The sequence below is a fragment of the Flavilitoribacter nigricans DSM 23189 = NBRC 102662 genome (assembly GCF_002646595.1).
In the GTDB taxonomy this organism is placed as follows: domain Bacteria; phylum Bacteroidota; class Bacteroidia; order Chitinophagales; family Saprospiraceae; genus Flavilitoribacter; species Flavilitoribacter nigricans.
On sequence record NZ_PDUD01000047.1, the window covers coordinates 1 to 101,212 of the forward strand.

General features: G+C 52.1%; 65 protein-coding genes. 36 read left to right on the plus strand and 29 right to left on the minus strand.

All coding sequences use genetic code 11. From position 1 onward, the window contains the following. Positions 1 to 448: 448 nt before the first annotated feature. Together CRP01_RS34455 and CRP01_RS34460 are read right to left on the minus strand one after the other, a co-directional pair. Positions 449 to 1,381, minus strand: coding sequence for a mechanosensitive ion channel family protein (locus tag CRP01_RS34455; RefSeq protein WP_099154637.1), 933 nt, complete (start codon positions 1,379 to 1,381; stop codon positions 449 to 451). Between the two features lie 354 nt (positions 1,382 to 1,735). Then, the gene (locus tag CRP01_RS34460) at positions 1,736 to 2,263 is read right to left on the minus strand and encodes an RNA polymerase sigma factor (RefSeq protein ID WP_099154638.1); all 528 of its coding nucleotides are present in this window, start codon (positions 2,261 to 2,263) and stop codon (positions 1,736 to 1,738) included. 496 nt (positions 2,264 to 2,759) lie between these two features. On the opposite strand from CRP01_RS34460, the gene pdxH reads away from it, so the two are divergent. The 3 genes from pdxH to CRP01_RS34480 all read left to right on the plus strand — a co-directional run bounded on the left by pdxH (position 2,760) and on the right by CRP01_RS34480 (position 5,874). Further along, complete coding sequence (gene pdxH, locus CRP01_RS34470) at positions 2,760 to 3,407, plus strand: pyridoxamine 5'-phosphate oxidase (RefSeq protein ID WP_099154640.1); 648 nt, start codon at positions 2,760 to 2,762, stop codon at positions 3,405 to 3,407. 76 nt (positions 3,408 to 3,483) lie between these two features. Further along, positions 3,484 to 4,032, plus strand: a complete 549-nt coding sequence (locus tag CRP01_RS34475; RefSeq protein WP_099154641.1) for a hypothetical protein — start codon at positions 3,484 to 3,486, stop codon at positions 4,030 to 4,032. Positions 4,033 to 4,104: 72 nt separating this feature from the next. Then, positions 4,105 to 5,874 carry an acyl-CoA dehydrogenase gene (locus tag CRP01_RS34480; protein ID WP_099154642.1) on the plus strand — a complete coding sequence of 590 codons (1,770 nt, stop codon included), beginning with the start codon at positions 4,105 to 4,107 and terminating at the stop codon, positions 5,872 to 5,874. Between the two features lie 49 nt (positions 5,875 to 5,923). Here the strand turns inward: CRP01_RS34480 and CRP01_RS34485 are convergent, their stop codons facing one another. The 7 genes from CRP01_RS34485 to CRP01_RS34515 form a co-directional block, all read right to left on the minus strand. Then, positions 5,924 to 7,222, minus strand: coding sequence for an MFS transporter (locus CRP01_RS34485; protein ID WP_099154643.1), 1,299 nt, complete (start codon positions 7,220 to 7,222; stop codon positions 5,924 to 5,926). Between the two features lie 80 nt (positions 7,223 to 7,302). Then, positions 7,303 to 8,169, minus strand: coding sequence for an amidohydrolase family protein (locus CRP01_RS34490; protein ID WP_099154699.1), 867 nt, complete (start codon positions 8,167 to 8,169; stop codon positions 7,303 to 7,305). A gap of 284 nt (positions 8,170 to 8,453) precedes the next feature. Continuing rightward, positions 8,454 to 9,560 (minus strand): 5-methyltetrahydropteroyltriglutamate--homocysteine S-methyltransferase, encoded by a 1,107-nt coding sequence (locus tag CRP01_RS34495; protein ID WP_099154644.1) that lies wholly within the window; start codon positions 9,558 to 9,560, stop codon positions 8,454 to 8,456. Positions 9,561 to 9,647: 87 nt separating this feature from the next. Further along, on the minus strand, positions 9,648 to 10,415 hold the full coding sequence (locus CRP01_RS34500) for an SDR family NAD(P)-dependent oxidoreductase (protein ID WP_099154645.1): 768 nt from the start codon (positions 10,413 to 10,415) through the stop codon (positions 9,648 to 9,650). After that, positions 10,399 to 12,288 carry a feruloyl-CoA synthase gene (locus CRP01_RS34505; protein ID WP_222845883.1) on the minus strand — a complete coding sequence of 630 codons (1,890 nt, stop codon included), beginning with the start codon at positions 12,286 to 12,288 and terminating at the stop codon, positions 10,399 to 10,401. The genes CRP01_RS34500 and CRP01_RS34505 overlap by 17 nt, the downstream gene beginning before the upstream one ends. After that, positions 12,285 to 13,079: a crotonase/enoyl-CoA hydratase family protein gene (locus tag CRP01_RS34510; protein WP_099154646.1), complete on the minus strand. Its 795-nt coding sequence runs from the start codon at positions 13,077 to 13,079 to the stop codon at positions 12,285 to 12,287. Before CRP01_RS34510 ends, CRP01_RS34505 begins: the two co-directional genes overlap by 4 nt. A 2-nt stretch (positions 13,080 to 13,081) precedes the next feature. Continuing rightward, positions 13,082 to 13,987, minus strand: a complete 906-nt coding sequence (locus CRP01_RS34515; protein WP_099154647.1) for a helix-turn-helix domain-containing protein — start codon at positions 13,985 to 13,987, stop codon at positions 13,082 to 13,084. A 222-nt stretch (positions 13,988 to 14,209) separates the two neighbouring features. Here CRP01_RS34515 and pcaH point away from each other — a divergent pair, with 222 nt between their 5' ends. From pcaH to CRP01_RS34540, 5 genes are all read left to right on the plus strand, one after another. Continuing rightward, a complete protein-coding gene (gene pcaH, locus CRP01_RS34520; protein WP_099154648.1) occupies positions 14,210 to 14,896 on the plus strand; it encodes a protocatechuate 3,4-dioxygenase subunit beta in 687 nt (228 codons plus the stop codon). 130 nt (positions 14,897 to 15,026) lie between these two features. Next, on the plus strand, positions 15,027 to 15,611 hold the full coding sequence (pcaG, locus tag CRP01_RS34525; protein ID WP_099154649.1) for a protocatechuate 3,4-dioxygenase subunit alpha: 585 nt from the start codon (positions 15,027 to 15,029) through the stop codon (positions 15,609 to 15,611). Positions 15,612 to 15,655: 44 nt separating this feature from the next. Then, positions 15,656 to 16,918 (plus strand): 3-carboxy-cis,cis-muconate cycloisomerase, encoded by a 1,263-nt coding sequence (pcaB, locus tag CRP01_RS34530; RefSeq protein WP_099154650.1) that lies wholly within the window; start codon positions 15,656 to 15,658, stop codon positions 16,916 to 16,918. Positions 16,919 to 17,088: 170 nt separating this feature from the next. Next, complete coding sequence (locus CRP01_RS34535; RefSeq protein ID WP_099154651.1) at positions 17,089 to 17,538, plus strand: hypothetical protein; 450 nt, start codon at positions 17,089 to 17,091, stop codon at positions 17,536 to 17,538. A 1-nt stretch (position 17,539) separates the two neighbouring features. Continuing rightward, positions 17,540 to 21,169 carry a DUF4132 domain-containing protein gene (locus CRP01_RS34540; RefSeq protein WP_099154652.1) on the plus strand — a complete coding sequence of 1,210 codons (3,630 nt, stop codon included), beginning with the start codon at positions 17,540 to 17,542 and terminating at the stop codon, positions 21,167 to 21,169. 125 nt (positions 21,170 to 21,294) lie between these two features. Here the strand turns inward: CRP01_RS34540 and CRP01_RS34545 are convergent, their stop codons facing one another. After that, complete coding sequence (locus tag CRP01_RS34545; RefSeq protein WP_099154653.1) at positions 21,295 to 21,708, minus strand: BrxA/BrxB family bacilliredoxin; 414 nt, start codon at positions 21,706 to 21,708, stop codon at positions 21,295 to 21,297. A gap of 177 nt (positions 21,709 to 21,885) precedes the next feature. Here CRP01_RS34545 and CRP01_RS34550 point away from each other — a divergent pair, with 177 nt between their 5' ends. The 5 genes from CRP01_RS34550 to CRP01_RS34570 all read left to right on the plus strand — a co-directional run bounded on the left by CRP01_RS34550 (position 21,886) and on the right by CRP01_RS34570 (position 25,441). Continuing rightward, positions 21,886 to 22,281, plus strand: coding sequence for a hypothetical protein (locus CRP01_RS34550; RefSeq protein ID WP_099154654.1), 396 nt, complete (start codon positions 21,886 to 21,888; stop codon positions 22,279 to 22,281). 105 nt (positions 22,282 to 22,386) lie between these two features. Further along, a complete protein-coding gene (locus CRP01_RS34555; protein ID WP_099154701.1) occupies positions 22,387 to 23,280 on the plus strand; it encodes a DUF5777 family beta-barrel protein in 894 nt (297 codons plus the stop codon). A gap of 63 nt (positions 23,281 to 23,343) precedes the next feature. Then, on the plus strand, positions 23,344 to 24,402 hold the full coding sequence (locus CRP01_RS34560) for a c-type cytochrome (protein WP_099154655.1): 1,059 nt from the start codon (positions 23,344 to 23,346) through the stop codon (positions 24,400 to 24,402). A gap of 41 nt (positions 24,403 to 24,443) precedes the next feature. Next, positions 24,444 to 24,668: a hypothetical protein gene (locus CRP01_RS34565; RefSeq protein ID WP_099154656.1), complete on the plus strand. Its 225-nt coding sequence runs from the start codon at positions 24,444 to 24,446 to the stop codon at positions 24,666 to 24,668. 320 nt (positions 24,669 to 24,988) lie between these two features. Further along, positions 24,989 to 25,441 carry a hypothetical protein gene (locus tag CRP01_RS34570; RefSeq protein WP_099154657.1) on the plus strand — a complete coding sequence of 151 codons (453 nt, stop codon included), beginning with the start codon at positions 24,989 to 24,991 and terminating at the stop codon, positions 25,439 to 25,441. A 39-nt stretch (positions 25,442 to 25,480) separates the two neighbouring features. Here CRP01_RS34570 and CRP01_RS34575 read toward each other — a convergent pair whose 3' ends face one another. Then, positions 25,481 to 26,083 (minus strand): TIGR04282 family arsenosugar biosynthesis glycosyltransferase, encoded by a 603-nt coding sequence (locus tag CRP01_RS34575; RefSeq protein ID WP_099154658.1) that lies wholly within the window; start codon positions 26,081 to 26,083, stop codon positions 25,481 to 25,483. A 21-nt stretch (positions 26,084 to 26,104) separates the two neighbouring features. Next, positions 26,105 to 27,244 (minus strand): Pycsar system effector family protein, encoded by a 1,140-nt coding sequence (locus tag CRP01_RS34580; protein ID WP_099154659.1) that lies wholly within the window; start codon positions 27,242 to 27,244, stop codon positions 26,105 to 26,107. Positions 27,245 to 27,437: 193 nt separating this feature from the next. On the opposite strand from CRP01_RS34580, the gene CRP01_RS34585 reads away from it, so the two are divergent. Continuing rightward, positions 27,438 to 28,292, plus strand: coding sequence for a phosphatase PAP2 family protein (locus CRP01_RS34585; protein ID WP_099154660.1), 855 nt, complete (start codon positions 27,438 to 27,440; stop codon positions 28,290 to 28,292). A 65-nt stretch (positions 28,293 to 28,357) separates the two neighbouring features. Here the strand turns inward: CRP01_RS34585 and CRP01_RS34590 are convergent, their stop codons facing one another. From CRP01_RS34590 to CRP01_RS34600, 3 genes are all read right to left on the minus strand, one after another. Continuing rightward, entirely contained in the window at positions 28,358 to 28,747 is a 390-nt protein-coding gene (locus CRP01_RS34590; RefSeq protein WP_099154661.1) for a 2TM domain-containing protein, read from the minus strand. Between the two features lie 347 nt (positions 28,748 to 29,094). After that, positions 29,095 to 30,345, minus strand: a complete 1,251-nt coding sequence (locus CRP01_RS34595; protein WP_099154662.1) for a 3-phosphoshikimate 1-carboxyvinyltransferase — start codon at positions 30,343 to 30,345, stop codon at positions 29,095 to 29,097. Positions 30,346 to 30,468: 123 nt separating this feature from the next. Continuing rightward, a complete protein-coding gene (locus tag CRP01_RS34600) occupies positions 30,469 to 31,473 on the minus strand; it encodes a PhoH family protein (protein WP_099154663.1) in 1,005 nt (334 codons plus the stop codon). A gap of 579 nt (positions 31,474 to 32,052) precedes the next feature. Here CRP01_RS34600 and CRP01_RS34610 point away from each other — a divergent pair. After that, the gene (locus tag CRP01_RS34610) at positions 32,053 to 32,832 is read left to right on the plus strand and encodes an SAM hydrolase/SAM-dependent halogenase family protein (RefSeq protein WP_099154665.1); all 780 of its coding nucleotides are present in this window, start codon (positions 32,053 to 32,055) and stop codon (positions 32,830 to 32,832) included. Between the two features lie 19 nt (positions 32,833 to 32,851). Here CRP01_RS34610 and CRP01_RS34615 read toward each other — a convergent pair whose 3' ends face one another. Beyond that, a complete protein-coding gene (locus tag CRP01_RS34615) occupies positions 32,852 to 34,033 on the minus strand; it encodes a hypothetical protein (protein ID WP_099154666.1) in 1,182 nt (393 codons plus the stop codon). Between the two features lie 163 nt (positions 34,034 to 34,196). On the opposite strand from CRP01_RS34615, the gene CRP01_RS34620 reads away from it, so the two are divergent. Further along, a complete protein-coding gene (locus CRP01_RS34620; RefSeq protein WP_099154667.1) occupies positions 34,197 to 34,580 on the plus strand; it encodes a GxxExxY protein in 384 nt (127 codons plus the stop codon). Between the two features lie 110 nt (positions 34,581 to 34,690). Here CRP01_RS34620 and CRP01_RS34625 read toward each other — a convergent pair whose 3' ends face one another. Continuing rightward, positions 34,691 to 36,064, minus strand: coding sequence for a sigma-54-dependent transcriptional regulator (locus CRP01_RS34625; protein ID WP_099154668.1), 1,374 nt, complete (start codon positions 36,062 to 36,064; stop codon positions 34,691 to 34,693). A 357-nt stretch (positions 36,065 to 36,421) separates the two neighbouring features. On the opposite strand from CRP01_RS34625, the gene CRP01_RS34630 reads away from it, so the two are divergent. The 12 genes from CRP01_RS34630 to CRP01_RS34685 all read left to right on the plus strand — a co-directional run bounded on the left by CRP01_RS34630 (position 36,422) and on the right by CRP01_RS34685 (position 62,711). Continuing rightward, on the plus strand, positions 36,422 to 37,672 hold the full coding sequence (locus CRP01_RS34630) for an efflux RND transporter periplasmic adaptor subunit (RefSeq protein ID WP_099154669.1): 1,251 nt from the start codon (positions 36,422 to 36,424) through the stop codon (positions 37,670 to 37,672). A 273-nt stretch (positions 37,673 to 37,945) separates the two neighbouring features. Further along, the gene (locus CRP01_RS34635; RefSeq protein ID WP_099154670.1) at positions 37,946 to 38,632 is read left to right on the plus strand and encodes an ABC transporter ATP-binding protein; all 687 of its coding nucleotides are present in this window, start codon (positions 37,946 to 37,948) and stop codon (positions 38,630 to 38,632) included. Between the two features lie 214 nt (positions 38,633 to 38,846). Beyond that, the gene (locus tag CRP01_RS34640; protein WP_099154671.1) at positions 38,847 to 41,270 is read left to right on the plus strand and encodes an ABC transporter permease; all 2,424 of its coding nucleotides are present in this window, start codon (positions 38,847 to 38,849) and stop codon (positions 41,268 to 41,270) included. An 89-nt stretch (positions 41,271 to 41,359) separates the two neighbouring features. After that, positions 41,360 to 43,807, plus strand: coding sequence for an ABC transporter permease (locus tag CRP01_RS34645; RefSeq protein WP_099154672.1), 2,448 nt, complete (start codon positions 41,360 to 41,362; stop codon positions 43,805 to 43,807). Positions 43,808 to 43,867: 60 nt separating this feature from the next. After that, positions 43,868 to 46,264, plus strand: a complete 2,397-nt coding sequence (locus CRP01_RS34650) for an ABC transporter permease (RefSeq protein WP_099154673.1) — start codon at positions 43,868 to 43,870, stop codon at positions 46,262 to 46,264. A gap of 53 nt (positions 46,265 to 46,317) precedes the next feature. Then, positions 46,318 to 48,750 carry an ABC transporter permease gene (locus CRP01_RS34655; RefSeq protein WP_170110667.1) on the plus strand — a complete coding sequence of 811 codons (2,433 nt, stop codon included), beginning with the start codon at positions 46,318 to 46,320 and terminating at the stop codon, positions 48,748 to 48,750. 50 nt (positions 48,751 to 48,800) lie between these two features. Further along, positions 48,801 to 51,215 (plus strand): ABC transporter permease, encoded by a 2,415-nt coding sequence (locus CRP01_RS34660; protein WP_099154675.1) that lies wholly within the window; start codon positions 48,801 to 48,803, stop codon positions 51,213 to 51,215. Between the two features lie 270 nt (positions 51,216 to 51,485). Beyond that, positions 51,486 to 53,942: an ABC transporter permease gene (locus tag CRP01_RS34665; RefSeq protein WP_099154676.1), complete on the plus strand. Its 2,457-nt coding sequence runs from the start codon at positions 51,486 to 51,488 to the stop codon at positions 53,940 to 53,942. 54 nt (positions 53,943 to 53,996) lie between these two features. Further along, the gene (locus CRP01_RS34670; RefSeq protein ID WP_099154677.1) at positions 53,997 to 56,432 is read left to right on the plus strand and encodes an ABC transporter permease; all 2,436 of its coding nucleotides are present in this window, start codon (positions 53,997 to 53,999) and stop codon (positions 56,430 to 56,432) included. Positions 56,433 to 56,543: 111 nt separating this feature from the next. Further along, positions 56,544 to 58,964 carry an ABC transporter permease gene (locus CRP01_RS34675; protein ID WP_099154678.1) on the plus strand — a complete coding sequence of 807 codons (2,421 nt, stop codon included), beginning with the start codon at positions 56,544 to 56,546 and terminating at the stop codon, positions 58,962 to 58,964. 70 nt (positions 58,965 to 59,034) lie between these two features. Continuing rightward, positions 59,035 to 61,443: an ABC transporter permease gene (locus CRP01_RS34680; protein WP_099154679.1), complete on the plus strand. Its 2,409-nt coding sequence runs from the start codon at positions 59,035 to 59,037 to the stop codon at positions 61,441 to 61,443. 434 nt (positions 61,444 to 61,877) lie between these two features. After that, complete coding sequence (locus tag CRP01_RS34685; protein WP_099154680.1) at positions 61,878 to 62,711, plus strand: M57 family metalloprotease; 834 nt, start codon at positions 61,878 to 61,880, stop codon at positions 62,709 to 62,711. Between the two features lie 63 nt (positions 62,712 to 62,774). Here the strand turns inward: CRP01_RS34685 and CRP01_RS34690 are convergent, their stop codons facing one another. Next, positions 62,775 to 63,107: a TfoX/Sxy family protein gene (locus tag CRP01_RS34690; RefSeq protein WP_099154681.1), complete on the minus strand. Its 333-nt coding sequence runs from the start codon at positions 63,105 to 63,107 to the stop codon at positions 62,775 to 62,777. Positions 63,108 to 63,348: 241 nt separating this feature from the next. Between CRP01_RS34690 and CRP01_RS34695 the strand changes: the two genes are divergently transcribed. The 8 genes from CRP01_RS34695 (at position 63,349) to CRP01_RS34730 (ending at position 85,042) form a co-directional block, all read left to right on the plus strand. Continuing rightward, on the plus strand, positions 63,349 to 66,336 hold the full coding sequence (locus tag CRP01_RS34695; protein ID WP_099154682.1) for a PAS domain S-box protein: 2,988 nt from the start codon (positions 63,349 to 63,351) through the stop codon (positions 66,334 to 66,336). 505 nt (positions 66,337 to 66,841) lie between these two features. Then, entirely contained in the window at positions 66,842 to 69,220 is a 2,379-nt protein-coding gene (locus CRP01_RS34700) for an ABC transporter permease (RefSeq protein WP_099154683.1), read from the plus strand. A gap of 66 nt (positions 69,221 to 69,286) precedes the next feature. After that, positions 69,287 to 71,731: an FtsX-like permease family protein gene (locus tag CRP01_RS34705; protein WP_170110668.1), complete on the plus strand. Its 2,445-nt coding sequence runs from the start codon at positions 69,287 to 69,289 to the stop codon at positions 71,729 to 71,731. Positions 71,732 to 71,869: 138 nt separating this feature from the next. Beyond that, complete coding sequence (locus CRP01_RS34710) at positions 71,870 to 74,323, plus strand: ABC transporter permease (RefSeq protein WP_170110669.1); 2,454 nt, start codon at positions 71,870 to 71,872, stop codon at positions 74,321 to 74,323. A gap of 71 nt (positions 74,324 to 74,394) precedes the next feature. Continuing rightward, a complete protein-coding gene (locus CRP01_RS34715) occupies positions 74,395 to 76,764 on the plus strand; it encodes an ABC transporter permease (protein WP_143473670.1) in 2,370 nt (789 codons plus the stop codon). A 71-nt stretch (positions 76,765 to 76,835) separates the two neighbouring features. Continuing rightward, complete coding sequence (locus tag CRP01_RS34720; RefSeq protein WP_099154687.1) at positions 76,836 to 79,280, plus strand: ABC transporter permease; 2,445 nt, start codon at positions 76,836 to 76,838, stop codon at positions 79,278 to 79,280. A gap of 92 nt (positions 79,281 to 79,372) precedes the next feature. After that, the gene (locus tag CRP01_RS34725) at positions 79,373 to 81,814 is read left to right on the plus strand and encodes an ABC transporter permease (protein ID WP_099154688.1); all 2,442 of its coding nucleotides are present in this window, start codon (positions 79,373 to 79,375) and stop codon (positions 81,812 to 81,814) included. Positions 81,815 to 82,273: 459 nt separating this feature from the next. After that, positions 82,274 to 85,042 carry a TonB-dependent receptor gene (locus CRP01_RS34730; RefSeq protein WP_099154689.1) on the plus strand — a complete coding sequence of 923 codons (2,769 nt, stop codon included), beginning with the start codon at positions 82,274 to 82,276 and terminating at the stop codon, positions 85,040 to 85,042. A gap of 98 nt (positions 85,043 to 85,140) precedes the next feature. On the opposite strand, the gene CRP01_RS34735 is transcribed toward CRP01_RS34730, so the two are convergent. The 11 genes from CRP01_RS34735 to CRP01_RS34785 form a co-directional block, all read right to left on the minus strand. Then, positions 85,141 to 87,522, minus strand: coding sequence for an ABC transporter permease (locus tag CRP01_RS34735; RefSeq protein WP_099154690.1), 2,382 nt, complete (start codon positions 87,520 to 87,522; stop codon positions 85,141 to 85,143). Between the two features lie 153 nt (positions 87,523 to 87,675). After that, positions 87,676 to 88,377: an ABC transporter ATP-binding protein gene (locus CRP01_RS34740; protein ID WP_099154691.1), complete on the minus strand. Its 702-nt coding sequence runs from the start codon at positions 88,375 to 88,377 to the stop codon at positions 87,676 to 87,678. Between the two features lie 243 nt (positions 88,378 to 88,620). After that, positions 88,621 to 90,990, minus strand: a complete 2,370-nt coding sequence (locus CRP01_RS34745; protein WP_143473671.1) for an ABC transporter permease — start codon at positions 90,988 to 90,990, stop codon at positions 88,621 to 88,623. A 158-nt stretch (positions 90,991 to 91,148) separates the two neighbouring features. Further along, the gene (locus tag CRP01_RS34750; RefSeq protein WP_099154693.1) at positions 91,149 to 91,523 is read right to left on the minus strand and encodes a transmembrane 220 family protein; all 375 of its coding nucleotides are present in this window, start codon (positions 91,521 to 91,523) and stop codon (positions 91,149 to 91,151) included. 77 nt (positions 91,524 to 91,600) lie between these two features. Next, positions 91,601 to 93,898: a TonB-dependent receptor gene (locus tag CRP01_RS34755; protein ID WP_170110670.1), complete on the minus strand. Its 2,298-nt coding sequence runs from the start codon at positions 93,896 to 93,898 to the stop codon at positions 91,601 to 91,603. Positions 93,899 to 94,137: 239 nt separating this feature from the next. Further along, positions 94,138 to 95,190 carry a sugar phosphate isomerase/epimerase family protein gene (locus tag CRP01_RS34760; protein ID WP_099154695.1) on the minus strand — a complete coding sequence of 351 codons (1,053 nt, stop codon included), beginning with the start codon at positions 95,188 to 95,190 and terminating at the stop codon, positions 94,138 to 94,140. Between the two features lie 54 nt (positions 95,191 to 95,244). Next, positions 95,245 to 96,897: a M1 family metallopeptidase gene (locus tag CRP01_RS34765; protein ID WP_233752814.1), complete on the minus strand. Its 1,653-nt coding sequence runs from the start codon at positions 96,895 to 96,897 to the stop codon at positions 95,245 to 95,247. A gap of 82 nt (positions 96,898 to 96,979) precedes the next feature. Then, positions 96,980 to 98,134 (minus strand): Gfo/Idh/MocA family protein, encoded by a 1,155-nt coding sequence (locus CRP01_RS34770; protein ID WP_099154696.1) that lies wholly within the window; start codon positions 98,132 to 98,134, stop codon positions 96,980 to 96,982. Positions 98,135 to 98,322: 188 nt separating this feature from the next. Continuing rightward, a complete protein-coding gene (locus tag CRP01_RS34775) occupies positions 98,323 to 98,868 on the minus strand; it encodes a 3-keto-disaccharide hydrolase (protein WP_099154703.1) in 546 nt (181 codons plus the stop codon). 68 nt (positions 98,869 to 98,936) lie between these two features. Beyond that, positions 98,937 to 99,698: a 3-keto-disaccharide hydrolase gene (locus CRP01_RS34780; protein WP_099154697.1), complete on the minus strand. Its 762-nt coding sequence runs from the start codon at positions 99,696 to 99,698 to the stop codon at positions 98,937 to 98,939. Positions 99,699 to 100,225: 527 nt separating this feature from the next. Beyond that, entirely contained in the window at positions 100,226 to 100,924 is a 699-nt protein-coding gene (locus CRP01_RS34785; protein ID WP_099154698.1) for a 3-keto-disaccharide hydrolase, read from the minus strand. Positions 100,925 to 101,212 lie beyond the last annotated feature (288 nt).

Below are 101,212 nucleotides of genomic sequence, written 5' to 3' on the forward strand. Positions count from 1 at the left end.
AGTGTTTTGATTTGAGTTGCAAAATCCGCTAAAATCCACGCAAGTGTATGAATAACAGCTACTTAAACAAAAAATCGCAGTTTTTTGAAGGTGAGCCTTTTGTTTTTAGCCCCTTACATTATTGCTTACCAAAGGATTATCATCCGATGGAAATAAACTATACGGATTTCCCCCCCCCTTGCCGAGATAAGTATTTCCATTACAACAAGCGTATAATTTCGTTTTCGAAATATAAAGATAATAATTGGGTGAGTGTTTGTTCATAGTTTATTACACCCCCGTATTTGGCGGGGGTTTTTTAAAACTTTGTCAACAGTCCATACCAATATAAGCTGGAGAAAATAATTTCTCCGGATTTTAAAGATCTAAGTGTTGTTCATAGTGTTTGTTTATTCCAGTCCCAACTTCAGGTTGGGACTTTTTTTATTTCAGGGCAGCACAGTATCATCTAATCGGTCCCATTCCCATTACCTTTTTCCAGCCAACCGGCAGAGATCACTTCATTTAATTTTTCACCTCCCTTAATCCCGAAATCCAGCGTGCGGATCGGGAACGGAATAGTAATATCGTTGGCATCAAACGCTTTCTTGATGGCGATGATCGCGTTACTCTGGAGTTCCATATAATTTTTCTGATTGCCCGAATTGGTCCAGAACCGAAGCGTGAAATTGATGGAGCTGTTCCCGAATTCGGTAAAAAATAACTCCACCGGCCGGTTGTTGTTGTAATCCAGATTATCCTCGATCGCCGAGATAGCGATCTGTTTTACATTTTCCAGATTATCTCCGTAGGATACTCCGCAACTCAGATCGATGCGCCGTTCCCCGGAAGTGGAGTAGTTTTTGAGCGGATTTTGGTAGACATTTTTATTGGGCAGAACGACCTCCTGGCCCTGCAGGGTCTTCAGTATGGTAGATCGCAAGGATATTTTTTCCACAACGCCGAAAAAATCATTGGTTTCCACCAGGTCTCCGATCTTGAAGAAGGTACGCATCGACATCATGATGCCGGCAAAGAGGTTAACGATCGGATCCTGCAGCGCCAGACCAACCGCCAGACCGGCAACCCCGGCGGTACCGAGCAGGGTAGTGAGCGCCGTATCCAGACCGAGAATACTCAGGACAATGAATAGAACGATCAGGAAAAAAAGTGCGGTTGCAATATTGGACAGCAGCCGGTTAACGGTTTCCTTATCGGAAAAGCGGCTGATCAGGCGATAGAAGTAATTTTGCATGCGCTTGGTCAGGTAAATACCGACAACAAGCACGAGAATAGCGAGGAGCAGATCGGGTAAATTGACGATCAGACTGTTGAGCCATCCCTGCAGCTTGGTGCCCAGATTGCCCAGGGATTGATTGAATTGGTCGAGGATACTATCCATTCTTATTTTGATTTACGTTGAGTGTGTTTGGGAATTATTAATCGGGCTGCAAACTTCACTTTTCCTTTTATACTTCAGCTATTTTTCAGTCCGTACCTTCCAGGTATGCACTTCAAAATGAGCTTCGTCTAAACAAAAAATTGAATGTTTTCGCCACAAAGAAAAAATCCCAAGCACACTCTTAATCCTATTTCTATTTCCAACAGTCATTTTGGAACGATGTTCAGCAAAAAAAAATGGGGCGAACCTCGCTTTGAGGCCGCCCCGCTTCATCTACCAATAAGAAACTTGGGACTATGATACGTGTATGTATATAGTTATGTAGGACATTATCCTTCCTGGATAATGGAATAGTTATTTGTTTTGGGAATTTTCGGTTTCCGGCATTCTCAGTGTGAGAATGGGATTATTCTGGATCAGCGTCAGCAGTTTCATACGTGCGTAGGCGATCCGCATCAGAACGCTGACGAAGGAAATCTCGAGGATATCGGCGATCTCCCGCATTTTGTAACCTTCAATGTAAAGCGCCATCGGGTGGCTGTATTTTTCCTGCAGCGTATAAATGGTCTTCTTGAGGTCCCGCATGATCCGCTTACCTTCGAAAGGCGTAAACAGGACACTCTGCCGGGTAGGAGCATCGAGTAGACTTTCGGTAAAGATCCGACCCTGGATCCGGGTGGCTACGAAGGCGCGAAGAAAACGGTCTAACCAACTGTTCTTCAACGTTCTTTCGTTGAGTTTTCGCCAGTAGGTACAAGCCGAGAAATGAGTGCATTGAAAATTTTCGCCTTTTTTTCGACAGGCGCAGAAGGGTCGCAGTTCTTCACTTAATACCGGCTCGTTCACCTTCTTCTCGTCAGCAGTCATTTGAAAGTTCTTCATGCTTTCGAATTTTTAGATGTTAAAAATCTAATACATTAAAGGTGTACAAGTTTTATCCGATAGATCTGTCCTTTTAGTTAGTTAATGAACTGGTGTCGTGTTAACGTGTTGGAATAAGGATGGCAAACGAAATCGTTGAAGCCCACAATCGATCGATTCGATCAGGGAAGAAAAATTAAGTGTATTTCGTTTTACCGTAAGCCGTGCTACAGCGTGATGGCAGGCACCTGTTTCAACAAGAAACTGTCCATAGAACAACCTGGTTTGGGGGCAGGTTCGTTCGTGAACAAAAAAAAATTAATTTTTCAAAGCGTGTCCTATTTCCTATAAAAAACAGATATATAACTGAAAATTTAGTCAATTTATTTTACTGGAATCGGAACAAAATCTACTTTGCAGATGCTAACCTGAGCCGTGTGGTCGCCGTCACCGGCGGATCATATCCCCCTCAGTTTAATGAGTGCGAAGATTGTAATATGAAGATAAACAGATAGTTATGTTGCTCAATCTAGGAGACTTTCGGGAGGATTATAATCGTGATGAATTATTGGAATCCCAGGCGGAAAAAGATCCCTTTCAGCAGTTCGCGAGATGGTTCAAAACCGCTGTTCAGGCGGAAATTCCCGAGCCGAACGCCATGGTTTTGGCTACCTCCACAACCAGCGGACGGCCTTCCGCCCGGGTGGTTTTGTTGAAGGAAGTCGAGTCGGAAAGTTTTGTATTCTATACCAATTACGAAAGCCGGAAGGGGCAGGAAATGGCCGAAAACCCCCACGCAGCCCTGGTCTTCAACTGGCTGGAACTGCACCGGCAGATCCGGGTGGAAGGACTGATTGAAAAAGTGCCGGCCACTATGTCAACCGAGTATTTTCAATCGCGGCCCAAAGGAAGTCAGATCGGTGCCTGGGCATCCCCGCAAAGCCAGGTGATCCCCCGGCGGGAAATTTTGGAAGAACAGGTCCGGGAACTAAACGCCGAGTACAGCGACGCGGAAAAATTGCCCCGTCCCGAACACTGGGGCGGTTACCGTCTTCGGCCGCATACGGTAGAGTTCTGGCAGGGACGTACCAGCCGTCTGCACGATCGGCTGCTGTATACCCTTGCCGGTCCCGGCGCCTGGGTAATATCCCGACTGGCCCCCTGATCCCGGTGCGAGAATAAAGGTACCAATGACCTGCCGGCGACCCGCCGGCTTTGTATAATCCAGCAATGATCTGCTTATGAAGATGCGCTCGTTCTTTTATCTGGGCGGTTGTTTATTACTAATCCTGACCGGATGTCGGGAAAATAGCCGGCTTATCGAATTACCCATTCCCTGTACTCTAACGGAAGGGAATGGACCCACCCAGCGGATCGTACTACCGGAATCCGAATGGGGCGTGGAAGTGCCGCAGGCCTGGGCGGTACAGGAGGTAACCAGAGATTCGGTGCGGAGTGTCGGCGCGGTGGATACCAGCTTACTGTATGGCGAAAACCAGATCCGATCGATCACTCTCACTACCTTACTGGAGCAGGTCCCGAACCCCGGAGCGTATATTGCTTCCGAGATCCAGGCCGTTTCGGCCCAGTACGAATTGGTGAATAACGGGTTTCAGGAGATCAACAGAATTTCTACCTACTGGTTGCTGATGCAGGAGCAGGAGGTGTACACGCTGATCTACTATATTTTTGGAAAAAACACGTATCTTATCAATGCTTCCTGTTCCCGTACCGAGGCGTACGAGGAGGAGCTTTGTGCGTTAATAGGATATATTTTTACCCTGCGCTGATTCCGGAAGATGGTCCTTTCCCGGGCTATGATCTGAGATCGCCATCGCAACCGTAGTGCCAATACCCAAAATATGGAACATCCTCTTTTCTCCCGCCAATTACTCAACTTCCTGTTGTACGATGTATATCGCGTAGAGGAGTTGTGCCGTCATGACTACTACGGGCAACACGATCGCGATACCTTCGAGTTCACCATCGACGCTGCTACGGAGATCGCGGATCAGCAGCTTCGCCCTTTCTTTCGGGATATTGAACAGCCCGAACCGGAGTTGTGCGACGGTCAGGTGCAGGTACCGCCCCCGGTGGCGGATTTTGTACGGACTTTCGCAGAGTCGGGACTGATGGCGTCCACTTTCCCTTTGGAGCTGGACGGGCAACAATTACCCAAGATCATCTATGCAGCCGTTAAGTACATTTCGATGAGTGCCAATAATAGTTTCGTCATGTATACCGACCTGTCGATCGGCTGCGCGAACCTTATCCTGGCTTACGGTACAACGGAACAGCAACAACGCTTTATCCCTAATCTGCTGAACGGACGCTGGCTGGGTACCATGTGCCTGACGGAACCCCAGGCAGGCAGTTCGCTGTCCGATATCAAAGCTACGGCCCGCCCGAACCCGGATGGTACTTATTCGTTGCGCGGGCAGAAGATTTTCATTTCGGCCGGAGACCACGATGCTTCCGAAAACATTATCCATCTGTTGCTGGCGAGGATAGAAGGTGCACCTGAAGGCACCAAGGGCATTTCCCTGTTTATCGTACCCAAGTACAAGCTGAGCGACCAGGAAACGCCCAATGATGTGCAATCGGTCAGCATTTATCACAAAATGGGGCAGAAAGCCACTCCGGCAATGCACCTGGCATTCGGAGAAACGGGCGATTGCACCGCCTATCTGCTCGGGGCACCCCATAAGGGCCTGCCGCAGATGTTCCAGATGATGAACAGTTCCCGGCTGGGCGTCGGCCTCAACGGGATCTCTATTGCCTCGGCTGCTTACCAGACCGCGCTGCAGTACGCCCGCGAGCGACCACAGGGGCGAAGCCTGAAAACCGGAGCGCCCGTGCGGATCATTGAGCATCCGGACGTTCGCCGGATGTTGCTTACCCAGAAAGTCATTGTCGAGGGAGGACTGGCGTTCCATCTGCAGTGCTATTACTATCTGGATCAGTTGAAGGTGAGCCGGGATCCGGACGAAAAGAAGCGCTACCACGCCCTGCTGGAGTTGCTGACCCCGGTGGCCAAAACCTATGGCGCCGAAGAGGGGAACCGATCGGTCAATCTGGGGATGCAGGTGCTGGGCGGCTACGGTTATACGGAAGATTTTACCCTGGAGCAGATGGCCCGCGATGTCCGCATCAGCAGCATCTACGAAGGTACCACGGGTATCCAGTCGCTGGCCTTACTCGGCCGGGAGGTAGTTAGAAATAACGGAGCCGCTCTGGCCTACTGGAAGGAAGAGGTGAACGCAACCCGCAAGCAGGCCTCTACGATACCGGAAATAAGCGGACTGGCAGGGCGTTTGCAGGAAGAGATGGACCGGTTTGAACGCACCACCGGAGGACTCCTTAAGCTGGCCGCAACCGGTAAAACGGAAGCCTTTTTGGCCGATGCCACCCTGTATATGGAATATTTCGGACTGGTAAACGTAGCCTGGCAATGGCTGAAAATGGCCGCTGCTGCCTTGGAAAAGCCGGCCGACGACTGGAATGCTTCCATGGTGCACGCTGCCCGCTTCTTCTATCGCTATGAACTGGGCCGCTGCCTGCATCTGGCTCAGATACTCGATAACCGTGATCCACTGACCATGGCTGATCAGCAGCCGGACCCATTTGTCTAATTATCCCGTTCAGTCTGCATCAATATTTTACCATACATCGGTAGGTTCCTCAACTGATCTTTTTCGAAGAGATCCGCATGGTCATAATGCCGGCCAGCACGGTGGGTATGGCGTATACCAGAAAATTAGTGGACATACTCAGTCCCATGCCGATCAATATCCCTCCGACCGCCGGCCCGATGATACCACCCAGTCGGCCGATGCCGATGGACCATCCGACACCGGTGGTGCGAAATTCGGTAGGATACATCCTGGCCGCCACCGCGTACAGACCCACAAAACCACCCTGGATACCGAAACCCAATAATCCGAAAACGAGCAACAAAACATCCGATCCGACAAAAAAGCGGAAGATCGCCATCAGGACCGCCGTGAGGATCAGGAAAATACCAATGGTGCGTTTCAGTCCGTAACGGCTGGAGAAATAGCCCTGCAGGACGATCCCGAATACGGCCCCGACGTTGAAAACGGTACCGGCGTAAATGGCCAATTCCAAAGAAAGACCGGCATTGGTGGCCAGTTTCGGTATCCAGCTCGTCAGAAAATAAAGGGTAGCAAAGGCCAGGAACAGGGCGAACCAAAGCTGGAAGGTCGGTAAGCGATAATCACTGTGCAAGAGGGATCGTACTGGAATGGCCGCCTGTTTTGCGGCCTGGGGCGGTAGAGCACTCAGCGGTTCAACGCCCATCTGGATCAGTATCTTATTGGCTTTGGCAAGTGCATCCTTAGGGTGCCGTCGCAGATAAAAATCCAGTGATTCGGACAGAAAGAAATAGATCATCGGGATGGTAACAAAGGATGCGATCCCGGCGATCTGATACATGACCGGCCAGCCGTAGGCGGGTACCACCCGCGCCGCAACTATCCCCGAGAGTACCGCTCCCACCGGATAACCCGAGATCACGAAACTCACCCAGAAATCACGGGTCTTATTGGGCGTATACTCCGCCGCTAAGGCCGCTGTACTGGCCAACATACTGCCGATGCCCAGACCGCTGATAAAACGGTAGACCATCAACTGTCCGACCGACTGGGCAAAGGAGGTGAGGAAGATACTAATACCCATCAGCAGCGCACTGATCAGGATCATATTTTTCCGTCCGATCTTATCGGCGTAGGGCGCCAGCAGGAGCGCTCCGAAGGTCATCCCGAACAGGCCCATGCTGAAAACGATGCCCAGCGCTTCCGGGCTTACCGCCCAGGTATCGGCAATTGCGGGCGCGGTATAGGAAATGACCAGTACGTCCATGCCGTCGAGCATATTCATCAGAAAGCAGACGAATATCGTGGCGTACTGGAGCCCGGTCAGGGGGCGATCGTCGATTACTGTTTTGGCGTTGAATTCCATGGTTGTTTTTTGGTGAGAGGTGTCAGGATTTGGGTGTCAGGAATCAGGTGTCAGGAGAGAGGTGTCAGGGGTCAGGGGTTTTAGGTCAGGCCCAGCATTTTGATGGCGTTCTCTTTCATGATCAGGGGTTTGACCTCTTCCCGGAAATCGGCGTCTTCGAAATCCCGTATCCAGCGATCCGGGGTGATGAGTGGGAAATCGGTTCCGAATAGCATGCGGTCTTTCAGTAGCGTATTGGCGTACTGTACGAGTTGTTTGGGAAAGTATTTGGGCGACCAGCCGCTCAGGTCGATATAGATGTTGGGTTTGTGCATGGCAACGGAGAGGGCTTCGTCCTGCCAGGGCCAGCTCGGATGGGCGATAATGATCGGCGAATCGGGAAAATCGATCGCTACGTCATCCAGGTGAATGGGGTTGGAGTATTCCAGCCGCAGGCCACCACCACCGCGCACACCGCTCCCGAAGCCGGAATGCCCGGAATGAAACAGCATGGGCAGGCCGTATTCGGCGATCACTTCGTACAGGTGGTACGCCATGCGGTCGTTCGGACGAAAACCCTGTACGGTAGGATGAAATTTAAACCCTTTTACTCCGTAGTTCTCGATCAGGTTGCGAGCCTCACGGGCACCCATTCTTCCCTTGTGGGGATCGATACTGGCGAAGGGGATCATGATATCCGCATTCTTCTGAGCCATCTCCGCCACTTCCTCGTTGGGAATACGTCTTTTACCTACCGCAAATTCCGAATCTACGGTGAACATGATAAAAGCGATATTCCGCTCCCGGTAGTAGTCCGCCGTCTCCTGGATAGTGGGCCGCTTGTCGGATTTAAAATATTTGGCGAAAGCCTCATCCAGTTCCGGACGGAAATCATCGTGCGGTTGCCGGCAGGAGACTTCCGCGTGCGTATGTACATCAATAGCGACGATCTTATCCAGGTCGATCATTTTTCGGTTATTTTGCTTTTCTAGAAATCCGGTCCGGACCGTTTCCACTTATATAGCTTTACCGGTTTGCAGGTATCGTTTAGATTATGCTCCGGCAGAAGATCAAAAGTGAAAACTGGTTTAAGTGAAAAAAAGAAACAAATCCACGGATACCTAATCTTTCCACGTTTCCACGTTTTAACATTTCCACGTTTCCACGTTTCCACATTCATACAGTAAAAAAATCACAATCAGTCCATTCCTGATCAGTAGTTTCTAAAAACCAATATGCGGCCTTTAACCAATCAAGGAGTACCCCAGACTTTCAGCGCCGTATTCACCACCAATTCCATTTTCCGCCACTGGTCATCGTGGGTCAGATCATTGCCGTGGTGCGTGGAGGAAAAGCCGCACTGCGGACTGATACACATATTTTCCAGAGGCATATACCGGGCGGCCTCATCGATCCGGCGACGCAGGTCATCTATATCTTCCAGCTCGCGGACCTTGGACGAGATGATCCCCAGTACCACCATTTTATTTTCGGGAACAAAGCGCAGGGGCGTAAAATCACCGGAACGTTCGTCGTCGTATTCCAGGAAGTAGGCATCCACATTGATGTTGTTGAAAAGTACCTCCGCTACGGGTTCGTAGCCTCCTTCGGCAAACCAGGTGCTGCGGTAATTGCCCCGGCACAGGTGGATCCCCACCGTGAGATCGTCCGGTCGGCCGTCGATTACGGAATTGATCAGGGCGGCGTAAGTGCGCGGTAGGTCATTGGGATCTTCCCCCCGTTCGGTAGCCGCTGCCCGCATTTTTGGATCACAGAGATAGGCCAGATTGGTATCGTCCAGCTGCAAATAGCGCAGCCCGGCGCGGTAGAGATGGTCGATCTCCTCCCGGTAAGCCCGGGCCAGATCTTCGAAAAACTGATCCAGATCGGGATAAGAATCAATGTCGATGGATTTGCGGCCGCCCCGAAAGTGGACCATAGTAGGGGAGGGGATGGAAACCTTTGGCGTTTCGGTCGCTACCGATTGCAGATAGCGATAGTCATCCACCTGTATATCCCGCACGTGCTCCAGTTTGCCGGTCACACTCAATTTCGGCGGTTTGAAGCCATCTTCCGCGACTTTGGCGTTCGGGTTGGCCTCGATGCCTCCGGTTACGGAAACGCCGGCCAGTTCTTTGAGGAAATCCAGGTGGAAATAATCGCGGCGGAATTCTCCATCCGTAATGGACCGCATCCCCGTGGATTCCAGTTTTTTGACCGTTTCGGCGATGGCGGCATCTTCGATGGTTCGCAATGCCTCGTCCGATAACTCGCCTCTTTTCCAGCGCAGACGATTTTCTTTCACTTCCTCCGTGCGGAGCAGACTACCGACGTGGTCGGCTCTGAATGGTGGGTTCATAAGTTATATTTTTCGATTGTGGTTGATCTATTTTAGAAAGTTCATGAATTAGATTTTGGACAATTGAAATTTCCAATCATCCGATAATCACTTTGGCCCCATCCGGATCCCTCCATCCAGACGGATCACGGTGCCGTTCAGCATCCGGTTTTCAATAATATGCCGGGCCAGGGCCGCAAATTCTTCGGCCTGCCCCAGTCTGGACGGAAACGGCACCTGTGCCCCCAGGGAGGCGCGGGCTTCATCCGGCAAATTGGCCAGCAGCGGGGTTTCAAAAATTCCCGGAGCGATCGTATTGACCCGGATTCCGATCCGGGCCAACTCCCGCGCCAGCGGCAGGGTCATCGACACCAGTCCGCCTTTGGAAGCCGCGTAAGCCGCCTGTCCGATCTGTCCCTCGTAGGCCGCTACGGAGGCCGTCATAATGATGGTACCCCTTTCACCGTCGGCCTCCGGGGCATTTTCCTGCATCCGGTTAGCGGTGAGCCGGATAAGGTTAAAGGTACCGACCAGATTGGTATCGATCACTTTTTGGAAGAGTTCCAGTGAATGCACCCCTTCCCGCCCGAGGGTACGGGCGGCCGGGCCGATACCCGCACAACTGATCAGTCCGTGGATAGGACCGAAAGTTGCAACGGTTTTATCCAGGGCCGCCTCGATCTGCTCCTCCCGGCGGACGTCGGCCTGCAACGGCAGTACCATTGACTCTTGTCCTGCGTTTAGCTCGCTATCAGCGGGTAGGCGAATATCCAGTACGGCCACCCGGGCGCCGTATTGGGCCAGCATTTGGGCAGTAGCCAGTCCCAGTCCCGAACCGCCGCCGCTGATCAGGAAAGTTTTATTTTTTATTTCCACGGGCTTGATCTTTTATGGTGAGGACCGGGATCTCTGCGTCTGCTCCGTACAAGAGCTCCACAAAGGCCGCCCGGTTCCTTAGCACCGCATTTTGGTTGATCGAGCCTTTATCCGTAAGTTCTCCCAGCGCCGGCGAAAGGGCAAAAGGAGCAACGATCAGTTTGCGGATCAGCCGGGAACTGCCCGTACTTTGCCGGGCAAAATCCTGCAGTACCTTGCCGAGCGCTTCCAGCAGTCGGGGATTATCCGCCATATCTTCCGGAGATCCTGCCGTTATACCCAGCTCTGATCTTAGATAGGCCGGTTCGGGAAAGACGATCGCGCCTATGTAATCGCGGTTATGGCCGGTAATGACCACATCCTGGATCAGCCCCCGGGCGGCCTGGACAAAACTACTGCGCAGACTGCCCACGCTCACCCAGGTACCGGTACTGAGTTTAAAGTCCTCGGCGATCCGGCCGTCGAAGATCATGCCCGCATTCGGATCATCCGGGTCGACAAACTCCAGCGCATCCCCGGTTTTGTAAAAGCCTTCTTCGTCGAAAGCGGCCGCCGTGGCTTCTGCATTTCGCCAGTATCCGGGCATAATATTGTTGCCCCGGTAGCGGGCTTCCAGTTTGCCGGCCACCGGTACCAACTTGAGTTCCAGACCCGGCACCGGAACCCCGAGCATGCCGGCGAAACTGCCGAATTGCGTATTGAACATGGCCGAGGGGCTGGATTCAGTGCAGCCCAGCCCGGTAGCGATCAGTAATCTTTTGCCGGTAGTCTGGAACGACAGCTCTTCCAGCGTATCCCATACGTGCTGGGCCATTCCCGCTCCGGCGTAGAACAGTAGTTTCAGTTCCGAAAAGAACCTTTCCCGCAGTGTCCGGTCGGTTTTCAGGTAAGGGATCAATTCCTCAAAACCCTTGGGTACGTTGAAATAGATGGTCGGCCTCCGTTCCCGAAGGTTGGCGATCGTCGTTTTGATGCCTTCCGGGGTCGGATTGCCATTATCGATATAAAGGGAGCCACTATTGTACAGAGTAAGGCCCAAATTGTGATTGCCGCCGAAAGTGTGGTTCCAGGGAAGCCAGTCGATCAATTCAAAGCCTTCCGTCATAAATGGGAATACCTGAACGATCTGCTGCCAGTTGGTCGTGATATTACCGTGGGTATTGATCACCCCCTTGGGTTTACCGGTAGAGCCGGATGTAAATAACACCTTGGCGATGGTATTCGGAGTAATATTTTCGTAGGCGCGCCCGACGGCCTCACTCACCTTAGTGGTTGCGATCGCCGCAAAGGCATCGGTTCCCATTGCCAAGGCCGGAGGATTTGTGATATAAGCCACCCTGGCCCGGTGGGGGATTGCATTAAGCGCCCGCTCAAAGACGCTGCCGTTGGACACAAAGATCACTCCCGGAGTCAGTGCCTCGATGGCGTGTTTCAGTTTGGTAAAATCGCTGGACTTGGTGGCGTAAGCCGGACTGATGGTCGAATGCGGTACGCCGATATGGAGCGCCGCCAGGGCGAATAACGCGTGCTCAATGCAATTTTCGGCCAGGATAGCCACCGGCCTTTCCGGAGAAACTCCCTGATCCAGCAACCACTGGGCGATTGAAAGTACCCGTTCCAGCGTTTCCCGGTAGCTGATGGTACGCCACTGTCCGGCTTCATCTCTTTCTCCGAGGAACACCCGGTCGGGCCGATGTTCGGCCCAGTGCAGTAAACGCGCCGTCATCCGGTGGGGATGGGGCTCCAGGCGGAGCGACGACTGCAGGTAGCTGATACCCGCCGGTGTCGTCCGTTTGCGAATGTCGATCTTCTGGGTAGGGATCTCCAGGAATGGAGCCTCTTTAAAGGCAGCGGTCTTGGTCGTTTTCATCATTCCCCTACTTTTTTGGCCCGGCCTTCCAGGAAATCCCGCAGCCGTTGTTTGGCTTCCGGGGCATCCTGGGCGATGGCAGCCATCAGGCTTTCCATGACCAGCGCCTGGTCCTGTCCGGCATCAACGATCCGGGGTAATACGTGGGTCAGGGCGTAATTGGTCATCGGTGCGTTACCGGCGATCTTGCCGGCCAGTTCCCGGGCAGTATCCATGGAAGCACCTTCCTCCGCCAGATATTGTACCAGCCCGATGCGTTCGGCTTCTTCGGCCCGGTAGACCCGACCCGTGAGCATCATATCCGTCATGCGGGCCAGTCCGATGAGTTTGGGAACCCGGACGGCGGCGCCGCCACCGACAAAAATGCCCCGCTGCCCTTCGGGAAGGGCGAAAAAGGTATCGGGAGCCGCTACCCGGATATGGCAGGCGGCAGCCAGTTCCAGTCCCCCGCCGACCACCGCGCCGTGCAGTACGGCGATGACGGGAGCGGGACCAAACTGGATCTTATCGACTACCCGGTGCCACATGCGGGAATGTTGGATACCCGCCACGGCATTGCGTTCCTGTAATTCGGCCAGATCCAGGCCGGCGGAGAAATGTTTCCCCTGACCGTAGAGAATGATCACGCGAATATCGCCGGGGATAAGGTCAAAGATCCGTTCTATCCCCAGCAGCAGTTCGTCGTTGATGGCGTTGCGTTTGGCTGGTCGGTTCAGACCGATCAGGAGTATGTCCTGTTCGACCTTTATTTCGAGGCTATCCGGGAGATTGAGATGCTGCCAATGGTCCGGCATGGTTATTTTTTATTTTTCTTTTTTCGAAAATCCTTGGGGCTCATGCCCGTTGCTTTTTTGAAAAACCTGCTGAAATAGTTGGGCTCTTTAAAGTCCAGTAAGTGGGCGATCTCCGCGATGCTGTAGGAACTGTAGGACAAGTGCCGTTTCGCTTCCAGAATGAGGTGATCCCGTACGACCTGGAGAGCTGATTTGCCCGCCACCGACTGACAGATCCGGTTCAGGTGAATGGGCGTCATCTGGAGTTCCAGCGCATATTCCCGGATCTGTTTTCTACTGGAGTTGGTTTGTTTAATGCAATTTTGAAACGCTTTAAAGTGGATGTAATTCAGATCGTGGGTAGCCGGCAACTGCGCCGGATGCTCCTGTTGTTTTAAGCGCAGGATCCGGATGAGCAACATGCCGAGCAAACCGCGTATGGTCACCTGTTGGCCCAGCTCGTCCTTGCGGAGTTCTTCGTCAACGGCCCGGCCCAGACTGAAGATCTGTTCGAAATCGGCCCGGTTGTCGGTTTGTTGGAACAACTGCATTTTTTCCAGATCGGTCAGGCCCTTAGGGTAGTGTTCCAATAGTTCCTCCATCAGTGCGTAGGAAATGGAAATAACGGTCCCTCTGGCCTCCCGTTCCTGCCGGAATTCGTGCACGGTATTTTCCGGCATGGTGAGAATGGAAGGTTTATTCAGTTCGACCCGTACGTGCTCACCGATGAAAAAGGTCTTCCCGTTCTCCATTAAAAAGATCTGAAATAAGTTGGAATGGATATGGGGCTTAATGTGCCAGTTGTGCGATTTGCCGGTGACTTCCATCTGATGGCAATGCACAAACGCGGGTGACAGCATCTCGCCGGCTTCACCGTATACCACATAGTTCCGGATCTTCAATTTTGACGGTTCAATTGCCTTATTCATAAAAGTTGACTATAAATCAAGTGAAAAATATTTTATCTAAATATTGGATGTTTGCTTTGTGCTATTAAAAAGAAACAAATTGACTATTTGCGCCTGATTATCCAAATATTTTTTCTTTTCCTTTGTATATATACCCGTTTAAAATCTTGATTAGTTGAATTTGCCAAATAAAGCATCAGGTTTGTATGTTTGCTTTGTGCTGTTTAAAATGAAATTTCAGGCATGAATAAAAGAGATTGGAATAATCATCCACCGCTGGTCTATCCGGACTATAAGTCGACGGTCGTCCGAAATCCGGCCAAACCTCTGATTCCGGTTCCGGAAGAGATGATGGACCTGCGGATGCCGGTTTACGGCGATGCGGTGATCGATAAACTGGACCACGACCTGACCAAAAATAGTATCGTCAACGGAGAGCCGCTGGGAGAACGCATCGTCATTCACGGTAAGGTGATCGACGAGCAGGGGAGGGGGATCCCCAATGTACTGGTGGAGATCTGGCAGTGCAATTCGACCGGGCGGTACATCCATAAGCTGGATCAGCACGATGCGCCGCTGGACCCGAACTTCGTCGGCGCGGGTCGGGCCCTGACGGACGACGCGGGCAACTACCGGTTTTACACCATCAAACCGGGGGCCTACCCCTGGGGCAATCACCCCAACGCCTGGCGACCGGCCCATATCCACTTTTCGCTCTTCGGACACCAATTCGCCGACCGTCTGATCACCCAGATGTATTTTCCGGGAGATCCGCTGTTCGCCTACGATCCGATCTTTAATTCTGTACCTGCCCACGCCCGGGACTTGTTGGTGGCGGATTTTAAGATCGAGCTGACGGAGCCGGGATTTGCGCTGGGATACGAGTTCAACATCGTGCTGCGCGGCAGCCGGCAAACTCCCTTTGAATAGTAAGTGCCGGCTAATGATGACAATGCTTCCAGGGAATTGACCATCACTGGAAGAACGGGAACGGTAGCTTGCATCTGGAGATATCCCTGTTTCCCGTTCCCACCAAAACTAAAGATCTCAATCAAAAGATATGAAATACAAACAGACACCTTCCCAGACCATCGGACCGTTCTTCGCCCACGGATTGACGGCCGAACAGTATCGCTACAACTATACCAGTATCGCCCATCCCGTAGTCGCCGATCATTCGGTGCCGGGGGAACAGATCATCGTGCAGGGGCGGGTATTCGACGGAGCGGGCAACAGCTGTACGGATGCCATGCTGGAATGCTGGCAGTGTGACGCGGAGGGCCGTTATTCCGACCGCCAGCAGGACCCAAAAGCCGGTGGGTTTAAAGGCTTCGGCAGAGTGGGTACCGGAATGAACGAAGCGGGGCGCTACGAGATCAGAACGATCAAACCGGCTTCGATCTACGGCCAGGCACCGCACATTAATGTGACCCTGTTTATGCGAGGAATGCTGAACCATCAATTTACACGGATCTATTTCTCCGATGAAGAAGATTTGAATGCCCGCGATAAAATGCTGAACTTGGTACCGGAAGACCGTCGCCAGACCCTGATCGCCCGGCGCCTGGAAATAGCGGGAGCTACCGTTTATGAATTCAACATTTATGTACAGGGAGAACAGGAAACGGTCTTTTTCGATCTATAGCAGGTAGTTGAGATGGCCGGCATCCCGCAACAATCACCGAAAAGATGTACAGTCAATATCTATCCGATCCCGAAATTAAAGCGCTGACGGATGATGCCGCTCTGGTCCGGCACATGCTGCGGGTAGAGGTCGCCCTGGCTCAGGTACAGGCCCGGCTCGGCATTATACCCGCCGATTCGGCCCGGGAAATTTCCGAGAAACTGACTGCATTTGAACCGGATCCGGCGAATCTCACTGCCGGCACGCTGAAAAACGGCATACCTACCATACCGCTACTTGCCCTGGCGAAACAACACCTCTCGCCGGAAGCGGCCGATCACCTCCACTGGGGAGCGACTTCCCAGGATATTATGGACACGGCCACTGTGCTGATCATCCGCGAAACCTCCGCGGTAATGGACGGCAGGTTAAAGGCGCTCATTACCAATCTGCGGACATTGGCGGAAAAACACCGGCAAACACCAACGGTGGCCCGCACCCGGACGCAACAGGCGGTACCGATCACTTTCGGCCAGAAGGTAGATCAATGGTACCAGCCGCTCGAAAGGCATCGGCAGCGACTGGCGGAATTGCGACCCCGCCTGCTGATCGTCCAGTTGGGCGGCGCGGGCGGAGATCTTTCCGCCCTCGGCGAACGTGGGACCGAAGTCGCCCGGGACCTGGCCCGGGAACTGGATCTCGGGTACGTAGGAACCTGGCACAGCCAGCGCGACAGCATCGTCGAATGGGGCTCCTGGCTGGCGCTGGTCGCCGGATCACTGGGAAAAATGGCCGGCGATATCCTGCAGTTGAGCCAAACGGAGGTGGGAGAGGTGCAGGAGCGAAGTGCGGGTGGCGGCTCCAGTACAATGCCGCATAAGAACAACCCGGTATTGAGTGAAGCGATCGTTGCTCTGGCCCGTTACGCCGGCCAGCTGAACGCCGGCCTTTTTCCGGCCTTATTCCACCAGCAGGAACGCGATGGAGCCGCCTGGATCCTGGAATGGCTGAGCCTGCCTCCATTGATGATCGCCAGCGGTACGGCGCTACGCCATGCACTGACGATCAGCCGGGAGATCCGGATCGATCCGGCAGCCATGCAACGCAATCTGGATAAACTGAACGGATTGATCTATTCGGAACGAGCCAGTTTTATCCTGGCCGAACGGGTCAGTCGCCGCGACGCCAAAGAACTGGTTGAGCGGGCGTGCGCCCTGGTACGAACGGAAGGCATCCACCTGAAAGAAGCCCTGTCCCGCGTCGCTCCCGACATCCGGGTGGACTGGGCAACCGTGTTGGAATCCGGAAATACAGCAGGCTTACAATAAGTCCGATCCCCACCTCTTCTCCGACTCAGCCTACAAAAGCTTTTCAAAAGTATTCCCCATTAGTTGACAAATTGACGAATTGTAATTATTTTGCGAAATAAGCTAAATTTGATAACAAATTGGCATAGTTTTGTAATCAAATAGTTGTCAAACTAAAGCCTCTGATGTAAATGATCAAGATCGCTCTCCGGACCGGCCATTATGAAAAAGCCTACCTGGCCGGCATTTCACGTTTTCATTTTACTTCTTTTCTGGATCTGGTCTGGGAGATCTTTGAGGTTCAACTGCCGGAGATCTTTAATCGGGAAGTACTCTGGGAGATCTTACTGGAAGACATGCGGGAACAACAACTGGATATACCCGGCGGTATGCGTCCGAGTGAATTTAGAGAGCTGTTCAATTATTACCTGTCTACTTACTCGCCGGATCTACGCCGGGATTTTGACCCGGAAAAATTCACTTATCTCTTACTGGCTTGTGTACACAATGGACGGATCATTCCGGTATTAGACGAACGCGTAGTGGACGACTTAAGAGCTCCTCTCACCTTGTCGGAAGATAGTGTACTATCGTTTGTCGACCGGAAAAAAATTAACACCATAACCTTTTCAATACTCTGATATGAAATTTTTTGGGCGCTTTTTTCTGAATAATCTCGGCGTGATCAAGTCGAATAAGGAAGCTGAAAATGAAGAAGCAAAACAGGATTACCGGGATCTGATCCTGGACTGGTTCAATCAGTCCGGCCTGAGTCTGACCGAATTTGAGACGGACTTCCTGGAACCAACTATTGAACTTTATCGCACATCCAAACGGACGAGCCATTATTTTGCGGTAAAACCGGAGGAGGCACAATCGAACTACTTTGATGCGCTTAGCCTCGTTTATCTGGCTTTTCACGATCCGAATGAAAGTTTTTTCCAAAAAATTATGATATGCCTGGATGATCCGGAAAACAAAAACAAATTCCCCAAGGAGTTTTTGTCCCGAAGGCACTATAAATCTGACTTTCCGGAACATTTACCTATTTGGAGAACCATTTTACAGGCATGTGGCTTTCTGGAAATATTTAATGCCCTGACTTTTAAAAAACTTCGGAGCAGGGAACGCAGGAGCCATATAGAGCGCGTTTTGCGCGAGGCGGTCTACTCGAATGGACCGGAGGTGTTGAAAGCGTGGCTGGACTATATCGATAATCGGGCTTTTTACGAAAAACCACAGATCTATCTGGACTTGCTCAGCAATGCGTACTTTCAAAACCCTGCTCAGCCTATCGCAGCATCTGCCGACCTGGACCAATACCTGATGCAATTAATAGAAAAGGCAGTCGAAGAGCACAATAGCCGGGAGGGATTCCGTTTGCATACAACCATATTGCGAGAAGTGCAGGAAAGCTTCCTCGAATTCCAGCAAGAAGAGATTTTTCGGAATACGCCATCTCAGAAAAGACGTTTTCTAAAGGTCTGGGACTTTCCCAAGGCGGTGGCCGCAGTGGAGCACTATACCGGTCGGGTGGAAACGCTCCTCGAGCACATCATGTACCTCACCAATCCCGGGTATTACTTCCGCGATGTGGAATGGTTTTACCGAGAATTATTCCAGATGATTATTGATGATCACCGCGTTTCCAAAAAGTGGATGAACGACCTCCTCCATTGGTTCCCGGATTGCCTAAGCAGTGTGGTTATTGAAAATGTACATCTTCCGCTGCTCCAAAAAATAGCGCCGGACATCCGGATGGGAACCGAACTCCACAGCAAGGTGGAAGAGCTGGTATTTGTCAAACATTTCAGTAAGGCCGGGATCGAGCTGATAAAAACCATTTACCGGGCGGCACCAGAAAAGGATCTCATCCTGGCTCATAAGATCCAGACGCCTCACTTTGGTAATTCGGATTTTAAATACGGTTATCATAACCTGAACTGGAATAGCGATAAAGGGAATTACACTAAATTAAAAGCCTTCATTGCGGACTTTAGCCTGATCGTCCCGACCGCCCTGAAACGGGTGGTCAGTGCCTACTCGGTGGATGATATGACGGCTTTTCAGATCAATATCGACGGGGAGAACATTAATATAAACTCAGCCGTTGTAGAAAACTTCAACGAAATATTGGAAGAAAAACAGCGCGCTTACCGGATCATCCCCATTCCGCTGCTTCCCTATACCCTAAGGGATAGCCGGGAATACTACGCCACAGCGATCAGCTTTTTAAACGCCGAGGAATTCAATTTTTTTCGCAATAACTATCTGGAGCCGCATTTTCCGGAAATTTCCGATTGCCGGATCTACCGCGAGATGAGTTTCCCGGATGGATCGGTACCTTCCTTTCTGGAGTTCAGACAGGCGGCACAGGCCAAACGCAGACAGACAAAGTCGTCTTTCGAAAAAAATGTAAACTGGCAATGGTTCAAACAGGATCATATCGACCAGTTGTCCGGTAAAGAAAAATGGTATCCGTTGATGGATCTGCTGATCACCTGCAAGGGCAGCAAAACACCCCAAAAGAAATGGATGGAGCAGATGAATAAAGCCATCGATGATTTCGGTCGGGATCAGTACTTTAAAGAACTGACGGTGCTCATTACCGATTCCATCCGCAAGGATTTCTGGTTTTTCGATGTCTACGCGCAGGCGCTGCGGGGCATTGTCTGGACCTGTACCCGCCAAAATCCGAATGACGTCTCCCTAAATATTGTCCGCACCATAGCGGAATCGTCTTACACCAAAATATCCGGTGTGGGCCCCAGATCCGGCCGAATGGGCAATTTCGCGCTGCAGGAACTGGTCAACAGCGGTAGCGAGACCGCATTCGGGATTTTGAATATCATGCGCAATAAAACGAAATACCAACGGTTTATCCGGGTGCTTGATAAGTATATGGAAAAATTCAAGGAGGCATCGGATATACCGGATGAATTGCTGGCCGATCGCTCCATTCCCCACCTCGGATTCGAGGGGTGCACCAAGACGATACAGGTGGAAGATTACCGGGTGGTGTTTGAGTTGAAAAATCAGAAGCTGGTCAAAAACTGGTATCTGGGAGATCGCAAACAACGGGGCACACCGGCCGCGATCAAAGAGCAGTTCCCGGCTCTGGAAAAGGAGATCGCCCTGGAGTTCAAACACACCAATGCCCTGGTTAAAGACCTGAAACACCGCCTGAAGACCTATTGGCTGTACGACCGGAAATGGTCGGCTCCGGACTGGGAACAGTATATCCTGGCCCACCCGCTATTGCACATGTGGATCGAAGGTATGATCTGGTGTAACGAAACCCAAGATAAACGATTTCTGGTGCTGGGCGATCAAAAGATCGACCTGCACGGGCAAGCGGTAACAGTAGAAAAAACAGATGTCATTTCCTTTTGGCATCCGGTAGAAGCCGCTAGTGCAGAGCTAACTGCCTGGCAGCAAAAAATACTGGAGGAGAAGATCCCACAGGCCGAAAGGCAGGCCTATCGGGAGCACTATCCTTTTTCCGACCGGGAATTATCCCTGACGGCCACGCCCCGGTTCGCCGGTCATTTCCTGGAAGTACGCAAACTCATGGCCATTGCCAACGCGGCGGGCTGGATATTTACCTACGTCCACGAGGACGTGAACTGGCCGAGGGTGTTCATTAAAGATCTGAACCTGACGGCTCACTTTAAATGTGATTACAGCCGATTGGATTACGCCATACCGACTCAGGAATTATTCTTTACGGAAGGAGATACCCGCAAGATCACCTATGGCAAAAAACTGGAAGCGATACCGCTGTCGCGGGTGCCGGCCAAAACGAGATCTGAGATCTGTCGGGATATTGATCTGTTTATCGCCACTACCAGCGTAGCCATGAACCCGGCTCTGGCCGAAAAGGAACCAAGCCTCGGAAACTACCGGGATGACTTTCACAAGGGCCGGTTTTCGGATAATGCTGGCGCTGCGGTTAGAAAACAGCTTATTGCGCAGCTGATTCCCCGCTTGGGGCTCAATTCGCCGGGTTTCGAGGGGAATTATCTATTGGTAGACGGCAAGCTCAATCAGTACCGGATCAATCTCGGTAGTGGATTCGCCCAGATCCGGCAGAGCCAGCAGCATCTGAATCTGATGCCGGATATCCAGTCGGTCCGAAAAGACCGCCGGGTACAGTTACCGTTCAAAGATGACGACACGCTGTACCTCATTCTGGCCAAGGCCCTGTTCCTGCAACGGGACGATGCAGTGGCCGATCCGGCTTTTAAAACCCTGGTGACGGGAAATAATTAAGGTGTAACCAAACGAATGGGTACACCTTAACATGCGAGTATATTTTCGGAAGATCAGCGGCCGATGATCACGATCGACCGGCCGTGTCTTCTTATCATCTGTACGGTCTGGCTTTGAGTCAGCGCCTAGCAGTAGCGGTCAAAAGCCAGTTTCAGGTTTTCGGCAATGATCTCCGCCGAACGGCCTTCGATGTGGTGGCGTTCCAGGAAATGAACCAGTTTACCGTCTTTGAACAGCGCGATGGAAGGAGAAGACGGCGGGTAAGGCAGCAGGAATTCACGAGCCTTAGCCGTAGCTTCCATATCCACACCGGCGAATACCGTAGTCAGTTTATCCGGCGTCTTATCGTTGTCCAGCGCCATACGGGCACCCGGGCGGGCGTTGGCCGCTGCACATCCGCATACGGAATTGACCACCAGCAGTACAGTTCCTTCTTTATCGTCCAGCACGTCGATCACTTCCTGGGCCGAAGTAAGACTTTCAAAACCGATATCTGTCAGTTGACGGGCCATCGGAGCCGTTATTTGTACAGGATACATATCAAATTATTTTTGCTATTATTTTGCAAATTTAAGAGTTTTTGTCGGGAAAGGACAAGGTAATTCCCGGCATTATCTATATACAATCTAAATCTATTTTAGTTGATTTGCAGGATCGAATGAAACATTTTAGCAAAAGATCGTTATAATCTTTCTATCGGAATAAATTTTTAACAGATGACCCAAAAACTGCGAACCCTGGCACTGGGGTTCAGTATACTCTATTTTTGTCTCCCTTCCTGTACCTCCGACCAACTGCCAGAACCCATGGTATTGGCCGTATGCGATACGCTCCAAACCTCTTACGAAACCAACGTCAAAGATATCATCGACCGCACCTGTGCGTACAGTGGTTGTCATATCGACGCTTCCATCGGCAATTATCTGACCTACGAAGGTATGCTGGGCCGCCTGCAGAGCGGTTCGATCCGCAACCGGGTGATCAGTCTGCGGGACGACCCTACGGTCGGTATGCCGCCGGACTACGTTCCCGGTGACCGGCCGAGTAATCTCACCCAGGAGGAACTGGAGATCATTCAGTGCTGGCTGGATGCGGGGTTTCCCAAGGAGTGAGCCGGATAGATGTCCCCGACGCTTAATAATGAAATGGTGCAGCAGTTTGGCGCCGAAATCCGGTCGAAGCCGGAAAACCGGGCCTTACCCAACAAACATAATAATATGATACGTCTTTTTACCCTCTCGTTCGTATTGCTCGGAAGCCTGCTGAGTTTACAGGCCCAGGATGCCGAAAAAGTATACCAAACTTTCAAGGATCGCCGCGTGATCAATACCCATTCGGTGGAAACCCTGCCGGCGCACAAACTGGATATTCGGATCGTCCACCGTTTCGGTGATTTCGCCGGGGATAACGGTGGCTACCAAACGTTCTTCGGTCTGGAAAATGCATCCGATGTGGTCATTGGCGGCGAGTACGGTTTTACGGACCGGTTTACCGTGGGGCTTTTCCGGGCCAAAGGTGCGGGGATCACTCCCGAAGGTAATTCCGGACTGCGTCAGCTGACCAACGGTATTCTGAAATACCGTCTGATGCACCAGACGAAAAATAATCTGGTTCCCTTCAGCCTGACGGCCGTTGGCGTGATCTCGTTATCTACCGCCAGTAAGATCGAGGATAATCCCGATCTGATCCGCAGTTTCCCCAAATTCGCCCACCGGATGGCCACCAACTGGGAACTGATCATCGCCCGGAAGTTTTCCGAAGGCTTTTCGCTGCAATTATTGCCGGCTTATACGCACCGCAATCTCGTTACCTTTGAGGATGAGAACGGGATCTTTTCCCTGGGCGTGGCCGCGCGCGTACAATTGAATAAGGTCGTAGGCATCATCAGTGATATGACCGTGCCTTTCAGTAGCCGGCGCTCCAGCGATAACGGTTATTATTTTCCGTTCGGGATCGGTTTGGAATTCGATACCGGAGGGCATATTTTCCAGGTGAATTTTACAAATGCAACCGGCGTAATGGAAACGGACTATATTCCCTACACGATCTCCAACTGGGGTGAAGGTCAGTTCCGACTGGGCTTCACGGTGTCCCGCTTGTTCAATTTGTAAAACAGAAGGCGATCCGCAGTCGGCAAGCGGACCGGCTGTTACGGATCCTCAAAATATATTGTCATGAGAAAGATCGTTCTATTCCCTTCTATTGGTGCCATTTTGCTGTTGCTGAGTTGGCTTTGGTCCCCCTTTACGCCCCTGTCGGTAATGAACGAAGAGAAACCGGTCGCGGAAGTGCTGGTAGAACTGGGGGACGAACCCCTGCCGCATCAGGTGGATTTTAGTATTCCCGGCGTATCGGTAGATGCCGGTCGGCGGCTGGTGTTGGAAGGTATCGGGGCGCGGAAAAACGGCAAAGCCAGCGGGCGTCAGAGCAAACACTTCGTCTGCACTTCCTGCCACAATGTAGAGCGGGAAGATCCTGATCTGAGCAAGGCCGATCCCGAAGCCCGTCTACCGTACGTACAATCCAAAGGATTGCCTTTTCTCCAGGGCTCGGCTTTGTACGGGGTGGTCAACCGTACCAGTTTCTACAACGGGGATTACGATAAAAAGTACGGGGATCTGGTGCTGAAGGCCCGTAACAACCTGCGGGAAGCGATCCAGTTGTGCGCCACCGAATGCGCTCAGGGACGGATACTGGAAGATTGGGAACTGGAATCGGTACTGGCCTACCTGTGGACCATCGACCTGAAGCTGGGCGACCTCAACCTGACGGGAAAAGATATGGATAAGCTCGAAAGAGCGCTCCGCCTGAAAAAGCCGGACACGACGGCTACCGCGCTGATCAAAGAACATTATCTACAGGCTTCCCCGGCCACTTTTGTAACGCCGCCGGAGGACCGCACCGTGGGCTATACGGAGGAAGGGAATGCCGAGAACGGCCGCCTGCTCTACGAACTGAGCTGTCTCCACTGCCACGAACGGCAGCGCTACTCCTTTTTCGAACTGGATAACAGCGACATGAGCTTCGAGTTTCTGCTCAAACACCTGCCGCGCTACACGCGCTATTCGGCCTATCAGGTGATCCGTTACGGTACTTCACCGCTGAACGGCAAACGGGCTTATATGCCTCACTACACTTTGGAAAAGATGAGCAACAGCCAGGTGGAAGATCTGCGCGCCTACATTGAAATGCGGGCGAACGAGCAGGAGGTCCCGACTTCGACCGGTAAGTAAACGGAGCGATATGCTTTAGAGATACTAACTAGTGCCGAACATTGAAAATTAATAAAGCTTGTCTTCACCGCAAAGGCCGCGAAGCCGCGAAGTTTTACAATGGCTTTTTTCGAGAAAATTTACTGATGCAAATTTTTCGATCTTTTGCGACATTAACGGTTAAGAACGCAAAGTTTAGTGGATTTGCCATCGGCAAATCCACTAAAAAGCTTGGCGTCTTTGCGTCTCGCGGTGAAATTCAGTCATTTCTGGTTTTCGGTTTTTAACTATTAATATTCCTCACCACATAGCCGCTACTACCTCGAAGCCAACTGCCACCTTAACCAACAACGAATAACCCGTTGCTCACCCAGCTTGGTCCGGCAGGCAATTAGATATTAACCCTGAAAGTGGCCGATCAACGCAAAATAACGTGGTCTCCCCATTCTCCTTGGCTCCCCATCACCCCCTCCCCAAGTCACCCAATCTCTCCCTCACAAATCCCCTGGTTTTAAGTTTTTTATAACATCTACACCAAAACCCGCGTTTTATAAATCTATTATCTTTGGTAAAGAATTTTTTAACCGCACTTGCAAGCTAAGCATCCATGAAAAAAAATCTACCACTACTGTTCCTGTTCTCTCTGATCAGCATCTGCACAATCGCTCAAAAATCGTTGGAAGGTTTATGGGTTGGGACCATCACCGATGGGATCGGTTCCACCTCCGGGTATAAATTCGAAATGATCATTGAGATCGAAGATAAAACCATCAAGGGACGTTCTTTTGTCCACATCAGTCCCGACGAGATCATTGAAATGGAACTAAGCGGCCGAATGTACGAAGACCGCTCGATCTACATGCGGGACATTCAGTTTATCCCTACCGCCGGCAAAGAAGTGCCGCCTCCCTTCAACCGCAAATATCAGTTCGCCTACGACCGCAGTATCTGGAAGTCCACCCTGGAAGGCTACTGGCAGGAAGTACGCGGCGATACCTTCAACCCCAAACGCCAGCGGGGTAAGATCATTCTAAAAAAAGTAGGTAATTCCAAGGCCTGATTAACGTAGTGTAAGCTCCCGGGGCCAAAGTAAGAGACCCTATTCCCGGTCGATCAGCGGGCCGTGCTGCTCCCAATCCTCGGCGTAGTCAATATCCGACAGCGCCGGCAGCACGTAATAACTGGCACCCAGGTGCTCCATGCGGGCCGTTGTGTCGGAGAATACCTGATCCGTACTCCAGGTCATATCCAGGAAGAGTTGGGGAGCCAGTTTTTTCATGCCCAGCAGGTAGTAGCCACCGTCCAGCGCCGGACCGATGACAAAGTCATTTTGTTGGAGTTGGGTAAATGCGGTTTGCAGGATATCCGTGCTGAGGCCGGGGCAGTCGCTTCCCACAATTACTGCCGCTTCACAATCGGCCAGGGCCTGATCAAAGGCTTTGAGCATACGGTCGCCCAGATCGCCCGGAGGCTGCAGGTATTTTTTGAAATCCGGTTCCGGCCAGCCATCTTTCCGATCGATAAAATTGCTGTAAAAAAGGTAGCGTTCCACGGGGACGGAAAGGGCGATCCTGCGGGTATGTCCCAACAATTGGTGGTAGATCCCGAGGGCTGCTTCGTCGCCCAGGTCCTTGGCCAGGCGGGTTTTTACCTTTCCCAGTTCCGGGTTGCGGATAAAGATGAGCAGTGCGTCTTGCTTCATGATCGGTTGGCCGGTAGATTTTTAATTATACAACAGGTAGGCAATGGCAAAGATGATCACCGCCGCAATGATCCCCATCATAAATATATTGTAGCAGATCCGCAGCTGGCGATATTTACGGCCCAGGGAGCGTCCCAGAAAATAGAGGTCGCGCATGATGGTGCCTTCCAGCTGCTCGTCATCATCCACTACTTTGGCCATGCCACTCTGGTATTCACGGAGGCTCATCCGAAAGAAATTGCCGAAAAAGAACAAATTGGATTCACCCTGATCAATGGTTTCGGGAGGGGTGTATCCGGACATCTTGATCGGCCGGGTGGCCAGCGTGGCAAAGATCATGCTGGCCAGACAGGTGCACAGCAAGATGATCGCGGGAACCAGCAGATAGGGAAGCTGGGCAATATAGGAAGCGGCCACCGGCATGGCAATGGTGATGATCAGTGCATTGACACTGAGCATGATGTTGGCCTTATTATCGGCGAGGTTACTGAGATCTAGGTGGTTGCGTAGGGAGGTTTTAAACATCATTTGGGCACTTTTACTGCCCTGGATTCCTTTCCTGAGTTTCTCTTTGCTGTCCTTAGCCATCTTTTTTAAGCGTTTTTGGTTAACGGCACATTGCTGTCCATACAGGGTTTGAGCTATAGTAGTTTGATAGTGATGTTTTTTTAAAAACTGGTGATTGAGGCGGTACCAGGCTACGTCCGAGTAGCGTTCATTGAGGACCATTTCCCACTCAGAGCGCAATCGGTCCAGGTATTTGAAATAATCTTCCTGGCCCAGGTTGCTCAGGTCCGCATCCTTCATCAGCTGTTCCAGACGATTGTCCGCCTGGGTGTGCATGGCCGTCACCCGGATACAGGATATCACACTGTTCATTTTTTCATCCGGGTAGGATTTTTCGCTCAGAAATTCCCGGGCCAAACGGGCACTGACTTGTTCGTGGCCATAGTAAACCTCCACAAAACCGGTATCGTGAAACAATGCCGCCAGTAAAAGGATCTCCTTTTCATCGGGCGATAATTCTGCAGCATCGCTGAGTTCCTCCGCTGCCTTTTTAACGCGTAGCGTGTGTTCCAGATCGTGGTAACAATATTGGGCATTGAGATTTTCCAATAATCCGGTTACATAGTGTTCTGCTTCCTGGACAATCCATTCCATACAGGCTCATCATTGAATTACGGCAACTATTTCTCCCCAATTATGTCCTTTTATAGTCGCCTTTTGTTTTACATGCTGGAAAAATAACAGCAAAAAGTACAAGATACAAGTAATCTGATTTTAATCAGTGATAAAACAAATTGAGACGAATTCCGATTTAAGGAATAATTGTAAAAAATAAAAGATTAAAAGAATGTTTAGAGCGTTATGCCTCATTTTCCTGATTGTAGTATCCCAAAACCTTTTCAGTCAGTCCCAATCGATCAAAAAAGACACCACGGAAAAAGAATCGATGTATAAAGTCAATCCCTGGGTAAGCGGGGGCATCGCTCTGGTAGGGTTATATACCAATAGTACCGGCCTGGTCCGCTTACGGGAATCTCCCTTAATTCCGGAGGAACGGTTGAATCGCCTCAATGAAGATGATCTGATCCGCCTGGATCGCGTGGCCCTAAGGCAGGACCCCAGTAAAGAATCTACCGATAAAGCCCAGAATATCTCCGATCTTTTGCTGTATTCGGGCGCACTTTCCCCCATTTTGCTTTTCCTCGACCGGCCGATGCGCCGGGAGTGGCTGGACGTTTCCCTGATGTACCTGGAAAGTCAGGCCGTTACCTCCAATTTCTATTCCTGGGGACCGCTGGGGCCCACTTTTGCCGAACGGCTGCGTCCGGCAGCCTATTATACCGAACTGCCGCTGGAAGAAAGGGAAGCAGGTAACAACCGGAACTCGCTCTACAGCGGTCACGTTGCCAGTACGGCGACCGGCTGGTTCTTCACCGCCAAAGTGATCGATGATTTTCACCCGGAACTGGGAGCCAAAAAGTGGCTGTTCTACGGTCTGGCCACCGTGCCGACCGTAGTGGTGGCGATCAATCGCGTACGTGCGCTACGGCATTTTCCCACGGATACCATAGTTGGGGGCATTGTCGGTGCGGCCGTCGGGATTCTCATTCCCACGATCCACAAAAGGAGCAAGGGCCGACTGAGTGTAGGAGCCATGTATAATGACCAGGCCAAAGGACTGGCACTGGGTTGGAAGTGGTAGCTCTGATGGTGGGTTGAGGTGTGAAGGTCCTGATATCCGGTAGGAATTGATTGGAGCGACGGACGTCACACCAATTCATCATCATTCCAGCTGGGGCGTTTTTTTACGCTTTCCCGGCGCAATTGGGGGAGTTCCAGATGCTCATTCCGGCCGGGGCTTTCCAGGCGATCTACCTTGTGCCGCAGGCGGTCCATTTCCCGGCGGAGTTCCCGTTCTTCCCATTCTCTGGACAAATGACCGCCCGGTAAACCAAATACCGAAAAATAGTGAATGGCGAGGCCGGCCCCCCAGGGGATCATCGGAAAAAAGAACCACCATTCGTAGGAGTTATAGTAGGTAAGCACGTTCATAATAAAGAAAAAGGCACCTACCGCCAGGTAGACGCTAAAATGCCGGTAAAAGCCTTTTTTTTCGCCGACTCTTTTCCGGGCCATCTCGTATATCTTATCTTCCATGCGCTAAAATTACAGCAATGTAAAATAAGATGCCACTCTTTGTTGGCAGGGGAGGAGATAAATAGACCTCGAGCGCGGGTGAGACCCTATTGGATTTGAGAGACTGTTTGAAAACCTCTCACTGGGTTACCCGTACGGGCCGCCACTTTGCACCTATTTTTAACTCCGTAGCTGGGCTATGCAGTGAAAAATAGCTTTCAATTGACGCCAAAATCCGGGTTTTTCTCCGGCAGCAGAAGTTTTCAAACAGTCTCTGAGGTGATTGGAAATCATGGCATTGGGACGTTTAGCGCTTTCCGATCCAAACGTCCCAATATGCTGACCCTCCAATAAGATACTGGTGATCGTTATCTTTTCACCGTAAATCCAAGGAATTCCAGATCCTCGTAGAAGTGCGGATAAGATTTTTCCACCACCATCGGTTCGTTGATGAGGATGGTGCCGTACATCGCCAGTGGGGCAAAAGCCATGGCCATGCGGTGATCCTCGTAGGTGTCGAAAGCCGGCGTATTGGTCAAATCCGCTTTGCCCTCCACCATAAAATATTGCTTTTGCGAATTCGGGGAAAAGCGGGGCGGCAATTTGGAAAAATAGGCCTGTACCTTACCGAGTTCTACCTGCAGGGCCTTGATGCGGTCCGTTTCCTTGATGCTCAGAGTCTCCAGACCGGAGAACAATCCCTGTACGCCCAGGCCGGCGCAGATGACGGCCATCGTCTGGGCGATGTCCGGACAAAGGATAAAATCCCATTCGAACATCTGCGTTGGTTCTTTTCCTGATTTCGTCAGGCGTACCCCGGTCTCATTGAAGGTAGACTGGATCCCAAACTGCTCCATAATGGGCACAAGGGCCGCGTCTCCCTGGGTACTTTCCGGGAAGAGACCGTCCAGTTGCAGATCGAGTTCATCGGCAAAGGCGGCCAGCGCGTAGTGGTAGGAGGCGGCGGACCAGTCGGCTTCTACCGTGAAATCCCGCGCCTGATACTTTTGGGGCGCTACCTTGACCGTATTGCCATCCCACTCGGCCGTTACGCCGAAGTAGCGCATCAGGCCCAGGGTCATTTCAATGTAGGAGCGGGAAACGATATTTCCTTCCAGGGTTAGTTCCAGTCCGTTGGGTAATACCGGTGCGATCATCAGCAATGCGCTGATGTACTGGCTGCTCGTAGCCGCCGAAATACTCAGCTGATTATTGCTGCCCAGCGTCTCCGCTTCCCCGATCTTCAGGGGCGGATAGCCGTCTTTTTCCAGGTATTCGATGTTGGCACCCAGGCTGCGCAGGGCTTCCACCAACACGCCGATCGGACGCTGCTTCATGCGTTCGGTACCGGTGAGGATCTGCGTACCCGGCTGTAGGGACAGGTAGGCGGTGAGAAAACGGAAGGTAGTCCCGGCCGGTCCGGCATCCCGCACTTCATCGGATGAAGCAATGAGTGCCTCCATGAGCTCGGTATCATTGGCGGCAGCCAGGCGGTTAATTTCAAAGGGCTCTTCGCATAAGGCCCGGATCAACAGGGCACGATTACTAATACTTTTGGAACCGGTGAGGGACAAAGTTCCACTGATCTTCCGGTCTGTCTTGTTCAGTTGGTAGGTCATAGGTACTGGCGGGGCAATTCGCCAATTTTCTGGTATGATTTAAAAAACGTATAGATCTACGAAAACACTGGAATTCGTAAATCTATACGCTTTAATAAATCAGTTCGATATTAAAAAAATGGATTACTCTTCTTCGTCGCTCTTCCCTTTCCGGTTCCGGGGACGGCGCTGACGGGCGGATTCATCGGACTTTTCGTAAGCCATGATGATCTCCTTTACCAGGCGGTGACGCACGACGTCTTCCGCACTGAGATAGACCGTTTTGATCCCGTCCAGGGGTTCGAGCAGATCGATCGCCCGGCGCAATCCGGATTTCTGGTGGAATGGAAGGTCCACCTGCGACAGGTCACCGGTAATGATGCACTGTGCATTGGGTCCGAGCCGCGTCAGGAACATTTTCAGCTGCATGGTGGAGCAGTTCTGCGCTTCGTCCAGGATAATGAATGCATTATCCAGCGTACGTCCCCGCATAAAGGCCAGGGGGGCGATCTCGATCACCCGGGTAGCCATGAACTGGTTCAGTTTTTCCGCCGGCAGCATGTCGTCCAGCGCATCGTATAACGGACGCAGATAAGGATCGATCTTTTCCTTCAGGTCACCCGGAAGAAAACCAAGACTCTCACCGGCTTCAACGGCCGGCCGGGCCATAATGATCTTCTTAACCTGGCGATTTTTGAGGGCGCGCACGGCCATAGCCACTGCGGTATAGGTCTTACCGGTACCGGCCGGACCTATCGCGAAGACGATGTCGTTATTCTCCGCGGCATCCACCAGTAGTTTCTGGTTGCGCGTTTTAGCCTTGATCGGTTTGCCGCTACGGCCAAAGACGATGGTCTTATTATTCTCACCGTTGCTCAGGCGGGTATCAAAGGGATTGCTCCCCTTTAAGATATCCTCCACCGTTTGTACCGGCAGTTCATGGTGCTCTTTGAGCATCCGGACCATCAGTTCAAACTTGGCTTTGGCTTTCTGGGTATCTTTTTTCTCCCCACTCAACTTCAGGCTATTGCCCCGGGATGTGATCGTGATATCCGGGAATGCCGTCCTCAACAACTTCAATTTGACATTGTTTTCTCCGTACAGTTGTACGGGATCAACGCCGTCTACATTCAAAATAATTTCGCTCAATATTCCTCCTCGATTTTATTTATACCCAAGATCGGGTAATTTACTGTTAATCAGAATTTAAAAGCACCTTTTCGGTGTGCCCCCGGCGATGAAATTTCGAAGGGTTTCCTTCGAATTCGGACTCGCCTGTCGGGGTGTTTCTACCATGAAAACCCTGCCTTGCAGAGAATAGTTCTGGTTTTAACAACTATTTATTATACGGGCTTAAAGTTAGCCATTTTTAGTAGCTTTTTCACCTTTCGCCGGGTTAAGGAATCGTGATCTTTTGCTCCGTTCCGGCTTTTTTCCGACCTGTAGTCATCCCTTCCCGGAAAATAAAGGTAGGGGATCATCAGGTGGATTCCCAGATTTTCGTTTAATTCGTGGCAAGAAACTGTTTTAAAAACAAATGCTGGTCTACCCATATGGGCCCGTACCGGGCAGCGCGCATTTTCCATCTACCGCAAAATGCGGGCTTTTCGACGGCGGCACCATTTTTAAAACAGTTTCCAAAGACGGTACCGGTGCTGGGGACCCGTACCCGGGAAATTTCCGGATGGCTCAACTCCAGACTGTTACCGAAAACCGAGTACCTACGAAATGCCAATTGTAACCCTCACCAGCGATTTTGGACAGGGGGATTATTATCTCCCACTCATCAAAGGGGCCATTCTCAGTCAGAATGAACAGCTCCGGTTAGTGGATATTACCCATGAGGTCTCCTCCTACGATATTGTCCAGGCGGCTTTTATCTTCAAAAACTCCTGGCGCAGCTTTCCCCCCGGCACCATTCACCTGATCAGCGTCAACGACTACTACCAGGAGAGCTGTTGCTACCTGGCCATCCGGCACGAAGACCATTACTTTATCGGACCGGACAACGGGGTATTCACGCTGATTTTCGATCAGGCTGATATTCAGGGCTACCAATTGGATATTTCGGAAGATACCACCTTCGATCTGCACCAGATCTACGCCCGGGCGATCGGCCACATTGCCAACGGTAAGGAATTTGAAAAGATCGGTAAACCGGTTGACGAAATGGTCCAGCGGATTACCTTCCAGCCGGTGGTGCAGCCTTCCATGATCCGGGGGGCGGTCATCCACATTGACCGTTTTCAGAACGCCATTCTCAATATCAACCGGGAACTCTTCGAAAGGATCGGAGCGGATCGTTCCTTTCAGTTGTACTTCAAACGGCACGATCCGATCGTCAAACTGAGCCGGCACTACCACGACGTCCCCATCGGCGAGGTACTTTGTCTCTTCAATTCTGCAAATTATCTGGAGATCGCCATCAATATGGGCAAGGCCGCCGAACTGCTGAGCCTCAAGGTGGAAGATGCGGTGCAGATCGATTTTAAGACTGTAGAGGGTTGATCGACCACTCTGTCCCAGTTTACTCCACCGAAGAATCGTCAATGAAATCCAGTGGATGTACCTCCAGGCCCGGTTCCAGCATCTTGCGGTAGGCATAATGGACGCGGTCCGGTTTTACACCGAGTTTAAACATGGTATTAACCATGATCTGGTTGTGTCCCCGAATGGTGCAAAGTATGAGATGTTTGTGCTGCCGCAAATTGAAATCGTTGCTGGCATGGGCCAGGTGATCGATGAGCAGCGCAAATACGCCTTTCCCCTGAAAATCCGGGTGAACGCCGAAAATAATGCCCTTCAACGAGCGGGGATGCTGGAATTTCAGATTGTACAGAAAGCGGGGGATCTTCCACCAGGATAATTTTCCTTTTGCGTGCTTGAGGAAGGGATTGATATCCGGATGTAATCCGGCGATGCCCACCGGTTGATCTTCGTGAAAAGCCACACAGCCCATCTCATTGGTGGCGATCGGCCGCAATTGCTTCAGGGCCTCTTTGATCAGCGCCGGTTCCAGCGGTTTGAAATAGGGGAAATGGGTGAAGGCCGCATTGTAGACTTCCGCGAAATGCACGGAGATCTGATCCAGGTTGTTCAGGTCAATAGATTCCACCCGGTAGGGGTAGCGCTCCTTCATTCGCCGGGCCAGGGCTCCGAAGCGATCGACCGGCACCTCATCCAGAGCGCCCTTCATGGTGAGGACCTGTTCGTAGGGCTGGAATCCCCAGTCCTCAAAAAAGGCCCGGTAATAGCGGGGATGGTAATTTTCCATAAAAATGGGCGGGCCAAAATTTTTCACCAGTAAGCCCCAGAACTTATCCCGTTCGCCAAAATTAACGGGGCCGTCAACGCCCTGAATGCCTTTGCTTTTCAGATATTCTTCGGCCTGCCGGAATAGGGCAAAAGCTACTTCCTGATCATCAATCGACTCAAAATAGCCGATCCCACCCATTTGGTGTTCAAGTTCTTCGTTGCGCTTGTGATCGATGAAAGCGGCGATGCGGCCGATGGGTTCATCGCGGTCGTTGAGCAGTACCCACAATTTAGCTTCACCGTGCTGAAAAGTCTTGTTTTTTTCGGGATCGAAGACGGCCTCGATGTCGGATTCCAGCGGGCAGATCCAGTTGTCGTCGTTTTGGTAGACGATATGCGGAACCCGGTGGAAGAGGCGCCAGGTGGCTTTGTCTTTGACTTCTATGAATTGCATAGGAAAGGAGTATTTAGGACACTAATAATTGAAAAAAACAAAGTCTTCACCGCGAAGAGCAAAGGACGCTAAGAACGCAAAGATTTAAAAAAATCTATTTAGGACTATTGACTTTGGGAGGTTATTGTTCTATTTTATGTTTTTTAATTTAACGCGCTCTATAATGAAAGAAACCGAAACCATTGCCAAGCATGTGGTCGATGCGGCATTTCAGGTACACTATTTTCTCGGACCTGGCCTATTAGAATCTACCTACCAAGCCTGTTTTGTAGAAGAACTTCAACGGAAAAGATTCAATGTAGCTACCGAACTGGTAGTGCCCGTAGAATACAAAGGTAAAATACTGCGGGAAAGTCTCCGGCTGGATGTGCTGGTGGAGAATGAGATTATTGTAGAGCTGAAGGCTATGGAATATCTCTTACCCGTACACAAGGCCCAATTGATCACCTATTTGCGATTATCCAATCTACATTTAGGTTTCCTTATCAACTTCAACGTGGCTAAAATAAAAGACGGGATCAGCAGAGTGGTTCACAACTACCGGTAAACTGTACCACTTCGCGATCTTTGCGTCTTTTGCTTTTAGCAGTTAATCTTCGCGACTTAACACCACTTCGCGTTTTAATAGGACACTTATGCCTTCACTTTGCGGTAAACTTAAAGATCATACTTCGCCAACCGCCGATACAAAGCGGCCCGTGTCAGTCCCAGTTCCTCCGCTGCCTTGCTGATGTTGCCGCCGTGTTTGGTGAGGGCCTTACGTACAGCCCAGGCTTCCAGGTCCGCAAGATTGTAGGTATCCGGTTCGGCGCTGCCGTTGCCGTCCGGGCCGCCCCGCAGGATGAAATCCGAAATCTCCAACGATTCCGATTCGGAGAGGATCACCGCGCGCTCTACAGCGTGGCGCAGTTCCCGGATATTGCCCGGCCAGTGGTAGGCCCGGAGCTGCTGCATGGTGTCCCGCTTGACGCTAAGGTCTTTCTTCTGGTATTTCTTGGCGAACATGCTCAGAAAGTGATCGATGAGCAGCGGAATGTCTTCCCGGCGTTCCCGCAGGGGAGGCAATTTGATCTCCACGGTATTGATCCGGTAGAGCAAGTCCTGGCGGAATGAATTCTCGTTCACCATCTCGTAGAGCGGCATGTTGGTGGCGCACACCAGCCGGATATCGACGGGGATGAATTCGTTGGCCCCGATCCGGCGGATCTGCCGGCTTTGCAGGGCCGTCAGCAATTTGGCCTGCAGGGGAAGGGAGAGGTTACCGATCTCGTCGAGGAAAAGCGAGCCACCGGAAGCGATCTCGAACCGTCCCGCCCGGTCCTCCCGGGCATCGGTAAAGGAGCCTTTTTTATGGCCGAACAGTTCACTTTCGAACAGGCTCTCGGGAATGGCCCCCAGGTCCACACTGATAAAAACATTGTCGTTGCGGGGTGACTGGCGATGGATGGCCCGCGCTACCAGTTCCTTACCGGTACCGTTCTCGCCCAGGATCAGCACATTCGCGTCCGTTTTGGCTACCTTTTCGATCAGAGTGAAGACCCGCTGCATGGGTTCGGAATTACCGATAATATCCCCGAACGGCTGATCCAGCGCGCTGCTGAGTACCTGCTGCTGCTGTTCCAGTTTCTTGACTTCCTTACGGGAGGCATTGAGTTTCAGTGCCGAGTGGATGGTGGCCAGAAGGCGTTCGTTTCGCCAGGGTTTTTCTACAAAATCCAGGGCGCCGGTCTTCACGGCGTTTACCGCCGTTTTTACGTCCGCATAGGCCGTGATCATAATGACGCCGGCGTCTTCCTGCAGTTCCAGGATCTTCTCCAGCCACATCATCCCGTCCTTACCGCTGGTCTCTCCTTTTTTGAAGTTCATATCCAGCAGGATCAGGTCATACTCCTCATTGCGAAGAATGCGGGGAAGCTGGAAGGGGTTGGCTTCCGTCTGTACTGTTGTAAAATGCTGGGAGAGGAAAAGTTGCATACTCAGGCGGATATCCTCTTCATCATCGACGATTAGTATTTTGGCATTCTGCTTCATACCCTTAAAGATAGGACAAGGCCCAAAATAGTTGCAAGAATGTGTTCGTTTTCGCACACCAAATGTTCGCAATCGTACAAGATTTTTTTATTTTTTTTGCTTGCTTTATAGTTAATTAACTGGTATTCAGTTGTTTGGAAAAGTTGGCACACCCCTTGTTCATTACTGTACACAAGTAATCACCTGACAATTTTTTTATAATATCGAACCGGCGGGTACCCGACAATTAAAGCAAACAACCCGACTGTAAATTTTTCGAAGCGGACCAAGAGTTATAAGGATTAAAAAAGTTCGCTAATCCAATGCCCGCCGATTTCGATATTTTCTGGTTAAAAACCATTTAAGAAGGAACAAACAATGGATCGTAAGATAGAAAAGAAGACCTGGACCTGGCAACGCATTCTCCTGATACTGGTGGGGATCGGCGGTGTAGCCCTGATCATTTCCGCCATCAGCAAAACCGGAGGTGCCAGTCGATTAAATGTACAACGCGAACGTCTGCTAACCGATACGATTAACGAGGGTGTGTTTAAGGAATACATCACGCTTTTTGGGGTAGTCGAACCGATCAAGACCGTTTACCTGGATGCCGTAGAAGGTGGCCGGGTAGAGGAGGTTTTCCTCGAGAACGGCGCCATTGTGGAGAGCGGTCAGGATATCCTGCGCCTTTCCAATACGGATCTGGAGCTCAATGTACTGAACCAGGAAGCCCAGATCGTAACCCAGGTCAATAATATCCGCCAGACAAGTATTCTGATGGATCAGCAAAGTCTTAATTACCGCGAACAGGCCCTGGATGTACAATACCGTATCGACCAGCTGGAAAAGCAGTTTAAAAGAAACGAATCACTCTATCGCGACAGTGTGATCTCGCAGGTGGATTTCGAAGCCACCCAGGATGAATACGAACACCTGATGCGCCGCACCAAACTGATGAAAGCGACCATCGAAAAGGATTCACTGTTCCAGGTGATGCAGAAAGATCAGCTGGAAACCACGCTCAATCTGATGCGCCGAAACCTCGATTTTGCCAGAAGAAGCCTGGACAACCTGACCATCAAAGCACCGATCAGCGGCCAGGTATCCTCACTGGACAACGAGATCGGACAGTTGATCAACCGCGGTGACCGCATCGCACAGATCGATATCCTGGACGACTATAAGATCCGGGCCCGCATCGACGAATTCTATATCTCCCGCATCTTCCCCCAGCAGGAAGGTAACTTCACCATGGACGGCCAGGAATACACCCTGCGCATCCAGAAGATCTATCCGGAAGTAACCAACGGTTCTTTCGAAGTGGACCTGATCTTCGTGGGAGACCGGCCCGCCAACATCAAACGCGGACAGACCATTTCTCTGAAACTTTCCCTCAGTGACGAAAAAGAAGCTATGCTGCTGGCTAAAGGCGGATTCTTCCAGACTACCGGCGGCAACTGGGTATACGTGCTGGATCCGGGCGGAGAGATCGCCCGCAAACGCCGTATCCGCGTCGGTAATCAGAACCCCAATTACTACGAAGTTATCGAAGGGCTGCAACCTGGAGAGATTGTTATCGTCTCTTCTTATGAGAACTTCGGGGATAAAGACGAATTAGTACTCAAATAGCGCGGACCGGAGAGCAAGGGGCATGGAGGTAATCACCCGACTGTAAATTAAGATCCTCCATGCCCCCTGCTCTTCGCTCTGTGTAAATAATGCATAGAGCAGGAGGTTTGGGAAAGGGCATTTAATATTCCCGACTGTTCAAATTGTTAGCCCTTCTCTCCAGGCCCCCCGCTCCATGCACTTCGAAAAAAGCCCGGCTTATGCCCGGGGTAGGGTGAAGATCACCCTGCTCCCGGAAGTTTGCCCCACGCAAAAAATTTAAAAATTTAACTGATGATCAAAACTAAAGGACTGGTAAAAGTCTATCGCACCGACGAAGTGGAAACCACTGCTCTCAACGAAGTTGATGTAGAGATCAAACAGGGGGAGTTCGTTTCCATTATGGGCCCATCCGGCTGTGGAAAATCCACACTTCTGAATATTCTCGGCCTGATCGACAATCCTTCCGGCGGAGAGTACCACTTTCTCGATCACGAAGTTTCCAACTACAGCGAACGCCAACGTTCCAATCTGCGTAAGAACAATATTGGTTTCATCTTCCAGAGCTTTAACCTGATTGATGAGCTGACTGTATTCGAAAACGTGGAATTGCCGCTGATCTACACCAAAGTGGGATCCAAAGAACGCAAGGAGCGCGTAGACGAGGTGCTGGAAAAAATGAATATGATGCACCGCCGGAATCACTTCCCGCAACAACTGTCCGGTGGTCAGCAGCAGCGCGTGGCGGTAGCCCGGGCGATCGTCAATAACCCGAAGCTGATCCTGGCGGATGAGCCTACCGGTAACCTGGATAGCTCCAATGGCGATGATGTAATGAAGACACTGGTCCACCTGAATCAGGAAGGCGCAACCATCCTGATGGTGACCCACTCCCAATACTGTGCCGAATTCGGCAACCGGATCATCCGGATGCTTGACGGACAGGTGGTAACCGAGAACGTCGTTCAGCAATATCTCTGAAGAGGCGTATTACCCGACCGTAAAGGTGCCTTCCCGAAGGCAAAAGTTACCGATCGACAAGACAACTAAAGCAGTAGCGGGTAGCAGGAACCGAACATCGGGATCAGGTCGCAAAAGCGGCTGATCGCGAACCGGTCCCAACTACCCCCTGCCAACCTTAATCGCTGAGCCTGCCTGGCTCGGCCTTCCTGCGTATTGCCACAATCGAATTCTTATGCTGTTCAATCATTTCAAGATCGCCTGGAGAAAGATCATCAGACAAAAGGGCTTTACCGCTCTCAATCTTATGGGCCTGGCGGTTGGCCTGGCGGCTGCCTTCCTGACGGTTGCCTACGTCCACCATCAGTATAGCTTTGATCGCTTTCATGAGTATTCGGACCGGCTGTACCTGAGTTCGGCCAAGAGCTATTACGGCGAAACCTCTTTCAATACGACCCGTTTTGATGCCGGTTTCGGCCCCATCATCGAGGAACAGGTGCCCGGAGTGGAGGCTTTTGTCCGCACGGCACCCCAACAGAACGTGGTACTGAGTACCCTCGATGGTACCGAAAAATACAATGAGGGACATTTCCTTTTTGCCGATAGCAATTTCCTCAATATTTTTTCTTTCGAGCTACTGGCGGGCAACCGGAATACCGCTCTGGAGGAGCCTTTTTCCGTGCTGTTGACGCCGGCGATGGCGGAGAAATATTTCGGCACCGCGGATCCGATCGGCCAAACCATCAATTTCCTGCCGCCGTCCGGCGGATATCTGAGTGATACCGAAGTAAAGGACCATGCGCTCACCGTAAGCGGGGTGATCGCTCCGGCTCCCGGAAATTCCAACCTACAGTACGACTTTATTGCTTCCTTCAATAGCCTGCGGACAATCACTCCGCTGGCATTCGAATCTCCCGCGGCAAGACTCGGGAGTTTCAACACCTATTTCCTGCTGGCGGACGGGCAGAACGCCGCTCCGGTCCAATCCCGGATCGAAGAGATCATTACCGCTGCCAAACCCGAACAAGACCGTGAAAACCGGACCGAGATTTCGATCAGTACCTTACCCGACTACTATTTCACCGATGCCCTGCAGAAAAAAATGGGGCTCTTCATCGGGATCGCGCTGCTGATCCTGCTGTTGGCCATTGTCAATTACGCCAGTCTGACCACGGCCCGGGCCACCCAACGAGCTAAGGAAGTGGGCGTACGGAAAACGCTGGGAGCGAGAAGAGGACAACTGATCAGTCAGTTCTTCGGCGAATCTTCCCTCATGGTCTGTCTGGCTTTCGGGATCGCACTCTTCCTGAGCCGTCTGGCCCTGCCCGCAGTCAATTACATTGCCGATACCCGGATCGAACTGGATCTTTTGTTGCAGGGGCCGATGGTGTTGGCGATTACGGGCATTCTTATACTGAGCATCTTTCTGGCGGGCAGTTATCCGGCCCTGGCTCTATCCCGCTTCATCCCGGCCAAAGTATTGCGGACGGGTAGGGGAAGTGCCCTGAAAGGTGAACGGACCCGGCAGGCACTGATGGTCTTTCAGTTTGTCATTTCGGCCGGGCTGATCGTTTGCAGCCTGGTCATGCAATCCCAAATGAATTTTCTGGGCGAACGGGATCTCGGTTTCGACCGGGACCAACTGCTCGTTATTCCCTTTGAAGCCGAGCGGGAAGGTACCGCGAATGCCCTGAAAGCGGCTGCCGGTCGGGAATCCGGCGTGATCGGAGCGAGTATCTCTACGGCGGTACCCTTCAAATCCGAGGGAACGAACTTCTTTTTTGCCAAAACACCGACGGGTAAACCGCTATCGATCCATTTCACTTCGGCGGACCGGGATTTTCTGGAACTTATCGGAGCCAAATGGATTGCACAGGATGATTCCCGTAACGATGGCAGTAACACTGCGAAACGGGTATTCCTGAACGAGACGGCCCTGGAAAAAATGGAACTGAAAAATCCTACAGGGGAGCGCATTCTCAAAGAGATGAGCGGGGACGAAAACGGATATACCGTGAATGGAGTGATCGAGAATTATGCATTTTTCAGTTACAAAACCGAAGTAGATCCCCAGGTCATTTTTGAGTTGACGGAAGAGGATACCCGCCAATTGATCACTTCGGCCTATCTGACGCTACGCCTGAAACCCCAGAACGATATTCAAGCGACCATGAGCCGACTGGAAACGGCCTACAAAGGGATGGATTTCGCCAAACCCTTTGATTTCTTTTTCATCGATGATCAATACCAAGACCTCTACCGGTCGGAAATGCGCACGGCGGCGCTGTTTAAGTCGTTTACCTTCCTCGCAATTTTCATCGCCTGCCTCGGCTTGCTGGGCCTGAGCGCTTTCCTGGCCGAAAGAAGGACCAAAGAGATCGGTATCCGCAAAGTGTTCGGTGCCACGGTAGCCAATATCGTCGGCTTGTTGTCCCGGGATTTTCTCTACCTCGTGGCCATCGCTCTGGTGATCGCCTTACCGCTGACCTGGTATTTCATGGGACAGTGGCTGGAAGATTTTGCTTTCCGCATCGAGCTGAGCTGGTGGCTATTCGTCGTGGCGGCGGCCATGGCCCTCGGGATTGCCTTCCTGACGGTAAGCTTTCAGAGTATTAAAGCCGCCTTGGCCAATCCGGTCAAAAGTCTGCGGAATGAGTAAGCAACAAAAAGCTAAATGAATGCGCATCGAATAAACAAGGTTTTACCGCGTACTGAGCCCCTAAGCATTGAAAATACATACACCTGACTATGATCAAGAATTATTTTAAAGTTGCCTTTCGTACCTTATTCAAGCAAAAAGGGCTTTCCCTGATCAACATTCTGGGATTGTCCATTGGGCTGGCCTGTTTCAGTCTGTTCCTGCTTTACGCCATTAACGAACTGACCTACGACCGGCAGCACGAAAACGCTGATAATATTTTTCGGGTGTATCGCTGGACAGAGGCATTCGACGGCCGGGAAGCCCAGGCTGATGCCCACCTGCCGATGCCGCTGGGGCCGGCCATGCAGGAAACTTTTCCTGATGTAGAGGAAGTGGTACGCTTTCGTACGGCCTGGGGGGAGAACTTCGTTCGAAGCAACGGTCAGGTCCAGCGCGAAGGCGTTACCTTCGCGGATCCCAACGTATTTGACGTATTTACCTTCCCGCTGATCTACGGCCCCGAAAAGGAGATCCTGAAAGACCTGGAATCTGTGGTGCTGACCAAAAGTACCGCCATCCGGCTGTTCGGAGAGGAAAATCCAACCGGGAAAACGATGGACATCAAGCTGGAAGACAGCTTCCAGCCCTTTACGGTGGCGGCGGTAGTAGAGGACCAACCCTCCAATTCCACCATTCACTTTGATATACTCGCTAATTACCAATACCTCGCGTCCAAAACCCGCAGCGGAGAACGCTATCAGGGCAACTGGCAGCGATCCGCCTTCATGACCTTCCTGCAACTCAAACCCGGCAGCGGGCTACCCCATGCTCCGGAGCGCCTGCAGACCTTCAGAAACGAACATTATCCGGATACGGAAAGGGAAATGCGCGAAGCCGGTCGCTGGACGGGCGATGGCTCTCCGGTAACCTATAAGCTGCAGCCCCTGCGGGAAATGCATACGAATACGGAGGTTCCGGGTGGTTTTCGCTCGGCGATCGATCCGAAAAACATCTGGATCCTGCTCAGCATAGCGGGTGGCGTATTGCTGATCGCCTGTATCAACTTTACCACCCTGGCGATCGGTCGTTCGGCCGGTCGGGCGCAGGAAGTGGGCGTTCGCAAAGTGATCGGCAGCAGCCGTAAACAACTGATCGGCCAGTTCCTGACCGAATCCTTTCTGCTGAGTGGACTTTCGGCGGGTATCGGTCTGGGGTTGGGCTATCTGCTGCTCCCGGCATTCAATGAACTTTCCGACCGGGAACTGGTCTTTTCGCTGGAGCAATACCCCGAATTGGGTTGGCTGACGGCGGGCCTGGTGCTGGTGGTCGGATTGCTGGCCGGCAGTTATCCTTCACTGGTGATGTCCGGATTCCGTCCGGTTGAAGTATTGAAAACGAAGGTCCGGCTGGGCGGTTCCAATCTCTTTACCAAATCTCTGGTTACGCTGCAGTTCGTTTTATCCATCGGTCTGATCGCTTCTACGCTGATCATTTTGCAGCAGCTGCAATACATGCACAATCAGTACCCAGGTTTCAACAAGGAAAATGTAGTGGTGGTGAATGCCGAAGGCACGGATGTAGCCACGGTGTGGCCACGTTTCCGGGATGCGATGTCCCGACGGACCGACGTACTGGGCGTGACGAGCGCGGAGATCAGTCTGGGCGCCAATCAGGGCTACAGTCGCTCCGGTTTTGAATACAATGGTGATGAACTCAAATCTCTTTACGAATATTTTGTGGATGACCGCTACCTCGATGTAATGGACATCCCCCTGCTGGCCGGGCGCAATTTTGATCCCACTATTTCTGCGGATACCCTCACCTCCGTCATTTTTAACGAGTCTGCCGCCAAAGATTTCGGCTGGACGGCCGAATCGGCCATCGGGCAGCCGCTCACGGGCTATTCCCGGGATCCGGAAAGGACGCCGATCGTGATCGGGGTGGTGAAGGATTTCAACTTTTTCTCCTTCCGGGAAGGGGTGGAGCCCCAGTTGTTTCACCAGTTTTATGATTACCAGCCGTTCCGTTTTATGGTCCGTATCCCTTCCGGAAATCCGGAACAGGTGCTGAAAAATATAGAGACCGAATGGGAAGCCATCGTCCCCGATTTTCCCTTTTCCTACAGTTTTCTCGATGAAGACGTCAACCAATTCTATCAGGCCGAAGAACGCTGGGGGACCATCGTGGCCTGGGCGGGCGGCATCGCTATTTTCCTGGCCTGCCTCGGTTTACTGGGGCTGGCGGCGCTGGCCGCGGCCAACCGCACCAAGGAGATCGGGATCCGTAAAGTACTGGGGGCGAGCCTCAGCGGCATCGTCGGCCTGCTGTCCAGAGATTTTGTGCGGCTGGTAGCGATCGCCTTTGTGATCGCCGTTCCGCTGTCCTGGTATTTCATGCAGCGCTGGCTGGAAAATTTTGCCTACCGGATCGATATCCCGGTATGGGTATTTATTCTGGTCGGAATGGTAGCACTGCTGATCGCTTTTCTGACGGTGGGCTTCCAGAGTATGCGGGCGGCACTGGCCAACCCGGTCAAGTCGCTACGAAGCGAATAAAAGGAACTATAAGACCAGCGCTCCAAAAGTGGATGATTTAAGGATCACAAAACGCTCAACATGTTTAAGAATTTTTTGAAAGTAGCTTTTAGACAACTGCGGAAAAATCGCTTCTACGCGATCATCAGTATCAGCGGACTGGCCCTGAGCATCGGTTGCTGTCTGCTGATGTTGAGCTATCTGCAGAGTGAATGGAGCTATGATCAGCAAAATCACCAACCGGAACGTCTCTACCGGGTGGTTTTTGAGAACTATCTTGGTCAGGGGAAATTTGCGACAACGCCTCTGCCGATCGGTCCGGCCCTGGGCCAGGAGCTTCCCGAAGTGGCCTCCGTCACCCGGGTTGCCAAAGGTTTAACGACCCTAACCCGCTACCAGGATAAACGTTTTTTTGAAAATCTGGCCTTTATCGATACCGCCTTCGCGGAAGTTTTCCACCTGGATTTTATTGAGGGCGATGCAGCCACCGCACTGGCCACACCCCAGAGTGTAGTGATCAGTGAAAGCTATGCGAAAAAATATTTTGGAGATGCCAATCCCATTGGCAAAACCCTGGAGATCGGCAGTTCGGGGGCCTTGTACTCGACGGTGAGTGGCGTATTCCGGGATTTTCCCCAAAATACTACTGTGGAGTTCGATCTGGCACTGCCGTTCAGCACTTTCGAATCTGCCTACGGCCCGGCGGAACTCTGGCAGCAAATGCCGGGGAATTATACTTTTTTCCGGCTGGCCGAGCATACCTCCATCGAAGTGGCGGAAGCTAAACTAACGGCCTTCACCGAACGCCACCTGGCCGATCAACTCGACGACTGGCAGCAGAATTACCAAATGGCTTTTCAGCCACTGCTCGATATACACCTACATTCCGACTATGGCCGCGAAAGTAGCAGCGGTAATCTCAAAACGCTGTATCTCCTGGGCCTGATCGCATTGATCCTGCTCCTGATCGCCGGTATCAATTACGTAAATTACACCACTGCCCGTTTCCCCAAGCGGGCCAAAGAGGTGAGTATTCGCAAGATCATCGGCGCCAATCGTCGGAGCCTGATCGGGCAATTTATGATGGAAACGGTGCTCACCACGGCACTGGCCGGCATCCTCGCGATCGTACTGGCCAATCTGTTCCTGCCGGGATTTAATCTGATCTCGGGCAAAAGTTTTCAGGCGGCGGATCTGAACCAGCCCTGGTTCTATGCCTCAGCGCTGGCTGTGATCATGCTGGTGGGCCTCATTGCGGGCATTTTTCCCGCCTTGTTCCTGTCCGGTTTCCGGCCGCTGGAGGCGATGAAGGGCAAATTTCACCAGCTCTCCATGGCCGATCTTTCCCGGAAGGGTTTGGTGGTGGGGCAATTTGCCGCTTCGGTCATTCTGCTGGTCGCCACGCTGGTGGTGTGGCAGCAAATGGAGTACGTCCGGGAAAGTATCCGGCCCGAGGTGAGTGAACAGGTCGGCGTTTTTCAGATCAACGGTAAATTATCGGAACAATTCCCGATCCTGCAGGAGGAATTACAGCAAGTAGCCGGCGTGGAACGGGTAGCCGGCGGCAGCAATGTCGCTACCTTCACGGGAGATAGCTGGCCGATGCAGCTCGACCTGAATAGTCCGAAAGTACAAACGGAAAATTATGCGGTCCAGGGCGCTTTCCTGGAAACGATGGGGTACGAACTGATCGCCGGACGCAGCCTGGATGCAAGTCGGGCGTCGGACCGAAACGGTGCCTTTGTGATCAACGAGACGGCCGTTAAAGCTTTCGATTTTCCTTCAGCAGCCGCTGCCGTCGGCGAACGTGCGCTCTTCGGGAGCGGCAAAAGCCAGAAGGAAGGGCAGATCATTGGCGTGGTAAAAGATTTCCATTTTCAATCTTTTCACGATCAGGTAGAACCGGCGGTGATCCAATTCGCACCTTTTGACTGGATGCGCAGTCAGTTCGTGGCCGTGCGCTTCCAGTCCGACGAAACGGATCGCCTGCAAACGGCGGTGAAAGAGATCGTGCAGACACTGGATCCCAACTGGCACGCTGATCTGCATTTTCTGGATGAACAGTTTATGGAGCTGCACCAGAACGATCTGCAGCAGGGGCGGATCTTCGGTTCCTTTGCCCTGCTGGCCATTTTCATCTCTTGTCTGGGCCTGCTGGGGCTGGTGACCTACTCGGCCGAACAGCGCACCAAGGAGATCGGGATCCGCAAAGTACTGGGCGCTTCCATGGCCGGTATTTTCCGCATGTTATCTATGGACTTCCTACGGCTGGTACTGATCGCTTTTTTGATCGCCGTACCGATCAGCTGGTACCTGATGACCAACTGGCTGGAGGGTTTTACCTACCGGATCGATATTTCCGTGGTGGTATACCTCCTGGCCGGGATCAGCGCTTTTGCCATTGCTATGCTGGCGGTAAGTTTCCAAAGCCTGCGGGCGGCCGTCGCTAATCCGGTAGAATCTTTAAGAAATGAATGAGTCGGGTGCTGCCGGATTACACCGGGCATCTGATCCATGCAATACAGCATATTATGCTTAAAAATAACCTCAAACTCGCTATTCGGCATCTGCAGAACAGTAAAACATCCACCCTGATCAATGTATTTGGTCTGGCTCTGGGTCTGGCGGCGGCTTTTTTCATCTGGCAATACATCCGGATGGAAAACAGTTACGACCAGTTTCACGACAAAGCGGACCGGATCTACCGAATGACCCTGAAATTTTACGGACAGGGACGCCTCGAAGGGCACGATGCCATGAATGTGGCTCCACTGGGTCCGGCTCTGGCGGAAGATTTCCCGGAAGTAGAGTCCTACGTGCGTTTCACTCCGGAATACGGCCGGACGGTTTTCAAATACGGCGACCAGCAATACGAGGAGGAGAAGATGTACTATGCGGATTCGACCTTGTTCGAAGTGTTTGATTTCCCACTGATCGAGGGCGACCGGAAGACCTGTCTTACCCGTCCCTTCACCACCCTGTTGACCGAATCGGTTGCCGAGCGCTACTTTGGACCCCGGGCCTCCTGGACGGAAAGTCCGGTGGGTAAGGTGATCCGGGTCAATAACCGGGGAGACCTGGAAGTGACCGGTATCCTGGAAGATGTACCCGAAAATTCTCACCTGAAATTCAATATGCTGGTCTCCTTCAATACCTTCCTGGTGACGAACGGAGATCCGACCCAACAGTGGGGCTGGAATGACTTCTTTACTTTCGTACTCCTGCGCGAGAACGTGGATCCGGCTGCCTTTGCGGCAAAACTTCCGGATTTCAACAAAAAGCGCTTTGTGGAAAAAACGGAAGGTTTCTACAGTGAAGCGGTTATGCAACCGCTGCTCGATATTCATCTCAACTCTAAACTCGGATACGAAGCGGAGCCCAACGGAGACGGCAACACGGTCTATTTCCTGTTTCTGATCGGAATCGTGGTAGTGATCGTCGCCTGGGTAAATTACATCAATCTGGCTACCGCTCGGGCCGAAGAACGGGCTCGCGAAGTGGGCGTGCGCAAGGTGATCGGTGCGAATCAGGGTACTTTGGTCGCGCAGTTTTTGACCGAAGCTTTTTTGGTTAATCTGGTCGCTATACTGCTGGCCGTTTGTCTGGTACAATTGGGACAACCCGCCATGGATACCCTGGTGGGTAAAACGATGCCCTCCATCTTTGCCGGCCCGACGGTCTGGTGGCTGCTGCCGACTTTATTGTTGGCCGGCACCGTGCTGTCCGGCCTTTATCCTGCTTTTTTCCTGGCTACCTTTTCTCCGGCCAAAACCCTGAAAGGAGAAAAACAGCGACGGGGTAAAGGCGTCCTGCGCAAGGGCCTGGTAACGTTTCAGTATGCCGTATCCGTGGCGCTCATCATCGGTACCGTGGTGATCTTCCTGCAGTTGCGGTATATGAAAAATCAGGACCTGGGCTTTGCGCTGGATCAGCAACTGATCATTAATGCGCCGACCTCACTGGATAGTGATTCGGTCTACAGAGCCCATTACCAAAGTTTCAAAATGGCGCTGAACAATATCCCCGAAATAGAGCAGATTGGGGCTTCTTCGGCCATACCGGGAAAGAAATATTTAGATATAGATGCCCACGGCGGCATCCGGATGATGTCGGCGGATAAGGAAAAGAATGTAACCTTCAAGGGCTTTGTCATGGATGAAGGTTTCCTGGAGGTTTTTGGTATGGAGTTACTGGCCGGCCGCAACTTCTCCGATGAAATGTCGACGGATAAAGATGCGATCATCCTGACGGAAAGTGCCCTGCCTATGCTGGAGTTGGAAGATCCCGAATCCGCGATCGGCAAAACGGTCAACTATCAGGGTTCGCCCCGTTCGATCGTAGGGGTGGTAGCCGATTACCATCATCGCTCCCTGCAGCACGCCTACGAACCGATGATCCTGCGGAATTCCGGTAGTAACTACCTGTATTTTTCGCTCGGGCTGGCCGCGGATAATGCCACCGAAGTGAGCACGCTCATCGGCAAGGTCGAACAGACCTGGTCCCGGTTCTTCCCAAATAACCCGTTCAATTATTTCTTTCTGGACGACCATTTCAACGAGCAGTACATCGCGGATCAGCGGTTGGGGAATATCATTGCCATCTTCTCCTCGCTGGCTATTCTGATCGCCTGTCTCGGACTGTTCGGGTTGGCATCCTATATGGTAACGGTCCGGACCAAAGAGATCGGTATTCGCAAAGTGCTGGGCGCTTCTACGGCCGGACTGGTCGGATTGTTGTCCCGGGATTTCCTGCTGCTGGTGGGTATTGCCATCCTGATCGCCTCGCCGCTGGCCTGGTGGCTCATGGATACCTGGCTGGAAAATTTTGCCTATCGCATCCATATTCAGTGGTGGGTATTTGCCCTGACGGGCCTGGTCGCACTGAGTATTGCCTTTTTCACGGTGAGTCTGCAAAGTGTAAAAGCAGCACTGGCCAATCCGATCGATTCCTTGAAAAGTGAGTGATAGGGTGCTCCGCACTTTATCCCAACTTCATAAAAATACAACCGTAAGCTATGTTGCGAAATAATCTCAAACTTATCCTCCGGCAGTTTTGGCAAAACAAAACCTTCAGTCTGATCAATATTCTCGGGCTGACCCTGGGGACGGCCTGTTGCCTGTATATCCTGTTCTTCGCCATGGAGCAGTATCAGTACGATAAGCACCATGCCGATCTGGATGCCCTCTACCGCGTGGTGACCGACACCAAATTGCAGGAAAATCCGCGGCGTGAGATGTCTACCCTGTCGCCGCCCATTGCACCGGCGCTGGGCGAAGAATTTGCGGAAGTAGAAAACTGGACCCGCGTGATCGGTACGCCGGATGTCAGCCAGCAGATCCTGAAATGGAAGAATACCTCCTTCTACGAAACCAAAGGCTATTATGTTGATCCGGCCTTTTTCCAGGTGTTTACCTACAAATGGGTAGAAGGCGATCCGGCGCACGCGTTGGATGAACCCTATACGGTCGTTCTGACCCGTAAGGTGGCCGAAAAGCTGTTTGGTCGCCAGTCCGCGCTGGGGGAAAGCATAGAGATCGCGGACAACGAATTCCGCGTCACCGGGGTAGTCGACGCCCAGGCGAATCCTTCCCATATTCGCGGCCACTACTATATGGCCATCAACAGCGGCGGTATCGGCGAGTATGTAATCAATAACAACAACTGGTCGGGCAATAACTTCATTCACGGTTACATCAAGCTGAAACCCCAGGCCAGTGCCGAAGTAGTAGCCGCCAGGCTACCCGCATTTCTGGAGCAACACGGTGGCGACCAGTTGCGCAATATGGGCATGGAAAAGTCGCTGCATCTGGAAGCGGTTCGGGATATCCACCTGTTTTCGGAGCGCAGCAATCAGGTAGAAACTACCGTCAGTTCCAGCCTGCTGTATATCCTGTTGACGATTGCCGGCTTTATCCAGTTCCTGGCGTGTATCAACTTTATGAATCTGACCACGGCCCGATCTACCTTACGGGCCAAAGAGGTCGGTATCCGGAAAACGGTTGGGGCCGGCAGAGGCAGCCTGATCAGTCAGTTCCTGACGGAGGCGGTCCTTTTGTCTGCCATTGCTTTCCTGTTGGCCATCCCACTGATCAAATTAGCCTTGCCCTGGCTGAATCTGATGACCGGCAGTGACGTGACCGGCAGCTTTAGCCAATACCCTCAGATCTGGCTGTTGATCGGAGCGCTGGTACTTTTGACCGGTCTGTTGGCGGGTAGTTATCCGGCCTTTTACCTGTCCGGTTTTAAGGCTGTCAATGCCTTTAAAGCCGGTAGCGGCCGGAGTCGTTTTTCCGTAGCTAATCTGCGGAAGGGATTGGTGGTGCTGCAGTTTGCGGTTTCCGTAGGACTGGTGATCGGAGCGATCCTGATCCACCAGCAGTTGCAGTTCATTCAGAACCGGGATCTGGGTTTCCAGAAAGAACAGCAGATCATTGTGCCGGTCAGAACGGATGCGGCCCGGTCTCGTCTCGCAACTTTCAAACAGGAAGTCAAACAGTTGCCCGCGGTACGCACGGTGAGCGGGATGCTCGCCACGCCGGGGCAGTTTGTTACCCGGGATTTTTCCGTCTACACCGAAGGACAGACGATGGAAAGCGCCCAGAATACCAAGGTCATTTATACGGATGAAGATTATCTGGACGCACTGAACATTCCCCTGCTCGCCGGCCGGGCGTTGCTGCCGGGCGATACCACCAATCAGATCGTGCTGAATGAATACGCCGTGGCGGCCCTGGGACTGTCGGTCAGCGATGCACCCGGTACGGAGGTCTATTCCGATTTTGATGATGAACAGATCACTTACCACATTGTGGGGGTAATGCAGGATTTCAATTTCCAGTCCCTGCGCTCGGATATGTATCCGCTGATGTTGAGCTACTGGCCGCCCAATCAGCACTTCAATACCCTGATCAGCACCCAAACCGAAGATTATGCCGGTTTGCTGGCTACCATTGAAACCACCTGGAACCAACTCAACCCGGATACCCCCTTTGAATACAGTTTCCTGGATGAAGATCTACAGAAACAGTACCAGGCAGAAACCAATCTGTCGTACATCATCAGTCTGTTTACTTTCCTGGCCATTTTGATCTCCTGTATGGGGCTGTTTGGTCTGGCGACCTTCAGCATGGAGCGCCGGGTGAAAGAGATCGGTATCCGGAAAGTACTGGGGGCGACTACCGGCAGTCTGGTCGGCCGATTGTCCAAAGAATTCCTGGCGCTGGTCCTGCTGGCCCTGGTGCTGGCTTCACCGGTGGCCTGGTATTTTATGCGGCAGTGGCTGACGGAGTTTGCCTACCATATCCAGATCCAATGGTGGGTGTTTGTGCTGGTCGGCGGATTTGCGGTCGCGATCGCTTTCCTGACGGTGAGCTTTCAGGCGGTGCGGGCCGCATTGGCCAACCCGGTCGAGGCGCTGAAGAGCGAATAAAAGTCTTGTTTTTCCGGGGGAAAAGTATAGCATATCCCCGGATGTTTATTGCAAATGACGAACAGCTGCGGGCCCGAAAACGGAGCGTTAAAGCATCGATAAAATTATTATGTGCTAATTGATTGATTTTCGGTTCATTATTGCAACCGGCAGGTACAAAAAAACGACATATGAGGTGACATAAAATAATAGTCAGTAAGCGGTGGTCAGGCAAGTCTGCGGGCGCCTGGCCACTGAAAACTGATCGTGATCACCTAAACTGTAAGTCTTATGTTTCAGAACTATTTCAAAATGGCCTGGCGGAACCTGTTAAAAAATAAAGGGTTCAGCCTGATCAATATCTTTGGCCTGGCCATCGGCGTGGCTTGCTGCCTGCTCATCATGTTGTACGTTGCCAACGAACTGAGCTACGATCGCTGGAACCCCAATGCGGACCGGATCGTGCGGGCAGCGGCGGACATTAAGTTCGGCGGTACCCACTACCAGATGGCGACAACGGGCTCGGTGGTAGGTCCGGATAGTGGTGCAGAATTGCCCGAGGTGGAGTCCTGGTGCCGGATCCGGCAGTACGGAAGTTTCCTGGTGAAACCCGACGGCGAGGGCCAACAGAATATCCGGGAGGAATACGTGCTGACCGCAGACAGTACTTTCTTCGAACTGTTTCCGGTAGGTGTCATCGAGGGCAGTGCCGAAAATTGCCTGACCGAACCCAATACCATGGCCATTTCCCGGAGCCGGGCTGAAAAATATTTCGAATCTGCCCAGGCGGCGATCGGGCAGACCCTGATCTTCGACAATGAAGACCGCTGGCGGGTGACGGCCGTTTACGAAGATATGCCCCGAAATACGCATTTCCGGGCCGATCTGATCATGTCGATGAACGGCAACCGCGAGGTCGCTACCGATCCGCCTTATTGGGCATCCAATAACAACTTTCACAATTACCTCCTACTGCACGAGGATGCGGACCTGGAAGCATTCAGAGCAAAGTTTGCCGCTTTTTCCCGGGAAAAGATCGCCGTGACGGCCCAGCAGTTGATGGGCATTTCGGTGGAGGAATTTGAGGCTTCCGGCCAGTACGCCCGTATCTATCTGCAGGACCTGCAGGACATCCACCTGCATTCCGATCTCAATGTGGAACTGGCGCCCAACGGCAGTATCAAATACGTCTGGATCTTCGGCCTGATCGCCGCCTTCGTACTGATCATTGCCTGCATCAATTTTATGAATTTGTCGACGGCCCGTTCGGCCGATCGGGCCAAAGAGATCGGTGTCCGCAAGGTAATGGGCAGTCGCCGTTCGTCCCTTATCGGTCAGTTCCTGAGCGAAAGTACCCTGCTCGCGGCCCTGGCCGTGGTGCTGGCGATCGGCATTGCCGTAGTTGCTTTACCGGAATACCAGGAACTGGCGGACCGGGAACTCAGCATGCCCTGGGGGTCTCCGCTTTTCTGGCTTTCGCTGGTCGGCACCGTGGGCGTGGTCGGACTGCTGGCGGGCAGTTACCCGGCCTTTTTCCTTTCTGCTTTTGATACCCTGAAAGTACTGCGGGGACAGATCAAAAGCCGGAGCAAAGGGCTGAGCTTCCGCTCGGTGCTGGTGGTTTTCCAGTTTGTGACGTCCGCTACGCTGATCCTGGCCACACTATTCGTTTTCAAGCAACTGAATTATATCCAAAGTAAAAAAGTCGGTTTCAATCGGGACCAGGTAATTATTGTGAACGATGCCTACGCACTCGGTAGTCAGGCGAATACCTTTAAGGAAGAAATGTTGAAACATCCGGCGATCGAGAGCGCTACGGTAAGCAGCTACCTGCCGGTACCGTCGCACCGCTCGGATCAGACCTTCAGCAAAGCCCGGAGTTTCAGCACGGATAATTCCGTCAATATGCAACAGTGGCGGGTAGACGAAAACTACCTGAATACTCTGGGCATGGAACTGGCCGAAGGCCGGAATTTCGATCTGGCCCAGCGGCTGGACAGTTCCGCCGTTATTCTCAACGAAGCGGCGGCGAAACTATTCGGATTCGACGACCCGATCGGGAAAAAGATCTATACCCTGACCGACAGCCCGGGCGGTACGCCGCGGCCGGAAGATTTTGAAGAACTGACGGTGATCGGCGTTGTACAGGATTTCCACTGGGCGAGTATGCGGGAAAATATCGGTGCGCTGAGTTTGCGGCTGTCGCCATCCCAGAGTTATATCTCTTTCCGCTACAAGGGCGGTGAGACCGAAGCGGTGATCAGTGCCCTGGAGAACCAGTGGCAGAAAATGGCCCCGGATCAGCCCTTCAGCAATCGCTTTCTGGACAGTGCTTTTGCCGATATGTACGTAGCCGAGCAGCGCATTGGCCGGATCGCCGGGGTGTTCGCCCTGTTGTCCATCCTGGTTAGTTGTCTGGGACTGTTTGGTCTGGCCAGTTACGCTACGGAGCAACGGACCAAAGAGATCGGTATCCGCAAGGTGCTGGGAGCATCGGTTCCCGGTATTGTCGGACTACTTTCGAAAGATTTTCTGAAACTGGTGGGTGTGGCCCTGATCATTGCCATCCCGCTGGTTATCTACGGTATGAATAAATGGCTGGAAGATTTTGCATTTAGAATATCTCTGGATTGGGGTGTATTCATTCTGGCCGCGATCATTGTACTGCTCATCGCCTTCCTCACGGTAAGTGTCCAGGGCGTGAAAGCAGCATTATCCAATCCGATAAAATCATTGAGGAGTGAATAATTGAAGTGGTCGGTCGGTCGACAAGGGGCCGGCCGACCACTAAAAACAAAATTTATGTTCTACAATCACCTGAAAATTGCCGTCCGGGCCTTACGGAAAAACAAGATCTATACCATCATCAATCTTTCCGGGCTCACGCTGGGGATCGCGGCGGCATTACTGATCTTCCGCCTGGTCAATTACGAATACAGCTTCAATAAGAACTTTGCGAATTACGATCGCATCGTCCGCGTAGTGGCTGAGCAGGAGCGGGCCGACGGTGAAATAGAACTAGGGGTCTGTACCCCAATCCCGGCGATGGACGACATTGAAAGTAATGTCAGTCAGTTCGAAAAGATGAGCCGGATCCGGGAATTGTGGGGTTCCCTGACCATCCCCAATCCGGACGGAGGTGCCCCGCTGAAGAAGCTCGGTATGACACCACCGGAGACCGCCTTTTTTGTCGAAACGGAATTTTTTCAGGTTTTCGATCTGGACTGGCTGGCCGGTGATCCGGCAACGGCACTGGACGACCCCGGCACCATTGTTCTGACCCGTACCTGGGCGGAAAAGAGTTTCGGTCAGTGGCAAACGGCCATGGATCAGACCCTGCTATTGGACAATCTCTACCCGGTAGTGGTTAAAGGTGTGGTGGAAGACCTGCCGGATAACAGCGATTTCCCGATCCCCTATATGGTTTCCTATCCGACCGTTCGCGCCAATGCCGATGCCTTTTTCTTCGATGAGGAAAGCTGGGGAAGTTGCAGCTCCAACAATCAGATCTATGCGCTTTTGTACCGCGAAGATCAGATAGACGCTGCCAATGCGGTGCTGGCCCAGGTAGGGGAGGAGGAATACCGGGGGCGCAATAACGAACGGAATCGACACCACGTGCTCCAGCCACTGTCGGATCTGCATTACAACGAAGAACTCGGTCATTCCGGATCCCACCGGGTCGAAAAAAGCCGCCTGCGGGTGCTTTCCGCGATTGGTATTCTGATCCTGATCATGGCCTGTTTCAATTTTATCAATCTCGCTACCGCACAGGCCTCTCTGCGGGCCAAGGAGGTAGGGGTTCGCAAAACCCTCGGTGGATTGCGCGGCCAGCTGGTCGGACAGTTCATGACGGAAACCGGACTGATCGTTGGGCTCTCGGTCGTTTTGGGCGCTACGCTCGCATCCCTGGCCCTGCCGTTGCTCAAGCACGTGTCCGAAGTACCGGATGACCTGCCCTTCTTCTCCAATTTGTTGATCTGGGCCTTCCTGGTCGCCATCGGTTTCGGGGTGACGGTACTCGCCGGCTTGTATCCCTCATTATCTCTGGCTGGATTCAAACCGGTGGAAGCGCTGAAATCCAACAGCACCCGCAGCCTTTCCGGCGGGGTATTCCTGCGCAAAGCCCTGGTGGTACTGCAGTTTGCCATCGCTCAGGCGCTGATCGTAGGTTCCATTATTACGATCCTGCAACTGGACTATATCCGATCACAGGACCTCGGCTTTAAAAAAGATCTGATCTATACCTTTTCCTTCAATTCCGATAGTGCTACCATTGCCCGGCAATCAGCGCTCAAACAACGGCTGGAAGCCATTCCCGCCGTGGAGCAGGTGAGCTTCAGCAGTGATCAGCCTTTTTCGGGAAATACCTGGGCTTCCAACTTCCGCTACGGCTCCCGTCCGGAAGATGAACCCTACGCGATCACACTCAAATACTGCGATCCGGATTACCAGGATACCTACGGTATTGAACTATTGGCCGGCAAATGGTACAGCCCCTCGGATACCATGCGGCAGGCAGTGGTCAATATGACCCTGCTGGAAAAACTCGGGATCAACAATCCCGACGAAGTAGTCGGTCAGAAGCTGCGATTGGGCAGCCGCCGGGTCATGGAGATCACCGGCGTGGCTGAGGATTTCCATACCCATTCCTTCCGGCAGGAACACGATCCGCTGCTGATGACCACCAACAAAGTATTCTACTGGGAGGCCGGACTGAAGATACGTCCGGATGATATTAAGGGAACGACTGCCGCCATCCAGGCCACTTTTGACGAAGTGTTGCCGGAACAGGTCTTTTCCGGGCAGTTCCTGGATGAAAACATTGCCCAATTTTACGAAGATGATGCCCGGCTGGCGGCTACCTGTAAAGCCTTCGGCTTGCTGGCCATTCTGATCTCCTGCCTGGGACTCTTTGGACTGGCCACGCACGCCGCCGCACAACGGATCAAGGAAGTGGGGATCCGTAAAGTGCTCGGTGCGAGCATACCCGGCATCGTCGCACTCCTTTCGAAGGATTTTCTCAAGCTGGTCATTCTGGCGCTGGTGATCTCCGCCCCGCTGGCGTGGTTCTTCATGAGCAACTGGCTGGATGACTTCGTTTACCGGATCGACATTCCCTGGTGGGTGTTCATCCTGGCGGGTGCCGGCGCTATCGCCATCGCCTTCCTCACAGTAAGTTACCAAAGTATCCGGGCGGCTCTGGCCAATCCGGTGAAGTCCCTGAAAAGCGAATAGGTATTGATCCGCCGATCGTCGGTCCGGGTGTCGTTACTGGCGGCCGACCGGCGACCGGCGGATCAACCACCGGCCACCGATCCATCTATCTCCTAATCTAATACCCGACTTATGCTCCTCAATAACCTCAAGATCGCCTACCGTTATCTCCGAAGCCATAAGTTTTATGCCCTGTCCAATTTCGGTGGCCTCACGCTCGGGTTTTTCTGTTTCCTGTTGCTCAATTTCTATATCCGCAGTGAGCAGCATTACGATCGGCAACACGGATATGTGTTCCGTCTCAATGAAATTCGGCAGGTGGACAACGGCGACCTGCGGACCAGCGCCCGAGCGGGGGCGCAACTGGGCATTAAGGTCGAGGAGGTCTTTCCCGAAATAGAGGCCAGCACCCAGATCATGGTACTGGGGCGACTAACGGTTGGCAATGAACCGGCGAAGATGAGTTACGAGCAGGTCAGCACAATTGACCGGGACTTTTTTGAGGTTTTCAATTTTAAACTTACCGAAGGCACCCCACAGAAGATCTTTTCCACGCCGAACGGAGTGGTGATCACGGAGCGCCTGTCGGAAAAATACTTTGGCCGGGAATCGGCACTGGGGCAGCCCCTCCATACCAATATGTTCGAAGGTACGGTGGTGGGCGTACTGGAGGATTTCCCGGAAAACACCCATATGGAAGGCTATCTGATGCTGCCGACCCAGACGGCATCCGCTATTTTTCCCTGGTGGGACGAGTACACCAGCACCAACTGGGATGATAATAGCTTCCTGACCTATCTGCGGGTACGGGAAGATGCGAACCTGGCCGCTTTGGCGGAAAAGATCACCGGTATGGCGGAGCGCAACTGGCCGCAGGATGAGGAGTTTCGCAGCCGGTTCGAAATGCAGCCGGTACAGGATATCCATCTGTCCGAACTGGAAGTACAGGGTGAGATCAACCGTTCCAAAGGCAACCTGTTTTACGTCCGGGTATTCTTCTGGATCGCACTCGTCATTCTGCTGGTCGCCTGTTTCAATTACGCCGGCCTGCTGAATGTCGCCTTCATGGGGCGCTACCGGGAGATCGGGGTCCGCAAGGCGATCGGTGCCAACCGCCGCCAATTGCTCTGGCAGTTATTTTCCGAAAGCATGCTGCTGACCACCGTTTCGCTCGCCGCCGCGGTGGGTCTGCTTTATACCCTGAAACCCCAGCTGACCGCCTGGCTGGGTACCTCCTTTGACTGGTCGTACCTGCCCGTGCAGCAGATCGGATTGCTGGCGGCAGCCGGCCTGCTGGTCAGCCTGACGGCCATCGCCTATCCGAGCTGGCTGGTCTCCCGGGTGGCCACCGTAGAAGCGCTGAAAAAAGAAAAACATGCCGATAGCGGCTTCTCCATCCGCAAGGTGGTGACCTTCTTTCAATTTACCGCAGCGATCTGTCTGATCGCCTGTGCGCTGATCTTTTACCGGCAACTGGACTATGTGCAATCCAAAAATATGGGATTCGATATGGAGGGCATGGTCGTAGTGGATATCAACAGTGGGGTACTGCGCAATCAGTTCGAGGCGATCAAGCGGGAATTCAGCCAGTTGCCCGAGGTGGAATCCGTAACGGTCAGCTCCCGGGTGCCGGGAGAATGGAAACAGTATCCCCTGGCCCGGGTGATCCGGTCGGGCATGAGTGAGCAGCAGGCGCGGGAAATGATCTTTGTCGGCGCGGACCAGGATTTTCTGGCCACCTACCAGGTAGAACTGAGCGAAGGACAAAATCTGAGCGGAGCCCCGGCCGACAGTGCCAAAGTCCTGATCAATCGCTCGGCCGTAGCGGCGCTCGGATTGAGTGAACCGATCGGGCAGCAGATCCAGATCCCGAGTGTCAACTGGAGCGGAGATAATGCCGAGCTTTCGGAAGTATTCACCGCTCAGGTGGTCGGGGTGGTGGAAGATTTCCATTTCGAAGATTTTCATCTGGCGATCAAACCCATGGTGATCGGCTTCCGCAATAACCCGATCCACAATATCGATTACTATTCGCTCAAGGTCAATACAGAGGACTGGAGTACGACGCTGGCCGATCTCAAAACTATCAATGATCGTTTCGATCCCGAAAACCCGATCGAATACCACATCCTGAACGATCAGTTCCAGCGATTCTACGAGGCCGATATTACGCGCAGTCGCCTGCTGGTATTCTTCTCCGCCATCGTGGTATTTATTGCCTGTCTGGGACTCTTCGTCATGACGGCCTTTACGCTCAGCAACCGGATCAAGGAAATTGGGATCCGCAAGGTATTGGGAGCCACCAGCGGTCAGATCGTTCGCCTGATCATCCGGGATTCCACGGTACTCATTCTGGGGGCGGCAATACTCGGCATTGGTCTGGCCCGTTACGCCATGGGCTTATGGCTGGAAGAATTTGCCTACCGCATCGACCTCAAATGGTGGTACTTTGGGATGGCGGGCCTGCTGGCCCTGATCATTGCCCTGTGCACCGTCAGCTTCCAGAGTCTGAAAGCCGCCTGGAGTAATCCCGTAGAGAGTCTGAAGAATTAAAAAATAAAGCCGTAGCAATAGTCGGCACCGCCATTTATCACCACACATCACCACCGTAAAATTCAGTCAAATGTTTCGCAATTATTTTAAACTCGCACTCAGGAACCTCACTAAGAACCGCCTGTATTCGGTCATTAAGATCAGCGGATTGACGATCGGCATGACCGCCGCCGTACTTATCGGACTCTATCTGCAACACGAACTGAGTTTTGATTCCGTCCACGCCAAAGCCGATCGCATTGCCCGGGTAACCATGGAATACGGTGGGGCGGATGGAGATCGCAATTTTTCCGAAACGACCGGCAATAAAGTAGCGCCGACCTTCCAATCGGATTTTCCGGAAATTGAAGAAGCGATCCGGGTGATCAGTTATAAACAGGTTGCCAAAGTAGGGGAGCAACTGGTGGAGGAAGACCGTATTTATTACGCCGACAGCAGTTTCTTTCAGGTGTTTACCTTTCCCATGCTGGAAGGAGATTCCGCACGCGCCATTGCGGAGCCGGGCAAGGTGGTGCTCTCCGCTACCATGGCGGAGAAGTATTTTGGTAACACCAGCCCTATGGGACAGGTGATCCAGCTCGGTTCCAAGGATTATACGGTCAGCGGTGTGATGGAGGATGCTTCCGAACTTTCCCAGGTGCAGCCCGACTTCATTGCCGGGTTTATGAATTTGCGCGACGCCGCCCCCGAGCGGGAAACCTGGTGGAACGCCAATTATGCCACCTACTTTCTGCTCCGGCAACCGGCGGATATCGCCGGACTGGAAGCCAAGATCCCGGAATATATGGAGCGCTTTTATCAGGACGAGCGCTACTTCGATAAAAATGATTTTCTGGTGTATCACCTCGAACCGCTGCGGTCGGTACACCTGTATTCGGAACTGTCCGGGAACTTTGTCCCCAACGGTGATATCCGCTACCTGTATATTCTGGTGGGCATCGGTTTGCTGATCCTGTTGATCGCAACTACGACCTATATCAATCTGACCACCGCTACCGGCGCGGCCCGCGCCAAGGAGGTGAGTATGCAGAAGGTACTGGGCGCGGAGCGGAAACATCTGGTGGCTCAGCACCTGAGCGAAGCCATACTGGTGACGGGTTTCGCGCTGACGCTGGGGTACGCACTGGCCAATATATTGCTGCCGGCCTTCAACAATCTGTTCGACCAGAATCTATCCTGGGATCTGCTGATCCATCCGCTTTCGGTAGCCGGTATTGTTGTTTTCGGCCTGCTGGTGGGCCTGCTGTCCGGAGCTTATCCGGCCCTGATCCTGTCTAAATATAAAGTTACCGAGCTGATGCTGGGTAAGTGGAAAAGCAGTCGCGGCAGCTTTGGCGTACGGCAGCTCCTGATCGTTCTGCAATTCGGTATTTCCGTGTTCCTGATCATCTGTACGCTGGTGCTGCAGGATCAGCTGGCCTTCATTCAGGAACAAAAGCTGGGCTATAACGAAGAACAGGTGCTGGTGCTACCCACGGATGGCCGGATCGTTGAAAAACTCGATCTGATCAAATCCGAGCTCAACCGTATGGACGCGGTCCAGTCCGTCAGTCTTTCCTACGAAACTCCCGTGGAGATCCGGGGAACCTACGGCATTTCCGGCACGGAAAATGTCACGGATGATAAATCGGTAACTGCCCTGCCCATCGACGAAGATTTTCTGGAAACCATGGAGATCCCGCTGGTAGCCGGCGAAAACATCAAGCGGGCCGATATTGAAGCGGAAGTCAATGCCTATGCGGCCGAGCAGGAACCGCCCACGCGGCCTATTCTGGTAAACGAACGGCAGGCAGCCGATTTCGGCTGGAACGGGGAAGAGGCGGTTGGCCAGTTTGTGAACTTTAACGGCCGCCGGGCCCAGATCCGGGGTGTCGTCCAGGACTTTCACTTTTCCTCGCTGCATGAAGCGATCGACCGGCTGGTAATGTTCCCGAGTGACTGGGGCAACGTGCTGCTGGTTAAACTCAGTGGCCAGCAGGTGGGCACCGCCATCGAAGCGATCGGTGATCAATGGGCTTCTTTCGCTCCCCACCGGCCCTACAGTTACCATTTCCTCGACGAAGAGTTTGCCAAATTGTATGCCTCCGAGGCGCGGACGGCCGGCTTGGTCACTACCTTTTCCATCCTCGCTATATTTCTGGCCTGCATGAGCCTTTTCGGACTGGCTTCCTTCAATATCGTGAAACGGACCAAAGAGATCGGTATCCGGAAGGTACTCGGCGCTTCCGTGACGGGTATTGTGGCCCTGCTGTCCAAAGACTTCATTCGACTGGTGCTGGTCGCCATTGTCCTGGCGGGGCCCTTGGCCTACTGGGTAATGAGTCGCTGGTTACAGAATTTTGCCTACCGTATCGAGCTGGGGGGCGGGGTGCTGCTACTGGCGGGATTAGCCGTCATGGCGATCGCTTTTCTGGCGGTAAGCTGGCAGAGTATACGGGCGGCCCTGGGAAATCCGGTGAAGGCCTTACGCAGTGAATAGCGATTTTTAATTGCCCTAACCGAAGGTGGAAGATAGAAGTGCCGGAGGTAAAAAAAATGGCGAAAATCTCGTCCGCAAGGAAAAGCAATACTTTTAGAAAGGATGGTCCAAAAAATGAGGCACCGAATTACATTTCGAAAAATGTCTTTCGGTGCCTCTTTAATTGTCCCCCTCAATTAAAAAATTGAGGTATTGTCCTCTACTGCAAATATACGCATAACTACCCATAGAAATCGGACATTGTACCCCCAAAATTTAGACATTTTACCCCTAAAATGGCCGATTATCACCTCTGGACTGACATTTTCTTTGCTCTGGTGGTGCCGATTAAAATTTCAGACTTTCAAATTTTTCACCTATAAAATTTCCATAATTTGTAATAATTGACTTAATTGCGTCAGTAAAATTGTTTATTTCTAAAATAATTGACTAGTATGCAAAAACTGCTAAAGCTTGCAATCCCTGTGTTGGGATTGGCACTTCTCACGTATTCCTGCCAAAAAGACCGTTCAACAGACTTAGCTGTTGACGTAGTACCACAAGAAGTAATCGATCAGCTGACCCACATGGGCTTCAATCCGGACGGGATTGAAAGAGTGGAAGAAGGCTACCGGATCGAAAGAGACATCATCATCACCGATGAGTTCCTGAATTCTAAAGTAGACCGTCACTTCGTTCCTAATTTGGAACAGTACAGCACTAACAATCTGGTAACTACCAATGGTAACCGGGTGATCACTATGTACGCACCGGAAGGTGGTAGAAATGGTTACAGTGCCGGAATGATTGCTGGACTGGATCTGGCGATTGAACGCTACAATGACGAAAACCTGGGAATTTCTTTTCAAAGAATTTCAAATTCTAATCAGGCAGATATCGTAATGACGCGCCTGAAAAAAGGTGATGAGCGCAGAGGCGTACTCGGTTCTGCCGGTTTCCCTACTGCTAGTGGCGATCCCTACGATGAGATCAAAATGAGCGGTATTCTGGAGTCATCTTACGGTCTCAGCACCGAAGGAATTGCAACCATTATCGCGCACGAAATGGGTCACTGCATCGGTTTCCGCCATACGGACTATTTTGACCGCAGCATCAGTTGTGGCGGCGGTACTGCTAATGAAGGTGCGAGCACTGTAGGTGCCAACCACATCCCGGGTACTCCTACGGGTGCGACTGCGTCTGCCAAGTCTTTCATGTTAGCTTGTACAGATGGAGGTGATCGTCCGTTCAACAACGACGACAAAACGGCACTCAACTACCTGTACTAGAATGAATGTCTGATGGCTCCGAGCCATCCCGGAATAGCCCTGAAGTATTGATTTGCTTCAGGGCTATTTTTTTTTGCCGGTAAGGGCCGCCGCGTAGGCTTTTTCGGCCCAAGCGGTAAGTTCGTCCCGGTCTTCGATGATCTCGACGGGCACCTGGTAGTAGGTCGGTAGCTTTTTTGGGGTTTTTCCGTGGGCAAACGGCTCCATGCCCCGCCGGATAAATTCCGGTCGGGTCTGGTCGTCTACTTTGAAATGCAGTATACCGTTCATCAGGCCGCCGAACATGAGCCCATCCTTGTAAAAGCCCACTCCGCCGAACATTTTTTTGTGGGTAATGGGGCCGAAGCCTTCGAGTTGTTCCAGTACGAATTCCAGATAGTCGGGTGAAAATGCCATAATCAGCAGATTTTGTTTCGCAATTGGTGGATGTAAAAGTTAATTCGCATCCCGGCCGGAGGAACAGCGCCCGGTGACCGGCCGGTTGAAATCACCACTTTTTACTAAAGATTGCAACATATAGGATCAAAAGCAGTTATTATTTCGTAATTTAGTCAGACAATCGACCTCCCTCAATACCATCTTACCAGTTTATTGTTAAGAAATTGGTTTACTACTAACCCAATGTTATACATATACTATGGACACAGCTACTACTCAGCGGTCCTTGAAATTGCTGGAGGGTATTCACCGGGCAATTCCCTGTCTACTTGCTACCAGTGATTTTGTGGGAAATCTAGAAACAAGTTTACGTATTCTGGGAAAGGCGCTTTCATTAGATGCGGTTTTTGTTTCCGTTCTGGAGCCACCCATTCCGGTGACAGGAGATGACGGCGGCCTGATCCGCACCCCGCTTGTACTGGAAAAGCAAGCCGGCGTCTGGCGCGAATTGCTAAACCGGAAAGTAGACTGTGAACCGCTGCAATACAAGGAAAACCTGCTTACCTCGCCCCGTGCCGATCGTCCGATCATTGGTGAATTTAGCGAATTTTTTGACAAGATAGACCTGAACTGGAACGTAAAAAGTGAAGATTGGGTACACCTCATGCCGCTGTACAGTAACGGCGCCTTAAAAGGAGTACTCGGTTTTGGAGTAGAAGCCGGTTCGGCAAAAAAACTGGAATTCTATCAGGGTTTTATCGGTACGTTTATCGAAACACTGGCCAACTGGCTGGAACGCTACGAAGTCTTCAAACTGGTGCGGAGTGAAAGGGATCAGTTGCGGGACCTGGTGAATATGGGCGAGCCACTGGCGGTAAAAGACGCGGAGCTGCGACCCAACTGGGAATACTCCATTTCGGATGCCCAACTGCTCAATCGGAAGATCGTAACCACTATACCCGATCACGTCTTTATCATTGACCTCCACGATCACTCCAATTTGTATTCCAACCGATCGAATTTTCTCGGTTATTCGCTGGAGAACATTGATGATCCTTTCGAATTTTTCCAGCAACTGATCCACCCGGATGATATCGGACCGGCCTTCGAGAATTTTTTTGAGAAACTATCCGGCGCTGCGGATGACGACATCATCGAATCCGAGTACCGCATGTATACCAAAACCGGAGAGGTCGTATGGTTCAATGAGCGGGTAAAGGTTTTCAAACGGGATAAGCAGGGCGCCGTCTGGCAATATCTGAACATTCTACAGGACATTACCAATCGCAAGAAAGCCCAGGCTGCCGAGGAGAAAAGCAAAGAACGCTACAAGAATTTTGTTACCTACAGTACCGACGGTATCTACTATATGAACTGCGGGGTACCCATCGATACCCGACTGACTACTGACGAACAACTGAAACTCTATTACGATAACGCCTATATCGAGGATGCCAACCCGGCTATCGCCCAAATGTATAATCTGGAGCAGGAGGGAGATCTGATCGGGGCAACGGTAATGGAACTGCACCAGGGGGAACATTTTGAGATCAACCAGCGCAGTTTTCTGGATTTTATTAAAAACGGCTACCGCGTAGAGCATATCGAAACCATTGAAACTACCGCTGACGGCAATAAGCGGTATTTCCAAAATAGTGCGGTTGGCGATATCGTCAACGGTAAACTGATCGGGATCTGGGGTACCCAACAGGATATTACAGCCAAACGGGAAGCGGAAATCGCCCGGCATGAAAGCGATATCCTCTTTCGGAATCTTTTTGAGAAAAACCCCCTGGGCGTCGCCATTAGTGATGCCAGCGGTAAATTGCTGCGTTGCAACCAGCGGTTTGCCCAAATGCTGGGTTACGATCTGGACGAAATGCACCAGATGACCTTTATGGACATTACCCACCCGGAGGAGATCGACCAGGAATGGAAAACGGTCGGTGAGGCGATGGAAAAGCAAATGTCCCTGATGGTGATGGAAAAACGCTATATCCACCGCGAGGGACATATTGTCTGGGCCAACATCAATATGTCGCTTTGGTATAATGAGGATAAAAGCCTGAGACTGGCCATGGGTATGATCGAGGATATCACGGAGAAACGGAAGATCCGCCTGAAGCTGGAAGAGAACGAAGCTTTTCAGAAAGCCATATTGAGTACGTTGCCGGACCTCAAATTCCGGATCAGTAAAGATGGTGTCTACCTGGATCACTATTCCTCTCCCAATGATGACCAGGACCTGCTGGTGCCGCCGCAAGCGTTTTTGGGGAAAAATGTATTTGAAGTCTTACCCGATTACCTGGCCAATGCTACTTTGATCAATATCAAGAAAGCTATTGAAACCAAGCAGCTGCATTCCTTCGAATACATGCTGCCCATCAGGGGTAATATGTTCCACTTTGAGATCCGGATCAACGCCATTAATGAGAACGAGGTGATCGCCATCGTCCGGAATGTATCCGAACGGAACTGGGCTCAGGTCGAGCTTAAAAACAAGGTCAGGGAACTGGACGATAAAAACCGTCAGCTGAAGGATTACATCGATTCCAATATGCAGCTGGAAAACTTTGCCTATATCGCTTCCCATGACCTGCGGGAGCCGCTGCGCACCATGGGCACTTTCGCCCAACTGCTCGAAAAGAAATACGCCGATCAATTGGATAGTACCGCAAAGACGTATATCGATTTTGTGGTGCAGGGCTCCAGGAACCTGAATAACCTTATTGAAGATCTACTGGTGTATTCCCGGATCCAGATGCAGGAGAACCGCCTGGAGATCATCGATCTGCCGGAGTTGCTGCAGGAAGTAACGAGCGGACTCAAGGAATCTATCGAAGAGCAGAATGCCACCATACAATTTCACGGTATTCCGGCCGAAGTAACGGCTAATCCCAACCGGCTGAAGCAGTTATTCCAAAATCTTATGGCCAATGCGATCAAATTTAAGAAGCAAAACGTGCCGGTCGAAGTGCAGGTAAACTGCCGGGATCTGGGCGATAGCCTGGAATTTGAGATCAAGGACAACGGGATCGGTATCGATGAGGAATTTCACGAGAAGATCTTCCTGCTTTTCAAAAAACTGCACTCCCGAAAGGATTTCCAGGGTACCGGCCTGGGGCTGGCCATCTGCAAGAAAGTAGTGGAACAGATGCGGGGAGAGATCTGGCTGGAATCCATTCCCAACGAAGGATCCTCTTTTTTCTTCACTATGCCGAAAAACCAGCAGAGATTAGGCGATTAGTCGGAACTGCTTTGATCCGATCGGCCAACACCTTCCTGCTGTATTTTTATTAATCGATAGGGCGGTTTGCACCCCTTCCATGCTCCATCCGGAAAGCCCCGCTCCGGGGGAATTTCCTACTGTTCAATATCGGACACTTCCTGTTCGTAATCGCACAAAATTAGGGCCGAAATACTGTTGTTTTTTGTTGTATTTTATTGATTTTCAATAAATTGTAATTATTGGCATGTTCGTTGTCAGTAGAATAGGGTATTCCCGGAAAAGCCTTTAAGTGCAACATTTTCAGCCTGGTATCAATTAATTTTAGCGGGGTGGAGCAAAAGATAACGCCACCGACAGATCCCAATGGTTGAAGTTTAATTTCCGGAAAATACAGCTGAGCCTACGAAGGTGCCTCGAATATGATTTCGCAGACTTTCGTACATCAGAAGACCTTGCGGAGCGTTCAGCGTAAATCATGGACGCCAACTCAACATCCGACCAATTACACCTCAAAGTCTAAACGATGTTCAACAACTACATTAAACTCGGCATTCGGAACATTCTGAAAAATCGCAGCCTCTCCTTGATCAATGTTGGTGGCCTGGCCCTGGCCCTCATTGTGAGTATGTTCATTCTGTTGTGGGTAGGCCACGAGACCAGCTACGACAATTTCCACCAAAAGTCAGATCGCATCTACCAGGTAATGAACAATATGACGGCCGGAAGCGGCCAGATCCAGACCTGGAGAGGATCTCCGGCGCCTTACTACCGGACTCTCAAAGAAAGCCTGCCGGAGGTGGAAAATGCCTGCATGTTCTACAACAACCCGCTCTCCCTGGAATACCGCAATGAGTCTTTTCGGGAAACCGGTCTGCTGACCACGCCTTCTATTCTGGAAATGCTCGATTTTCCCCTGGCACTCGGCAATGCAGAGACAGCGCTGGAAGCGCCCTCGTCGATCATCCTCCAGGCGGATATGGCGGAAAAATTCTTCGGACCGAACTGGCGGAACAACGACAACGTACTCGGCTCCATTGTCAAAGTAGACGGTGGCCTGGAACTGAACGTCACCGGTGTATTCGAACCGGTTAGCGAACCGACGAACCTCAACTTCAAGTTCATGGTGCCCATCGAAGCGGAATTTCAGCACTATCCGGAAAACCGCAACCACTGGGGCAACTACAGCTACAGCACTTTCCTGGAACTGAGCCCCCAGGCTGATGCCGAACAGGTCACCGCTAAACTTCTGCCGGTGATCGCCGAGCATACGGAACTGGGCAAACCCCATTCCATGTTCCTGCATCCGCTGACGGACCTTTACCTGCATTCTCAGTTTCAGGACGGACACGCCGTCGGAGGGCGGATCAGCTACGTACGGATCTTTTCGGCCGCTGCCCTCTTCCTGCTGTTCATTGCGGGTATCAACTACATGAACCTGGCTACGGCCACGGCTACCACCCGCGCCAAGGAAGTGGGAATTCGGAAAGTAGCCGGTGCTCCCCGCAGCCAACTGGCCAATCAGTTTCTGGTGGAATCTATGCTTACTTCCGGCATGGCAACGCTACTGGCGCTGACCGTCGGTTTTTTCCTGCTGCCGCTGTTTACCAGCATCAGTGGTAAAGAGTTGAGCGGGCAGTTCAGTGACCCCGCTTTCTGGACGGGTTTCGCCGGTGTGGGATTGGGCATTGGGTTGTTATCGGGGATCTATCCGGCCTTTTTACTTTCCGGATTTAAAACCACGAAGGTGCTGAAAGGTAAACTCACGGATCGTATCGGGGGCCTGCAACTCCGGCGCGGACTTGTGGTATTGCAGTTTGCCCTGTCCGTTATCCTGATCATTGCCGCTCTCGGAGTGCGTTCCCAGGTGCACTACATTATGAATAAAGACCTCGGTTTCCAACGCGAGAACGTCTTAGCGCTGGAACTGACCGAGGATATGAACGAAAAATTCGATGTGCTGGAGGCCGGATTGTCCGGTGATCCCTCCATTTTATCCGTCGGTCGGGGCCACGAAATGTTGTTCGACGTGTCTACCGGTACGGGAGATCCCACCTGGGAAGGCATGGATGAAAGCCAGCGGGCCATATTTAAGATCCTGTTCGTCGATGAGGATTTTTTCGAAACGATGGGACTGGAACTGATCGCGGGTAAAACTTTTGATGATCAGATGGAGGCCGATACGGCCAATGTACCCATCGTGATCAATGAGACCGCCGCCCGGCAGATGGGATTTGAGGATGCTATCGACAAACGGGTCAGCTTCTGGGGAGACGAAAACCGCGTGGTTGGCCTGGTCAAGGATTTTCACAATGCTTCCCTACACACGAATATTCAGCCGCTGATCTTTTATTATTCTCCGGAAAACGCCGGCAATCTATACCTGCGTACCGCTCCCGGACAGACCCAGGCGGCAATTGCCAGTCTGGAAAAGAACATCACCCAACTGGATCCTAACTACGCCCTCAACTACGCATTTATGGACCAGCAGTACGAATCGCTCTACAAAGCTGAGATCCGCACCGGGCAACTGGCCAACATCTTTGCCGTACTAGCCATTGTGATCTCCTGTTTGGGACTGCTGGGCCTGGCGGTATTCAATACCCATCGCCGCCTGAAGGAGATCGGTGTGCGGAAGGTATTGGGAGCAAGCGTCATGCAGATCGCCGGTTTGTTGTCCCGCGAATTTGTCCTGCTCGTAGTCATTGCCTTTGTGATCGGCTTGCCGGTGGCGCGTTACCTCATCATGAACTGGCTGGAACAGTTTACCTTCCACGCGGAGATCGGTTGGTCGGTATTTGCGCTGGCGGGGATCGGTGCGGTTTTACTCGCCCTGCTGACGGTCGGCTTCCTCGGCGTAAAAGCGGCGGTAGCGAATCCGGTAGACAGTTTGCGAAGCGAATAGTTGTCTTTCGCCATGATACCGGGAGGATCCCCGGTATTCCCTGTAATCATTTTTAAAATTCCCGACATGCAATTAAAGACCGCTTTTCGTCAACTCAGGAAGCAGCGACTTCAAACCATCATCAACCTGTTGGGGTTGACCGTCGGCCTGACGGGCGCTCTGGTGATATTTGTCGGCCTGCGTTACGAGTGGTCTTTTGATCAGCAGCATTCGGAAGCAGATCAGATCTATCGCGTTGTGCAGCATACGCAGATGGAAGGTAGTGTGGAGCACTGGAATACCACGGCCTATCCGCTGGCCGCTGCGATGCGGCAGGATTTTCCCGGGATCGAAGTGACCCAGACGGCGGGGCCCTTCAGCCGCATCATCAGTTCGGAAGATCAGGCCGGTAATATCGTACGCTTCCGGGAGGATCGCATCCTTTTTGTGGACGGAGATTACCTTCGGCTTTTCGATTTTTCCCGGCATTTCGGCGATCCTGGTTCCATCTGGCTACAGGGTAACCTGGAATCGGCCTTCAGCGATCCGGATGCGGTGGTACTGACCGAAACCCTGGCCAATCGCTATTTTCAGGATGCGGTGGCCCGGGGTGAATCCCTGATCGGACGCACTCTTTTACTGAATAACAAAGATCCGCTCACCGTTAGTGGTGTATTGCGGAACCCTCCGGCCAATACCAGCCTACTGTTCGATATGCTGGTCCCCTACGAATTCTTTCGGAAAAATAACCCCTATTTTGCCGGCAACTGGTCGGGCAATTACAGGGGCACTACTTTCCTTAAATTCCCGGATCGGAAAACCGATATCGCCGCCTGGGAAACCCGGATCGCCGCCTGGCAGAAAAATTACCTGAAACCCGAGGACGATCAACGCATAAGTTATCACCTGCAGGCCGTCGATGAGATCCATACGGAAACTCTTTACGGCAACAGCCCCGGCAGTTATACCAGTAGCTCCAGTTTACTTTGGGTACTGGCCGGCATGGGACTGATCCTCTTGCTCATCGCCGTTTTCAATTTCATCAATCTGGCTACCGCCCAGATCGCGCAGCGTTCCAAAGAAGTGGGTGTTAGAAAAGTGCTGGGAGGGACCAACTGGCAGCTGCGGCGGCAGTTCCTCAGTGAAACCTTCCTGCTTACGCTGGTTGCCGGCCTCATCTCACTGGTACTGACCCAGTTCCTGCTCCGGCGATTAAACACCTGGATGGATATTGTCAACCTGGAATTACAAACCGGTTGGGAACTCTGGGCGGCTACGGCCCTGCTGATATTGATGATCGCTTTGCTGGCGGGAACCTATCCGGCGGTAGTGATGTCCCGCTTCTCACCGGTCACCGCGCTGAAAAAACAGGCGGAAGAACGGCAGTCCAAAGGCGTAAACCTGCGCCGGGTGCTGATCGTATCGCAATTCGGGATCGTACAGCTGCTGGTCGTCGCTACTTTGGTGATCGCCTATCAGATGAAATACATGCGCTCTAAAGATCTGGGATTCCGGCAGGATGCGATCGTGACCGTGGATATTCCGCAGCAAGATTCCGTCAAACTTGCAACACTCCACCAGCGTCTGCAAACTATGCCGGCGATCCGTAAAATGAGTTTTGCTTCCGGGCCTCCCACCACCCATGATGTTGCCTACGGCACAACGTATCGCCTGCGGGAAGAGGAGGTAGGTCGGGCCCGCAATGCCGAAATGAAGGTCGTGGACCTCAGCTATTTGGATCTTTACGAACTGGATATGGTAGCCGGTAAATGGCTGGGCCGCGCTCAGGTTTCCGACCGGTTTAATGGTTTTGTGATCAACGAAACGGCAGCGCGGGAACTCGGTCTGGATCCGGAAAATGCTGTTGGGAAAAACGTAGTGATCAACGAGGGAGAAGCTCCCGTTATCGGCGTGATCAGGGATTTTCACAATAATTCGCTGCAGGATGCCATCACGCCTTGCATCCTTATGTATTGGGGCTCGTCTTTTTTTAGTGAACTCCATCTGCAGGTATCGCCGCAGGGTGCACCGCTGGAAACAACGCTGAGTGGGATCGAATCCATCTGGCGGGATGTATTTCCGGATCGGATCTATAACTACCAGTTCCTAAGTGAAACCCTGGCGCGAAATTATGCCGTAGAACGACTGACCTTCCGGGCATTTAGCGCGGTTGCCCTTTTAGCCATTTTTGTGGGGTGCATCGGGTTGTTCGGTTTGGTGAGTTTTCTGAATGAAAAACGAAATAAAGAGATCGGTATTCGCAAAGTGTTGGGAGCCAGTATCGCTCAGATAGCGAGCCTGCTCTCCCGGGAAATGCTCGGTTTGATCCTGCTGGCCCTGGTGCTGGCATCTCCCGTGGCCTATTTCGCCATGAGGCGGTGGCTGGATGAATTTGCCTATCCGATCGACATGGAATGGTACTATTTCGTAGCGGCCGGTCTGAGTGCCGTATTGATCGCCGCGCTTACGGTGGGACTGAAGATCTGGTCGGCGGCCCGCATGAATCCGGTAGAAAGCCTGAAGAACGAATAATATTGTTGTTGCGATAAACAAAAGGGGAATGCATACGAGCTGTCCCCGATCAGTCTGCGGAAGTGAGGCCGCAGTTTAATGCGCCGGAAATGCGCCGCATCGTGGCATCAGATATCGAACCATTTAAACCGCCCGACTATGCTACGTAATTACCTTCGAGTTGCCCTCAGAAATTTACGCAAAGACCGCCTGTACGCCGGGATCAACCTTTTCGGACTGTCGATTGGCATCGGGATCGCGATCCTGCTGCTGCTCTACGTTCAGGATGAATGGTCGTTCGACCGCTTTCATACCAAAGCCGATCAGATCCACCGGGCGTGGGTAAAGGAACAGGTCGGTAACGAACTCTACTTCAATACCGTTACTCCCTTCATCCTCGGAGACAAGCTGGAGACAGACTTTCCCGAAGTGGAAGCCGTGGCCCGCTATCTGACCCTGAGTGACCTGGTTAAGAACGGAACGTTAAGCGACGAGGAAACGATGCACCTGATGTCCCCGAATTTCTTTGAAGTTTTCGATTTCAAATGGATCCGGGGGAATGCCCGCACCTTCGGTAATGATCTGCGCGAAGTGGTGTTGACCCCCGCCATTGCCCGGAAATATTTCGGTACGGCGGATGTAGTCGGACAGAAACTCTCCCTGCGGGTCGGCGGCAGCTGGCAGGAATTTCAGGTCGGCGGGATCATCGAAGAAGCGCCCGGCAATTCCGGTATTCGCTACGATATGATCATTCCCTTTGAGAACGTAAAATCCATTATCAACGAGCGGTCCATGCAAAGCTGGACCAGCGTTTTCCCCGAAACCTATGTACTGTTCCGGGAAGATGTGGTCCGGTCGGATTTTGAACAGAAACTGGCTCCTTACATCGATCAGCAGGTCGCCAGAATCTACGAAGCCGGTGACTATCAGGTCGGCTTTCAACCCCTAACGGACATTCACCTCAATAACGAATACCCGGTCGGATACGTACCGGTGAGCGACGGTCGCTATCCTTATATTCTGTCCGGTATCGCTTTGCTGATTCTGGTACTGGCCGGTATCAATTTTGTCACGCTGGCCCTCGGCCGGTCCGTCAATCGGGCCCGGGAAGTAGGCGTTCGGAAAGTGAGTGGAGCCCGGCGCTGGCAGCTGATGCTGCAGTTTTGGAGTGAAGCCCTGCTGATCGCGGGGATCTCCACGGTGGCGGGCGTGATACTGGCGGAGATCCTGCTGCCCCTTTTCAACGGACTGGCGGACAAAGCGCTGGATATTCACTATTCTCCGCTACTGTTGCTGGGTCTGGTGGGTCTGACCTTTGGGATTGGTATTCTTGCCGGAGTTTATCCCGCGCTGGTTATTTCCAACTACCGTCCGATGCGGGCGATCCGCGGTACGATCAGCAAGCTCGGTAAAGATAAACACGTTGTGTTGCGCGGACTGGTGGGCTTTCAGTTCATCCTGTCGGTGGTACTCATCATCTGTACCCTGGCGATGCAAAGCCAGATGCGCTACATTCAAAATAAAAACCTGGGTTTTGACCAGGAACAGACCCTTGTTCTCCCATACAGCGAGGCGCCTTCCAACGAACGGGGCCTGAGTATGGTCTACGAAGACGGAAAACGACTGGGGGAATTGCTGCGCAACGAACTGGCGGATGAATCACTCATCCGGGGCGTTTCGGTTTCCTCCCACGCTTTCGGAACCACCGGCTGGACGCAGGTAGGTTACCAGGAGGAAAGTAGCCAGCAGGTAAAATTCTTTCAATTGCTGAATGTAGACGAGCAGTTTCTGGACCTCAGCGGTATTGATCTGGCTACCGGTCGGGCCTTCAGCCGGGATATAACCACCGACGCAGAAAATGCGGTGATCATTAACCGGGCCATGGCGGAGAACCTGGGACTGAGCGATCCGGTCGGACAGGCCATGCCCAAACCCTTTGAGCAGTTCCAGATCATCGGGATGACGGACGATTTCAACTACGGAACCCTCCACAGCCCGGTAGAGCCACTGGTGATCACCATGAACCAGATCGGCATCCTGCGCCTGGCCGGAGATGTATCCTACAATGATACCCCTACCGCCAAAATGAATGTGCGGATCAACGGATCGGAAGTTACCGCCGCGATCAGTACCGTGCAGGAAGCCTGGCAAAAGGTGGCTCCCGACCAGCCTTTCGATTTTTACTTCGTAGATGAGGCTGTTGGCCGCCAGTATACTTCGGAACGGCGGCTGAGTCGCATCATCAGCACCGGATCGGTGCTGGCGATCCTGATCGCCTGTCTCGGACTGTTCGGTATTGCCACCCTCACCGTCGGACAACGCCGGAAGGAGATCGGCATCCGGAAGGTACTCGGAGCTTCCATGTTGAGCATTTTTGTTTTGCTGAATAAGCGCCTGACCATCATGGTGGCGGTCGCTTCCCTGCTGGCCGCGCCCATTGCCTACTGGTTGATGGTACAATGGCTGAATGACTTTGAATTCCGCGTCGGACTTTCCCCCGCCTGGTTCGTACTGGCGGCGCTTATTTCCGTGGGTATTGCCTGGCTGGCGGTGAGTTTTCAGTCCTTACGGGCCGCGCGCGTGAATCCGGTAGACAGTCTAAAAATTGATTAACCGAACCGGAGTGGTTGCCCGGCGATGATCTTTACCGCACGGCAGCAACTCCGGCTCATAGTATCAGCATTATGTGGAAAAATAACTTGAAACTGGCGCTCCGGGTTTTGTGGAAAAATAAAACCTATTCGCTGCTCAATATTTTCGGCCTTGCACTGGGTTTTGCCTGCTGTCTGCTGATCGGACTGTACGTGCAGAACGAATTGAGTTACGACCGCTATCACGAAAAGCACGAGCGGATCTTTCGTCTGGCCAACCAGGTGACCGGATCTACATACGAGAACGGGATAGCGAAGGTAACGGCTCCCTGGGGCGAAGAAGCCGGCCGTACCATTCCGGAGATCAGCTCGGTCTGCCGTTTTGTGATCTTTGGCCGCTCCGTATTTCGCAAAGGCGAACAGAATACCTACGAAAGCTTTGGGTACTTTGCGGATTCTACGGCGCTCAGCATGTTCACCTGGCCGCTGGTGCAGGGAGATTCCCAAACTGCACTTACCCAGCCCAACTCCATTGTATTGGATGAAAACCTGGCAAAGAAATACTTTGACGGTCAGGATCCGATAGGTCAACCGATCACGATTGACGGTGAGGAGTACCAGGTAACCGGAGTGATGGAAGAGGTGCCGGAAAATTCTCATTTCCGACCGCGCTATCTGGTGTCCCTGTCTACTTACAGCCATCCGGACATGAACGACTGGTCACGCTGGAACCAGTTCTACACCTACGTACAGTTGCGGGAAAATGCCGCGCCCGGGACGGTTGAAACGAAACTTCAGGTAATGTTGGAGCGGAACCTGGATGCGGAACGTGCCGCGGCTACTCATCCTTTTCTCCAACCGCTGGCCAGTATTCATCTCCACTCCAAACTGCACCGGGAGATCGGCACCAACTCGGATATCACCTACGTCTACTTATTCAGCATTATCGCCTTATTCATTTTGGTGATCGCCTGTTTCAATTTTATCAATCTGGCGACGGCCAGAGCGGTACACCGGGCTAAGGAAGTAGTGATGCGTAAAGTGACCGGGGCGACCAGGGGTTCGCTTATCCGCCAGTATTTGGGAGAATCCTACTTAGTAGTGAGTCTGTCCGTACTTCTGGCCCTGCTCCTGGCCACTACCTTTTTACCCTTTCTGAATACTTTCCTGGGAAGCGAATTGACGCTTGACCTGGCTCATAATGGTTTACTCACCGGAGCTTTGATCACCCTTACGCTACTGGTCGGGCTGTTGTCCGGAGCTTATCCGGCCTTTGTGTTATCGGGATTCCGGCCCGGAAAGATCCTGAAGGGCAGTGTCTCCCTGGGAGGAGGCAGCGGATTGCTCCGTAAAGGGCTCGTCGTGGCTCAGTTTGCCATCGCCGTTTTTCTCATTATCGGCGCTCTGGTCATTAGCAGTCAGTTGGCATATATCAAAAATAAAAACCTCGGGTTCAATAAGGAACAGGTCGTAGTGATCGATTTCCGCGATGAAGAAAGTGTCCGCAAGGCTGCGACTATTAAATCCGAATTACTGAGCTTACCCGGGGTGCAAACGGTGAGCGTAGCGGCCAATCGTCCCGGAGGCAGTGATTACGGGGTACCCTACGAGGCAGTCGGCCTGCCCGAGGACCAGCAGCCCGCTATGCGTTGCCTGGTGGTGGATCCGGACTTTTTGGATACCTACCAGATGGAACTGGCCGCCGGACGCAATTTCCGGGTGGATATGGCCACCGATTCGGCCGCTTATCTGATCAATGAAACGGCCGCGCGTCAACTGGGATGGGAAGATCCCGTAGGTCAGCAACTGGCGATGCCGGCAGTCGGACGCGAAGCGGGACCGATCATCGGTGTGGTAAAGGATTTCCATTTTCGTTCTCTGCAGGAACCCATCGCCCCGCTGTACTTTTTTATGGAACCTTCCTGGTGTTACGAGCTCTCTTTGCGCCTGGAAGCCAATTATATTGAGAAGACCCTGGCGGAGATCGAACAGAAGTGGGCTGTTTTCGAGCCGGGCCAACCTTTTACCTACCGCTTTTTTGACGAGTCATTCGATAGCCTGCACGAAGCGGAAAGCCGAACGGCAACCATCATTAAATGGTTTACGGTAATCGCGATATTCATTACCGGTCTGGGCCTCTTCGGCCTGTCTACCTATACTGCGGAGCGCCGTACCCGGGAGATCGGGATCCGGAAAGTACTGGGAGCCTCGGTAGTCAGTCTGGTCGGCATGTTATCCCGGGATTTTCTTCGGCTGGTGATCATCGGATTTATTCTGGCTATTCCACTGGCCTGGATCGTTACGAGGCAGTGGCTATCCAATTACGCCTACCACATCGATGTGAGCTGGCGGTATTTTGTATTGGCCGGTATCATCGCGGTGCTGATCGCTTTCCTTACCGTGAGCTACCAAAGCCTGCGGGCGGCTCTGGTAAACCCCGTAGAATCTTTAAAAAATGAATAAATTTTGGTGAGTTGAGTATTCGCTAAAGGAAGCGTATTTTCATTTCATCGTTTCATCAGATCATTTATAGGATGTTTAGAAAAAATCTCTTACTCGCTTTCCGCCATCTCAGACGGAACAAACTCTACGCTTTCATCAATGTGATCGGGCTGGCGATCGGTATTGCCGCCTGTCTGGTGATCACTTCGATCGTTCATTTCGAAATGAGCTTTGATGAATTTCGGCAAAACCGCGATCAGATCTACCGGGTGTACACCTCTTTCTCCGGTGTTTTTGACGGAACGAATCGGGGAGTGGCCACGGCGGTTAGCCCCTGGATCAAAGAAAACGTCAGCGGGGTGGCTTATACCAGTCCGTTCTTTACCACAGCATCGTCGGTAAGTCCGCTGAATGAGCAGGGCGTGCGCCTGGATGAGAGCCGGCAAAATGACCTGGCCGTCGTTACACCCGATTATTTTTCGGTGTTCTCCGATTACCAATGGTTGAGCGGTGAACCGGAAACGGCACTGAGCCAACCCAACCAGGTGGTGCTCAGTGATGAAAAAGCCTTTCAGTACTTCGGCGTGACCAATCCGCTGGATGCCGTTGGGCGGGAACTGATCTACGGGGATTCGACCGTGATGACCGTGAGCGGCATCTTCGAAGCGCCTCCTAAGAATACGGACCTGGTATTCCAGGATTTCATTTCTTTTGCCACGGTAGAAAACGGTGGTTGGGAAAGAAATTATCAATTAAACGATCTGAACAGTACCAATAGCTCTTCCCAGTTGTTTATCCGCCTCTTGCCCGGAAAGCAGCCGGAAGATATCAAGGCGCAATTTGCCAGTCTGGAAGAGCAGTATGCACAGGAAAATGACGATCACGGCTTTTTTGCGCATTATCAGTTACAGCCGTTTTCGGAGATCCACTTCAACAGCGAGCTGGGTATTTTTGATAATAGTCGCAGTCCGGCCCACCGCTCTACGCTCTACGTATTGATCGGGGTGGCGATCCTGCTGCTGATCGTCGCGGCGATCAACTTCGTCAATCTGGAGACGGCCCAGTCCATCCGGCGGGCCCGGGAAGTAGGGGTGCGTAAGGTGCTCGGCGGTAGCAAAGAAAACCTGATGGGCCAGTTCCTGGGGCAGACCTTTTTACTGACGTCCATTTCCATGGTGGTAGCGCTGGGTCTGACCAAACTATCACTCTGGTTCTTCTCCGACTTCATCCCGTCGGATCTGACTTTTGAGATCGGTGATCCGTCCACGCTGCTATTCATCGCCGGTACCACCTTAACGGTGGCGCTACTGGCGGGGATCTACCCGGCCTTCGTGCTGTCTTCTTTCCGCCCGGCTCTGGCCCTCAAGGACCGGATCGGTTCCATGGGTAAAGGCGGCGGATCCCATAACCTGCGCCGGGGCCTGGTCGTTTTTCAGTTCATTATCGCCCAGGTACTGATCTTTGGCACCCTGGCGGTGGGCCAGCAGATCCGGTTTATGCTCAACAAGGATATGGGCTTTGATAAGGATGCTATCGTTTATTTCTACATGCCGTGGCGGGATACGCTGTACAAAGATGCCCTGGTGGCCGAACTGGAACGCTGGCCGGAGATCCTGACGCTGAGCCGGCACGAGGCTCCGCCGGCGGAAAATGGCTATTCCTCCAACGTGATGAACTACAAAGATGGGGGAGAAGAAAAATCCCTGAATGTATTTCGCAAATTTGGCGATACATCTTACATCCATCTCTACGGTATCGAACTGATGGCGGGACGCAATCTGCTGCCGAGCGATACGGTAAAGGAAATGCTTATCAATGAGACCTTTGCCCGGCAGATGGGTTACCAGCAACCGGCGGATGCCATCGGCAAACTGCTCAGTTACAATAAAAAACAGGTCCCGGTAGTGGGGATCGTATCCGATTTCCATACGCGTTCCCTGCACGAACCCATTGTGCCGGTAGCGATTGCCAATCGAAGACCCTCGTTCGGGGCGGTCGGCATCAAGCTGCCTACAGCCGGCGGGGATGCCGATCAGTTGGAAGGATTCATCAGCCGCCTGGAAAGCAAATGGAAGGAATTTTATCCGGATGAGAATTTTAACTATCATTTCCTGGATGAGTCTATTGCTAATTTTTACGAAGCTGAGCAACGGACGGCTAAACTGGTCCGGACGGCTACGCTGGTGGCGATCCTCATTTCCTGTCTGGGGCTCTTCGGCCTGGTTTCCTTTGCGGCCAACCAGCGTACCAAGGAGATCGGGGTCCGAAAAGTACTGGGGGCGACGGTCAGCAATATAGTCGGATTACTTTCCCGGGAGTTCCTGATACTGGTGGCGTTTGCGTTTGCCATCGCCATACCCTTTGCCTGGTGGGCCACCACCAAATGGCTCACCGAATTTACCTTCCGGATCGAGCTCAGCTGGTGGTTGTTTGCTCTCTGCGGGGGGCTGGCCTTGCTGATCGCCTTCCTGACGATGAGTATCCAGGCCATCCGGGCCGCGCTGAACAATCCCGTGGAATCACTGCGGAGCGAATAAAAATGATGTCGCCGGGTTTTTGCAGTACGGAACTTTTGACTGCATAATCCGGTCGGATCAGTTAATCAGAAAACACAGAACTTAAAGATCAAATGTTGAAAATCACCTGGCGTAGTTTACTGAAGAATAAATTAACTTTTGGCCTCAACCTATTGGGATTAGCGGTAGGCATGGCGGCATTTCTGACCATAGCGCAGTATATGAAATTCGAACTGAGCTATGATCAATTTTACGGGGATGCCGACCGGGTTTTCCGGGTCAATACCTTCTGGTCCATCGATGGGGAGGAGGAGCGCTACGCAACGGCTCCGCCGCCGCTGGCGGAAGTCATCCGGGAGGAAATCCCGGAAGCCGAGGCGGTCTGCCGGGTGTTTTACTGGTCGGATTTTACCATGCGGCCGGAAAATGATTTCGAAAATGCCTACCGGGAAACTGAAGTGTACGCGGTAGATGAGAGTTTCTTCGAAGTATTTGATTTTGGCCTCATCGAGGGCGATCCTAAAACGGTACTGAGCGAGCCGACCTCCGTGGTCTTGCCGCGAAGCGCAGCGATTAAATATTTTGGAAAAGAAGCTGTGGAACGGGGTAATATCGTCGGCCGCCGCATTATGGGCGGTAAGGATGCCGGAACGCCCTGGACGATTACCGGCCTGATGGAAGATCAGCCGGCTAATTCCCATCTGCAATTCGAGTTCCTCGTTTCGGCCAATTCGTATCCGGATGACCTGTACCGCAATCAGATCTGGAGCTGGAACGTCATGCATACCTACCTGCGGGTATCCGAAAAAGCCGTCGCCGAAGCGGGTTGGAAAGCACAATTGGAGGAACTACTGGATCAGATCGTAGATAAGTACGCACTGCCTTTTATGGACCAGGGCGTAGCGGAATTCCGCAATTCGGGAAATCGGATGGAATACCTGCTACAACCGCTGACGGACATTCATCTGACCTCCAACTATCTGCGGGAGATGCGCCCGAACGGCAACATGACCTACGTAAAGGTATTCGGCCTCATTGCCCTGCTGACCATCTTTATCGCCGGGATTAATTTTGTGAACCTGGCCACCGCTCAGGCCAGCCGGCGGGCCCGGGAAGTAGGCGTTAAAAAGGTGATGGGTGCTTCGCGCCCACTGTTGATCCGTCAATTCCTGGCCGAATCCATGGTGGTGAGCGGTCTGGCGGCCGGACTGGCCCTGATCTTCACGAAAGGCCTGACCCGATTGACCGGTAATTTGCTCGACGTCAGCTTCCTGGAATCCGCCGACTGGAGCTCCATGGGGCTGATCGCCGCCGGCTTATGGCTGGTGGTCGGTTTTCTGTCGGGGATCTATCCGGCGTTTTATCTTTCCTGGTTCCGCCCGGCTGAGGTACTGAAGGGCCAACACCGTTCCGGCTGGTCGGATACGGCGATCCGTAATGGGCTGGTCGTGTTTCAGTTTGTGTTATCCATCGGCCTGATCACGGCCTCGCTGGTGATCAAAAAACAGGTGGATCTATTTCAGGACAAACAACTGGGCTTTACTAAAGAACAGGTGGTCGTGATCGAAAATGATCGGGAAATCGAAGAACGCGGACCGGCGTTCAAAGAAGAACTCCGCCGGCATCCGGATATTATTCAGGCCAGCTTTTCCAACGGTATTCCCGGATTGAATACTTACCAGCGGCGGGATTTCAAAAAAGAAGGAGACGAGGTTTCCTGGGGTGTCGACTGGTATCAGATCGATGAGGACCATCTGGAAACGCTGGAAATAGAATTGCAGGCCGGCCGCAACTTCCGGGCGGGGACCTCAGCGGACTCAACCGGCCTGATCCTGAACGAAGCGGCGGTTGCCTATCTGGGACTGGACAAACCGATCGGAAAGTACCTGATCAAAAATGAAGGAACCGAAGACGAAGAACGACTGGAGATCATTGGGGTGGTCCGGGATTTCAATCTGGAATCTCTGCACCATAAAGTAAAACCACTGGCTATTCAGTACTTCCAGGGATTTGTTTTTAAGGATTATATCACCGTACGACTGGCGGCCGGTAATCCCCGGGCTGCTATCGACCATATTGAAAAGAGCTGGCAGGCTTTCGAACCGGGAGTACCGCTACGGTACGGATTCCTGGATGTGCGGTACGATCAACTTTACAAAGGGGAGACCCGGCTGGCCAATGTATTTGCCCTCTTTACCGGTCTAGCCATTTTTATCGCCTGTCTGGGACTGTTCGGTCTGATCACCTTCGTGGTTGCCCGGCGCACCAAAGAGATTGGTATCCGCAAGATCCTCGGGGCCTCTACCCAGAGTATTCTGCAACTGCTGTCCCGGGATTTTCTGCTGCTGGTCGGCATTGCGTTTCTGATCGCCGCGCCTCTCAGTTGGTGGGCGATGCAACGCTGGCTGGAGAATTTCGCCTACCGTATTGAGCTGCACTGGTGGATGCCTTTGCTGGCCGGTCTGGCAGCGTCCCTGATCGCGGTGATCACGATCTCTCTCCGCTCGTGGTCCGCAGCCCGGGCCAATCCGGTGGATGGTTTGCGTGATGAGTAATGCCGACTTCCAGTGGCAGAAACCCCTAACGTATGCCCACTTCCAGTCGGTAGAATTGCTCCGACTGGAAGTGGGAGCTACTTTCATTCGTTAATTCCCTATCATTTTACAACTATTTCTACTACATTGCGTTGGAAACTATATAGAAATCTTGATAGTAAAATTAGCCTAGCCAATATCTGCGAAATTTTATACGATCACTACTGACAGAACTAAATCTTGCCTGCTAAAGGTCATTAGGAACATTTAAATCAAATAATTAGACTGGTTCATCCTCCGATTGGATCCTATCCTCAATTCCTGAGCTGGAAATTGGGTGATCCTTTTTTTGCCTGAGTTGTTGTGATACAGCAAACGGAAGCCTTTTTCACAAAACGAAATAATTACCAACTAATAAAATTTTTAAGCGTAGTAATGATTCCTAAGTACCTATCCAACCCGACGTTTTCAAAATTCAGCATGCTGTTTATTGGTTTGCTGTTCTGTTCTTTCCAGGTGAGTGCGCAAACTTATTCAATAAGTGGTATCGTACAGAGCGCCCAGGATGGAACGACTTTCCCCGCGGCAACGGTGATGTTGCTGCATCCTAAAGATTCCGCTACCGTGAAGGGCGCCGTTACCGATTTCGAAGGTGTTTTCGAGATCAACGGAATTGCCCCCGGCAACTATGTACTAAAGGTCCAATATGTGGGTTATCAGTCCTTTTCCCAACCTATAGCGGTTGAAAAACAAAACCTGAGCCTGGGACCGCTGTCATTGGAAGAAGAAACGACCTGGCTCGGTGAAGTAACCATTGCTACCCGCAGGTCAACGGGCACCCAAACTGGAGATACCACGCAGTTTAATGCTGCCGCCTTTAAGACCATGCGGGACGCCAGTGCCCAGAGCCTGGTGGAAAAACTGCCCGGCGTAACGCTCCAGGACGGGACCATCCAGGCACAGGGAGAAAACGTCGCCCAGATCCTGGTGGACGGAAAACCCTTTTTTGGCAATGACGTCAAATCGGCGCTGCAAAACCTGCCGGCTGAAGTGATCGAAAGTGTACAGATCTACGACCAGAAAAGCGATAAAGCCGAAATGAGCGGCTTTGATGACGGCGAACGGCAAAAGACCATTAACATCATCACCAAGGCCAACCGGAGAAGCGGACAGTTCGGTAAGATGTCGGCGGGCTACGGCTCGCGCGGCCGCTACCTGCTTGGCGCCAGTGTCAACTTCTTTAATGAAGATAAGCGGGTCACCGTCATGGGACTGAGTAATAACATTAATGCCCTGGATTATTCCGCGGATGCCAATAGTCAGGGCGAGAGCAGGACGCAGGACGGCATCATCAACACCAACACCCTGGGCGTCAATTTTAGTGATAACTGGGGCGATAAGGTCGAACTGACGGGAAGTTACACCTTTAGTCAACGCGAGAATGAAGGCCGCTCCATTCGGATCCGGGATTACATCTTACCTTCCAGCGAAGGACAATTGTACCGCGAAAACAGCAACAACATTCAGCGCAATCAGGATCATCGTTTCAATATGCGTCTGGAATACAATCCGGATAAGAATAACCGCCTGTTGTTCCGACCCTACGCTTCGATGAAAAACGATAAGGATCAATCTTATTTCTTCGGTCGCACTACGGTGGGCGGCGATCCGCTCAACCAAACGGAAAACAACCGCACGGCGGATAACGATGATTACGATATCGGCGGTAGTATTTTCTTTAGTCACCGCTTTCCCAAAAAAGGTCGCAGCCTGACGGTAGGCGGCAACAGCGGCTACCACGCCAATCAGGACGAATCCAACCGGCTGGCCGAAAATAACTTTTACGGGGAAAATCAGCGGCAGGAAATACTCAATCAATACACTACCCGGGATCGCACGGGATTCAATTGGGAGACCAATGTGTCCTATACCGAACCGATCGGTAAAAGAGGACAGGTAGAGCTGGAATACGAGATCGGCAATAACCTGAACGATTCGGATAAGATCACCTACGACGTGCTGGACGAGCAGGACCCCACGGAGATCCGGTTGCTGCCGGATACGGCGCTGAGTAACACTTTTACCAGTGATTACCTGTCCCAGGAAGTGGAGATCGGCTACCAGTACCGGGTAGAAAAATTCCGCCTGCAGGTGGAAGCCGAATACCGGAGAGCGGATCTGACCAATGATCAGGAATTTCCACAGCCTTTTTATATCGAGCGTACTTTTGAGAACCTGGCGCCTACCGTTAGAATGGACTTCCAGTTCTCCAAGACCAAACGTCTGGATATTGATTATGATACCCGGAATAATGCACCGAACATCGGGCAACTCCAGGACGTGATCGATATTACCAATCCGCTGCGCCTGCGCACGGGTAATCCCGATCTGGACCAGGCCTTTACCAACCGACTCCGGGCCCGCTATCGCAGTCGGAATACGGAAACGGATCAGTCTTTCTTTGTGTATCTCTCCAGTTCCATTACCGATAATTACATCGCCAATAGTTCTTTTATTGCGACGGAGACTATCGAACTGGACGAAGGGGTGGTGTTGGAAGAAGGCTCTCAGCTTTCCCGGCCGGTCAACCTCGACGGCTTTTGGGACTTCCGTTCCTATGTGAATTACGGTCAGCCACTGGATTTCATCAAGTCCAACGGTAATATTTTCGGATCGGTCAACTACAGCCACCGTCCGGGGATGATCAACGAAGAGATCAATTTCGTGGATAATACCAACTTCCGCGTGGGTTTCTCCATCAGCAGTAATATCAGCGAAAATATCGACTTTAATTTCTCTACCCGTTCCAGTTACAATGTGGTGGAAAACTCGCTACGGCCATCACTGAACAACAACTACTTCTACCAGTCGACCCGTCTGAGCTACGACTGGATCATATTCAAGGACATCGTGTACCGGTTGGATGTCAATCACCGGTACAACAGTGGTCTGGCGGAAGACCTCGACCGGAGTTTCGTTCTTCTGAATATGAGCCTGGGTACCAAGATCCTGAAGAATGACCGGGGTGAACTGAGCCTGAATGTTTATGATCTGTTCAAGCAGAACAACAACATTCGCCGGAACGTCACCGAACTGTACGTGGAGGATATGCAATCCAATGTGCTGCAACGCTATTTTATGCTGACGTTCAGTTACAATTTGCGCCATTTCAATACCGGCACCACTATGGATGATTACCGGGAATTGCACAATGATGGCGGAGGCAGAGATCGCCGCCGCCGGCAATAAACGGCAGATCATTTAGGAACCGTATTAACGAACAAGATCCCCTATTCGGACCACGATGGTTACCGGATAGGGGATCTTGTTTTAGGAATAGGGTGGAGTTATTCGCTTCGCAGGCTCTCCAGCGGATTAACCATGGCGGCCCGTAGCGATTGCAGGCTTACGGTAAGGATTGTAATAGTCACCGCCAGTAAGATGCCGATCACAAAGTGCCAGATATTCAGATCCACCCGGTAGGCAAAATCTTCCAACCAGGATTGAGTCAGCCAAAAGGCAAGCGGAATGGAAACCAGCCCGGCGATCAGGCTCATGGCCACAAACTGACGCATCAGCATACTCATAAGCTCCGGCACGCTGGCTCCGAGTACCTTCCGGATGCCGATCTCCTTGGTACGCTGTTGGGCGGTAAAACTCGCCAGTCCGATCAATCCCAGTACCGCCACGAGGATGGTTAGCCCGGCGCTGTACAGGAAAGTACTACCCATCTGATTATATTCGGCGTACTGCGTGGCAAAATGTTCGTTCAGCAGATTGTAGCGGAACGGATGTGCCGGTTCGATCGTCGGCCATTCGCTGCGTAGGAAGCTGAGTACCTCCGACCATTGATCCGGCTGAAACCGGATCGCAAACTGACCCCGACTGATGGGACCGCCGAATAAAGCTACGGGTTCGATCCGGTTATCCAGGCCCTGGTAGTGGTAGTCCTTGACAACACCCACAATTTCACCCCAGCCTTCCCGCCAGGGGAAACGAAGACGGGTACCGACGGGTGTTTCGAGTTCATATTCCCGGACAAATGCCTGGTTGACCACAAATGCAGTGAGGGTATCGTTACTGATGGTGTTGGAAAAAAAGCGACCGTCGACCAGCTGTAGATCCAGTACCTCGGCGTAATCGGCATCCGCAAAGATCATTTCCGGAGCGCGGTAACGATCGTCCAGCCCTTCGATCTCAATGGTATAATCAACCGGGGAATCTCCGGGAAAGGTTGATGCCGTAGATACGGAAGTGATCCCGGGCTGCTTTTCCCAGAGCTCTTTTTTAGCCATGACCTCCCGCCAGGATCCGGAGTAATTCATAGGAACCACGACGACCTCTTCGGCGCCAAAGCCAAGGTCCTGATTGAGCATAAAGCGGACCTGCCGGTACATGACCGTAGTCAGAATGATCAGAATGACCACTCCGGAAAACTGAACCACGACCAGTGCTTTGCGCAATACCTGATGCCCCATCCGCACGTTCTGCCCGGCTTTGAACACCTGGGTAGGCTGAAAACCGGAGAGTACCAGTGCGGGATAGATCCCCGCCAGTAGTCCGACCAACAGACTGATCCCCAGAAAGGGTAGCAGAATGCCGGTAAGTTGAGCACCCGCCAGAGTGAGCTCGCGGCCGCTGACTTCATTAAATAAAGGGAGCACCAATCTGGCCAGGGGAAAGGCGATCAGGGCCGCCAGGATACTCTGAAATACCGATTCGGTCAGGAACTGGGCGACCAGTTGCTGCTTCAGGGCACCATTCACCTTGCGCACTCCGATCTCCTGGGCGCGATTGCCGGCCCGGGCCGTGCTGAGATTGATGTAATTGATGGCAGCCATGATCAGCACCAGGAGTCCGATAAAACCGAAAATGTAGAGATAATGGATGTTGCCCCGGGCGGGCCGGATAGCTCCCATATTTCGGGAGTAAAGATGAATATCGTGCAGTGGTTGTAATTTCCACAGGGGCAGATCATTTGCGGTGATCTCAAAATTGGCCCGTTGGAATTCCTGCAATAAAATGGGTTTTAGGTGTTCGGTGACCTGTTCTTCCAGGCCAGCCAGCTGGGTGTTGGGGACCGTTTTGACGTAAGTCTCATAGCGATAGGCCAGCCAGGACATTTGCTGGGAGGTACTCCTGATAAAAATATCGTAATCCAGGTGGGTTTTTCCCGACAGTTCGGGGTAAACTCCGGTGATGTTTAGGTTGACCTCATCGTTGAGCACCAGGGTTTTTCCAATGACGTCGGTCTGGCCGAAAAACCTGCGGGCCGTAGTCTCCGAAATGACGGCCGACTCAGGATGCTGGAAAGCATCCTGCCGGTTGCCGTGCAGAAAGGGGAGGGCAAATACATTTAAAAAATTGGAATCTACGAAGGCAACCTCGTCGAGGTAGATGGATTTGTCCGCCGCCGTCAACAGCTGGTCAGATTCTTCACCCAGGGTAGTGGCCTGCTCGATGGCCGGAAACTGCCGGTTTAGCTCGGTAGCCAGTATGCCGGGAGAATTGGCCTGTCCGTCGCTGGATGAGCCGGCGAAATAACGGTATGCCCGATAGATATTGCTTCCATCGGGCACCCATTGGTTTACTTGTAGCTCGTTTTGGATATAGGAGGTGATCAGAATGGCGACCGCCATACCGATAGCCAATCCTCCAATATTGAGGGAGGAAAAGAACTTGTACTTTTTCAAATTCCTCCAGGCGATCTTCAGATAGTTGAGCCACATATTAATTATCGTATTTTTTGGTGGACGCTTTCTTTGGTGCAATGCAATAACTTCCCGGATCCGGACCGGGTCCGGATCGCGGTAGCAATTGTCTTACTTCTAAAGTAGTCTCGTAAATGTTTCAGGACCGGCGAAGGCCTTCTGGGACTGCCGTTAGACCTCTATGCGTTTCGGGATCTCGCGGATGACCTCATCATTTTTGATATTGCCATCAACCAGTTCGATGATCCGGGTACCGTATTCGGCATTTTTTTCGGAGTGCGTCACCTGTACGATGGTCACACCCTGATCGTTGAGTTCCTTGAACAGGTCCATGATCTGTTCGCCCTGCTTACTGTGAAGATTTCCGGTGGGTTCGTCGGCAAGTAGGAGGCGGGGCTTGTGAATAATAGCCCGCGCCACACCTACCAACTGTTGTTGTCCGCCCGACAACTGATCTGGAAACAGATCCTTCTTGGCCACAATGTTGAAGCGGTCCAGCACATCGGCTACGATGCTTTTGCGGTCCTTACTTTTTACATTGCGGTACAAAAGGGGCGTTTCAATATTTTCGTAGACCGTCAGATCATCGATCAGATGATAAGCCTGAAATACAAAGCCCATGTATTCTTTGTGGATCTCATTGCGGCGACGTTCGTTCAGCCGGTGAATGGCCTCATCGTAGAAGTAATATTCGCCGCCGGAACTGGTTTCCAGCATACCCAGGATGTTGAGCAGGGTGGTTTTTCCCGCACCGCTGGGCCCCATGATGGTCACAAATTCTCCTTCCTGGATCTCCAGGTTGATCTGGTTGAGGAGCCAGACTTTCTTCAATCCACTGCGAATGCTTTTTTCCAGGTCTTTCAGTACGATCATTGGTTATTATTTTGGTGCCCGGTCTTCCGGGATCTGATAATTTAAAGCTTTCGTAAAATAAGGTGCAATTTGCAAATTGTCAACCGTTCAACTGAGCTTTCGAATGAAAAGGTTCAAGATTTGTGCCAGTTGAGTTTGGTATTGAAAATCAATAACTTATAAACAATCAAATAGATTTTACAGCCGTATCCTTGTCCACATTTGGACAGGAAGTGTCCGTTTTTGAACACTTAGGATTCATTCCTATTCATCCTTCAGTACCTCCGCCGGATTGTTCAGGGCTGCGGAAACGGACTGGTAGCTCAACGTCAGGAATGCGATCACGACGCCCGCAATGGCCGGAGCGGCAAACATCCACCAGTTGAGATCGATGCGGTAGACAAAACCCTGCAACCACTTGTTGACGAGTATCCAGGCTACCGGTATACCGATGGCAAAGGCCAGCGCCACCAGACTGAGAAAATCCCGGGATAAGAGCACAACGATCTGACTGACCGTAGCGCCTAGTACTTTTCTCACTCCGATCTCCTTGGCTCTTCGGGAAGTGGCGTGGGTGGTCAGTCCGAATAGACCCAGGCAGGCGATAAAGAGTGCCAGTACCGTGAAAATACCAATTGCCCGGCTTAGCACGGCTTCTTTGGCCGACAATTCTGCTAAATTGTCATCCAGAAAATAATAACGGATCTTTTCATCTCCGGCCAGTTGGGACCAGCTGTCTTCCAGGTGGCGGACAAAACCGGGCAGATCGTTACCCGTCAGTTTAATCGCCAACTGATAACCGTCAACATCGTAATTGAAGACTATTGGCGCGATCTGGTTTCGGAAAGATTCAAAATTAAAATCCGATACGACACCGATCACGCGGCGGTCATCATTCAGCACCGCCCCGATCGGTTCTTCCAATTCCAGTGCTTTTACGGCCGATTCATTCAGAATGACATTACTGGTATCGGTAGCCAGATCGCCGGAGAAATTGCGTCCTTCCAACAGCTTGATATCCATCGCCGACAGATAATGCTCGTCGATCGGGAAGCCATTCAGGGAAATGGCCTGGTCCATTGTTTCGGACTGGTAGGTGGCCCGCCAGAGGTTATATCCGGCCGGCATGCGGCTGTTGATACTGGTGGTGACTACCTGGCTGTTCTGCTCCACCATTTCCCGCAGCGTCTCTTTTTTGGTGCCCAGGTCATTGAAATTACGGATCACCAATACATTATCGTGCTGAAATCCTTTGTCCGAATTTTGCATATAGGACAATTGCCGAAAGATCACCAGACTGCCGATCATCAGGGCGGCGGCAATACTGAACTGGAATACGACCAGCACGTTGCGCAGATGGCCTTTCCGGTGTCCCATACTGTCGCTTTTTAGCGCCCATACCGGTTGGAAACGTGACAAATGGAAGGCCGGATAGGCCCCGGCCAGCAGCCCGGTAAGTACGGAAAAACCCAGGAGCAACAGCCACTGGGGCGTTCCGTCCAGGATGGAACTGAGTAAAACTTCGCCACTTACCGTTTCCAGTAGTTTCAGCAACAGGCCGGATAAACTTCCGGCAACGACCATGGCCAGCAGACTGAGGGTAAGCGATTCGCCCAAAAACTGTACGATCAACTGGCTTTGGTTGGCGCCCATCGTTTTTTTAATGCCGATCTCTTTGGCCCGGGCGGAAGCGGTGGCGGTACTGAGGTTCACGTAATTGACTCCGGCCATCAGCAAGATAAACACGCCGATGATACCGAGTATCCAGACCTGAGTGGGATTGCCCCCACTGATCAGGTCCATATTGAGATCGGAGTACAGGTAGATCTCCTGCAGTGGCTGTACGTAGAAATGTACGGCCTGGCTACCGCCGATCCAGGTTTCAAAGCTGGTATTGGGTGCCGATTGCGGATGGATCTCTTCCCGTTGCAATTGCGCGAAAAAATCTTCCAGATTGCCTTTATCGGATTGCGAATTGAGTTTGACGTAGGTGTAATAACGGGCCGAGGTCCAGGAACGGTCATCCGAGAGCTGCGGTGCTACCGAAAGCCACGCTCCGGCCGGTAGGTGTGTTTTGCCCGGGAAAGGACGCACGATGCCGGCTACGGAAAAGGTACTTTTTTCATCCTTCAGGGATAGGGTTTTACCCAGATAGGGCCCCGTTCCAAATATGCGTTGGGCAACCTCTTCGGTCAGGACGATCTGATCCGGCGTTACGAGGGCATCCCCGGCCTGTCCTTCAATAAATTCGTAAGGAAAGACCCGGAAAAAGTTGGTATCAACATAAAGCCCCGCATCTACCGGGAAGGTCTGCTGATCGGCCTCGAATGTGAATCCGCTGCTGCCGCGAAACCGGGTAGCGTACGCCACCGCCTGGCATTTTTCCTGGAGCACGGGTTGGAGCTTTTCCTGACTGATGGCAAAGCCGCCCATGTCCATGAAGTTGGTGCCGATCCGGTAGATCTGTTCTCCATCGGGAATGGAGCGATCGTAGCTCCATTCCTGACGGACATAGCTCAGCAGGACGAAGGCACAGGCAATACCCAGGCCCAGGCCCAGCAGATTAAGACCGTAGAAGAGGGGATGCCGACGGATTTGCCGGGAGATCTGGCGTAGGAAATTCGTATTCATCATGGTAAGATCGATCAATAGTTACCAATTGACGCCAAGATTTATGCCAGACTTGCAGTAGTTTGATTATTAATGAATTACGGTCGATTTTGCAGTCAATAAGTGTTCAAAATCGGACAGTGTTGTGCGCTGATGGACAACACCTTCCCATCGTAAACGGTCTAGTCGACAGCCGCTTCCTGTTTCCTGGCCAGCCGATATTGCCACCATAAGGCGGCCAGGCAGATGCCAATGCCGAGGAATTCCCGCGTCAACTCGATGTGCGGTGCTTCTACTTTCATCGTTTCTACGATCGTCGGCATTCCCATATTCACCCAATGGATGAAATCGGGGATCAGGGTGAGAAACCAGATCCCGGATAGCCCGAGTGCGGCCAGAATAAAGGTTTTGTCCCTTTTACCTACGGCTCCGAAACCGACGATGCCGGCAATGATCAGATATAGGATGATCCATTTCCAACCATCCGGATCGTTATACTGGACGGCGGCAAAAAGTACGAAAAGTACGGCGACGATAATGTGTAATGTCTTTTGCATGTTGGTTGGTTTTTGATTGTAGTTTAATGCCTGGCAGTAGAGGACTTGTCTTCGATCTTTCTCCTCATTTTATTATATCAGAATTCCACCCGATAACTCAACATGGGGATCAGTCCCAACTGGTGCTGCACGATCACCGCATTCTGCTGGGCATCGTAATAGCTGTAGGCCGTGTTTTCGGCATTGGTGAGGTTCTGGATATCCAATGAAAGGGTACGACTGGCGTCGGCCTTGTTGCGTTTCAGATAAAAGCGTAGATCAGTGCGGAAATAGCTCTTTTGCTGGATACTGAAGGCCCGGTCCGTTTCGTAAACCGTGCGACCGGCCGTACGGGAAGCCGTTTCATCGATCGGGGTATCCCGGTAACCGCCCAGATAGGCGATCCGGAAATTGATGCCCCAGAGACGATCTTTTCCCTTTTTGCTGATGCGTCGCCATTCCTTACCGGCGGTAGCGTTGAAGATGTAGTTGCCATTAAAGCGTGTATCCCGCTCGATACCGTCCGAACCGGTGTACTTCGACTGGTAGGCCGTGGCATTGAAGAGATAATAAAATCCATTGGATACGAATTGCTGCCAGCTCAATTCAATACCGTAATTTTTTCCGGTGCCTTCGTTCACCAGGGCTTCGTCGATGAACCCTTCCAGCAGATTGAGCGCAGAGAAGGAACTAGATTGAGCACTGACCGGAACGTTGAAAATGGACTGGTAGAACAGTTCCGTGGTGATCTGCGAACCGGAATTCAGACTCTTGCGGTATCCCAGTACAAAATGGTGCGCTTTGGACAGATCGAGATCCTGATTGCGATCCGAAGCGGAGGAGAAATACAATTGCGGTTGCTGCAACTGACTGTGCAATCCGTAGCTCAGGCTCCAGCGATTGCCCGAGCTGGGCGCCCATTCGATGGATGCCCGCGGCTCGACGGCATTGCTGCCGTTAAATCCGAAGTGACTGTAATGTAATCCGAGGTTGGAGGTCAGCCCGGCGGATAATTTACTTTGCCAATTTACGTAAGGCTGGAACAGCCAGCCGTCGCCGGTTCCGCTGACGGGAACACTACCGACATTCTGCTGGGATAGGATATCGTAGCTGTGCAGGGTGGCATTAACGCCCAACCGCAGCCGGTTGGCGGCATTGGCCTTATACTGATAGAAGGAGTGTACGGATAGTTTGCTTTGATCGTAAACGTCATCCTCCAGGCGAATGGCTTCGTAGTTGTCGTCCAGGCGATCTCCGAGCCGGGTACTTTCCAATATGGAAAAAGCCGCAGCGGTATGCCAGAGTCCCCGCTCACCGACCGGAGTTTTGTAGGTTGAGCCAATAGCGCCCATTCTGGATTCAAAACGGATATCATAACGGTCTTTGCGGATCTCCCAGAGGCTGCTGTCGCGCTCGGCGATAAAATTATTCTCGCTGATACCACCCATACCGAAGAGGGTAAATTCGCTTCCTTTCTTCCCGGGGAACACCAGATTGAATGATAAATCCTGAAAACTGATATCCTCATCGCCTACGTCTACACCCAGCAGACTCAGCAGACCGACAAAAGAGTAGCGGTAATTGACCAGGTAACTGGCCTGAGAATCGGTGCCGAATGGGCCTTCCGTAGCCAGTTCCAGACCGATTAGACCGGCCTGTCCCGTAAATTCGTATTGCTGATTATTACCCGGCCGCAGTCGCATATCCATGATCCCACTGAGGGCATTGCCGTAATTGGCCGGAAATGCTCCGGTGTAGAAATAGGAGGTAGACAGCAATTGTGCACTCAGGATATTTACCCCGCCGCCGTTGGCGGTCACCCGGTCACTAAAGGTGCCGGCATTGGGGGTATGGTTCGGATTGACGATATCGACGCCTTCCAGTTGCCAGAGCAGGCTATTGGGCGAATTACCCCGAATGGAAATGCCGTTGCCCTGATCATTGTCCTGCACCACGCCCGCAAAAGTGGTCACGAGCCGGGCCGGATCAAAAAAGGTAGCCGGAAAACGTAGGGTTTCTTCCACCGTAAGGGTTTTGACCGTAGGAGAGGTGGTATAAACGTCTCCCCGGGGAGCGCGCACCACGATGGCATCCAGGTCCGCGGCCTGCTCACTGAGCGCCACGTCTCGCACTTCTTCCTTTCCCGAAGTGAGATAGATCTCCGGAATGATCACCGGTTGAAAACCGACATAACTGACCTGCAGCCGGTAGCGGCCTACCGGTACGGCATCCAGGCGATAAATGCCCTCCGTATCGGTGATGGTACCGAGGTCCGTACCCAGTAACTGGACGGAAGCGCCCACCAGTGGCTGCCCGGTATCCGTATCGGTGATCCTGCCCCTTAATATCTGGGTGAAATCCTGTGCGAGTAGTCCGCTTGCTGAAATTAACAGCAAGCTGATGATCCATAAAATTTGCCTGTGCCTCATCGCTCAAATATAGGGTTAATTGATGGAAGTCGTCAGTAAATTTGGCGATGGTCAACAGCCGCAGATGGTCATTGGTACGACTGATTGGACGTTGCCCGGAGCAGACTGACGGCCAAAAATAGGTATAATACAAAAGCCGCCGGGTGATGAAGATCATCCAGCGGCTTTTGTCTTTTTTTCTTAATAATTGCGGGCCGGTCTAATCTCTAGAGGCCCAGTGCTTTTCGGTTACCTTCTTCGTCCACGCCACCGCCGGCAAAATCATCGAATGCTTTGGCGGTCACCTGAATGATGTGGTCCTGAATGAAGGGTGCTCCTTCTGCGGCGCCCTGTTCGGGGCTCTTGATGCAGCATTCCCATTCCAGTACGGCCCAACTGTCGTAATCGTACTGGCTGAGTTTACTGAAGATGCCCACAAAATCCACCTGTCCGTCGCCCAGAGAGCGGAACCGTCCGGCGCGATCTACCCAACCCTGGTAGCCGCCGTAAACGCCCTGCTTCCCGGTAGGATTGAATTCGGCGTCCTTCACGTGGAAGGCCTTGATCCGTTCGTGGTAAAAATCGATGAACTGCAGGTAATCGAGGCCCTGCAGGATAAAGTGACTGGGATCGTAGTTGATACAGGCACGGGGGTGACCGTCAACCGCTTCCAGGAATTGTTCGAAGCTGGCTCCGTCGTGGAGGTCTTCGCCCGGGTGAAGTTCGTAGCAGGCGTATACGCCCTGCTCTTCGTGGGCGTCCAGGATCGGTTTCCAGCGCTTGGCAAGTTCGCCGAAGCCCATGTCCACCAGACCGGCCGGCCGTTGGGGCCAGGGATACATAAAGGGCCACAGCAATGCGCCCGGGAAGGTGACCTGAGCGTCCAGTCCCAGATTCCGGCTGGCTTTTGCCGCCCAGGTTACCTGCTGCACTGCCCATTCCGTCCGTGCCTTGGGATTGTTGTGCACTTCCTCCGGAGCGAAGCCGTCGAACATGGAATCATAGGCGGGGTGGACCGCTACCAGTTGTCCCTGAAGGTGAGTGGACAATTCGGTAATCTCCAGGCCGTAGGAAGCTACTTTACCTTTCAGCTCATCGCAGTAATCCTTACTGTCGGCGGCTTTTTCCAGATCGATCAGCCGATCGTCCCAGGTGGGGATCTGTACCCCTTTGTACCCGAGGTCGGCCATATATTTGCAGATACTGTCTAATGAATTGAAGGGAGGTTCGTCTCCCATAAATTGTGCTAGGAATATAGCAGGTCCTTTAATGGTTTTCATTGTTGTTTTACTTTTTTCTGGTAACGGAAGGTAACTGGCGCTCCTTCCCTAAAATTATTTCACTTCCATGAGGATCCATCCGTCGGGATCCACTTCCGGTTGGTCACCCTTTTTGATCTTGAGGGTGAGCCCTTCGGCTGGAATATCTTTTTTAACCGTCTTGCCATCCATCTTAATTTCTATCGGCATGGAGAAAGGCAGTCCGTCCGGGGTTTCCCAGGATAATTGCCATTCGTTGCCCTCGATGCGGGAATGCAGCACGGGCAGGGCCGGCTGCCGCAGGTACAGATCGAAGAACCAATCCAGTTCCCGGCCGGAAACCGACTCGCAGATACTCAGAAAATCCTCGGTAGCTGCGAAACGCGTCTGACTGCCGTCCGTGATTTTTTCAAGTGCCGGATCAGGATACGCCATTCGGCGTAGGGCCTGGAAGAAAGCTTCATCGCCCAGCACATAGCGTAGCGTATGCAGTATCCAGGCGCCCTTGGTGTAGATCGGTGCCCGGTAGATCTCGGCGGCGCTGCGGGAAGCCCGGGGGGCAACCGCTAAAGTATTGCGGAAAAAACGGGCCCGGCCCATGTATTCCCGGTAGGCTTCCATCCCCGAAAGTTCTTCGATGTAGAGGGCCTGCATGTAGGAACCGAATCCTTCGTGTAGCCACATATCCCGCCAGTCGAAATTGGTCACCAGATTGCCCCACCATTCGTGGGCCAGTTCGTGGTGATGCAGGGCATCGAATCCCCAGTCTTTACCACCCGTCATGGAGCCGTTGGAAAAGTTGGCCCCGTAGGCGATGATGGTTTGGTGCTCCATGCCGAGGTGAGGCGTCTGGGCCACACCGTACTTATCGGCGCGGAAAGGGTAGGGGCCCAGGAATCGCTCGAAGAAATCCAGGTGCTCCATGATCTCCGGGAACAATTCCCGGCCTTTTGCCTCATCTTCCGGTAGTACGTAAAACTCTACCGGATAAGGAGCGTCGGCTACGCTGCTTTCCATTTCCCCTTTGATCACTACGTAAGGCGCGATGTTAAGGGCCACATTATAGATGTTGATCGGAGTGGAAACCAGCCAGTGATAGGTCCGGTGCTCATCCGCTTCATCTACAGATTGTAAGCGGCCGTTGGTGGCCACAACGAGCGGCTTGGGTACCCGGATGTGGATGGCTACCGAATCCGGTTCGTCGGAAACGTGATCCTTGCAGGGCCACCAGAGGTCGGCACCGTTCGTCTGGCAGGTGGTGGCGATCCAGTGCGCTCCGGAACTGGTTTGCTCCCAGGTGAATCCGCCGTTCCAGGGAGGATTGGGCGCTACCCGGGGCTGGCCCCCGTAATGTACCCGCATTTCCAGGGCTTCTTCCGGTTGCCGGGTATGTTCCAGGTCGATCCAGACTTTCCCTTCATCGCGGGACAGGCGTCTTTCCAGCCATTGACCATCTATTTTTTCTTCCACCCGTTCGATGCCCAGCAGGGTATCCAGGTCCAGTACAAAATAGGTCAAGGGGTGTACCACTGCGGCCCGGATCAGCACATTACCATCGATGCTTTTGGCTTCAGGATCAATATTTAGATCGAGTTCATAGAAATGTACATCGTAGGCCGCCTGTTCGGGCATGATATCGCCTCCTGAATCCAGGATGGGCACCTGGGCGTACAGGCCGATCGGACCGGTCAGCAGGAAAAAGACGAGAATAAAAAATGGATGTTTCAAATTCGCAAGCTTATCAATCGCCGGTTGACAGTCGGCAGTATGAGCATTGATCAACCGTCGACTGGCAACCGACAACTAGTTTTTAATCAAAGGATAACCACTTCTCGCTGCTGTTGCTCGATGCAACAACCCGTTCGATGAAGCGCATCCCCCGTACGCCGTCGCTGACGGTAGGGAAATCCGTGTAGAGCGGATCCGGGTCTTTACCGGCCAGACGGGCCTGGACGCAGTAGGCAAAGTTGCGATAAATGCTGGCGAATGCTTCCAGGTAGCCTTCCGGGTGACCGGCCGGTATTCGCGTGTGCGCTGCGGAGGAGGGTGACAGTTCACCGACTCCGGTACGCAGCAGTTGCGTAGGTTTATCCAGCCATTTGGCAACGAGCGTATTGGGCTCCATCTGGTGCCATTCAATACCGCCTTTTTCGCCGTAAACCCGGATGTTGAGGTTATTCTCTTCACCAACGGAGATCTGACTGGCGTGCAGTACGCCTTTAGCGCCGTTGTCAAAACGCAGGAGTACATTGCCGTCATCATCCAGTTTCCGGCCTTCCACAAAGGCGGTGAGGTCCGCACAGATCTCTTTGATCCGTAGTCCGGTGATGTATTCGGCCAGGTTTTCGGCGTGGGTACCGATATCGCCCATCGCTCCAGCAATACCCGAGCGCTTGGGGTCGGTCCGCCAGTCGGCCTGTTTCTGTCCGGATTCTTCCACCCGGGTGGCCAGCCATCCCTGCGGATATTCGACAACCACTTTACGGATCTTACCGAGCTCGCCGTTCTCTACCATGGCTTTGGCGTGTTTTACCATGGGGTAGCCGGTGTAGTTGTGCGTCAGGGCAAAGATCAGACCGGTATCTTTTACCAGTTTCTCCAGTTCCAGCGCTTCCTCCATATTGAAAGAAAGCGGTTTGTCGCACACGACGTGGAAGCCGTTTTCCAGGGCCATTTTAGCCGGCCCGAAGTGAACGTGGTTGGGGGTAACGATGGAAATGAAATCCATGCGTTCTCCTTCCGGTAATTTTTTTTCTGCTTCAATCATTTCGGCATAGCTGCCGTAAACCCGCCCGGGAGGCAGGAAGAAATCTTCTCCGGATGCTTTGGACTTCTCCGGATCGCTACTGAATGCACCGCAAACCAGCTCGATCTGTCCGTCCAGGGCTGCGGCCATCCGGTGTACGGCACCGATAAAGGCACCGCGACCTCCGCCGACCATTCCCATTCTTATTTTACGAGACATATATTATGAGTTTTAATTTTTTGCTAACGTGCTAACGTGCTAACGTGGAAATGTGTGAATGTGGAAATGTGTTGGTGTGTTGAAGTGTTAGAGTGTTGAAGTGTTGAAGTGTTGATGTGGAAACGTCTTGATCAGTTTATCCTTCAACATTAACACTTTAGCACCTTAACACATCAACACATTGAGTTTTACAATTTAACCACTTTCAGATTCCGCCATTTCACTCTGATGCCACCGCCGTCGTGGATCTGTAGGGCGATCTGACCGGTAGCCTGACCGATCTTTTCATCTTCCAGGTTGATCATTTGTTCGCCATTGAGCCAGGTGGTTACTTCATCGCCCACTACGCGGATACGCATGTTGTTCCACTGACCCATTTTTAGGCTGCTGTCCGAACCCTTTTCCGGTTTGATGAGCCAGCCACGACCGTAGGATTCGTAGATGCCGCCCGTATCGTGACCCGGAGGCGCAACCTCGGCCTGCCAGCCGGCGATCTTGGTGCCTTCGATGGACGAACGGAAGAAGACCCCACTGTTTCCGTTGGCTTCCTGCAGGAATTCCAGGGTCAGGTCAAAATCTTTGTAGGTGTCGGTGGTGGCCAGGTAACCGTAACCCTTATCCGGACCACTTTCACAAACGAGTAATCCATCTTCGACGTACCATTTTTCGGTACCGTAGATCTCCCATCCGTCGAGGTTTTTACCGTTGAAAATGGATGTGGATTTTCCACCCATGGCTTTCTGCCCGCTGGAGCAGGCGCTAAAAAGCAAGAGGGCGAAGCAAAGCGTATTGATGTAAATTTTCAAAGTGTTTTAATTTTAATGTTTTTAAACCAGATCTTATTGCCGTGATCCTGCAGGGCAAGGTGACCGGAGCGGGCCTTGCCGTAGTCAGGGTAATCATTCCATTTTCCGGAATCGATCAGGGCCTGCCATTCGGGCGTCCACAGATCGTATTCCACAACTTTTTTTCCATTGAGCCAATGGGTAACGTGGCCGTCTTCCACCCGGATGCGGCTGAGGTTGTATTCGCCGACGGGTTTGGTAGTGATGGAACTGGGGGCATGCATGCTGTAATTGGCTCCCGAATGCTGGCTGGCCGCCAGATCGCCGGGAAAGCCGGTATCGTCGATCAACTGGTATTCCGGGCCGGTATGGTACACGGTTTCGTACTGGTCTCCTTCCACTACATAGAAGAAGATACCACTGTTACCACCCTCGGAAATTTTCCATTCCAGGGACAGATCGAAATTGTCGTATTTTTCTTTGGTAATAATATCGGCACCGTGGCCGTCGGGCCCTCCTTCCCCGAGGGCGACCATTTCGCCGGACTGAACTGCCCATCCCATCAGCGTATCGTGGTTGAAAATACGCCATTGATCCATGGACTGGCCGTCAAAAAGCAGGGTCCAGCCTTCAGATTTTTCTTCCGCGCTGAGGGTGTTATCCGACGGTGCTTCGGAGCTTTCCACAGCAGTGTCTTCCCGGGAGGCCTCTTCGCCGGGCGTTTGGCCACAAGCCCACAGTAGACAGGCGAGAAAGGCTAAGGGTAGCAAGCGGTTCATGTCGTTGGTTTTCGTAATACATGTAGCAAGGCCGCTATAATACGAATTTTGTACAGAATGGCAAGGCAATTTGGTGACAATGCGTGCTAATTGGAGCAATGCCAGATAGTGCCGGCGGTTTCTTACAAAAAACCGGTGACCGATCTAACGGCCACCGGCTACTTTCGTATGTTCAAAAAGAACCTTTACATCACGCACAGCCCGCCCGGAGGCGGCAGTGCTTACGCATCTATTAGAGAATTATTTAGTGGTTATAGGTGTTTTTAGCAATTATTGGCGGATCCGCTCCGCTCGCCAAATTTATAAATTTATTCCGAGTTGCAAGCCGAATATTGTTGTGAATTTAACATTCGTGAAATAGATCAGCCGAAAATGGTTGATTTTCTTCATTTTCAGCCATTTATCACGTTAGCAGTCAGACGAAAACCAGGTAAATACCCGGTGAAAGCTTGACTTTGAACCGTGGATTTTCCCGGAATTGCGACCTAAACGTGCCTATATCACGATTTTTTATCCGGTAGATAGCTCTAGAGTTCTTTAATGCGAATGTTGCGGTACCACACTTTATCGCCGTGATCCTGGAGTGCGATCCGGCCTTTTTTGTATTTCCCAAAGCCCGGCATGTCCTTGAATTTACTATCGGCGATCATAGCTTTCCACTTATCGTCGAACATTTTGAATTTTACGACTTTTTTGCCATTCAGCCAGAATTGCGTCTTGCCGTCCTTTACCCGCAGCCGGACGGTATTCCACTGGTTGGCCGGCAGTACGGTTTCCTCTTTGCAGGGGATCATATCGTAAAGGTCGCCCGCGCGGTGGGTATGGATCTTGGCGTCCGGATGGCAGCTGTTGTCGAGCACCTGCATTTCCGGTCCGGTATGGTAGGTACGTGGGTATTCTTCGGATTCATGTACGTTGAAGATGATGCCGCTGTTGCCGCATTCGGAGATCTTCCACTCCAGGCGGAGGTCGTAATTCTCGAATTCCTGATCGGTGACCAGGTCGCCACCTTCGGAGCCTTCGGTTTTGTCCAGTACCAGTGCTCCGTCTTCAATCTTCCAGGCATTGCTAACATAGTCTTTCTGGTAGGTATGCCAGGCATCGGTACTGGTGCCATCGAAAAGGGTGATCCAGCCGGCGGGCGGCTCAGCATTAGCCTGATCGGTTTGGAAAGCAAGAAATGGAAGGACCAGCACGATGAGTGCGGAAAAATATAGCTTGTTCATTGTAATTGGTTTTTGTTCGCCGGCAAGGTAGTAACTGATTGGCGAAATGCCCAAACTCATGATCTGGAAAGTTTTGGTTTATAGTTGGAAGGGTTTTTCCTGATTAAGAATTGAGTCAAAACGATCAATATGCCTTTTTTAACTGTCTGGCGACAGTTGGTTTTGAATATTCACCGCAAAGGTGCTGTGTAAAAAACCAAGAGTTCTTTGAAAAAAAAATATTAGTTTAAAGCTACCAAAGGAGGTTACTCTAGTAGTAATCATCCCGTGTAGGCAGGACTAGTTTCC

What these genes read in the sequence shown, in the direction of transcription:
- CRP01_RS34455 (WP_099154637.1), bottom strand. Translation starts at nt 1,381, where the DNA reads ATGGATAGTATCCTCGACCAATTCAATCAATCCCTGGGCAATCTGGGC.
- CRP01_RS34460 (WP_099154638.1), bottom strand. Translation starts at nt 2,263, where the DNA reads ATGAAGAACTTTCAAATGACTGCTGACGAGAAGAAGGTGAACGAGCCG.
- pdxH (WP_099154640.1), top strand. Translation starts at nt 2,760, where the DNA reads ATGTTGCTCAATCTAGGAGACTTTCGGGAGGATTATAATCGTGATGAA.
- CRP01_RS34475 (WP_099154641.1), top strand. Translation starts at nt 3,484, where the DNA reads ATGAAGATGCGCTCGTTCTTTTATCTGGGCGGTTGTTTATTACTAATC.
- CRP01_RS34480 (WP_099154642.1), top strand. Translation starts at nt 4,105, where the DNA reads ATGGAACATCCTCTTTTCTCCCGCCAATTACTCAACTTCCTGTTGTAC.
- CRP01_RS34485 (WP_099154643.1), bottom strand. Translation starts at nt 7,222, where the DNA reads ATGGAATTCAACGCCAAAACAGTAATCGACGATCGCCCCCTGACCGGG.
- CRP01_RS34490 (WP_099154699.1), bottom strand. Translation starts at nt 8,169, where the DNA reads ATGATCGACCTGGATAAGATCGTCGCTATTGATGTACATACGCACGCG.
- CRP01_RS34495 (WP_099154644.1), bottom strand. Translation starts at nt 9,560, where the DNA reads ATGAACCCACCATTCAGAGCCGACCACGTCGGTAGTCTGCTCCGCACG.
- CRP01_RS34505 (WP_222845883.1), bottom strand. Translation starts at nt 12,288, where the DNA reads ATGATGAAAACGACCAAGACCGCTGCCTTTAAAGAGGCTCCATTCCTG.
- CRP01_RS34510 (WP_099154646.1), bottom strand. Translation starts at nt 13,079, where the DNA reads ATGCCGGACCATTGGCAGCATCTCAATCTCCCGGATAGCCTCGAAATA.
- CRP01_RS34515 (WP_099154647.1), bottom strand. Translation starts at nt 13,987, where the DNA reads ATGAATAAGGCAATTGAACCGTCAAAATTGAAGATCCGGAACTATGTG.
- pcaH (WP_099154648.1), top strand. Translation starts at nt 14,210, where the DNA reads ATGAATAAAAGAGATTGGAATAATCATCCACCGCTGGTCTATCCGGAC.
- pcaG (WP_099154649.1), top strand. Translation starts at nt 15,027, where the DNA reads ATGAAATACAAACAGACACCTTCCCAGACCATCGGACCGTTCTTCGCC.
- pcaB (WP_099154650.1), top strand. Translation starts at nt 15,656, where the DNA reads ATGTACAGTCAATATCTATCCGATCCCGAAATTAAAGCGCTGACGGAT.
- CRP01_RS34535 (WP_099154651.1), top strand. Translation starts at nt 17,089, where the DNA reads ATGATCAAGATCGCTCTCCGGACCGGCCATTATGAAAAAGCCTACCTG.
- CRP01_RS34540 (WP_099154652.1), top strand. Translation starts at nt 17,540, where the DNA reads ATGAAATTTTTTGGGCGCTTTTTTCTGAATAATCTCGGCGTGATCAAG.
- CRP01_RS34545 (WP_099154653.1), bottom strand. Translation starts at nt 21,708, where the DNA reads ATGTATCCTGTACAAATAACGGCTCCGATGGCCCGTCAACTGACAGAT.
- CRP01_RS34550 (WP_099154654.1), top strand. Translation starts at nt 21,886, where the DNA reads ATGACCCAAAAACTGCGAACCCTGGCACTGGGGTTCAGTATACTCTAT.
- CRP01_RS34555 (WP_099154701.1), top strand. Translation starts at nt 22,387, where the DNA reads ATGATACGTCTTTTTACCCTCTCGTTCGTATTGCTCGGAAGCCTGCTG.
- CRP01_RS34560 (WP_099154655.1), top strand. Translation starts at nt 23,344, where the DNA reads ATGAGAAAGATCGTTCTATTCCCTTCTATTGGTGCCATTTTGCTGTTG.
- CRP01_RS34570 (WP_099154657.1), top strand. Translation starts at nt 24,989, where the DNA reads ATGAAAAAAAATCTACCACTACTGTTCCTGTTCTCTCTGATCAGCATC.
- CRP01_RS34575 (WP_099154658.1), bottom strand. Translation starts at nt 26,083, where the DNA reads ATGAAGCAAGACGCACTGCTCATCTTTATCCGCAACCCGGAACTGGGA.
- CRP01_RS34580 (WP_099154659.1), bottom strand. Translation starts at nt 27,244, where the DNA reads ATGGAATGGATTGTCCAGGAAGCAGAACACTATGTAACCGGATTATTG.
- CRP01_RS34585 (WP_099154660.1), top strand. Translation starts at nt 27,438, where the DNA reads ATGTTTAGAGCGTTATGCCTCATTTTCCTGATTGTAGTATCCCAAAAC.
- CRP01_RS34590 (WP_099154661.1), bottom strand. Translation starts at nt 28,747, where the DNA reads ATGGAAGATAAGATATACGAGATGGCCCGGAAAAGAGTCGGCGAAAAA.
- CRP01_RS34595 (WP_099154662.1), bottom strand. Translation starts at nt 30,345, where the DNA reads ATGACCTACCAACTGAACAAGACAGACCGGAAGATCAGTGGAACTTTG.
- CRP01_RS34610 (WP_099154665.1), top strand. Translation starts at nt 32,053, where the DNA reads ATGCCAATTGTAACCCTCACCAGCGATTTTGGACAGGGGGATTATTAT.
- CRP01_RS34615 (WP_099154666.1), bottom strand. Translation starts at nt 34,033, where the DNA reads ATGCAATTCATAGAAGTCAAAGACAAAGCCACCTGGCGCCTCTTCCAC.
- CRP01_RS34620 (WP_099154667.1), top strand. Translation starts at nt 34,197, where the DNA reads ATGAAAGAAACCGAAACCATTGCCAAGCATGTGGTCGATGCGGCATTT.
- CRP01_RS34625 (WP_099154668.1), bottom strand. Translation starts at nt 36,064, where the DNA reads ATGAAGCAGAATGCCAAAATACTAATCGTCGATGATGAAGAGGATATC.
- CRP01_RS34630 (WP_099154669.1), top strand. Translation starts at nt 36,422, where the DNA reads ATGGATCGTAAGATAGAAAAGAAGACCTGGACCTGGCAACGCATTCTC.
- CRP01_RS34635 (WP_099154670.1), top strand. Translation starts at nt 37,946, where the DNA reads ATGATCAAAACTAAAGGACTGGTAAAAGTCTATCGCACCGACGAAGTG.
- CRP01_RS34640 (WP_099154671.1), top strand. Translation starts at nt 38,847, where the DNA reads ATGCTGTTCAATCATTTCAAGATCGCCTGGAGAAAGATCATCAGACAA.
- CRP01_RS34645 (WP_099154672.1), top strand. Translation starts at nt 41,360, where the DNA reads ATGATCAAGAATTATTTTAAAGTTGCCTTTCGTACCTTATTCAAGCAA.
- CRP01_RS34650 (WP_099154673.1), top strand. Translation starts at nt 43,868, where the DNA reads ATGTTTAAGAATTTTTTGAAAGTAGCTTTTAGACAACTGCGGAAAAAT.
- CRP01_RS34655 (WP_170110667.1), top strand. Translation starts at nt 46,318, where the DNA reads ATGCTTAAAAATAACCTCAAACTCGCTATTCGGCATCTGCAGAACAGT.
- CRP01_RS34660 (WP_099154675.1), top strand. Translation starts at nt 48,801, where the DNA reads ATGTTGCGAAATAATCTCAAACTTATCCTCCGGCAGTTTTGGCAAAAC.
- CRP01_RS34665 (WP_099154676.1), top strand. Translation starts at nt 51,486, where the DNA reads ATGTTTCAGAACTATTTCAAAATGGCCTGGCGGAACCTGTTAAAAAAT.
- CRP01_RS34670 (WP_099154677.1), top strand. Translation starts at nt 53,997, where the DNA reads ATGTTCTACAATCACCTGAAAATTGCCGTCCGGGCCTTACGGAAAAAC.
- CRP01_RS34675 (WP_099154678.1), top strand. Translation starts at nt 56,544, where the DNA reads ATGCTCCTCAATAACCTCAAGATCGCCTACCGTTATCTCCGAAGCCAT.
- CRP01_RS34680 (WP_099154679.1), top strand. Translation starts at nt 59,035, where the DNA reads ATGTTTCGCAATTATTTTAAACTCGCACTCAGGAACCTCACTAAGAAC.
- CRP01_RS34685 (WP_099154680.1), top strand. Translation starts at nt 61,878, where the DNA reads ATGCAAAAACTGCTAAAGCTTGCAATCCCTGTGTTGGGATTGGCACTT.
- CRP01_RS34690 (WP_099154681.1), bottom strand. Translation starts at nt 63,107, where the DNA reads ATGGCATTTTCACCCGACTATCTGGAATTCGTACTGGAACAACTCGAA.
- CRP01_RS34695 (WP_099154682.1), top strand. Translation starts at nt 63,349, where the DNA reads ATGGACACAGCTACTACTCAGCGGTCCTTGAAATTGCTGGAGGGTATT.
- CRP01_RS34700 (WP_099154683.1), top strand. Translation starts at nt 66,842, where the DNA reads ATGTTCAACAACTACATTAAACTCGGCATTCGGAACATTCTGAAAAAT.
- CRP01_RS34705 (WP_170110668.1), top strand. Translation starts at nt 69,287, where the DNA reads ATGCAATTAAAGACCGCTTTTCGTCAACTCAGGAAGCAGCGACTTCAA.
- CRP01_RS34710 (WP_170110669.1), top strand. Translation starts at nt 71,870, where the DNA reads ATGCTACGTAATTACCTTCGAGTTGCCCTCAGAAATTTACGCAAAGAC.
- CRP01_RS34715 (WP_143473670.1), top strand. Translation starts at nt 74,395, where the DNA reads ATGTGGAAAAATAACTTGAAACTGGCGCTCCGGGTTTTGTGGAAAAAT.
- CRP01_RS34720 (WP_099154687.1), top strand. Translation starts at nt 76,836, where the DNA reads ATGTTTAGAAAAAATCTCTTACTCGCTTTCCGCCATCTCAGACGGAAC.
- CRP01_RS34725 (WP_099154688.1), top strand. Translation starts at nt 79,373, where the DNA reads ATGTTGAAAATCACCTGGCGTAGTTTACTGAAGAATAAATTAACTTTT.
- CRP01_RS34730 (WP_099154689.1), top strand. Translation starts at nt 82,274, where the DNA reads ATGCTGTTTATTGGTTTGCTGTTCTGTTCTTTCCAGGTGAGTGCGCAA.
- CRP01_RS34735 (WP_099154690.1), bottom strand. Translation starts at nt 87,522, where the DNA reads ATGTGGCTCAACTATCTGAAGATCGCCTGGAGGAATTTGAAAAAGTAC.
- CRP01_RS34740 (WP_099154691.1), bottom strand. Translation starts at nt 88,377, where the DNA reads ATGATCGTACTGAAAGACCTGGAAAAAAGCATTCGCAGTGGATTGAAG.
- CRP01_RS34745 (WP_143473671.1), bottom strand. Translation starts at nt 90,990, where the DNA reads ATGATGAATACGAATTTCCTACGCCAGATCTCCCGGCAAATCCGTCGG.
- CRP01_RS34750 (WP_099154693.1), bottom strand. Translation starts at nt 91,523, where the DNA reads ATGCAAAAGACATTACACATTATCGTCGCCGTACTTTTCGTACTTTTT.
- CRP01_RS34760 (WP_099154695.1), bottom strand. Translation starts at nt 95,190, where the DNA reads ATGAAAACCATTAAAGGACCTGCTATATTCCTAGCACAATTTATGGGA.
- CRP01_RS34770 (WP_099154696.1), bottom strand. Translation starts at nt 98,134, where the DNA reads ATGTCTCGTAAAATAAGAATGGGAATGGTCGGCGGAGGTCGCGGTGCC.
- CRP01_RS34775 (WP_099154703.1), bottom strand. Translation starts at nt 98,868, where the DNA reads ATGGGTGGAAAATCCACATCCATTTTCAACGGTAAAAACCTCGACGGA.
- CRP01_RS34780 (WP_099154697.1), bottom strand. Translation starts at nt 99,698, where the DNA reads ATGAACCGCTTGCTACCCTTAGCCTTTCTCGCCTGTCTACTGTGGGCT.
- CRP01_RS34785 (WP_099154698.1), bottom strand. Translation starts at nt 100,924, where the DNA reads ATGAACAAGCTATATTTTTCCGCACTCATCGTGCTGGTCCTTCCATTT.